This is a genomic window from Pseudoflavonifractor sp., assembly GCF_050943825.1.
In the GTDB taxonomy this organism is placed as follows: domain Bacteria; phylum Bacillota; class Clostridia; order Oscillospirales; family Oscillospiraceae; genus Pseudoflavonifractor.
Window position 1 is genome coordinate 1 of the sequence record NZ_JBMNPX010000010.1, and the last position, 95908, is coordinate 95908.

The following is a 95908-nucleotide window of genomic DNA, read 5'->3' on the forward strand; positions in this document are numbered from 1 at the left end:
GCGCCATGCTCTACGATGTGGCCTCCAACGAGTACTGCTTCTCCAAGAAGTACAACCTCCACATCATCGACCGCGTGGGCGGCGGCGACAGCTTCGGCGGCGGCCTCATCTACGCCCTGCTGTCCGGCAAGTCCACCCAGGAGGCTGTGGAGTTCGCCGTGGCGGCCTCCGCGCTCAAGCACTCCATCGAGGGCGACTACAACATGGTCACCCTCCCCGAGGTGGAAAAGCTGGCCGGCGGCGACGGCTCCGGCCGCATCCAGCGTTGAATTCTAGTAGGATATTTTTTCCTTTCATTGGCGGTGGAATCCCGTCTAAGGAAATTATGAAGATACTTCAGCATTTTTATTGTAACAGGGGAGTAGAGACGGTAGACAGAGCTGGCCCGGAGCTTCCGTTGGCCACGCAAATCGTTCAGGAGCAGAGCAGTTGAAAAAAACCAAATCCAGCAACATGGGGAGTATATTCTCTCTTTTCCTGTGGAGGGCCAAAATTAAGGAAAGCTAAGTAAAAAGCTGCCAAGATTGCATCCTTATGGTGCGTCCTGGCAGCTTTTAATAATATCATCTCTGCCTAATCTTGAATGGTCCGATGATGTGTTCTTATGATCTCCTGATTTTTAATATCCAAGTTGGACATTCTGGTCTAGTTAGAAGTTTCATAGGAACTCTAAAAATCGTTTGGTTAGAGCTTCACATACTTGCCGAGAGATTGTGCTTGTCCTTCTTTTTTTGGAGGGGTTTCCACTCGAGTGGTTCCATAAATTTCAGAGCGTGAACAAATTCTCAAAGTGTCTGCCGTGTTTGTGTTAAAGACTGACCCGGCCGCTTTGCCAGTTGCGGGTCAATTTTATGGAATGATGTTTGAAATAGTGAAGATTTAATGGAAAAGCTAAAGGAGCAGAACGGGGAGCTTAAAAAAATAAGCAGTTCCCTACAATTGCTGGCTACAAAGGCAGCAAATAAAATGCACAAAGAAAATAAAAAGAGAAAGTAATATCTAAACAAACCACCGCCTGTTAGTTTCAAAGTTCGGGAATGTGCGTACAGTTACGGGATGACGGAGTATCCTACGGTAATTACTATAGTAGCTTACTTTTGAAAACGACCAACAAGTACACAAAGCTACCTGTAAGCCACAGACCGGTATCCTCGAAGGCCACGGTTGGGCAGATATGAGTAACTTCAAGAGAGCGGACCTGGAAGAGAAGACGAACCTGATGAATCTCTACTCCATAAGACTGGTGATCTGCATAGCCAGAAATCCATTATACTAGGAGAGGCTCGGCTTATCGGTCTGCCTTTTGGCAAGAAGCCCGCCTTCACCTTTACCGAGGTGCTAATCAGATGGACCAGGAAGTCCAGCAGGATGGGGATATTCAGGAAAAACTCCCGTTCTAACTGGAATACCACACTGTATAAAACTACTGGTGGATATTCGTCGAGCAGGAGATCTGCATCGGCGCTGGCCGGCTCCGGCGTTTTGGCATAAACTTCGCATAGACGAAAAAGCTATGACAGTAGCCGTTATAAACGCTGTATTTTATTTTCTATAAACTGCCAGATATCCAAGCTGCCCTGTAGGCAGTGATAAAGGCCGGAGATAGGGAGGAATGCCCGCTATCTCCGGCCTTCTATTAAGAGATTTTGAAATGTCTTACCATGCTTTCTTTTGCTGCCAGGACCAAATCGTATATTACTTGCCGCTCCACAGGGCTGCAGGCATCCAAAAGAAAGGCAAACTCTAGATGAGAGTTCCCAGGCGTCTTGGGATCATTCAACAGTGTGCCCGGCGGAATATCCAGTACCTCCGCGATTCTGAGCAGAGCAGGGAGACTGAGAAGTTTCATGCCGCGTTCGATGTGGCTGATATAGGGCGTGGAGAGCTCTGCCCGTTCTGCCAATGCTGCCTGAGACAGCCCACGCAGCTTCCTCAGATTATGTATCCTGACGCCAATGTTTCGATAGTCTTGCTCACGCATAACGGCACCTCTTCTTCTGTAAATCATTTTTGACACAGCACATCCGGGCCTTGGCCACCAACTGGGATTTGCGGGGCTTTGGTTCCTGCCGGAGGGCTTCTTCCAGAGCGTCTGGGTCTCCAACCAAAACCACATGCTTCCGGGTGCGAGAGATGGCAGTATAGAGTAGGTTCCGCGTCAGCATGACGCCAAAAGATTTGACCAGCGGAAGAATGACCATGTCATATTCAGAACCCTGGGCCTTGTGGACCGTGATGGCGTAGGCCAGACTGAGCCGATCCGAGGGATTCTCTCCAATCCAGCAGGCACGTCGTTGCCCGGGACAGGATATGCCGAACGAGCCTGGCTGAGAAAGAAAGTAGAAGTGCCCTACATCTCCGTTGCAGACCATCTGCTGCCAGTCATTTTCCAACACCATGACCCGGTCACCCTCCCGGAAGCAGGCGTCTGGCCAGTCCGGATTCTGGTTTGCAGGGACGGCGGGATTCAGCATGTCCCGAAGCGCATCATTCAAACTTGATACAGACAGCTTTCCGGAACTGCGGAAAGGGGAGAGGACCTGCGTGGAGCCGCCCATGCGGTAGAGCTTAGCGCCTCCGCAGCACACTGCCTGACAGATGCGCTTCTCGTCAGTCTGTGGGACGAAATAGAAGCTGTTGTCAAAACGCAGATCCGCAAGGCTGCGGCACTCCTGAAAGTGCCGTACATTATGTCCCAGAGCCGCAGCCTGGGCGGACTGCCGGTGGCAGATTGTCAACTGGGTGCAGGGTACACCCAGTGCCAACAAGTCTGTCAGTACATTTCCGGCTCCTACCGAGAGCAGCTGATTGGGGTCCCCGATCAGGACAACATGGGCGAATGGAGAGACCTTGTGCAGGATGCCGGCCAGCATCTCAAGAGTCATCATGCTGGCTTCGTCAATCACCACCAGGCCGGTCAAATCCCAATGCACAGGCCCCAGAAAGTTTTCCTCCGGGCGCAGGCCAAGGGCACCATGTACGGTACGTGCCTGAACGCCAGTGCGCTCGGTCAGGTTGCGGGCAACTTTGCCGGTGGGAGCACAGAGGATACAGGAAGAGAGACGATGAGGTGCCTGGGCGATCAGTCCACGCACCAGGGTGGTTTTGCCGGTTCCGGCACCACCCAAAATAAGAGAAAGCCGGTGGCCGAAAACCATACGGATGGCGGACTGCTGTTCTCCTGTCAGAGTGGTAAGCTCTGTCGACGCAGGCATATCCTGCAACGCACTTTGGAGCTCGTTATTGGATAAAATGTCCGCCAGGAACTGAGCAGCAGCATTTTCATATGCCAGGGTCTTTGCGAGGTAAATCCGGCGCCCTTCTTGGGCAATCCGACCCTCCTTCTGTAAAAATGTCTTATCCGCCCGAAAGGCATCTTCCGAAAGGGAGGGATGCTTCTGCTTACACAGCTGGTACAGTTCCTCTGCGGTGGAGTAGGCGTCTCCGGCCAGCTCAATGTTGTGCAGGACGTTAAGGATATATTGACCGCGCAGTTCTTTTTTCGTTGCCATCTTTATGCCCCCTTCATACGCTTTGCTTCTGCAGGAAGATTCCGACTGCCTCTGTTTGAGCAATTAAGAGTACTGACTGCACGTTCCAGGGTCTCGCTGGAGATATGCAGGTAGCGGTTGGTGGTGGACACGGTGGAATGTCCAACGAGCCGGGCAATTTCCGCCAACGGGACTTGATTGGCCTCCAGATGGGTCACATAGGTGTGACGGCAGCAATGGGGGCCGAGCTTCCTGACGCCGGGGACCCGCTTCAATGCGGCATAATATTTGTTGCGGAAAGTTCCCACGCTATACAGCAAACTCTTCCGGGTGGAGGTCCAGATGTAAGACTTTCCACCATGCGTTCGAAGGTATACTGCATATGGACGGTAGTCCTCGGGAATCGGTACAGTCCGACAACTCCGCTTGCTCTTGGGTGGGCCGATGGTTGGCTTTCCGTCTACCATTTTGATGGCCTTGTTGACACAGATCTCAGAGCCATCCTCAGCGATGTCCTCGGGCCGAAGCGCCAACAATTCCTGTACCCGCAGCCCACTGCCAAGCAGAAGCCTGATACTGTTGCCCAAAAGGTCATTGCGCAGATATTTCTTTAATAAGGCGACTTCCTCGTAAGAAAACGCATCCTTCCCGGTATCCTCTGTACTTTGAGTTCGAATGGCCTTTGCTTTGCGGGCGGGGTTCTTCAAAATCAGTCCATTGTTCTCCGCAGCATCAAAGATCTGAATGAGCATGCTTCTGCATTTGCTGATTTTGGAGAGGGAACACCCCTCCTTCAACAGCTTTGTCATGAAGCTGTTAATATGCTGAGGCTTAATTTCGCTCAGCACCATATGATCGAAAAAGGCCTTCAATAGTTTCAGGGTATACCGATAGCTTGAATAGGTGGAGGGCTGCACCTGAGTCACATAATCCTGGTACCACTGCTCGGCCCACACAGAGAACGACATGGAGCGGCTCAGAGTCGTCAAGCCGGCAGCCGTATCAGCAAGATACCGGCGGATTTTTTGCTGGACCTCACTTTTAGTCGGGGCGGTAAAACTGACGATGTTCCGTTTTCCGTCCGCTCTATACCCGTCCATAATCTGGCCCCGCCAAGTACCGCTTTTTAATTTGCGGAAGCAGCCTTCACCGTTGGAACGCTTGTTCATGTACGGCCTCCTTATGCGGAAGCCATGTGGCGAGCCAGAGCTTCGGGGATGTGGGTGCGAAGCTCGACCCAGGCCAGAAAGGCCGATTTGGGAATCCGGATGCTGCCGCCGATCCGGCATACCGGAAAGTCAGCCCGGTGCGTCAGTTCGTAGGCGGCTGCCTGGCTGATGTTGAGATAGCGCTTGACTTCGCTTACTGTCATGTAGACACATTCCTGTCCGTTCATTTTCGTAACCTCCATTTTGAAGTACGAAAACAAAACAGCGTGCAGGGCAGTTACCTACACGCTGTGGACAGTTTCGTCTGGAACGCAGGCATCTTGTCAGATGAGCCAAAAGAAGATATAATATGCCTGCGGTGCGACATCAGTCGTTGTGTAGGTGGTAAGGCACCTAGCAGGTGCATGGGAGGTGCGAACTCCCATGCACTGCCGCTGTTTTATTTTCTGACAGTATTATAAGATATACGCGCACGTATATCAATGAACATACTTGCCAATAATACGCGCGCGTATATATGCAGCTTGCCATATTTTTGCCAGCAGCCAGCTGTGATATGGTATGGAACATGAGGAGGAGAGACGATGCCTACTTCTGATGCACAGAAAAAAGCAAATGACAAGTGGCGCAGCAAGTTTGAGGAGATTCGGGGCTTTCGGGTTACGCCTGAAAAGAAACAAAAGATGCTGGCATATATAGAGACGACAGGGGAGTCCATGAATACCTTCCTGAACCGGGCCGTAGACGAGGCGATGGAACGCGGCTCAAAATGACGGTGTGATCGGCATATAGTGTAATCAGCAAAAGAAAGGAGCTGCCTCCTGCGGGAGGCAGCTCCTGCTATTTTGTTATCCGGCGTATCGAATCGCGATGTCCATGGTCTCAGTAAGGCCGGTTTCCAAACTGGTGATATATACCGTAACAACAGTATTCTCGGCGGCGGAGTTCATAACATAGAAACCCAGTGTGAGGTAGTCACCGACTGCAAGGTAACGAGTGTCCGTTTCCGATGTGGAAATGGAGTAATACTTCGTGATGCATTCGGGCTTCACATACCCTTGGGCAGTGATGTCACTTTTGGCGATGTTTGCATCGGCATCAGGATAAACGTAGATGTTGCCGATAACATCAAGGCCATTGCTCGTATAGTGGGCAGAATCCTTGCTGGTGAATTTGGTGCCTTTGTCGGTATACCAAACCTGTGCCAGGCGGTAATACTCCGGGCTGGGAGACACGTAGTAGACCGGCTCGTTGTCGGTATCCAGACGGAAATTAGCGGTTTCGTCTTTCGCAGGGCGCCGTTCATAGGAGGTCACGCCTACGGTAAGCAGCATAGGGAAGTTACCATTCTCGTCTCGCACATCATTATAGAACTGAATGGAGGAACTACCGGAGCTCGTAATGGTAATTTCAGCCTTGTATCCATCCAAATTTGCAATAGATACGCTCTCATTGGGGGTTTCCCATTGGCCGGGCTGGGTGTATCCAAACTCTTCAGCATCCAGCGTGAATTTATCCCCAGGATAACCTGTGACCTCAAGGGTGGTGAACCGCACTTCCATAGCAGGGTTGAAAGAAGTAGTCATAATACCGATGATGCCGTTGCCAAGGTCCACATAGACCTGCTGCTCTACCACGTCATCCCCGACAGCCATCTCTGTGCCGGCCGGAATTAACCCTTTGGAACTTTTGCCCGGGCGGACCTGAGTGTCTTTGAATCCAGGCGCAATAGTCTTGAAGGCCTCCTTGACGGAAATGGGTTCATCCTTCACGACAATGCCGCCGGGGAGGGTGAGCTCCGTTCCACTCTGGCCGCTGGAGGAGCTGTCAGAAGAGTTGTCTCCGTTCAGCTTCTGGTCCATGCGCATAAAAACAGTTGCGGCCTCTGCCCGGGTCAGCTCCTTGTTGGGATTAAAATTGCCTGCAGAGTCGCCCGCCATCAGGCCAATGGCCTGCATATACTTGACGCCTTCCAGCGCCCAGGAAGGGATTGCCGCAATATCGTTGAATGCCGCAGAAGTCCCATCCTCTTCGAGGTCTGCGTTGATGCTGTGGAGGTAATTGGAGAGGATAACCGCGATTTGAGCACGTGTCACAACAGAATTGGGGCTGAAGGTATTCGCGCCGGTGCCGGAAACATACCCCTGCTCATAGGCCCAGTCAATGGCATCCGCATACCAGTCAGAGGGCTGCACATCGCTGAAGCTGGCGTCCTTGGCCGAGGATACGTCCGCCTTCGCCACGTTGCTTAAAACCACCACAATCATGCCGCGGGTCATAGGCGTTGAGGGGGAAAAGGTGCCGGCACCGGTGCCGGAAAACATTCCGTGGCTCACGGCGTAGTCCACGGCCTGGGAGTACCAGGCGTCATCGGGCACGTCGGTAAATGCTGCGGCGTGAGCAGCTGTACTGACTGCGGCAATATTGACCGTCATGGCTCCCGCCAGCAAAAGACCGGCAATCTTTCTTTTCATGGATCCTCTCTCCTTGCTTGAAGATGTTTTTGAGGGCCAACCCTCGGGATAACGCAGCAACAATATATGGAAGGTTACAAGCTGCAGAAACGTTTTCCCTTACTGAACATATATCTTACCATACCGGAGATTTGTATGTAAACGCCTTTCGTGGGAACTTCTGTTTTCGAGTGATTTTTGCAAGGAGTCAGCATTTGCTTTATACAGATTTTTACCTGGTGCTTATCCAAACACAAAACCGGCTTCTGGTGCCGCACAACAGCACAATTTAAAATGACGGTATTTTGTGTGTGCTGCTGTGTGGAAACACTGTCATTGGACTTTTGGGAGATGACGGTGTTTTCCTGTTGCTCAACATCAAAAATGACGGAGAAATTACTGTTTTGACATTTTCTGAAGTGACGGGGTTTTAATGCCGGTTGATTTTTTGGAATGACGGCGTTTTGAAGCACTTGGGTAAAGTGGTTCAGGTTCAGAATGACGGCATTTTACTTTTAAACGAATGGAATCTGTTTTTTGAACTGACGGTGTTTTTACGTCTGAGCTTCGGAAACTCCATTTTGAGAATGACGGTATAATTGCCATGAAAAAGCGTCGAAGCCATTGCAGCTGCTGCGTTTTTAAATTTATATCATCTACCGCTGAGACCACTCACAAATTTTTGCGCGAGAGTCACTGGCCTGCCCGTGTTGAATATGTGTTGAACGAGTATAAAATAGTTGGAAATAAAAGAACGACTGAACACCAAATCTTGCGGAAGTAAAAGGAATTCCATACATAACTTCTGATGTTTCTGTAATTTTTGATTTCTTACTTGAATGGCATTCAAGAGGTCAGCGGTTCGATCCCGCTTATCTCCACCAAAAAGGCTTGAAATCGTAAGATTTCAGGCCTTTTTTCTTTTCTTCTGAACAAGCAGGGCAGGAGGCATGCCTGTTCCTCGTCGGAATAGCTGATATAGCGGTCAGCAAAAGTGTCCATGGGGAGGTATCAATAGTTTAGAATAAAAGCTGGTTGAGATTGTTTCCACGCCTGAATTTGACGCGTTGGAACAAGAGATAACATAAGAATGGTACAGGGCGGTGCAGTTTATTTCTGCACCGCCCTGTTTTCAGGTCTCCTACAAAAGTATTAAAGCCGGTCGAAAATTTAACTTCTATGTCGAATAGGCACATAACATACGACATGGTACTATAATGTTGCACAATAAAAAACGCATCACGAGCTGAAAAATAGGCATACTGATGGTTTTGTGAGGCCCAATAACCCATAAAAAAGTGGAGGGATTCAAATGTCGATGATCGAGCGAGCGGAAAAGTTAAAGGATTTTATCAACTGTGCTTATGGTGAAGAGTTTAGAGAGTATTACTACGGCAAGTTCTTCACCGGAAGTATGAGCTTTACGGAAGATGACGAATCCTGCACGATTTACCTTGAGCGGGGCGTGGTGACGAAGGTGGAAACGGGCCTCCCTGAGGGCGGAATTGACATTGGTCTGGCCGGAACCAAAAAGGGCTGGGATATGTGGGCGCCCTGCCGCCGCAGCCTGTCCATTGTGTGCTACCAGATCCGTCAGGGCGGAAACCCGGAGGACTTTAAGACCATCGGCGAGCCCATCCGTTACCGCCAGAACAACAACGCCCTGGCCCAGGCCGGACGGCTCTACTCCTATATCCGCGACGGCGTGACCCCTGGGAGCGATATGCCCAAGCGGGATGAGAGCAAGCCGGTGCCGCCTGACGGAGACGTGGCGATCCGCGGCTTCTATAAGCGCATCAACGGAGTCAAGATCTACTTTGAGACCAACGACGCCCCAGATGACAAGGCCACGCTGCTGTGCCTCCATACCGCAGGCCGTGAGAACCGCCAGTATCACGACATGATGGAGATTTTCAAGGACAAGTACCGGATGTATTCCGTGGACATGCCCGGTCACGGAAAGAGCTGGCCTCTGCCCGGCAACAACGTAATCAATAACTACAAGGAATACGGCAAGTGGATTTGGGACTGTGTGGAGGCCCTGGGCCTGGAGAACCCCATCGTCATTGGCTGCTCCATGGCCGGCGGCATTACCTATCATATTGCCCAGGAGCACCCGGTGCGGGGCATCGTGTGCATGCAGGGCAATGACAACACCGAGGACGGGATGGGCAATGTCCGCGAGATGCTCTTCCATCCCTATGTCTGCCCCCAGCATTCCCATCTGGAATTTACCGAGTCCCTGGTGGGGACCAGAACCAGCCAGGATCGGGTGGACTTCATCAACTGGGGCGCTCTCTGCGAAATCGGCAAAATCAAGCAGGGCGACCTGACCGAGACCGGTACCTTCAACGTGAGCGACAAGATGGACCGCATCACCTGCCCGGTTATGATTATTGAGGGCATCGACGACCAGGCCTACACCGCCGAAATGGCTCAGGCCAGTCTGGACCGGCTTGTTAACTGCAAGAACAAGCGGATGAAGCTCTATGAGGGCTACGGCCACTTCATTGCCGTGGAAAATCCCGAGGCTGTCTGCGAGGCGCTTGACGAATTCATCCAGTCTATCTGATAGGAGTCGAATTATGAGTATTGGAATTACAGGAACAGGCGTATATGTTCCGTACTACTATATAAAAAGAGAGACCATTGGCCGCCAGTGGGATGCCAAGGGCGCCAAGGGAGAGCGGAGCCTGTGCAACGCCGATGAGGACAGCGTGACCATGGCGGCGGAGGCCGCCATCAACTGCCTGGCAGGTCAGGACCGGGAGGCAGTTGACGGACTGTACTTTGCTTCTACCACCGCCCCCTATGCCGAAAAGTCCCACGCTTCCATTCTGGCCAAGGTCTGCGACCTGGCGGATTCCTGCCAGATTGCCGATTTCCTGGCCTCCACAAGAGCAGGCGTAAGCGCGGTAAAGGCGGCTTACAGCGCCGTGAAGGCCGGCATGTGCAAAAATGTGCTGGTGACCAGCGCAGATCAGCGAAACGGCTATCCCAAGTCCCAGCTGGAGCAGATGTTCGGCGATGCCGGTGCCGCCCTGATGGTGGGCACCCAGGATGTGGTGGCGTCCATCGAGGCGTTTGAGACGGTGAACGTGGAAATTCACGACGCCTGGAGAAACATCAAGGACGACTATGTGCGCACCGGTGAGAGCCGCTTTGTCAAGAGCAAGGGGTACACCTACGCCCTTGTGCGGGCCCTGAAGCAGCTGATGGCGTCTCAGTCCCTTACGCCGGATGATGTGACCAAGCTGATTTTGCCCTCCACTTCCGCCAAGGACCACCTGGGTGTGGCCAAGGCCCTGGGTATCAGCCCGGAGAAGGTACAGGACCCCCTGCTGACGAACATCGGCGATTGCGGAACCGCCCAGCCCCTGCTGCTTTTGGCGGCGGCGCTGGACGAGGCCAAGCCCGGCGACCTGATTCTCTGGTCCGCTTACGGCAGCGGAGCCGAGGCAGTTTTGCTGAAGGTGACGGAGCATGTGGAACATCTGCGGAACAAGGGCTTGATTCACAAGTATCTGTCCACCCGCCACGAGCTGACCGGTTATCCTCGTTTCCTGTCCTTCCGTGGACTTATCGAGGCTGAGCCCGGTGAGCCCTATAAGATCAACCCTTCCGGTTCCCTCTACTGGCGTGAGCAGAACTGCATTCTTTCTCTCCACGGCAGCAAGTGCAAAAAGTGCGGTCAGATTATGTTCCCCATCAACAGGGTCTGTTACAGCTGCCACTCCAAGGACGAGTATGAAGAGGTCCGGCTCTATGAGCGGGAGTTCAAGCTGTTTACCTATTCCATTGACCGGCTGGCGGGACGCAGCGACGATCCCATGATTGGCCAGGCAGTAGCCGAGGACAGCCAGGGGACCAGAATCTACATGCTGATCACCGACTTCCAGGAGAGCGACATCAAAGTCGGCATGAACCTGGAGTTCAGCTTCCGTAAGATGCACAATCTTGGCGATTTCGTAAACTATTACTGGAAGCTCAGACCCGTGCGCAGAGGGGAGGAATAAGGGTGTCTATCAAGGATAAGGTTGCAATTGTGGGAATGGGCTGTTCCAAATTCGGAGAACGATGGGACTGCGGCATTTCGGATCTGATTATTGAATCCGCTTACGAGGCGTTTGAGGATGCCCATGTAAAGCCAGAGGACATTCAGGCTGTGTTTTTCAGCGAGGGCAACCAGCCAAACGGCGGAACGGGCGCAACTCCTGTGGCGGACACGCTCAAGCTCTCCGGCATCCCCATGATGCGCAACGAGAGCTTCTGTACCTCCGGACATGTGGCGCTGATCCAGGCGGCCATGGCCATTGCCAGCGGCGAGTACGACGTTGTCATGGCCATCGGCGTGGAGAAGCTGAAGGATACCGGTTATGGCGGCCTGGGCGTGGGCCGCGGCTGGAATCCCGTGTATGAGGCCAGAAGAACGGGCCCCGGCTCCTTTGCCATGATTGCCTCCAGATATTTTGCCAAGTACGGCCTCAGCCCCGAGGAGGGAAAGCGGCTTATCGCCAAAATCGCGGTGAAGAATCACCACAACGGTATGCTCTCACCCAAGGCACATTTCCACAAGGAACTGACTGTGGATGACGTCATGAAGGCGCCCATCATCGCCTACCCGCTGGGCCTCTTTGACTGCTGCGGCAACAGCGACGGCTCCGCCTGCGCCATTCTCACCCGGGCGGACATGGCGGCCAAGTACACCGACAAGCCCATCTATATCAAGGGCTACGGCATGGCGGTAGACTCCACGCTGAGCCAGAGCCGCCCCAATTTTGAGTGGACAGGCTTTGACGCCCTGAAGGACTCCTCCCGTCAGGCCTACAAGATGGCCGGCATTACGAATCCCAGGGAGCAGATCGATCTGGCCGAGGTCCACGACTGCTTTACCTGCACCGAGATGATTATCTATGAGGACTTCGGCTTCAGCCAGCCAGGGCATGCGGCGGAGGACATTGAGTCTGGCTTTTTCGAGCGGGACGGCGGTCTGCCTGTAAATGTGGACGGCGGCCTGAAGTGCTTTGGCCACCCTGTGGGCGCCAGCGGAATCCGGATGACGTATGAAATTTTCAAGCAGCTCCAGGGGCGCGTGGACAACCCCGCCCGTCAGATTAAGGACTGCAAGATTGGACTCTCCCACACCTTCGGCGGTTCTCCTCAGGTGAGCGCCGTGCTGATTGCGGGAAATGAACTGGGGTGAGCGGTATGAGTGAAAAAGCACTGGAAGGAATTAAGGTTCTGGATATGAGCCGGGTCCTGGCCGGCCCCCACTGCGCCGCCATACTGGCCGATCTGGGCGCGGAGGTGCTCAAAATTGAGGAACCCGGCATGGGCGATGAGGCCAGATTCCTCAGGCCCTTCTCCAACGGTGAGAGCGCCTATTACATGAACTTCAACCGGGGCAAAAAGGGAATTACCCTGAACCTGAAGAGCGGAAAGGATATTTTCCTCCAGCTGGTGAAGGACGCGGACATTCTGGTGGAGAACTTCCGGCCGGGCGTCATGGCCAGACTGGGCCTGGACTACGAGACCTTGTCCAAGCTCAATCCGGGGCTCATCTATGTGGCCATTTCCGGCTACGGCCAGAGCGGCAGCAACAGCCAGCTGCCCGGCTACGACCCCATCGCCCAGGCCATGAGCGGCATTTGCAGCGTGACCGGCTGGCCTGATGCCGAGCCCGCCAGGTGCGGCGCGCCCGTGGCCGACGTGCTGGCAGGCATCAACGGCGCGGTGGGCGCTCTGGCGGCGCTGAACTACCGCAACCGCACCGGCAAGGGCCAGATGATTGATGTCTCACTGGTGGATGTCTCGGTCAGCGCGCTGGCCAGCCTGAACCAGGTCTACCTGTCCGAGGGCCGGGTGCCGTCCCGTCAGGGCAACGGCACGGAGGCCGCGGCGCCTGGCGGCAGCTGCCACGCCAAAGACGGCACGGTGATTTTTGCCGCCGGAAACGACAGGCTGTGGCCCAAGCTGGCCGCGCTGATGGGCCGGCCAGAGCTGGCGGAGGACGAGCGGTTCAGCAAAAACGCCCAGCGGGTAAAGCACCGCCGGGAGCTGGAGGAGATCATTGACCAGTGGGCCGGCCAGCTTACGGCCGATGAGGTTGTGGCCCAGATGCGCAGTGTTAAAATTCCGGCCGGGCCTGTCTACACCATTGACCAGGTCGTAAATGATGCGTGCATTGCCAAAGAGCGCAATATGTTTGTCACCATCCAGCATCCTGCGGCGGGTGAGGTGCGCATCACCAACAATCCCCTCAAGATGTCTCTGACGCCTCCCCAGGTGCAGGGCAGCTCGCCCACGCTGGGGCAGGACAACGAGAGCGTTTACGGCGGGATACTTCACATGGACAGCGCGCAGATCCGGGCGCTGAGAGAGGAAAAAATCATTTAAGGCGAAGAGAGGCGAGGTAAATGAAAAAAGCGAAAAAAGGCTTTCTCGGCTGGTACATGGTCATTCTGGCCAGCCTGATCACCACCTTCTCCGGCAACTTCGGCAGCAACGCCCAGGGCGTGGCCAACACACTGATGATGACGAGCCCGGAAAACACCGTAACCCAGGTGGCGTATGGACTCTCATGGACCATTACCCAGATTGTGGCCGCGTTGGGCGGCCTGCTGATGGGCTCCTTCGTTGACAGATTCGGCGCAAAGAAAATGTTTATTGTGGGCAGCCTTCTGTCCATTCTCTCCGGCTTTGTGCTGGTGCAGTTCCAGGCGGGCAGCTCCCTGATGTTCCTGTTCAACTACGGCTTTGTGGTGGCGCTGAGCTACCAGTGCGTGTCCTTCGTGACCACCCAGTCGGTTGTCAGCAACTGGCTCCAGAAGCGCAGAGGCACCGGCGGCGCCATCGTCAACACCGGAACCGTTATCGCCGGTATTATTACCGCACCTATCGTGACCTGGCTCATCAACTCCGTCGGCAACGGCAACTGGAAGTATGGCTACTACTACTTCGGCGCTGCCAGCATTATCGGCCTGATTCTCTCCTTCTTCATCATTAACAAGCCTTCCGATGTGGGGCAGTATCCCGACGGCGTGGAGCCTGGCCGGGATGCCGGAGACACGCCGAAGAAAGGACAGGCGGCAGCGGCCGTAAGCAGGGTGTTCAAAAATGTGCTGCCTGAAAATCACTACACCTTTAAGCAGGCGCTGCGCTCTCCTCTCCTGTGGGCCCTGATTGTCCTCCATGCGTGCTCCCTCTGCCTGTCCAACTATATCATGAACCCCGGCTCCCTGCTCTTTGTCCAGGCCGGCTTTGCCATGGAGACTGTGTCTACGGTGCTCTCCATCCGCCAGGTGATCCGCCTTCTGTTCCTGGCGTTCCTGATGCGTTACCTGGACAAGATTGAACCCGTTAAGCTCCTTACCTTTACCTGTGCCCTGGCCGGTGTGTGCTACCTGGTCTCCGCCAACCCCACCAGCTACTGGCAGATTCTGGTGTTTTACGCCGGCGGCAGCATTGTGATGTCCGCCCAGATGGCAATTCCCGGCGTCATGCTGGCGAATATCTTCGGCACGACCAACTTCGGCAAGATTTACGGCGCGTATTTGATGGTGGCCACCCTGATTTCTTCCGTCTCTCCCACCATCAGCGGAACGATTGCCCAGAATACCGGATCTTATGTCATGGCAAACTACCTGTGGGCTTCCATAGCTGTGGTTGCTCTGGTGGCCGGCCTTGTGAGCATCCGGCTCTTTAAGAAGGAGACCGGAAAGATTCTGGCTGTTACCGGGAAGTAAAGAAAAACAGGCCATAGAAAGGGTCTGACTGGTTTGTATCAGGAGGAATGACAAATGAGGATTATCGGCGTTGAAGCAATCCCTGTCAACATCCCCTTTGCCGGGACGATCAACTGGAAATCCGGCCATATGGCCGGCGCGGACAACGTAGTTGTGAAAATCACCGCAGAGGACGGTACTTACGGCGTTGGAGAGGCCACTCCCCGCATCGGAATCTACGGAGAAACGCAGCAGTCCATCTACTACGTCATCAAAGATGTCCTCGCGCCCATGCTGATCGGGGAGGACTCCTTCAATCTGCAGAAGCTCTGGGACAAAATGAGCTTTGCCGTCTGGAATCCCACGGCAAAGGGCGCCATCGACATTGCGCTCTACGACCTGAACGGGCGTCTGTGCGGTCTGCCCATCTGCAAGATGCTGGGTGGTCCGTACAGAACGGAAGTCCCCCTGTCCTGGACCATGGCCGGCACCTACGGCAGTTATCAGGACCAGGTGGATGAGGTGGTGCGCAAGACCGCGGAGGGATACAGGAGCTTCAAAATCAAGACGGGCAACGGCGACGTGGACGAGGACATCCGCCTGCTCAAGGAGATGAAGGCCAACTGCCCCGAGGGCACCACTCTCTATATTGACGTCAATATGGCCTATACCCGTGAGGAGGCCTTCAAGGTACTGCGGGCGCTGGAGGGGGTTATTTCCTGCGCGGAGGAGCCGCTGCCCAGCACGGACAACGAGGGCCGCGCGGCCCTGGCCAAAGCCACGTCCGTCCCCATTCTCAGCGATGAGAGCACCATCACCGTCAATGACGTCTACCGGCAGATCCAGCTGGGCGCCATCAGCCGTGTGGGCATCAAGCTGCCCCGGACCGGTTTCTTCCTCTCCACCAAGATTGTGCACCTGGCGGAAAGCGCAAACCTGCCCTGCCAGATCAGCACCCAGCTGGAGAGCGATCTGGGTACCGCCAACTGCGTGCAGCTTGCAGCCGCCTTCAAACAGATATCCCTGCCCTGTGAGATCGCATTCTATGACGAGAACTTCAGTGCGTCTCTCATCAAGAAGCCTCTGGTTATTCAAAACGGCTGCCTGCCGCTCCCCGATGGGCCGGGCAGCGGCGTAGAGATTGACTGGGACAGCGTGGACAAATATCGGGTAAAAATCTGAGCGCCGCCTCTGCCCAGTCCCCCGGGCTGTCTGACAGCCCGGGGGCGGCGGCTTGTTTTTGCACGGGGGTTGTGCTATCTTCTTTTTACTTATTTGTTTGAAAGGAGTGCACTCTGTGGGAATTTCTGCTTTGCGGCTCAAGGAGCTGTTTGAGGACAGGCTTTCTCTTCGCCTGAAGGCCGGAGAGGCAGGCATGGGGCGCGTGGTGGAGAAGCTTGCCGTCATGGAGACGGAGGACTTTTATCTGGGAGCAGAGCCGCGGGGGATGTTTGTGCTGACAACCCTCTCTTTTGTGCAGAAGGACGGGGCCGGGATGGAAGCAGTCATAGGCTTGATACGGGCAGGTGTATCCGTCCTCGGGGTAAAAATCAACCGGTACTTCAACGAAATCCCCCGTGATATTGTTGACGTGGCAGACCAGTACGGGATTCCGCTGTTTGAAATTGGATCCGATATACACTTCAGCAATGTCATCCGGCTGATTACCGAGGAAATTGTTATGGAGTCCGCCGGAGGCAAAGACGAGACAGCGAGCAGGCATGCACAGCTTCTGCGGAAGTATATGAATGATGAGCCATTGGAAGCAATTCTCGGCTCTCTGGGGGAAATGATAGGCGCGTCCTGCTTCTTCATTGATGTCCAGAGCCGTATTCTGGCCAGCTATCAATTTCCGCAGCGCGCTTCAAACCGGAACATTTCCCTTCTTGGGAATAAGCTGCTGAAAAAAAGCCTGAACTATGGCAGAAAAAAGCACTGCTTTTATGACGAAAAGGATGCTGTGTTTCTCTGCCAGGCAGGTGAAACTCTTTTGGGTGTGCTGGTCATTATGGATCAGGGGCAGCTGCCCAGGGAGTGCGAAGAGGTGGTTTGGCAGGCGCTGTCATATATAGTGGTGCGGGTATGTGAGCAGCGGATCACAGAGCGCCAGAGCGCGATGGATCAAGGCAGCGGCCTGTTGGATCAGGTGCTTTTTCAGCAGCAGCGGGAGGGCGCGGTCATCCGAAATCACCTGAAAAACGGTGGATTTGAGCTACTGGACCGGTATACGTTCATTGTTGTGGCGCGAAGGGAGACTGGCGGCGGTGAGGTAAGCTCCGCACCTATGGAATACTGTGGGGCGCAGCTCAGGAACTGCTTTGAGCGGTGCATTATAAAGTGGGATAGTCACGGCATAAAGTGCTTGATCACCTTTCCGAAAGACAGTTCCATGGCCCAAAGCGGAGTGCTGGCAGACCGGATGATCGCATTCAGGAACCAATATCTCTCGTCGGACGAGCACTTTTTTGACATTGGATTGAGCCTGGTACAGGAGGATCCCTGTGAGATAACAAGGAGCTTTCTTCAGGCCCAGGCCGCAATTGAGCACGGAAGAATATACAGGCCAGAAAAGCATATTTACGACTATGCGGCATTTTTGGTCCAGGGTCTCCTCCATCAGGCGCAGGGTACCCAGGAGTACAACTGGCTCTGTCAGAATGTTGTGGAGCCGATCAGCGAGCGGGACCGTCTATATGAGAGCGGACTGTGGGAGACCCTTGATGTGCTTTTCCGCGTACGCTCCCTGAAGGTGGCCGCCAACGACCTGCATATTCATATCAGTACGCTCAGGTATCGCCTGCAAAAGGTAAAAGACGTTACGGGGCTTGATTTCCTTACGGCATACGGGAATTATGTGCTCCATACGGCCTATTTAATATGGATGGAGAACAATATCCGATATGGAAGCGAGTGACCCGCAACTGCCATGGAGGAGTTTTATGGTAGGCAATCAGAGAGAACTGAAGGACTACAAAGTATGGACAAAAGCAAAATTTTGGCTGTTCAGCTGCATAGGTATTCTAATCTTTGTTGTTCCGATTTCCATTGACGGCGTAAGCCAGATTGGCCTTGTCCACATTGGCAACCGGATTACGGCATTGCTGGGTTCCGCCGCAGACTATATTATCTATGCATTTGCTGTATGGGGCGTAATTTTAATCTTCAAAGAACGCAAAAAGAGGTTTAAAGGGTTTTTCAATATCCTGATGAGCGCACTCTCTCTGCTGGGCATTGTGTGCATGACTCTGTATATCTTTGGAGCCGCCCCGGACTTCCTTGCGGACGAGCGGTTTATGCCATTCATTATGGACCAGGTACTCTATCCCACCCTGCTTTATACCGGGATTTCACCCTTGTTTATGCCGTTTTTGCTTAACTCCGGCCTGCTGGAATTTGTAGGTGTTGCGCTTCGCCCCCTGCTCCGTCCGGTCTTCAAGCTGCCGGGCAGAGCGGCGGTTATCACAGTTTCCGCCTTTTTCGGCTCTGCACCGGTCGGAATCGTGGTGGTGGACAACCTCTATAAAGACGGACGCTTTACCTATAAGGAGGCGTTTCTGATGGGAACCGGATTTGCCACCACAGCCATCTCCTTTATGGTAATTCTCAGCGATCTGGGCGGAATCTCGGACTACTGGGGACTGTATCTCTTTGCGTGCCTTCTGGGTCTGGCCGTAATTGCAATTCTGCAGGTGCGCATTTATCCCACCAGTAAAATACCTGAGAGCACCTACAACGGTATGGAATATGTACAGGAGACGGAGGGGAAGAAGGGCGGAATACTCATCAAGAGAATGCTGTTGGCGGGATATGAACGGGCGGAATCTATGGAGCATTTGGGGAAAGAGTGCCTTGGAATGCTGAAGACCTCCGGCAAGCTGCTGGGCAATATTATGGCCAGCACCTGCGGCATGGTAGTGGTGGGACTGGTGCTGAATTACTACACTCCGCTGCTGGACATTCTGGGGTATTTGTTTTATCCATTTGCCCTCCTGGCTGGGCTGGCAGACCCTCTGACAGTGGGGAAAGGAGCCGCCTCGGCGCTTCTCGTGCCCTCTCTTCCGGCGGTATATGCAGGAACAGCAGGAGCTCTGGCCTCCAAGGTGGTTCTGTGCGCAATGCCGGTTCTGGGCATTATCAGCATTCCGCTGACCATGCCGGTATTTTTCAACTCTGCGGTGAAATATACCGCAAAAGACCTGTTTATTGTCTACGTGGAGCGCATGATTCTTACCATTTTGATTGTTGCGGTCATTGTCCACGGATATGTATGGCTCTTTATGTGAGAGGCGGTGGCAAGATGAAAGACATTTTACCGGACGTCCCCAGAGGGGCGCTGGAGGGGCTTAATGTTTTGGATTTGGGGCGCATGGTGGCCGCCCCTTACTGTGCCATGATGCTTGCCAATCTGGGCGCCCATGTTATTAAAATTGAGGAGCCCGGAGGAGGAGATATTTCCCGGGAAAGCATGCCCAAAAAGGACGGAGAGAGCACATACTATATCAATTATAACTGCAGTAAGTATAGCCTGACGCTAAACCTGAAGCATGAAGAGGGAAAGCGTATTCTTGCAAAGCTGATAGAAAAAGCTGACGTCCTGGTAGAAAATTTTCGGCCCGGCGTAATGAAGCGGCTGGGTTTTTCTTATGAAGCGGCTGCAAAAATAAATCCAGGTCTCATTTACGTCTCCATATCCGGCTATGGACAGTCCGGACAACTGGCGGATCGGGCTGCCTTTGATCCGATTGCTCAGGCCATGAGCGGAATAACCAGCATTACCGGAGAGCCCGATGGGGAGCCCGTCAGGTGCGGCGCATCTATTGCAGACGTGCTTGCTGGACAGAACGCAGCTTTTGCCGTTCTCGCAGCACTGAGATACCGGGAGCAATGCGGAAAAGGTCAATGGATTGACATCGCGCTGGCGGATTCGTGCATTTCCGCTATGACCGGTATAAATCAGATCTATCTGACCGAAGGGCGGATTCCCGGACCTTTGGGCAACGGTTTTGCGGCCAACGCGCCAGGAAACGCATACCACTGCAAAGATGGGAAGATTATGCTGCTGGCAGGACGAAACAGCGAGTGGGAACGGCTGGCCAAGGTGCTGGGCTGTCCTCAGTGGCTGGAGCGGGAGGAATTTTCCGATGTGGCCGCCAGAACCAGAAACAGAGACTTGCTTGACCGCACCATCGACCAGGAGACGCGAAAGTATACTGTGGAGGAACTGCTGTCTAAGTTCCTTGACGCGAGGCTGCCTGCAGGAGAGATCTATAATGTAAAGCAGGTGGTAGAGCACCCTCACTTCAACAAGGAACGAAATATGTTTGTGGACGTGGAACATCCCAGGCTGGGCAGCCTGAAGGTCACCAATCTGCCCATACATATGTCGGAGACCCCACCTAAAATGTACAAGTGTGCGCCCTGTTTGGGAGAGGACACCGATAAAATTTTAGCTCAGTTGGGCTATGATACGGAGGAAATCTCCACATTGCGCAGAGACCATGTGATTTAAAGATGTATGTCTCCCCGAGTATGGGGTAATAGGGGGGCATTAAAACCGTTTTCATATCCCCTGTCCTGCATCTTAGCGATATCGGAGGGGGAAAACCGTATATATCATCTTGTCCGGTACGAAGATAGACAAGGAGCTGCCTCTTGTGGGAGGCAGCTCCTTTCTTTCGTTATCCAGCGTATCGAATTGCGATATCCATGGTCTCGGTAAGGCCGGCTTCCAAACTGGTGATATATACCGTAACAACAGTATTCTCAGCAGCGGAGTTCATAACATAGAAACCCAGCGTGAGGTAGTCACCGACTGCAAGGTAACGAGTGTCCGTTTCCGATGTAGAAATCAAGTAATACTTCGTGATGCATTCCGGCTTTACATACCCTTGGGCAGTGATATCGCTTTTGGCGATGTTTGCATCGGCATCAGGATAGACGTAGATGTTGCCGATAACGTCAAGGCCATTGCTCGTATAGTGGGCAGAATCCTTGCTGGTGAATTTGGTGCCTTTGTCGGTATACCAAACCTGTGCCAGGCGGTAATACTCCGGGCTGGGAGACACGTAGTAGACTGGCTCGTTGTCGGTATCCAGACGGAAATTAGCGGTTTCGCCTTCGGCAGGGCGCCGCTCAAAGACCCTGATCTGCACGGAAAAAATCATTTCGCTATCAGCATCGGTGCTGTTGTCATAGACCACAGCAGCACCGCCGGATTTCTTGGCGGTGATGTTGGCACGGTGATCATCGATATTAGTGACAGCCGCAATATCGCTCTGGAAAGATTTCCACTTTCCAATTTTAACAAAGCCGCAGTCCTCAGAGTTCAGCGAAAATGTATCACCGGGGAACAAATTGATTTCCAGAGTGGTGCTGCGCACAGTCATCTTGGGGTTGAATGTGGTGGTCATCACACCGATGATACCGTTGCCCAGGTCCACATAGACCTGCTGCTCTACCACGTCATCCCCGACAGCCATCTCCGTGCCGGCCGGAATTAACCCTTTGGAACTTTTGCCCGGGCGGACCTGAGTATCATTGACGCCGGGAGCAATCGTTTCGAACGCCTCCTTGACGGAAATGGGTTCATCCTTCACGACAATGCCGCCGGGGAGGGTAAGCTCCGTTCCACTCTGGCCGCTGGAGGAGCTGTCAGAAGAATCGCCTCCGTTCAGCTTCTGGTCCATGCGCATAAAAACAGTTGCCGCCTCTGCTCGGGTCAGCTCCTTGTTGGGATTAAAATTGCCTGCAGAGTCGCCCGCCATCAGGCCAATGGCCTGCATATACTTGACGCCTTCCAGCGCCCAGGAAGGGATTGCCGCAATATCATTGAATGCCGCAGAATTCCCATCCTCTTCGAGGTCTGCGTTGATGCTGTGGAGGTAATTGGAGAGGATAACCGCGATTTGAGCACGAGTCACAACAGAATTGGGGCTGAAGGTATTCGCGCCGGTGCCGGAAACATACCCCTGCTCATAGGCCCAGTCAATGGCGTCCGCATACCAGTCAGAGGGCTGCACATCGCTGAAGCTGGCGTCCTTGGCCGAGGATACGTCCGCCTTCGCCACGTTGCTTAAAACCACCACAATCATGCCGCGGGTCATAGGCGTTGAGGGCGAGAAGGTGCCGGCCCCGGTGCCCGAAAACATTCCGTGGCTCACGGCGTAGTCCACGGCCTGGGAGTACCAGGCGTCATCGGGCACGTCGGTAAATGCTGCGGCGTGAGCGGCTGTACTGGCTGCGGCAATATTGACCGTCATGGCTCCCGCCAGCAAAAGACTGGCAATCTTTCTTTTCATGAATCCTCTCTCCTTACTTGAAAATGTTTTTGAGGGCCCGCCCTCGGGATAACGCAGCAACAATATACGGAAGGTTACAAGCTGCAGAAACGTTTTCCCTTGCTGAACATATATCTTACCACACTGGGGATTTGTATGTAAATGCCTTTCAGAGAGCAGCTTTTTGCTGCAGCAGCCCTCTGAGTCTGTATTGCAGCAATTTTACATGTTTGATATACTGTAAGTGCAAAAAACAAGAGATTTGATGCCATCTGTTGACGCTGGATACCAATAGAGTGACGGGGGGTTATACGATGAAACGCTGTATCGCCTGCTTTCTGTGTCTGCTGCTCTGCATCGCGGCCTTGCCTGTAACGGCAGCGGGGGCGTCCGCGCCGTCCGCCTGGGCGGAAGCTGAGGTAAAGGAGGCCATATCCATCGGCTTTGTGCCGGAGGAGCTCCAGTCGAACTACCAGCAGGACATCACCCGGGAGGAGTTTGCCCAGCTGGCTGTCCGGCTGTGTATGGCACAGCTTCGCTATGTGGGGAGCCCGGAGCAGTTTCTGGAGGACTACCGGCGCTACTATCGGGATAAGGAGGGAAATCCGGCCGGTGCTGTCCCGACAGAGTTCTCCGACGCCGCGCCCTGGGGGACCGCGGCCTCTGCCCTGGGGATTGTCCAGGGGCGGGGAGACGGCACCTTTGACCCGGATGGGCTCATCACCCGTCAGGAGGCGGCGGCCATGGTGGCACGCACCTACCTGGCCTATTCCGGTCAGACCGCTCTGACGGAACCCGGCAGCGGTCCGGCCTATGGGGATGCAGATCAGTTCCCCGACTGGGCGGCGGAAGCCATCGGCTGGCTGAGGTATCAGGCCGTCATGGAAGGGGACAACTACGGAAATTTCCTGCCCCAGAGCCATCTGACCCGGGAACAGGCCATCCTCATCTTCCTGCGGCTGGCAAGGGAGGTGTACACCCGGGAAATCGGGCTGGTGCCCTATGAAGAGGAGCTGGAGCGCATCCTGTTTCCGGCAGAGGGCGATTTCAGCCTGACGAAGATGGTGGAGAGCGAAAGTGCCGCGGCTATACAGGGGATAGAGGCGGACGGCACAGCCGTGCTCTGGGTGGTGTACCGGACCGGCGGACGGACCGAGCTGTACGGCAGGCTGGAGAAAGAAATTCCGGGTATCACCGCGGTGGATATCCTGTCTCTGGATGACCAGGGCCTTGCGCTGGGCGCAGCTGGGGAGCTGGGGATGTATGTCCGCTGGTTTTCCCTGTGGGGCAGCATCTACACCTCCATGACGCAGGTCCTGAACCCGCAGCCTGCTCTGGACGGCATGGCCGTCACGGGCTTTGACGGGACCTATGTGTTTGCGTCGGAGGCGGACGGCATGGCCGTCTATGACCTGACGGGGCGGCGGATCTTCTCCGCTCCGCCGGGGACGGTGACCTGGCAGAAGGAGGGCGGCGTGTTCCGCCACGAGGGCGCCGGCGGCGTCATGTACTATACGGCGGAGGGGCAGCCCTTCCGCCAGACGCCCTGGGCCGCAGGAACCGATTTCTGTATCGGTCAGGCCGCCGTACAGGAGGAGGCGGGCGGCCCCATCACGGTGCTCAACACCCTCGGTGAGACCCTCAATACCCTGGACAGCTTTGGCGGTACCATCGCGGACTGTTCCATGGGGTGTGGCTGGCTGCTGTTGGCCAAGGACGGCCGCCATTACCTCCTCAGCATAGGTGACGGCAGCCTGTTCGGCGGGGAATACCTGGATGTGGGGCCCTTTGTGGGCACCCATGCGGCGGTGCGCACCAAGGATGGCTGGGGATTTATCGACCAGTTCTTCCAGAATACCATCTCGTGCCAGTATCAGGCGGTGTATCCGTTCAACCATATTCAGGCAGTGGTGCAGCAGTCCGACGGGACCTTTACCACGGTGGATGCCCACGGGAAGGGCGGCACCATAGGCTCCGGCTGGACGGCGCTTACACCGCTTACCATCCAGGGGTATGCCCTGGGTGTCCGGACAGGAGAGGACGGGACGGCCCAGACCATGCTGATATCCTTGGTGGCTCCACCGGCGCCTCTGCCGGGGGAGCGGTCGGAATACGCACTGTACGGCGCCACAGCGGTGCGCACAGCGGGCGGAGAAGTCAGCCTCTTCGGCAAGGGCGGCGCCCAGGTGTTTCCGGAGCTGGACCTGGAAGGGGCATGGGGTACGGCGGACAGCGCCGCGGTGCTGCTGAAGACAGACGGGCGGTATTACCTCTACAACCCGCCCAGATAACAGAAAAACGGGCTGGATTCCGGAGTATCCGGAATCCAGCCCGTTTGCTGTTTCAGCCGAGGCTCACTTCCAGCCTGACTGCGGCCGAATCCGCCGCGCCGTTGTGAGTGAGGAACAGGCCGTAGGTGTGGGCGGGGTCCACATAGAACCGCTGGTGGGACAGCGTTTCAAGGGGCAGACAGGCGGCAATCTGCCGGGTGTCCCAGTCGTATACAATAAGGTTGGCACTCCCCTCGGGCAGCTCCTGGGCGTCCAGCAGGATGACGTCCACGAGACCGCAGGAATCATACCCAAAGCGCATCTCAGGCACGGCGCAGCGGGCCTGGGTCATGGGCGACCCATGCCTGGGGACGCCGTTCGTAGCTGACCGTGAGCTTGTCGTGGGCCTCTTCATCCCGAAGAAGGTCCGCTGGCTGGTCGGCGCCGTAATACGGACTGCCCGGGATGCACATGAATACGTCGGTCTCAGCTCAGCTTACCTCCCGGTCAGCCGAAGTATTCGCCTCGTCCTGGGACACCGGCGCAGGAAGCCGCCGGTCGGGCAGCGTCAGACGGACCACAACAGCGGCGGCCTCCGCCCGGGTGATGTTCCAGTCTGGGTGATAGTTGCCTTGCGCATCGCAGCCCTGGACAATGCCCAGACTGTAGAGTTTGATGATCTCGTAGGCATGGGGTGTTGCGCGGGCAAAGGCTGATGCGTAATCTTCCACGTCAGGCGGAGAAATATAAAGGTCCGAATACATTTCATAGTCAGGCAGCGCGGGGTACAGAATGGCCGCCATCTCGCCCCGGGTGGCCGGGCGGGAGAAGTCGGTAAATTCATCGGGTTCGAGGATGCCTGCATCCAGCGCGTAGGCCACATAGGTGTCCCACCAGTGCTCGCCCGAGGTCTGATCAAAGGTGTACTGGTCGGCGCGGTAGGTGGAGCGGATGACGGCGGCCAGCTTTACCACCTCGGCCAGCGTCAGGTTGGCGTCGGGGAGGAAATCACCCTGTCCGTTTCCGGCAAAGAGACCCAGCGCGGTGGCATCCCGGACAGAGCCCTCCTGTCCCGTGCCGTACCACAGGCTTTCGTCAATATCCCGGTATCCGGAGTAGGGCTGATCCATGGTGAAGTTGGACAGGGAGCCCTCCAGGACAAAGCGGGCTTTCAGGGTGTGGTTTTCCGTGGCTGGCGGGAAGGTGTACTGGGTGACCGGGCCAACGCTGACGCCGTCCACCAGTACATCGTAGAGCCGGTATCCCGGGTGGGTGTGGATATACACGGTGCGGCTCTCTGTCTCCAGAAGGGGAAAACTGGTGACATTGTAATTGTAGTCGATGATATCGCCGCCAGAGTCATCTATAGGAGTGAACTCCCCCTCTGTGCCCCGGGCGATATATGCGCCTGTCTCCGTGGAGAGCGAGACATAGTATGGCGAGGGGCTGAACTGGGGGTAGCTGCCTGGAAGCTGTGTCCACCTGACATACCCCTCATCCGGGTGGCTGTCCACCCAGGCGTTGAGGGCCTCCAGCAGCGTGCCTTCCTCGGTTAGGGGAGTCCCGTCCGCTTTGTAAAGGGCGCCGTCCAAGCCGGTAAACAAACCACAGCCATTCTCGTATGCATCAGGGGAAAAGATATCAGTACTTTCAGATGGCAGCCATTCTGGAAATATGAAGGAGAAGCAGTGCTCAATGTCGGTTTGTTGGGCGGCAAATGTGGGATAAAGATTGGATGTATAACAGTTTTCTGCCCTGGCTTTGGAGCCGTCCCGATTTCCGCCGAAAAATCCGCCGTTGAGAATGTCGGCAGATGTGACATAACAGTTTGCAATTAGGCTATCTGAATTGGTGGTGACCAGAGCGCAGGTATAGCCAAGATTGCGGCCGTCTATCCACGCAGCGCTAACCCCGCCGCTAAAGGTACAGTTCCGGAGCACTGAGCCGTCGCACAGAGTATACACCAGTCCCGACGCATTGAATGCTTTAATTTCACCGATGACATACAGGTTTTCCACAACGCCCCCCTCCACAGTGCCGAAAAAAGCGGCTGAGGAACCCACACCGGGTTCAATAAGCGCGGGAAGGTCAACCTTTACTCCGGTGATAAAGTGAAAGCCGCCGTCAAAGGTGCCGCGGAAGCTGTGCGCATCGTCCATACCGATGGGCGTCCACAGCTCTTCGCCCAGATCCAGATCGGCGGTCAGGCGGTAGGAGGCAGAACGATAGGCCTCATCCCCGCTATTGACCAGGGACGCAAATTGCCATAGCTGTTCCACCGTGGCGATTTGATAGGGGTCCTCCGCAGTGCCGGAGCCGCCGGCAAAGACGGAAGAGGGTGTCTCCGCCGCCTGGGAGACAGCCGGGAACATGGCAGCGGCCAGACACATACACAGCAGCAATGAGAGAAAACGTTTGTACACGATAGGCGCTCCTTTCTGACGCACGGCCCGGAGCATATCAAATGCCGGGCTTATGGTGTCGGGTTTCCTGCATTCCCAGAACATTATATCATATAAAAAGGGAAGCGGGAGAGAAACGCCGTACTGCAGCCGCCGGAAATTGTGCTGCGCCGCTGGGCAGCAGCTGTCACAGCGGATTGCCCGAGAGAAAAATAGGGAAATTTTAAATTTTCAGTTGACAGCAGAGAGATGGCCTGCTATAATGTACAAGTCGTCACAAGATGACAGCAATATGGGGGTATAGCTCAGCTGGGAGAGCGCTTGAATGGCATTCAAGAGGTCAGCGGTTCGATCCCGCTTATCTCCACCAAAAAAGGCCTGAAATCGTAAGATTTCAGGTCTTTTTCTTTTTTGAAATTGAAACAGAGAATATAACTCAGCTGCCCGGCGGACTCAAGGGAGCAGCCCGCTTTCTTGCCGGGATATATGAAGACGCCGCCCGTAATCCGGTTGGGCGGCGCCTTTTTTAAATGAATTTATGAAATCTCGTTCCGCTTTTATGCACTTACTTTTTTGCGGCTTTATAAAACATATAAACTGCACACCCGCCGCCAATCGCAAATGGCCCGATGGCTCCCACAATTTTAAGAAGTATGAGACCAATCGTAAGATGAAGGACTTCCTTCAGAGCGTCTAAAACCACATATGACGATAATGACAGCCCGCCGCAAACGAGGCTCAACGTGAGTCTGCCGCACATTCTTTCTACTTTGCGTGTTTCCTTTTTAGAAAGTGCCTGTAATATATGATTGACAAGTACAAAACACGCAATGAGAGAAACCGCACAAATACCCAACAGCACAAAAGACAATGCATCTGTCATAGTGACCCCTCATCAGCTTTCTATGAACATGATAATCAAGTGTGTATTTGTAATTCTAAGGCAGTTAACATCCATAGTATAGCTCAAATTAGCGGGGGTGGCAAGGTGTGCACCCTTTTGCGGGCTTGCCGCAGACATTCAAATAGTGCATAAAATGTAGTCAGAGGAATGATAGAAGGTAAAACGAAGGAGGGTACCGCAAGGTACCCTCCTTCGTTTTTAGAGTGCTTCAGTACGCTGTGAACAAAGGCAGATGCTGCTGCGTCAAACAGGGCCTACTGCCTTGCCTTTTTCTTTTCTCCATCCAGGGTTTTGAAATGCAGAAATCGCAATTCCGGGTGTCCGCAGTGGAGCAGGAATGTGTCCATGAGGCGGCAGGTGCGGCGGAGCCACGCGTGGCAGCCGGAGGGGGGCTTTCCCGCGCACTCCTGCTGATACCGCTCCAACAGGCTCAGAACCAGAAAATCCGTCCGCTCGCCAAAACGGCTCTCATGCCGCTCATCCAGGGGGAGATATCCCAGCGTTGTCAGGCCCCGGTCGAGGATGGACGGAGAGACAAACGGGGCGGACAGCAAAAACAGGTGGCGCAGCATTGTTTTTCTGGGGATTTCACCCAGCAGAAAGCGAAGCCGCTGAAACTCGTTGACGTAGTTTGCGCTGTTGAGATGGCTGGTCTCATCCAATTTGTTTTTGGTGTCCACATACTGTCTGGCGTCCTGGACATAGCAGTGGCGCAGATATTCCCCGGATTTTTCCCAGGGAATATTCAGACATTCCAGCTCCAGCGGATGAACCATGGCCAGATATTGGGCCTCCAAATCCTCCAGATACCGCCTCCGCCGGCAGTAGACCGGGTCTTCATAATCCGCAGCATCAAACACCATGTCGGCGCTGTCGTAGTACCCCTTCAGGAGGAAGGCTTCATCTGCCGGATTCAGCGCCAGCGCCCGCCCCAGCGCCAGACACTGCTCCCGGCTCTGGGGCTTGTGCCGTCCGGTGCGCCAGTATCGCACGGCCAGCTGCTCCGTGCTCTTCTCCGGCTGCCGTCCGTACAGCCGCTCAAATACCAGCCGGTCCAGCGCGCCCCGTCCGCTTAAGCTTTGAGACCGGGCCACATCCTCAAATCGTTCCCGAATCCATGCGGTCTCACGGGACTCCCACCCGGGCTCGGTGCAGAGGGCCAGAGTGTTCTCCAGCCAGTCCAGGGTTTCCTTTTGGTACTGTTCCATCCTGATCCTCCCGGCTCAAAGCGCCGCTTCCTTCTCGCGGAGCGTCTCATACCACTGGGTCTGGCGGGGATAGTACTGGGTCAGCTTGTGGAGAATCTGACGGTACAGCGTCCGGGCAGCCTCCGCTTCTCCGGCAGCAGCCCAGGCGTCCGCCAGAACCTCCTGGCAGCTCAGGGTCTCCTTGGCGGCTTCTCCCCGCATGGCCTGGGTGACCTCCGTGCAGCTCCGGGCCAGCTCCATTGCCCCCGGAACCTCTCCCTGCCTGAGCAGAATTTCAGCGCGCAGCAGGTCCAGCTCCACGCTGAAATGCCGCTGCTCCCCGAAGGGTTCCGTGCAGAAGTCCTCCCGCAGCTGACGGCACACCTCCAGCGCCTGCCGGTATTGCCTCCGGCAAGCCAACAGCTTGGCCTGCTCCAGATGGAGAAAATAGCCGGTTTTGCGGTGCGGAAGGGGGAGGTGCCCCACCAGATTCTCATACCGCCCAAAGGCCTCCAGAGCCTCCCGGCAGTAGGCCAATGCCGAAACATACCTGCCCTCATGGCGGTCATTGCGGCACATTTTGTGGGCCGCCTGGGCCAGCCGGTAGAAGTAGAGGGCGTTGTAGGGCCTGCACTTCCGCAGAATCTCCAGAGCCTTTTGATACCAGGCCTTGGCGCTGGAAAACTGCATGCTGTTGTGGTACACCGCCCCCACCCGCATGGCAATGCTGCCGGTGACCTGATGCACCGCCCCGTAATGCTCCTCACAGCTTTGGTAGAGCCGGAGCATGTATTGCAGGGACTCCCCGAAATATCCTCCGATCCATAAAACGGTGGCGAAGGTATCGTAGCTGTCGGCCAGCCAGGCACGGGGCGTGGGCCAGGCGTCCAGCAGTGAAAAGCAGACGGGCACGGCTTTGACCACCTCACCATAGGGTTCGTCCCAGATGTGGGCGTATTCCTCCTGCATCCCCCGGAGAAATCGGCGGCAGTTCTCCGGGGCAGGGGGGTAGCAGCGCCGGACGCTCTCCGCAATCACCGGATGGAGCCCGCACAGGGATTGTCCGTCCTGCTGCCGCACCCACACCAGCGACATGGCGCAAAGACGCTCCAGTGCGGCCGCTTTCAGCCCTGACGCCCGGAGAAAGCGCCCGGTCTCCATGCCGCCCGCCGGCAGCAGCGCCAGACAGCGGAGGACGCGGATATCGGTCTGGCTCATCAGGGGCCTGCGGATAAAGTATCGGGTCAGGTCGTCCTTTCCGGCGCCCAGCGCCGGCGGCTGGTCCGGGCTGCACAGGGCCAGACGCATCAGAAGGGGATTGCCCTGCACTCCGGCGCAGAATGCGTCCAGACGCTGGATTTCGCCGGGGGTCAGAGGGCTCTGGCCGCAGCAGCGGTAAAAATCCCGCCAGTACCTCCGGTCCAGCGGGGGCAGGCGGTGCACCGCCACCGGCCAGTCCGCTCCGCACACCCGCCCGGTCATCAGCAGGGCGCAGGGCAGCTGCCACAGCAGGGGGAAAACCCGGTCCTTCAGCTGGTTCACATCGTCCAGAATCAGCAGCACCCGCCGGTTTTCCAAAAGCCCGGTGAACACCTTCCACTTTTTCTTGAAGTACTGGGCCTGATCCGCGTACTGCCCGGAATTCCAGGACAGGTTCCGGATGTTCAGCTCTCCGTCGTCGCAGAAGGTGTGGGTCAGGTCCTGTCGGACATTCAGCCACACAACGGTGCCGTAGGCCCCGGCAAACCGGGCGGCGTAAGCACGGGCCAGGGTGGTCTTGCCCAGACCGCCCATGCCGTGAAGCAGCACCCGGCCGGGCCCGCTTCCGCCGCTCAGCTGCCGGTGGATGGCCGCCAGCTCCTCCTCACGGCCCACAAATTGTTCCGGCGGAAGAATGGGCCTGGGGAAGAGCGCATGCTCATGGGTCCTCCGATAGGCGGCGTACTGCTCCTCCCAGAGTGCCACGGCCCGCTGCTGTTCTTCCGGACCGGAAAACCCCGGAGGTGTATCGGGATACCGGCTTTGCAGCACGATTTGGTTCCAGCTCCAAATCAGCTCCCGGTCCAGCCCCAGGGCCAACCCCTCCTGAGGCGTCAGCAGCTGCTCCGTGCTCAGGCCGTCCGGCCGGACCGTATCAGCGTGCATTCCAATCGCCTCCTCTCAGGGTACGCCGAAACAACGCGCTGCCCAGAAGGGCGGAGGCCCCCCAGCTCAGCACCACGCCCAGCGCTCCGCCCATATAGCCGAAGGCGGGAATGAGAAGCCAGGCGGCAGCGGCGCTGCACAGCACCTCCATACCGCCCAGGGCCACCACGCCGCCATACCGACCCATGGCCTGCAGGGCGTTGCGGTAGAGAATGGCGAAGCTCACCGGAAACACCAGCACGGTGAGGCGGAGCCACAAGAGGGATGCCTCTGTCACTTCGGAAGGCTGTCCCGGTCCGGCCACCAGCCCCACAAGGGGGCGACCCGCAATCCAGACCAGGGCTGCCGCTGCCAGGCCCAGAATCACAAAGAGCCGGACCAACCGCCGGTGGCAGGCCAGGATATTTTCCCGGTTGCCCGCACCCACATTCTGGCCGGTGATCACGCCGGAGGCGGTGCCCAGCTCCCCCTGGGGCGCGATGAGGACCGCCTGCAGGGAGAGGGCGATGGCCTGGGCGGCAATCAGCCGGGGAGACAGGGTGTTCACCGCCCGCTGGAGCACCAGGGCGCCCAACGCGCTGAGGAAGAAGTAGACGGTTTTGGCGCCGCCGTTTTGCAGCAGACCCCGCCACACCGTACCCGGAATTTCACGGGGACCCACAGTCCGCAGCAGCCGGGGCCGGTTCCGCCGGACGTACCGCAGCAAAAGCAGGGCCAGCAGGGCGTTGGTCAGCACCGTGGCCAGCGCCGCCCAGGCCACGCCGCCCTTCCACACGCCGATGAACAGTACCACCAGCGCCGTGTTGGTCACCGCGCCCAGGACGGCCAGTGCGCTGAAATAGCCCGTGTCTCCCACCGCCTGGAGGAGCACCATCAGCAGCAGCTTGGCGGCGGTGGCCCCCGCTCCGGCAAAGGAGAGAATCAGGTAGGGCGCCGCCGCGGGGCGCAGCTGGGGCGGGAGATTGCCCAGGGCCATCAGGCCATTTACCCCCAGCGCGGCCAGCAGGCCCAGGCCGGAGAGAATCAGCGTATACCGCAGGGCGGCGGAGAAGGCGGCGGGGAGACGTTTGGGGTCCCCGCTGCCTACGGCCGTGCCCAGGCAGATGCCGAACCCGTAAAACATCCCGGCCAGCACCTTGCCCCGAATGGTCAGCAGGCCGCCGCAGGCCCCCATGACCGCCAGAGCCGTATCGTCCAGGGCATAGCTGACCACGGCGGTGTTGATCAGGCCGTAGACCTGCTGGAAGAGCTCCGCCGCCATCAGCGGGATCAGGAACCGGGCAAGGGCCTTCGGGCAACAGGCTCCGGTAAAATCCACGCAAATCCCCCCCTTTTTTGGAAAACGTACCATGTACAAAGCAATCTGTCAACGAAGTAAGTTTTAACCAAGTGGGATTTACGGAATATTTTTTGCTTTGGTTAAAACTTACATCATTGACAGGGCCTTGGAGGCTGTGTTTAAGTTGGACGAATTACGGAGACACATCCCGCAGTCCCTGCCGTGCTGCGGAGCCATCTCCCGGAAAGGAGGCCCCATTCGGACAGCGCTACGGCAGAATTGTTGGAGAAAGGAAGTTTGTCTATGAAATACGGGAAGAAAATTCTGTCTCTTCTGCTGGCCGCCGTGCTGGCGGCCGGTGTGCTGGCGACGGGTGCGTTTGCCGGCGAGATTGACACGGACACGGTGGATTTGGGGAATGTGAAGTTCATCGGCGTCTACGCCCAGGAGGAGGAGACCCTGCAGCTCACCTACACGGACTACGAGAGCGGGGAGACCGTCAAGGAAGAGATCACGGCCACGGTCTACACCCTGTTCAACACCGCCGACACCGTGGTGTACACGCACAGCGCCGTGAGCAAGTTTATGCCCTACCGTCTGCAGGCCGACGGCTCCTACAAGCAGGAGGGGCTGGGCGTTCAGGGCGGCTTCAAGTGGACTGTAAAGACCTTTGCCGATCGCCCCGCTGAGCTCTATCGTCTCACGCCGGACCGGGACGCGGCCGACGTGTTTTTCCGGGTGAAGGACCTGACCACTGGGGGCGGCGTCAAATTTTCCGACGTGCCCGACGGCGCGTGGTATGCGGACACCGTGAAGTGGGCGGTGGAGAAGGGGATCACCACCGGCACCAGCGCCACCACCTTCTCTCCGGACACCCCCTGCACCACCGCCGAGATTATCACCTTCTTCTGGCGTGCGGCCGGTTCCCCGGCGTCCGGCGCGGAGCTCACCTACAAGGACGTGCCTGACGACGCGTGGTACCGTGACGCCGCGGTGTGGGCCTGCGAGAAGGGCCTGGTGGAGGGCGACACCTTCGGCGGAGACACCCCCTGCACCCGTCTGAGCACCGTAATCTACCTGTGGACCCTGGAGGGCAAGCCCAGACACGGCTCGAACCACTTCCAGGATGTGGAGATCAACGGGCCGTACCACTATCCCGTGGGCTGGGCCGTGGCGGAGGAAATCACCACCGGTACCAGCGACACCACCTTCTCCCCGGACCTGGTGTGCAGCCGTGCGCAGATTGTGACCTTCCTGTACCGGTACATGATGCGGTAACGGGCAGCCGCTCCCCGCGGATGGTTCTATGGGGGGAGCGAAACATCACCGGCAGTCTGCCGGAAGAGAGGAGAACTGTTATGAGACGAACACGGACAAGGCTTTGGGCCCTGCTGCTGAGCGTGAGCCTGCTGCTGAGCCTGCTGCCCGCCCAAGCGCTGGCGGCGGCGCTGCCGGAAGCCGGGCAGACAGTGTTCCTGCCGGTCATTGAGGAGGGGGAGGAGGCCCCTGCGCCCCAGGGCGCGGGCGGAATCTCCGCCTTTGGCCTGGTGGAAAATCAGGAAGGCTCCGAGTATGTCTATGCGGGCAGCGCGGTTATTTCCTACAACGGAAGAGCCTTCATCAAAACCCCTGACGGTGAATCCTATGTGACGGAGAAGCCGGAATCCAACGGCATTCTTCAGCTGCTGGATGAGGAGGGCACGGCCGTGGCCTCCAGCAGGGCGCTCTCCAGCTATTACTCCGATTATGAGACGAAGCATTATTACATTTCCGGAGCGCGTTTTGATAACGCTGCGGAGCTGCCGGCGGGAAGCTACACCCTCCAGCTGGTGGCCGGAAATGTGACCTACCCCTGCACCGGCACCATGGAGATTGTGGGCGACGGGGCGCTGCTGATTTCCGATGCATACCTCGACAAGCTGTATACCGGCGCCCAGGAGCTTGATCTCCGCCTGACGGTCTATGGATTCGAGCGGGAGGAGGAGCTGGAGGGCCTGACCTTCTCCCTCATGGACGGAGACACCGTGGTGGCCCAGTCCACGGGCACATACCGGGATATCAGTGCCAATTACGAGAGCAGCCAATGGTATCTGTGTGCCCAGATGAAGGTGGCCGAGGGGCAGAGCATCCAGAGTGGCCCCAGATACAGCCTGGCCATCCGCTACACCGGCGATAAGGTGATGGTGGACGGCGTAGGAGCCGCATCCAGCAGCGCCTCCGCCCCCAGGGCCTCCGTTGAGGGCTTCCGGGTTCTGGACCCCCAGACGGCCCGTGTGGCGGTGGAGCTGTCCTGTCTGACGGCGGGTACCGGCTATCGCGTCGCGGTCAGCAGCGACTCCCAGGGGACCAATCTGTACGCCGACCAGACCTTCACGGCGGAAAGCGACACCCAGACGGTGGAGCTGCAGCTGACAACCGGCGGCATGGTGGTGCCCATGACCGGCTACGAGAGCCTTTTGTGGGTAAAGGTCTATGCAGACGGGGATGAGTACGGCAGCACACCGCAAAGCTTCACAAATCCCTACGCCAACCTCCGCCAGGAGACGGTCTATTTTTATCCCTACGCCATGAAACCCACCGCCAGGGACCTGGCGTTCCGGCTGGAGTACTACAACGGCTGCTCCTTCTACAAGGGGAGCGGGGACGTGCTGGAGCTGCGGGACAGCAACGGAACCGTACTGGGCCGCTGTGAGGCGCTGACGCAGACCGTGTCAAATGGCGAACAGGGCGTCATCACCGGCACCCTGCATATCACCGGCAGCCTGGCCGTGCGGAGAACCTATTATCTCTATCTCAACGGCGTCCAGTTCAATACGGTCTACACGACGGATGAACTGTGGCTCATGAATACGATTCCTATGGTAGACTATGGTGCTCACACCATATGGACCAACCTGGGTGAGTTCCCCATTTACACGGAGGTCCTCAATTCCGGCGGTACCGGCCGGTTCGTCTTCAAAAACGGCGATACCGACGTGCTGACCAGCCCGATCATCACCGGCCAGCCCAGCGGAGTTCAGGACATGCTGGTCTATGCCCACACCTTTACCGCCGGGGACTTCGGGAAACTGACGCCCGGCACGGCCTATACCCTTGTGTTCCGGGACGGCAGCGGTACCGAGGCTCCTATCAACGACAAGGACTTCACCTATACGGCGGACAAGGTGCCCCTGGACCTGAGCAACAGCAGTCATGCATATTTTGAATGGCATGCGCTGAAGCCGGGTAAGGATACCGTGGCGGGCCGGCTCTATGTAAACAGCAGATCCTTCAGGAACATCGAAAGAGCCGATCTGGAGGCGCTCAAGTCCATCACCCTCTCCAACGGCACGGACACCTTTGCCGTCGCAAGCTATACCGCAGAGTGGAACAGCGGAAGCTATTAGTACGATCTGACCCTCACCCTGGACAAGCCGGTCACCGCCGGAACCTATACGGCGTATCTCGACGGCAGGCAGCTTGCGGGGGGCATTTCCGTCAAACCAAATGAGACGAGCAGTCCGCGCCTGTATGGATCGGACAGTGGGGCCAACGGGTATCTGATGGGCTCCTGTCTGCCCGTGGACGCCGAGTACACCGGCAAGCTGTACAGCGGCTACACCTGCCTGACTCCGGAGGGCTTCCCCATGACGCTCCAGGGCGAGGCGGACGGCAGCACCCAGTACCTGTACTTCAACAAGGGCGTCTTTGCCGATCGTCCCGCGGGAAGCTATGAGCTGCGGGTCTATATGGACGGCAAGGTCCTGGGCAGGAGTACCGTCACCGTGCAGGCGGAGACCAGCCCCATCATTACCCTGAACGATGAGGATGACGCCTGGGGGGATGACAGCGGCGATCCCGTCATGCACGCCGAGGAGGTGCGGATCGAGGGCGTCAACATGGGCGCGTACGGCTATCTGCGCTGGGCCGAGACCCGGGAGGCTCTGGCGGAAGAGCGCTTCCAACCCTATTTTGCAAACCGCTACTACGCACATACCTTTGAGGGTGAGGACGGCCCCCGCACGCTGTATGTGGAGCTTTCCAAGAGCGGAAAGAGCGGCGACAGCGAGAATCTGACCTACACCTTCAACCTGTGGCTGTGTATTGCCAGGGACTACGATGTCCGGGTGCCCGAGCGCGTCCAGGGCGTTCAGTCCGCGGACAGCCAGTACACCATCACCGCCACCACCTCTCTGCCGGCTACCCGGCTGTGGGTGTCCTTCTACGACGCCGACGGCAGGCATGCCAGCCAGCAGATGGGCTATGTGGGTCCCACTGAGGACGGGCGGTACGAATTCAGCCTGACCTTCAACCCCAGGTCCGACTTCTGGGATTCCCAGTCCTATGGCGGCAGCTTTTACTATGAGAACACCCAGTCCATCCGGGTGTTTGCCGTCGACATGAGCAACGAATACCAAGATAACGAAGCGTACCGGGGCGTGGTTATGGGCGAGCCGGTGGAGCGGATTCTGGTGTTCGGCAATCCGGACAATGTGATTCTGCCCCAGTTTGCCAATGGCGGCGTCCTGATCAACCAGACCAGCTATACGCTCTTTGGCTATGCCTCGCCCAACGGCAGCGTCACAATCACCGAGCAGGGCGAGACGCTGGCCACGGCGCAGACCAACGAGTACGGCTATTTCAGCGCAAGCCTGACCGGCCTTTCTGAAGGGTCCCACACCCTGACCGTGGCCGACGACAGCGGAGCCGTGGGCAGCAGGACGGTCTATCTGACGGTGGATACCACCCCGCCCACGGTCAGCGATGTGACCTTCACCTTCCTGGAGGACAATGCCGCCGTGCTCCACTGGACGTGCAGCGACAAGGATGTGGACTATTTCCAGATCTACAAGAATGACGTTCCTCTGGGCAGGGCAGAGGCCGGCTCCACCTCCTACAATGTGGCGGCGTCGGCGGACGACGGCAACCGCTTTACCATTGAGGCGGTGGACCTGGCGGGCAACAAGTCCCAGAAGACCGTCTCCACTGCCGACCAGGAGCCGCCCACCGCGCCGGAGTCCCTGACGGTCACCGGCCGCACCACCACCACCGTGACCCTGAGCTGGACGGCAGGTACCGATAATATGGGTGTGGCGGGCTACAATGTCCTGATGAACGGCGAACTGGTGGAGCAGCTGACCGGCGACAATACCACTTATACGGTCACCGGTCTGCAGCATAAAACGAAATACACCTTTACCGTGCAGACCCGGGACAAGGCGGGCAACACCTCGGTCAACTCTCCCGCCGCAGAGACCAGCACCGCGGAGCTGAGCATTGCCGACGATCTCCAGAGCAGCTACACGGTCCGGGGAAGCGGCGCTGTGATGTCCATTCCTCTGACGGTGACCGCGGTCTCCGACGTGGAGGAATACACGCCCACCCTGCAGCAGGTGACCCTTCAGTATCAGACCGGCGGCGAGACCCCCGGTATCTGGCAGAACGGCGACCTGACGGTGGATTACAGCGGCGACCGGGCCACGGTCACATGGGCCGCGCCGGTGGACGCGGACCATCTCCCCATACAGTACAATGTCCGCATGAGTATCACCGACAGCGAGGGCGCCCATGCCATGGGCCAGACCAGAACGGTGAATCTCGTGGAGGGCCGCGTGACCTTTACGGTGGAGGACAGCAATACCATCGCCCCCATCTCCGGCGCCGCGGTGGCCCTCTATCAGGACGGCGCGCTGAAGGCATCGGCCACCACGGACCAGCGGGGCGTGGCCAAGCTGGATGTGCCCGACGGTACTTACAGCGTAATGGTTCTGGCCGACGGCTATCAGCCCCGCCGGATTCCCAATCTGGCCATCTCGGAGAACAAAAAGACCTTCACCATCCCCATGAGCACCGAGGATATTCTCCAGGTGGAGACCACCGTCAAGGAGATGACCTATGACGACATGGTGGCGGCCGGCATCGACCCCAACGCCCCCGGCAACAGCCATGTGTTTGAGAGCACGGTGATTCTGGACTTTGTGGAGGTGAAATACTACTACAACGACGACGGCCAGGTGGTCAAGGGCGACCCGGCTCCCTTTGAGGACGGCGTCCTCTATCCCGTGGCCAAGGATATCTTCCTGATTGTACCCTCCCGGGTCACCTGGCTCAAGGAGATGTTCGACGTCCAGCTGCTGGTGACCAACACCTCCGCCATGGAGACTGTGGAGAACTGCACCGCCCAGCTGAACCTGCCTGCCGGCCTGTCCCTGGCCGACATGATGGAGGGACAGCAGTCCGCCACGGTGGAGCTGGGCGACATCGCCCCCTCCGGCGCGGCCGTCCACCACTGGTATGTGCGGGGCGATACCGAAGGCGACTACACCCTGAGCGGAACCGTCACCGGCACCCGTACCTCCGAGGACGTTGAGGAGCCCATGGCGGTTGGCTTCACCACCAGAGACCCCATCAGCGTTCTGGCCGGCGACGCCATGAAGATGACCATCACGGCGGAAAGGACTGCCGTCACCGGTCAGCCCTACCGGATGCGCTATGAACTGCGCAATGTGTCCGGCAAGTCCCTCTACAACGTGAACTTTGAGGTGTTCGGCGGTACCTTCCGCCAGGCCTATACCATCGACGAGGTCCTGGCCTCCTACGACCTGAAGGGCCCCTTCCAGCCGGACGCCGGTACCGGTGCGCTGAAAAACGGCTTTACCCTCAGCGCCCAGGAGTTCAAACCCACCGAGGTTCTGGCCGGTACCTTTACCATCACCTTTGCCGAAGGACTGGACCTGTCCGACGGCATCGAGTACATGCTCAAGCGGGTGTTCCTGTTCACCGGCGCGGGCAGCACCACGGAGATTCCCGTGGAAATCAAACTGGTGGACAGCCTGGATGACGCCCATACCCATGAGTACGACAAGGGCGTTGTGACCAAGGAGGCCACCTGTACGGAAAAGGGCGTCATGACCTACACCTGTACGGTGGAAGGCTGCAAGGACACCCTGACTGTTGAGATTCCCGCTCTGGGCCACGATATGGGGGAGTGGACCATCACCAAGGAGGCCGCCTGTACGGAGACCGGCACCGCCGAGAGCAAGTGCACCAGATGCGATTACACCGAATCCATGACCCTGAGCGTGCTGGGCCACAGCTTCTCCGAGGATTGGACAACGGATGTGGAGCCCACCTGTACCGAGGCCGGTTCCAAGTCCCACCACTGCACCCGCTGTGACGCCAAGACCGACGTGACCGAAATCCCTGCCACCGGACACACCTCCACGGAGAGTGACTGCACCAAGGACGATATCTGCTCTGTCTGTCACCAGGTGATCCGCAAGGCCGGTCAGCACGTCTGGGGTGAGCCGGACGTCACCAAGGAGGCCACCTGTACCGAGGCAGGCTCCCAGACGCTCACCTGTACCAGCTGCGGCGCCCAGGAGATTCAGGAGATTCCCGCCCTGAACCACGACTATCAGGATACTGTCACCCAGCCCACCTGCACCGAGCAGGGCTATACCACCCATACCTGTTCCCGCTGTGATGACAGCTATGTGGACGCCTATGTAGACCTTCTGGGCCACGACTGGGGCGAGTGGGAGGTCACCAAGCCCGCCACCGAAACCGAGGACGGCTCCCAGACCCGCACCTGCAAGCGCTGCGGCGCCACCGAGACCGAGACCATCTCCAAGTGGCCCAAGCAGGAGCTTTGGATTCCTGCGTCCTCCGTCACAAGAACCTACGGTTCGGAGGATGTGTACAACGAGGCCAAGAACCTGTCTGAGAGCGGCGGCGCGCTGACCTATACCAGCGCCGATCCCGGCGTGGCGGTGGTGGATGCAGCCAGCGGCAGGGTCACCATCAAGGGCGCCGGTACCACCACCATCACCGTCACGGCGGCCACTGTGCCCGGCAAATACGCCCAGACCTCCGTCAGCTACGAGCTGATCATCAACAAGGCACCGCTCACCATCCGTGCCGACGATGCCGCCGTGGTCTATGGCCAGGCCGCCCCTGCCTTTGGCTGGACAGCTGAAGGCTGGCAGTATGAGGAAGATGAGAGTGTCCTCACCGGCCAGGCCGTATATGACTGCGGCTATCAGGCCCTGGATGCTGTGGGCGCGTATCCCATCGCAGTTTCCGGCCTGACGTCCAAAAACTACGACATTACCTTTGAAAACGGCACGCTGACGGTCTCCAGGGCGGAAGACTACACCATCACCCTGGGCAATCTGGAGCAGCTGGCGGGCCATACCTCGGCTGTCACCGCTGCCGTTACCCCCTATGACAACACGGCCGTGATTTCCGTGGAGTACCTGGTGGACGAGGTGTGGACCGATACCGTTCCCTCTGAGGCCGGCACCTACTCCGTCCGGGCGGCTCTGACCGCAAGCAGCAACCTGGCGGCAGATCCCGCGGACTACACCGAGGGCACACTGACGGTCAAGCAGGGCGTGACCGTGGACACCGGCGACGGAACGGAAAACGTGGACGTGGCGGTGGATGTGGAGGACGGAACCGCTCATATCACCATTCCGGAAGACGATATTGCCAAGATTGCCGGGAATGCCAACGGAACGGTGTCCATCGACCTGGGCGGCGCATCCGGTGTGGATGAGCTGGTGCTGCCCGGCAGCCTGGTCAGCGAGCTGAGCAAGAGCGAAAACGCCGACGGTCTGACCGTCTCCACCGAGGATGCCTCCATCACCATGAGCGATTCTGTTCTGGACACGGTGGCCGATGCGATCACCAGCGGAGAGGATACCATTTCCGTGGTCCTCAAGAGCGTGGACGAAGCGGACCTGACCGAGGCCCAGAAAGAGGCGCTGGAGAGCATCCCCAATGAGGCCAAGGTGGTGGACGTCTCCATCGTTGTCACCCATCCCGACGGAAGCCGGGATGTGCTCCATGAGCTGGGCGGCGACGTGACCATCACCGTCCCCTATGACCAGGTGCCCGAGATTGTGAACGGCAAGTATGTGGTGGCCTGCCACGTCTCCGACAACGGCGTCATCACCTATCTGTTCGCCACCTGCGATGAAGAAAACCGCACCATCACCTTCACCACCAACCACCTGTCCAACTATGCCGTCTTTGTCAGCGAGAAACCCGCTGTGATTGTCACGGACGGCAGTGGCTCCGGCCTGTATGAGGTGGGCGCCACCGTCACCATCACCGCCGGCAGCAAGAGCGGCTATACCTTCAGCGGCTGGACGGTCGTCTCCGGCGATGTGACCCTTGCCGATGCCAACGCGGCCGAGACCACCTTCACCATGCCCGCCGGTCAGGTGGAGGTGAAGGCCAATTACAGCGTAAACTCTTCCGGCGGCACTGTAACGCCCAGCTATTCCGTCTCCGTGGCAGATACCGAAAACGGAACTGTCACCGCACAGCCCCAGAGAGCCGCCAAGGGTGCTGTCGTGACCCTGACCGTGAAGCCGGACCAGGGTTACAAGCTGGACACGCTGACCGTTACCGACCAGAGCGGCAGAGAAATTCCTGTCGCGGAGCAGGACGGCAAGTACACCTTTACCATGCCCGCCTCCAAGGTTACGGTCAAGGCCACCTTCATCAAGAGCGAGCAGACCGGGGAGACGGTATTTACCGATGTCCCTGCCGGCGCTTACTATGCGGAGGCCGTGAAGTGGGCCGTCGCCCAGGGCGTCACCACCGGCACCGGCGCGGCCACATTCAGCCCCGATATGGCCTGCACCCGTGCTCAGGTGGTCACCTTCCTGTGGCGCGCTGCCGGCAGCCCCGTGGAGGACGATGGGGACATGAGCTTCACCGATGTGCCCGCAGATGCTTACTATACCCAGGCTGTCCGCTGGGCGGTTGCCCAGGGCATCACCACCGGCACCGGCGCTGCCACGTTCAGCCCCGACGCGGTCTGCACCCGCGCACAGATCGCCGTGTTCCTGTACCGGGCAAACGGTTCGAAAGCGCCGGATACCAGGGACAACCCGTTCAGCGACGTGGCGGAGGGCAGCTACTACTATGACGCGGTGCTGTGGGCGGTGGAGAACGGCGTCACCACCGGCACCGGCGCGGCCGCGTTCAGCCCCGATGTGGTCTGCACCCGCGCACAGATTGTCACCTTCCTGTTCCGGGCGATGAGCAAGTAAGCGCAGATGTCCGGAAAATAGCACAAACAGCAGGACGGCGGTTCATTCGAACCGCCGTCCTGCTGTTTGTGGGGAAAACCAATAGAATGGAGCGCCGGCATCCGTGCCGAAGGCGCGCGAATCAGGCGGAAAACGCCCCGGAAGGAGGGAGGCTTACCCGCCGGTCAGCTCCAGCACGGCCCGGATGCTGCCGTCCACACAGTTGTACCAGAAATAGCCGTCGTGCCGCTGGCCGTCCTGGCCGGTGAAGGTGTAGTAAATCAGCATGGACTGGCTGTCCAGCCCCCACTGGAGAAACTGAAAGTCAATGTCCGGCTGTCCATCCGTCTCCGTCCAGCCGTACTGGTTCAGGTCGCTGTTCTGCGCCATGGCCGAGGCCAGTTGGACGGGCAGGTTGTGCTCCGAGCTGTACTCCAGCAAGGCCAGGGCCAGATAGGTCCTGCCGCCGTAGTCCAGGGCCAGGACGTATTTGGAGCTGTCCGGCGCCCACCAGAGCCCCTGGAAGGCGTGGTCGCCGTAGGTGATGAACAGTTTTACGCCGTTGTCGTGCCGGACGATGAGGGACGTGGCGTCCGCCAGCCCAAAGCCGCCGGAGACCAGGTCCTTGCTGTACACTGTGACCTCCTCGCTCCCGTCGGGGGAGGTGCTTCTGGCCACCACAAAGAGCGCGCCGCTCCGCCACAGGGCAGTCCCGCCCAGCACCAGCACCAGGACCACAGCCGCCGTGGCCAGCAGCCACCAGCGCCGGGTGAGCCTGACCCGGCGGCGCACCTGCTGGATGGAGTAGTGGAGCACGTCCCTGGTGCGGGCCTCCTCCTGACTGTCCGCCGCCCTGGCTGTCCGCTCCCCGGCCATCAGGTCCAGGACGGAGCAGCCCAGCGCCTCCGCCAGGGGCTCCAGCAGGGAGATCTCCGGCGCGCACAGACCCCGCTCCCACTTGGACACGGCCCGGTCCGTGATATGGAGCCTGTCCGCCAGCTCCTTCTGGGTCATGCCCCTCTCCTTGCGCAGGTCCCTGATAAATTGTCCGGTTTTCATGTTGTCCATGGCTGTACCTCCTGTGTGCCGGTACCTATATTATAAGGGATGGGCGGGAGAAAAGCACCAAACCAGCGGTTGAGTTTGACGGCCCGGCGACAAAATCCACGTTGCGCCCGGCGGGAAATTCGTTTACAATAATGTCTGCAATGTCTGCCGCGTCCGGTGAGACCGCGGCCTGAAATCCAGACTGGAAGTGGAAAAGCATGAACGAAAAAGAAATCGCGGAAATCCGCCGCCGTTTTCGTCCCGACAAGACCAGCATCACCCATGTGCGGGGCTGCTATGTCAACGAGCTGGGAGAGATTGTGGCCCGGTTCAACCAATCCCTGGCCCTGATGAGCCAGGAGGAGAGCGAGAAATTCCTGGGCATCCTCAAGCGCACCCTGTCGGGCACTTTGGGGAAGAACCTGATGGACATTGAATTCACCACCCGGCAGGTGGCGGAGGGGGAGGAGCACAAGCTGCTCATGGCCCTGCGCAGCTCGGGCCTGAAGGACGAGGAGGCGGTGCAGGCCTTCTTCCAGAAGGTCATCGGCTCCCTGACCATCGAGGGCAACTATCTGATTCTCCTGGCCCACGACGCCTACGACGTCCCCTACCGGGCCAAGGACGGGGAGGAGATGGAGGACAGCTCCGAGCAGGTCTACTCCTACATCCTGTGCAGCGTCTGCCCGGTGAAGCAGACCAAGCCCGCCCTGAGCTACCACGTGCGGGAGAACGAGTTCCGCAACCGGACCGCAGACTGGCTGGTGTCCGCCCCCGAGCTGGGGTTCCTGTTCCCAGCCTTTGACGACCGCAGCACCAACCTCTACAACGCCCTCTACTACAACAAGGACATCAAGGAGAACCACAAGGACTTTGTGGACGCGGTGTTCCGCGCCGAGATTCCCATGCCGGCTGCCGCCCAGAAGGAGACCTTCCAGTCCATCCTGGGGGACGCCCTGGCCGAGGACTGCCGCTTCGACGTGGTGCAGGCGGTGCAGGACCAGCTGTGCGGCCTTATCGAGGAGCACAAGGCCAGCCACGAGGAGGAGCCCCTGGTGGTGTCCAAGGGCACGGTGAAGAGCGTGCTCCGGTCCTGCGGCGTGGCCGACTCCCACGTGGAGGCCTTTGACGCCAAGTACGACGGCGCGTTCGGCGACGACACCAGGCTCAGCCCCCGCAACCTGGTGGACACCCGCCAGCTGGAGGTGCGTACCCCCGACGTGGTCATCAAGGTGGCCCCCGACCGGGGCGACCTGGTGGAGACCCGGGTCATCGACGGCAAGAAGTACATCCTCATCCGAGCTGACGAGGGCGTGGAGGTCAACGGCGTGGGCATCCACATCGACTGACCGGGCTGAAAAACTGTAAGGCAGAATTACATTACATAGGCTGCAATCACAAGCATATATTGAAAAACAAAGCCGCTGGTCACTGTGAAGGGAAAACCTTTACAGTGACCAGCGGCATTTTATCGTTTGACGACCCTCTTACACCTGCTCCAGGAAGCGGAGGAAGGCGGCGCGGCCCTCGTCGGTGCGCTTGTACACACCGGCGTGCTCCAGGACGGTGGCAAAGACCTTGCCGGTCTCCTGCTTGACAATGTCCAGGGCGTTGTCGGCGGTGATGGTGTAGCTGCCCTTGAAGCCCTCGGCCCAGTCAGCGTGCTTGGCGGTGCGCTCGTCGGCGCGCAGGTCGGCGCCGGAGGCCAGGGCGTCGGCCACGGCGGTCAGCTCCTCCTTCAGGCGGGCGGGGAGCACGGCCAGACCCATGACCTCGATGAGGCCGATGTTCTCCTTCTTGATGTGGTGGAGCTCGGCGTGGGGGTGGTACACGCCCAGGGGGTGCTCCTCAGTGGTGATGTTGTTGCGCAGCACCAGGTCCAGCTCATAGCGGCCGTCCCGCATGCGGGCGATGGGGGTGATGGTGTTGTGGGGCACACCCTCGGTCTCGGCGAAGATGAAGGCGGCCTCGTCGGTGTAGCCGCGCCAGGAGGCCAGGATGCGGTCGGCCAGGTCCACCAGCCGCTCCGGGTTGCCGCAGGAGATGCGGATGACCGACATGGGCCACTTGACGATGCCGGCCTTGACGTCGGCAAAGCCGGGGAAGGTGAACTCCTGCTCAATGGGGGCCTTGGCCATGGCGAAGGTGTAGTGGCCGCCCTGGAAGTGGTCGTGGGCCAGGATGGAGCCGCCCACGATGGGCAGGTCGGCGTTGGAGCCCACGAAGTAGTGGGGGAACTGGCCCACAAAGTCCAGCAGCTTGGCGAAGCAGGCCCGGTCAATCTTCATGGGGGTGTGCTCGCTGTTGAGGCAGATGCAGTGCTCGTTGTAGTAGACGTAGGGGGAGTACTGCAGGAACCAGGGGGAGTTGTTGATGGTGATGGGCACGATGCGGTGGTTCTCACGGGCGGGGTGGTTGACCCGGCCGGCGTAGCCCTCGTTCTCGGCGCACAGCTGGCAGCGGGGATAGGCGGAGGCGGGCAGGTTGCGGGCGGCGGCGATGGCCTTGGGGTCCTTCTCCGGCTTGGAGAGGTTGATGGTGATATCCAGGTCGCCGTACTCGGTGGGGGTGACCCACTTCATGTCCTTGGCAATCCGGTCCCGGCGGATGTAGTTGGTGTCCTGGCTGAACTGGTAGTACCAGTCGGTGGCCTTCTGGGGACTCTGGGCGTAGAGGGTCTTGAACTTCTCCACCACCTGGGCGGGGCGGGGGGTGAGACGGCCCATGAGCATGGTGTCGAACAGGTCACGGTAGACCACGGAGTCCTCGGGCAGTACGCCACGGGCGTGGGCGTCGTCCATCAGCTCGCCCAGCACGGCGGCCAGGTCGATGTCCCCGGACACGGGGGTCTCGGGGGCGGTGTAGCTGTCCAGCTTGAGGGCCTCCAGCAGGGTGTTCACGGCCCAGTTCCGCTCGCAGGGCTCAATCAGGCCGGTGCGCTCGGCGTAGGCCACCAGGCTTGCAATGGCGGTGTCGATCATGTCTATCAACCTCACATTTTATTGTTGGCCCGTCAGGCGTTGTAGCCGTTGGGGTGGGCCTTGTGCCAGGCCCAGGCGGTGGAGATGATGGTCTCCAGATTGTCGTACTGGGGCTTCCAGCCCAGAACGGTCTTGGCCTTCTCCGAGGAGGCCACCAGCTGGGCCGGGTCGCCGGCACGGCGGGGGGAGACCACGGCGGGGATGGGGTGGCCGGTCACCTTGCGGGCGCACTCGATGACCTCGTTGACGGTGAAGCCCACGCCGTTGCCCAGGTTGAACACGTTGTTCTCCCCGCCCTGGAGCAGGTAGTCCAGCGCCAGGATGTGGGCCTGGGCCAGGTCGGTGACGTGGATGTAGTCCCGGACGCAGGTGCCGTCCCGGGTGGGATAGTCGTCGCCGAACACGCTCACCGCCTCACGCTGGCCGTTGGGCACCTGGAGGATGATGGGCACCAGATGGGTCTCCGGGTTGTGGGCCTCGCCAATGGCGCCGGAGGGATGGGCGCCGCAGGCGTTGAAGTACCGCAGGGCCACGTACCGCAGGCCGTGGGCGCGGGACACCCAGCTCATCATGTGCTCCATGGCCAGCTTGGTCTCGCCGTAGCAGTTGGTGGGCTGGGTCTTGTCGCCCTCCAGGATGGGCACCTGCTCGGGCTCACCGTAGGTGGCGGCGGTGGAGGAGAAGACAATCTTGTCCACACCGTGGGCCACCATGGAGGCCAGGAGCACCATAGTGCCGCCCAGGTTGTTGTCGTAGTACTTGAGGGGGTCGCTCATGCTTTCGCCCACCTGGGAGGAGGCGGCGAAGTGGATGACGCCCTCGATGTTCTCCTTCTCGAACAGGGCGTCCATGGCGGCGCGGTCCCGGATGTCCGCCTGATAGAACCGGGCCTTGGGGTGGACCGCCGCCTTGAAGCCGGTCTGCAGGTTATCGGCCACAACCACGTCCCGGCCGGCGTCGATGAGCTCATATACCGTGTGGGAGCCGATGTACCCGGCTCCGCCCAATACCAGAATCGCCATGGAAATTACCTCCTAGTTTTTTGATTGCCTGCGGCTCAGCCCGCCACCAGGCAGCCGCCCTCGGGGCGGATGGACAGCATGTGGCACATATCCTTGCCCAGCAGCTCCTCCATAGCGGAGAGGAAGGCGGGCAGCTTGTCGTTGGGCACGAAGGCCTGGACGGTGCCGGCGAAGCCGCCGCCGTGGACCCGGACGGCGCCGGTGCCCTGGAGCACCTCTTCAGCGGCCCACAGCACCATGGGGATGGCCTGCTGCTTGGGGTCGGAGGGGGCGAAGGTGTTCTGGAGGTACAGGCTGGAGGACATGCCGGAGGCCCGCACCAGGGCCAGGAAGGCGGCGAAGTCGCCCTTCTCCAGGGCCTGGGCCTCCTGCACAGCCCGGCGGTTCTCGTCGAAGAAGTGGATGGCCCGCAGCACCGCCCGGTCGCCCAGAGCCTTGCGCAGCTCGGGGATGGTGGCCCGGAAGGTGGTCTCGTCCACGTCGCGCAGCACTTCCTTGCCGAAGCAGGCGGCCACCGACTTCATCTCGTTGGTGATGGCGGCGTAGGCGTCGGTCAGGTCGGCGTGGTCGGCGCCCGAGTTGATGATGCACAGGGTGTGGCCGGTGGCGGGGAAGTCGAAGTCCACCTTGCGCACCACGGGGGCGGAGGGGTCCTGGAAGTCGATGGACACCACGCCGCCCACGGCGGAGGCGGTCTCGTCCATCAGGCCGCAGGGCTTGCCGAAGAACACGTTCTCGGCGTACTGGCCAATCTGGGCCACCTGGACGGGGGTAAAGACCTGATTGCAGAAGAGCACGTTGAAGATGGTGCCCACCAGCACCTCGTAGGCGGCGGAGGAGGACAGGCCGGACCCGGCGGGCACGGAGGAGCAGACGTAGGCGTCAAAGCCTGCGGGAGCCTGGCCCAGCTCGGTCATCCGGGCGGCCACGCCCCGCACCAGGGAGGCGGAGGTCTCCTTCTCGCTCTCAACGGGGGAGAGATTGGACAGGTCCACCGTCAGTACCGGGTAGCCCTCCGAGTGGATGCGCACCTGATTGGTGCCGTTGGGGGCGGCTACGGACAGCATGTCCATGTTCACGCTGGCGGCCAGCACGCAGCCGTGCTGGTGGTCGGTGTGGTTGCCGCCCAGCTCGGTGCGGCCGGGGCTGCTGAACAGGGCCACCTGGACGTCGTCCCCGGCTGAGAAGAGCTCCTGGTAGCGCTTCACGGCCTCAATGGCCCGGGCGCGGACGGCCTCCAGTTTTTCGCCGCCATTGCAGCAGTACAGGTGATTGAGTCGCTCGTCCCAGGTGCCGCCGGAGAGCTGATCCATCAGAGTTTTACAGGAAAGCATGTGCAATCACTCCCAAATCAAATTATGGTGATGCCTTATCGTGCCTTTAGTATATTTAATTTTTACTAAAAATTCAACTGCAATATTTGCCCTTTCCGCAAGTTCAGCGTTCCACACAAAAACAGACGGCCCAATTGTGCAGAAAAGCAAAGAAGGGGGCAGAATTTACCTTGAAACAGGGGCTGCGGTGCTCTCGCGGACGGCCAGGGTGGGGGGGACCACCACCTTCTGGGGCAGGGTACGCACCGGGCGGCCCGCCACGGAGGAGCAGCGCTCCCCCAGCAGGCCCACGGCGGTGCGGGCCATCTCGTCGGCGTGGGTGGACACCGAGGTGAGGGGCGGGGTCATGAGCTGGGACAGGGGGGTGTCGTTGAAGGAGACCAGGGACACGTCTCCGGGCACCGACAGCCCTCTGGCCTCCAGGGCACGGCTGGCGCCCATGGCGTTCTCCTCGTTGGCGGCCAGGAAGGCGGTGGGCGGATTGGGGCACCGGTCCAGGAAGGCGGACATGGCTGCCGCCGTGGCCCGGCTCTCCATGGGGGCCTCCACCAGCAGGGAGGGGTCCAGCAGGCCCCGCTCCTCCATCATGGACATAAAGCAGCTCCGCCGCACCTCGGGGGCAGGCTCCTTGCAGTCCCCCAGCTTCTCCGCCGGGCCGATGAAGCCAATGCGGGTGTGGCCCAGGGAGAGGAGATGGTCCAGGGCCAGGCGGATGCCCAGGGCATAGTTGAGCACCACCGAGTCAAAACGGGCCTCATCGGGGGAGGAGTCCAGAAACACCAGGTTGGGGTGAATGGCGGCCAGAGCCGCCTGCTGTTCCCGGGTGAAAATTCCGATGGCGATGATGCCGTCCAGCGCGGCGCCCTCCGGCGGGGCAAAGTCCTCCTCGCCGCGCCGTTCCAGCGGGAGAAAGGCGTACTTGCGCTCCCCGCACGCCTGCTCCACAAAATTGCGCAGATAGAGGTAATAGGGGTCGGCCAGCTGCTGCTCGGGCGTGAGCATTTCTGCCACGCCCACCCGCAGCAGTACCTTGGGCGTCCGTCCCCGGCGGCTGCGGGTGGCGGCATAATCCAGACGCCCCGCCTCCTCCAGCACCCGCTTTCTTGCCTCATCGCTGACCGCAAGCGACGGATCCCCCGTCAGAATCCGGGAGATGGTGGCAGGGGAGTAGCCCGTGCGGTCAGAGAGCTCTTTCAGCGTTGCCATAGCGGTCCTCCTTTTTTTAGTAAAAAAATTGTACCACAGTTTCAACAAAGACACAAGAAGGAAGCACAGAGAAAATAGGAGTTTTGCAGCGAGAATGTAAAACTATTGTAAAGTCTATTGACGCTGGATTTTACAATTTGATATACTTTACCCGTATCGTCTGATGAACATGATTTAAGAGAGGGTTATGCACATGATGGATGACGCCGCGTGCTGGCGCCTGCATCAGCTGCCGGACAGAATAAGAGAAATCTGAGAGTATGACCTGCGTTCCGGGCTTCCGGGAGGCGGGCTGTACTCTTTTTTCTTTTTGTCGAAACCGGCGGAAAAAGAACTGTGTGTAAGGAGTAAGGAGAAAGAGAATGAAAATTACCGACATATTGAGTCTGTTGGGCGGTCTGGCCCTGTTCCTCCACGGAATGCAGATGATGAGCTCCGGCCTGGAGGCCGCCGCGGGCAACCGCATGAAGAGCATCCTGGAGAAGCTCACCTCCAACCGCCTGCTGGGCGTGCTGGTGGGCGCGGTCATCACCGCCGTCATCCAGTCCTCCTCCGCCACCACGGTCATGGTGGTGGGCTTCGTCAACTCGGGCATGATGAACCTGCGCCAGGCCGTGTGGATTATCATGGGCGCCAACATCGGCACCACCATCACCGGTCAGCTCATCGCCCTGGACGTAGGCGTACTGGCCCCGCTGCTCGCTTTCCTCGGCATTGCGCCCATGGTGTTCATGAAAAATCCAAAAGTCCACCACATCGGCAGCATCCTGGCCGGTCTGGGCATCCTGTTCATCGGCATGGACATGATGAGCGCCGCCATGGAGCCCCTGCGGGATTCCCAGACCTTTATTAACCTGGTGTCCACTTTCTCCAACCCCCTGGTGGGCATTCTCACCGGCGCCATTTTCACCGCCATCATCCAGTCCTCCTCTGCGTCGGTGGGCATCCTTCAGGCCTTGGCCATGAGCGGCGTGGTGACACTGCCTACGGCTGTGTATGTCCTTTTCGGCCAGAACATCGGTACCTGCATCACCGCCGTGCTGGCCGCCATCGGCACCAGCCGCAATGCCAAGCGCACCACCGTTATCCATCTCTCCTTTAATATTATCGGTACTATCATCTTCACCATTGCCTGTATGTCTACACCTCTGACCCGCTTTGTCGCGAACCTGACGCCGGACAATGCTGCCGCCCAGATTGCCAACATGCACACCCTCTTCAACGTGGTCACCACCCTGCTGCTCCTGCCTGTGGGCGGTCATCTGGTCAACCTGGCCATGCACATCCTTCCCGACCGGAAGGAGGAGAAGGAGGAGGGTATGCACCTGCAGTACCTCAAGCCCATCACCGTGGACAAGGACCGCTCCATCGCCATCGGTACCTCCGCTATCTACCTCAACCAGATCCGCAGCGAGCTCCACCGCATGCTGGGCAAGGCCCGGGGCAATATCGACCTGGCCTTCCAGGCTGTGCTGGAGGTCAAGCCTGAGCTGCTGGAAAAGGCCGAGGAGACCGAGACCTATATCGACTACCTGAACAAGGAGATCTCCCAGTATATCTCCAAGGTCATCGCCCACGAGACCAATGAGACCGACTCCGCCGCCGTGTCCGCCTACTTCAAGATTACCGGCAACATCGAGCGCATCGGCGACCACGCCGTGAATATCTGTGAGTACAGCACCATGATGGAGAAGAAGGGCATCCATTTCTCCGAGGGCGCCAAGGACGAGCTGCGGGAGATGCGGGACGTGTGCCTGGAGGCGCTGGACACCCTGGCCGCCGACGCCGACGTGTCCCAGGGCTGGCTCAGCTCCATGGAAAAGCTGGAGCAGCGCATTGACGACATGACCGCAGAGTTCCGTCAGAACCAGCTGGACCGCATGAAGAGCGGCTCCTGCTCCGACGAGGCCTGCATCCTCTTCTCCGAGCTGCTCACCGACTTTGAGCGTATCGGCGACCACGCCCTGAACATCGCCCAGGAGCGCACCGCCGCCGCACGGTAATACAGCTTTCCGCGCCCCACATGGGTGGGGATGTACCGTCGTAATTGATGTGAAAGTAACCTTCCGTACCGCAAACCCCACAGGAGTGGGGACAACCTGTTCCGTGCCCCTCAGCCGGGCATGGAGCAGACACACAAAAAACAGTCCGGCCCAGTCCCGAAAGGGACCGGGCCGGATTTTTTTGCTGTGGGCGGCGGAGACATGGGGCGTCCGTCACCTGGGCGGATGGCATTTGGAGCAGGGGGTATAGCCGCTGGCTTTGGCCTCCTCAAGAGAGATGGGAATCTGGCTCCTGCTGAGGTACTGGCACCCGTCCGAGTGGTACTTCTCACCGGTCCTGGTGACATAGACCACTACCTCCACCGGCTCCTCCGAGAGGGTCGTGACAGGGGATTCCGAGACCGGAGCTGTGCTGGGAGAGGGCTCCGGGACCGGGCCGGAAGGAGTGGGAGAGGGATCCGGCGCCGGGGCAGAAGGACTGGGGGAGACGTCTGACTGGAGCGGAGACGGGTCGGGCTGGTCTGGAGTCAGGGCAGGGGTGCCGGTGGACTGCACCTGGACGGCGGACGGACCGGCGGGAGACGCGCTGGGGGAGACGGAGACGGTACCGGCAGCGCAGGAACAGAGCAGCACCAGGGAGACGAGCAGGGGGAGAAGGCGCTTTTTGATGGAATCCATAGAAAACCCTCCTTTTTCCATGCCTCCAGTATAGAGAATATAGGGGGCGAGGAAGGTCGAAAAGGGACGAAGCACCCGGAAGGACGACAGAACAGGAGAGCGGTGAGGAAATAAATGGACGGAATAAAAAAGAAAAAACCCGAAGTCCTTGAAATCAAAGACTTCGGGTTTTTGGCGCAGAAGGAGGGATTTGAACCCTCGCACGGTTTTACCCGCCTACTCCCTTAGCAGGGGAGCCCCTTCGGCCACTTGGGTACTTCTGCGTATCGGCCGGGATGCGCATGTGCATCTTACAACTCTCTTGTCCATTTTTCGAAGAGAAAAAATGGCGGAGAGAGTGGGATTCGAACCCACGGCTCTTGCGAGTCACCGGTTTTCAAGACCGGCTCCTTAAACCACTCGGACATCTCTCCACGCCCGGGTTCCAATCAGATGCGAAAAGAATAATATCACATCCTGGTCGGCTTGTCAACTACAAAATTGCAAAATGAGAAAAAAGAGGGGAGCCAGGTGTGGGCGGTGAGCTCCGGCAGGAGGAAGAAACCACCAAAAAGGGTGCTGGGCGGCGAAATAAGTTTGAAAAAGCAGAAAATGGACTTGCCAAGCGCACATATAAAGGGTAGAATATAACGGTTAACGAAAAATGGAACGGACTGACGGGGGTTTGTCATGAATCGTAGTCTGGAACGCATCCTGCCCAGGGTGCAGAAGCCTGCCCGGTACACGGGCGGAGAATACAACGCGGTGGTCAAGGACCGGCGGAAGGTGGAGGTGCGGTATGCCCTCTGCTTCCCGGATACCTATGAAATCGGCATGTCCAATCTGGGTGTGCGCATCCTCTACGGCGTGATGAACAACCTGCCCTGGTGCTGGTGTGAGCGGGTGTTCGCCCCCTGGGGGGACATGGAGGAGGAGATGCGCGCCGAGGGCCTGCCTCTCTACGGCCTGGAGAGCGGCGACTCCATCGCGGATTTTGACCTCATCGGCTTCTCGCTGGGCTACGAGATGGCCTACACCAACGTGCTTAATATGCTGGACCTGGCCGGTCTGCCCGTGCGGGCGGAGGAGCGGCATGCGCTGTCTCCTATTATCGTAGCGGGCGGCACCTGCGCCTTCAACCCGGAGCCGCTGGCCCCCTTTGTGGACATCTTCTCCCTGGGCGAGGGTGAGGACGTGTCGGTGGAGCTGCTGGAGCTGTACCGCAAGGCCAAGAGCGAGGGCTGGGAGAAGGAGGAGTTCCTTCTGGCCGCGGCCAAGATTCCCGGGCTGTACGTGCCCTCCCTCTATGATATCTCTTACCATGAGGACGGCACTGTGGCGGCCATCACGCCCCGGGACGGCGCGCCCGAGGTGGTGACCAAGCGGATTGTCCAGGACTTTAACAAGTCCTATTTCCCGGTCAAGACCATCGTGCCCTCCACTGAGATCACCCAGGACAAGGTGACTCTGGAGGTGTTCCGCGGCTGTATCCGCGGCTGCCGGTTCTGTCAGGCGGGGTACGCCTACCGGCCCGTCCGGTCCCGCGACCCGGAGCTGCTGGTGAAGTACGGCATTGAGGCCTGCAAGGACTCGGGCTACCAGGAGATGACCCTGTCGTCCCTGTCCACCAGCGACTACCGCCACCTGCTCAAGCTGTGCGACGGGCTGCTGGAGTGGTGCGAGCCGGAGAAGGTGAGCCTGGCGCTGCCCTCCCTGCGGGCGGACAACTTCTCCATGAACCTGATGCACCGCCTTCAGCACGGCAAGAAGTCCGGACTGACCTTTGCGCCCGAGGCGGGTACCCAGCGCCTGCGGGACGCCATCAATAAGAACGTCACCGAGGAGGACCTGCTCCAGTCCTGCCGTACCGCCTTCTCAGGCGGCTGGTCGTCGGTGAAGCTGTACTTCATGCTGGGCCTGCCCACCGAGACCGACGAGGACGTGCTGGGCATTGCCGACCTGGCGGAGAAGGTGTATCAGGCCTGGCGTGAGACCACGCCGGAGCCCCGCCGCGGCGTGCGGATTACGGTCTCCACCTCCTTCTTTGTGCCCAAGCCCCACACCGCCTTCCAGTGGGAGGCGCAGATCTCCATGGAGGAGTACCAGCGGCGGGTGAAGCTGCTGCGGGACAACATGCGGGGCCGTTCCATCAGCTACAACTGGCACGACCCGGACACCAGCGTGCTGGAGGCGGTGTTTGCCCGGGGTGACCGCCGTGTGGCCGACGTCATCGAGGAGGCCTGGCGGAACGGGGCCAAGTTCGACTCCTGGAGCGAGTACTTTGACTTCCAGCGCTGGCAGGACGCCTTTGCCGCCTGCGGATTGTCCATGGACTTCTACGCCACCCGCCAGCGGGACAAGGACGAGATTCTGCCCTGGGACATGATCTCCACCGGCGTGCGCAAGCCCTTCCTGTGGCGTGAGCGGGAGCAGTGCTACCAGAACAGGATTACCCCCGACTGCCGGAAGCAGTGCACCGGCTGCGGGGCGGACAAGCTCTATCCGGGAGGTAAGTGCGATGCGGAATAGTAACCGGCTGCGTTTTTCCAAGACCGGGCGGGCCAAGTACATCTCCCACCTGGACCTGATGCGCACCTTCCAGCGGGCCTTCCTCCGTGCCGGGATTGAGATCACCCACACCGAGGGCTTCAATCCCCACGCCTTTGTGTCCATTCCGCTGCCTCTGTCCGTGGGCTTTTCCAGCCAGTGCGAGGTGCTGGAGTTTGAGCTGCGGGGCGGCGCGGAGCTCTCCCAGGTGCCCGGGCGGATGAACGCGGTGCTGCCCGAGGGAATTATGGTGCAGAAGTGCTACGAGGCGGCCAAGCCTGTGAAGGCCCTGACCTACGTCAACTACATCGTCACCCTGGAGTACGAGAACGGCGCGCCCTTTGGGGCGGAGACCGCCATCCGGGACCTGCTGAGCCGGGAGAGCCTGGTGGTGATCAAGAAGTCCAAGAAGGCCAAGAGCGGCCAGGTGGAGGTGGACCTGATTCCCCTCATCGCCAAGTTCACCGTGGAGGGACGGCGGGACACCATCGCCCTGGACCTCATCATCCGGGCCCAGAACCCGGGCTTGAACCCGGAGCTGATTGTGTCTGCCATCCGGGAGCACTGCCCCGAGGCATCTCCGGACTATGTGGCCTTCCACCGGAAGGACGTGCTGGACGCCCAGTTCCAGCCCTGGGAATAACCATAATATAAAAGGAGAGGTCTCCGCTGTGTGCGGAGACCTCTTTTTTAATGCCCGTATGTTTGAGAAGCGAATTTACCCTCTGCGGTAGGTCCTGGTGATATCGGCCAGCCTGCGGGCCACATCGGGGTTGAAGGCGGCGGCACGGCAGCGCCAGGTCCAGTTGTGGGGGCCTGCGGTGCCGGGGGTGTTCATGCGGGCGTCCGCGCCCAGACCCAGCAGGTCCTGCATGGGCGCCATAGCCAGGCGGCTCATGGTGCTCCAGGCGCCGCACACGGCGCCCCAGCCGTAGCCCTCGTCCTCCCGGAGGCGGAGGTAGCGCATGGCATAGTCCCGCTCACCGGGGGAGGCCTCCTGGAAGAGCCACTGGACAAAGGTGGGGGTGTCGTGGGTGCCGGTGTACACCACCGAGTCGGGCTGGCAGTTGTGGGGCAGGTAGGCGCTCTCGCCGCAGGGGTCAAAGGCGTAGACCAGCACCTTCATGCCGGGCAGGCCGCTCTTGGCGATGAACTCCAGCACATCCTCCTCCAGAGCGCCCAGGTCCTCGGCGATGATGTCCAGGCCGGGCACCTCCTTGTGGAAGCGGTGGATGAGCTCCATGCCGGGGCCGGGCTCCCAGTGGCCGTAGGTGGCCACCTTATCCCCGGCGGGAATGGACCAGTAGTTGTAGAAAGCGCGGAAGTGGTCGATGCGCACCACGTCGTACAGCTCGGCGGCCCAGGCCATCCGCTCCACCCACCAGTCAAAGACCTCCTTCCGGTGGCCCTCCCAGTCGTAGAGGGGGTTGCCCCAGTGCTGGCCGGTCTCGGAGAAGGCGTCGGGTGGAACTCCCGCCACAGCGGCGGGATGCCCCTTCTCGTCAATCTGGAACAGCTCGGGGTGGGCCCAGAACTCGGCGCTGTCCTCGGAGACGTAGATGGGCAGGTCGCCGATGATGGATACGTTTCTCTCGTTGGCGTACCGCTTGAGGGCGTGCCACTGGCGGAAGAAGGCGGCCTGGAGGAAGAGGTGGAAGTTGACGTCGTCCTCGCCCGGCTCGGGCGCGGGGGAGGGCCACTCAGCCGGGGGCAGGTCCAGCTCCTCCCGCAGGGCGGAGAAGCGGGCGTAGTCCTCCGCCCAGTGGGCGAAGGTACAGAAGGCCTGGATGCGGGGGGCCCACAGCTCCCTGCCGCGCTCCCACGCCTTGCGCAGGAGGGGGAGGCGGGTGCGGCGGAGGAAGTCGTAGTCCACCCGGTCGGGGCTGTCCAGCTGGGCGGAGAGCAGCTCGTCACGGGTGAGGAGCCCCTCCTCGGCCAGCTCGCCCAGGTCCAGGAAGAAGGGGTTGCCCGCGAAGGAGGAGGGGGACATATAGGGGGAGTCACCTCCGCCCGGGGGCACCAGGGGGAGAATCTGCCAGTAGTGCTGGTTGGCCGAGGCCAGAAAGTCGATAAAGTTGCGGGCTTCCTTGCCCATGGTGCCGGCGCCGTAGGGACCCGGCAGAGAGAAGACGGGGAGAAGGATTCCGCTGGAGCGTCCTTCCATCTGCATTCCATCCTTTCCGAAGGCGGAGGAACCGGCTGTGTCCCGCCGCCCGGTAATTTTTGTATCCCGTATATTATAATCCGGCGGGGGAAATGTGGCAACCCGAAAAATCCGGGGCAGGGGGCAGGCGGGGACGGAAACGGCCAAGAGCGTACGAAATTACCTTGCGGCAGCGGCGCCGGTAGGGTACAATCAAAAGTGGATAATAAGGCCGAAAGGTGGGGACAGACAATGAAAATGCTTCTGCTGGGCGGATTTCTCGGCTCCGGCAAGACCGCGGTGCTCAACCGTGTCATCCGGGCCATCTCCCAGGTGGGAGGGACCTCTGCGGTCATAGAAAACGAGATTGGCCAGCTGGGCGTGGACGACGCCCTTGTGCGGGAGACGGGAATCAGGGTGACGCCCCTGTTCGGCGGCTGCGTCTGCTGCGAGATCTCCGGGGACCTGGTCCAGGCCGTGGGACAGATTGCGGACGAGGTGAACCCGGACTGGCTGGTGGTGGAGATGACCGGTCTGGCCCTGATGACCGACGTGCTCTCCGTCCTGAGCCGGTACGGCCGTCCGGACATCCCGGTCCATCCGGTGTCCGTGGTGGACGCGTCCCGGTTCGGCATGCTCAGCGGGGTCATGGCCCCGGTGCTGGAGCGGCAGCTCAGGGGTGCGGAGCTGGTGCTGGTCAACAAGGCGGACGTGGTCCAGCCCACCCAGGAGCAGCTGGACCTGATTGCCGGCTGGGCGCCCGGCGCCCGGATACGGACGGTCAGCGCCGAAAAAACGGAGGACACGGTTCTCTGGCAGACCATTCTGGAAGGGGTAGGTGAGGCACAGTGAGCGGCCATGTCCATGAAGAGAACCACAGCCACGGTCCCGGCTGCACCTGCGGGTGCCATGACCATGACCATCATCATCACCACCATGACCACGACCACGCAGGCGACCCGGCCCACAGCCTGGTAGACAACGCGCTGGTGCTCAGCGGAAAATGGACGGTCCATCTGCCGGAGCCGGCCACCGCTGCGGAGGTGGCCAACCGTGTGGCGGCCAGGCTGGCGGCGGTGGCCCAGCCTCTGGCGGTGGACGGCGCGGTGGCGGGCCATGTGAAGGCGCTGATCGCGTGCGGCGGCCAGTCGGCTGCCCTTTCCATCACCCGGCTTGGGACGGTGGACGGCGCCCGGGGTGTGGGCTGGAAGCCGGACACTCTGGTGAGACGGTATGATGTGACGGTGAACGTGCTCTCCCTGCTGAACACGGACGCTGTCACCCGTGAGGATTTGGACCGCCTGTTCGGCGGGGAAGAGGGGGCGGAAACGGTATGAGCATCCGGCTGATTGCGGTGGATTTGGACGGCACCCTGCTCTCCTCGGACAGCGCCACGGTGCATGAGCGGAACATCCGTGCCCTGCGGCGTGCGGCGGAGAAGGGGGCCAAAATTGTGCTGGCCAGCGGCCGGTCCATGGTGATGATGGAGGACGCGGCGGAGCAGCTGGGCTGCGTGAGCTATATCATCTCTTCTCTGGGGGGCGCGGTGACCGACTACGCCACCCGGAAGATGCTGGCGGAGACGGGAATTGACCCGGACAAGCGCCGGGCCATTCTGGAGGTGCTGCGGCCCTTCAAGCCCCTCATTGAGGTCTACTGTGACAACCGCATCTACGCCGAGCGGGCCATCATCACGGCCCACCCGCCCGCCTCGGATTTTGACTTCCTGCGGGCCAAGTATGACGACGTGGTGGAGGATCTGGAGACTGCCATCGGGGAGCGGATGACGGAGAAGCTGGACGTGGACTTCATCCCGGACGACGAGACCATGGAGCTGATCCGCACCCGGGTGGAGGCCCTGGGTGACCTGTGTGTGCTGGCCTATCCCGGGAATGGGAACATTGAGATCAGCCACATCGACGCCACCAAGGGGCACGCCCTCCAGTTCCTGTGCGGGTACCTGGGGATAGACGCCGAAGAGGTGCTGGCCCTGGGGGACAGCGACAACGACCTGGACATGTTCGAATGGGTGGGCTGTTCCGTGGCCATGGCCAAGTCCTCGCCCCTGGCCCGTCAGGCGGCGGACATGGTGACCGGCTCCAACAACGACGGCGGCGTGGGCCAGGCCGTGGAGGAGCTGATGGACCGGATTGGCGGCCAATGAAAAAGCAGAACGGAGCCCTGTGCATCAAATGCACAGGGCTCCGTTTGTCTGTCTTGAGGGGCTCAGGGGTCCTCCACGCTGGCACCGCCGGTCAGGTTCTTGTAGAGCCGGACCAGGAACTGGTAGAACTGGGCCTTTTCCTCCTCGGAGAAGCCGGCCAGCTCTATGGCCTCCATCCGGGCCCGCAGCTCGGTGGCCTGCTCATGGCGGGCATAGCCGCTGGGGGTGAGGGAGATGGCGGTGGCCCGCTTGTTGCCCGCCACTGCCTGGCGGGAGATAAGGCCGTCGGCCTCCATCTTGTCCAGCAGGCGGGAGATGGTGGCGGGCTCGATGTCGCACATGGCGGCCAGGTCCTTCTGCATGCAGCCGTCGTGGCGGGTGAGGAAGCCGAGAATCTTGGGCTGGCCCACGGACAAACCCAGTTCGGCAATCATGGGACGAAAGACATTGTTCTGCGCGTGGTAGGATTTCAGCAGGGCGATACTGAAGGGGACATCCATAAAACAGCAGTCCTTTGCAAATAAGAGAGGCTCCGCAGCGGGAGCCTCACAGATGGTTTTCACGCCAACTGTTAGCAATACAATTTTAGCAGATGTGAAAAAAATGTCAATTCTTTTTTTGCCCCGTTCTGTCGCCCCGCCGGCGATCAGCCCTTGGCGCCCGCCTCGATGGCGGAGCGGATGGCGGTGAATACCTGGTCCTGCCCCTCGCACATGACCAGCAGGATGGTGCCGTCCTCCAGGGTTTCAAGCCGGGCGTTGTTGGCGATGTCGTACTGGTCGGCCAGATACTGCTCAAAACTCTGCTTCTGCCGGTCCACAAACCCCTCCAGAGCATCCTTTACCTCCTCGTCCTTCCCCTCGGCGGGGTAGACGGCGGCAATGCCGTAGGCTTTGACGTTCATGGCGGAGGCGGAGATGGCAAAGGCGCTCATGTCCTCGGCGGACAGGCCCATCAACTCCAGCAGAAAGGAGGCCGTGTCGTCATCGGCCGAGGTGATGATGGGGAATGCGTCGTTGGCGTCCTGGTCCCGGGCGTCCTGGATGGCGGAGCGGTAGAGCTCGGTCCGCTCCTGGGCGGTGAGCTGGGACTCCGGCGCAGAGGAACAGCCGGCGAGCAGCAGGATGGGGAGAAGCATGAGAGAAAAGAACCGTTTCATGTCAAAAACTCCTTTGTTGTGTTATGCCTCGGGGACGGTGGGCACGGCGGTGTTCTCGGGGCTGACGGTGAGGGTGTCTCCGTCCGTGTCCACCACCGCCGTGCTCCCTTTGACCAGAGCGCCCGTGAGCAGCAGCTCGGCGGCTGGATCCTCCACCTGGGCGCGGATGGTGCGGCGAAGGGGCCGGGCGCCGTAGTCGGGCTCAAAGCCCTGCCGGGAGAGCAGGTCCAGGGCCCGGTCGGTGACCCGGAGGGATACCCCCAGCGTCTCCATCCGCTCGGCCACATCCCGGAGCATCCGTCCGGCAATGGCGCGGATTTCCTCCCGGCTCAGCTGGCGGAACACAATGGTCTCGTCCACCCGGTTGAGAAACTCGGGTCGGAACACTTTTTTCAGGTCCTCCAGTACGGCGCCCCGCAGCTCCTCCGGCGGCCGGGTCTCCCCGGCGGCGGCGGGGCGGAAGCCCAGACGGCCGCCCTTTCCCGTAATCCGGGCCGCGCCCACGTTGCTGGTCATGACCACCACCGTGTTGCGGAAGTCTGTCCTGCGGCCCTGGGCGTCGGTGAGCACGCCGTCCTCCATAATCTGGAGCAGGATGCCCCAGATATCCTGGTGGGCCTTCTCAATCTCGTCGAAGAGCACCAGGGAGTAGGGACGGCGGCGTACCTTCTCGGTGAGCTGGCCGCCCTCCTCGTGGCCCACATAGCCCGGCGGCGCGCCCACCAGCCGGGACACGGTGTGCCGCTCCATATACTCGGACATGTCGAACCGGAGCAGGGCGTCGGCGCTGCCGAAGAGGGCGGCGGCCAGGGCCTTGCACAGCTCGGTCTTGCCCACGCCGGTGGGGCCCAGGAAGAGAAATACGCCGGTGGGGCGGCCGGGCTCCTTCAGACCCACACGGCCTCGGCGCACCGCCCGTGCCACCGCCTTTACCGCATCCTCCTGGCCCACCACCTGCCGGTGGAGCTCCTCCTCCAGGCCCATGAGCCGCTGGGACTCCTCCTGGGTCAGGGTGGTGACGGGCACCCCCGTCCACTCGGCCACCACCGCCGCCACATCCTCGGCGGACACACAGCCGCCCCGCTGTCCGGCCCGCAGGGCGGCCTTTTTCAGATCCAGCTCCTTGCGGAAGTCGGCCTCCGCGTCCCGGAGCATGGCGGCCTTCTCAAAGTCCTGGCCCCGGATGGCCTCCTCCTTCTCCTGGCAGGCCCGCTCCGCCCGCTCCTCCAGCTGGCGCAGGGCGGGGGGTGTGGCCAGCCGCTCCATGCGCACCCGGGAGGCGGCCTCATCCATCAGGTCGATGGCCTTGTCGGGCAGGCGGCGGTCGCCGATATACCGGGCGGACAGGGCCACCGCCGCCTCGATGGCGTCGTCGCTGATGGTCAGCTTGTGGTGTGCCTCGTACCGGTCCCGGACGCCCCGGAGGATGGCGGAGGCGGTCTGGTGGTCGGGCTCGGCCACGGTCACCGGCTGGAACCGGCGCTCCAGTGCCGCGTCTTTTTCGATATATTTGCGGTACTCGTCCAGGGTGGTGGCGCCGATGACCTGGAGGTCTCCCCGGCCCAGAGCGGGCTTGATGATGTTGGCCGCGTCGATGGCGCCCTCCGCCGACCCGGCGCCCACGATGGTGTGGAGCTCGTCGATGAAGAGGATGATGTTGCCCGCCCGGCGGACCTCTGAGAGAATATTCTTCACCCGCTCCTCAAATTCGCCCCGGTACTTGGTGCCCGCCACCATGGAGGACAGGTCCAGGGACAGCAGCCGCTTGGTGCGCAGCTCGTCGGGCACCTCTCCGGCGGCGATGCGCAGGGCCAGACCCTCTGCGATGGCGGTCTTGCCCACGCCGGGCTCACCGATGAGGGCGGGGTTGTTCTTGGTGCGCCGGGAGAGAATCTGGATGACCCGGCGGATTTCCTTGTCCCGCCCCACCACCGGGTCCAGCAGGTGACCTGCGGCCAGACGGGTCAGGTCCTTGGAGAACTGGTCAACCAGCTTGGTATCCCGGCTTCCCTCGGTGAAATCACGCTCCTGACGGGGGCGGCCCGGGCTGCGGTAGAAGGAGGCACCGTCGCCGCCCAGGGCGCTCATCACGTCGCCGTACAGCCTGCGGGCATCCACGCCGCTGTCGGCAATGACCCGTGCGGCCACCCCGTCCCCCTCCTGGAGGATACCCAGCAGCAGGTGCTCGGTGCCCACATAGGAGCAGCCCAGCCGGGCGGACTGGGCCAGCGCCAGCTCGATGATTTTCTTGCACCTGGGGGTGAGCCCCTGGGAGGGCTGGCCGCCCGGCGCGCCCACCCCCACCATGCCGGCGATGGCGGTGCGGATGGTCTCAGAGGAGAGGCCGGCGGTGCGCAGCACCCGGGCGGCCATGCCCTGCTCCTCCCGGGCCAGGCCCAGCAGCAGGTGCTCGCTGCCCACATAGCCGTGGCCCAGCTCGGCGGCACAGTTCTGAGCCAGCATCAGGGCCGTCCGGGCCCGCTGTGTAAATCTGGTTCCACTCACGGCCTCACGCCCTTCCGTTGCCGGAGTGGGGCTGGACCGCCTTGTCTGCCTGTTCTTTTTCAATGTGTGAATGCTCCTTTGCAGCTCCTCTGTTTTGGTGCCGGGCGCTGACGGGCGCGCCCTCCAGGTCGGGGGCCAGACTGCCCGCCGTCTCCATGTGAAAGAGAGAATTAGGAATTTTTTCCATCTAACAGCCCTCCTGACTTCCAATGGTCCCTATATTTTTTCCGCCCACAGGGAAATATACCCGCCTTCCGCACAATTTAGCATTGCAATTTGAAAAACTTGTGGTACAATGAAATCACACTTGAATTGGAGGTGTTTCCAATGGCCTATGTTATCGGTAATGACTGCGTGAGCTGCGGTTCCTGCGAGGGCGCCTGCCCCGTGTCCGCTATCTCCCAGGGTGACGAGCACTATGTCATCGACGCTGATACCTGCATCGACTGCGGTACCTGCGCTGATACCTGCCCCGTGGGCGCCATCGCTCAGGGCTGATGTACTCTGATGAAAAACAGCGGCGCCGGTGACGGCGCCGCTGTTTTTTTCTCCAAACCAGGAAAAGGAAGCCGGCGCAGGTGCTGCCGGCGGGAAACGGGAGGTCGTGTATGAAGGAGCTGAAGGGGAAGGAACTGCTGCTGGTTGGGTTCACTCTGTTCTCCATGTTTTTTGGCGCGGGGAACCTGATATTCCCGCCCTTTACAGGCGCCCAGGCGGGCACGGCCACCTGGATTGCCTTTGCGGGTCTGGCGGTGTCGGCGGTGGGCTTTCCCATTCTGGGCGTGGTGGCGGTGGCCCGCTCCGGCGGGCTGGATAAGCTGGCGGGCCGGGTGAGCGCCCGGTTTGCGGCGGTGTTCACCTTTTTGATTTACCTGTCCATCGGCCCCTGCCTGGCCATTCCCAGAACAGCCAGCACCTCCTTTGAGATGGCGGTCACCCCCTTCCTGGGGGAGAACGCTCCTGTCGGGCTGCTCCAGCTGATTTACTCCGTACTGTTCTTTGCCGCCGCGCTGGCGCTGGCGCTGCAGCCCGAGCGGCTCACCGACCGGCTGGGCAAGGTGCTCTGTCCCATCCTCATCGCCCTGATTGTGGTGCTCTTTGTGGGCTGCCTGGTCAGGCCGGTGGGCGGCTACGCCGCCCCTGCCGGGAATTACACCGGAAACCAGGCTGTCCAGGGCTTCCTGGACGGCTACCAGACCATGGACACCATCGCCGCCCTGAATTTCGGTATCATCATCGCCCTGAATATCAAGGCCAGGGGGGTGGAGAGCGAGAAGCGGGTGGTGCGGGGCACCATCCGGGCGGGCTGGATTGCAGGGGCCATGCTGCTGGTGATTTACGCCATGCTGGCCCACATCGGAGCCATGGCCAGCAGCGCCTTCCCGGGCGCGGCCAACGGCGCGGAGATTCTCACCAAGATGGTGCCCGCCGTGTTCGGCCCCTGGGGCAGCGCCATTCTGGCGGCGGTGTTTGTCATCGCCTGCTTCAACACCTGCGTGGGCCTTATCAGCTGCTGCAGCGAGTACTTCTGCGGGCTGTTCCCCAAAATCTCCTACCGGTGGTGGGCGGTGTTCTTCGCCGTGGTGAGCATGGCGGTGTCCAACGCGGGCCTGAACATGATTCTCAAGGTGTCAGTGCCCGTGCTCAACGCCATCTATCCGGTGGCCATTGTGCTTATTCTCCTGTCCTTCTGCCAGAAGTGGCTGGAGGGCCTGCGGTATGTGTACCCCGTCACCATTCTCTTCACCGGCGTGTCCAGCGTGCTCTCCGCCCTGCGGGGCGCGTCCCTGCTGCCCGCTGGGGTGGCTGAGCTGCTGATCAAAGCGCCCCTGGCGTCCATGGGGCTGGGCTGGGTGATTCCGGCGGTGGTGGGCGCCGCCATCGGCATCATCCTGTCTCTGGTGATGGGCGGACACCGTACTCAGTTTGAATAAAGAAAAGAAAAAGCAGCCCTCCGTACCAGGTACGGAAGGCTGCTTTGCTGTTTGGTTTAAAACTGTTCCAGCAGGAAGCGGCCGATGCTCTCCATGGCCAGATTGGCCTTGCGGGTGGGGAACATCTGGAACACATGCCACATGTCGTTCCAAACCTCCAGGCGGCAAGGCACCTGGGCGGCGTTCATCCGGTCCCGGAGGCGGATGGAGTCGGAGAGGAGCAGCTCGTTGCTGCCGGCCTGAATCAGGGTGGGCGGGAAGCCGGTAAAGTCCCCGAAGAGGGGGGAGAGGAGGGGGTTGGTCAGATCGTGATCCCTGGCGTAGGCGGCCCGGACGGCCTTGATGTACTCCAGGGTGATGGTGGGGTCCAGGGCGGCCCGCTCGGTGTAGGACTTGCCGCTGGCGGTCATGTCGGTCCAGGGGGACATGAGGATGAGCCGGGCGGGCAGCCTGCGGCCCATGGCCTTGAGCCGGTGGCAGAGCACCAGGGCCATGTTGCCTCCGGCGGAGTCGCCGGCCACTACAATGTCCCGTGCGCCGTAGCCCTGGTACATCAGGTAGTCCCAGGCCTTCATGGCGTCGTCGGCAGCGGCGGGGAAGGGGTGCTCGGGGGCCAGGCGGTACTCAAAGGCCAGCACCTCCCAGCCGGTGACGCTGGCCAGCTTGGCGGCCAGGGGGCGGGAGTAGCCCAGATTGCCGGTGGTGTAGCCGCCGCCGTGGCAGTAGAGCACGGCCCGGCGCCGGTCGTGGCCCCGCTCGGGCCGGACCCAGGCGGCGTTCATGCCCTCCAGGCAGAAGGACTCCCACTTCATGCCCAGCATGGGGGCTGCCAGACGGCCCAGCAGCTGCTGGGCGGCACGCTGCCGCTCCAGATCCTCCGGCGCCATGGACTCGGGCAGGGTGGCGGAGTGGATGGCCTTGAGGGCCCGCATCATGGGGGCCAGCCGCCGGTCCTCGGCGGTCTCCCTGCGGGCGATGGGACGGATGAGCTTCATCCGGCGTTTTTCGGGTTTGTGTTCCATGGGAACCTCCTTGGAAAGATAGGGGGAAAATGCCCGCAGACGGGGCATCAGGTGACGTTGAGGATAGATTATATCATACTATGCCCGGCGGGAAAAGAAAAGAGGGAGAATTTGCGGCGGCCGGGCGGGTTGTAGTTTTGGGCGGAGCATGTTACAATGTTGGATGCTGAAACGGCCCTCATCGGGCCGGGAGAAGAGGGAAGACGATGCCCAGACAGAAGAAGGAAAAGCCGGACTGGTATCCGCTGGACAATGCGGGCGTGCTCTACGCCTCCATCCAGAAGGAGAAGTACTCGGCCATCTACCGGTTTTCGGCGGTGATGACGGAGGAAGTGGACCCTGCGGCCCTCCAGCGGGCGGTGGACAAGACCATGCCCCGGTTTCCCGGCTTCCGGGTGCGGATCAAGCAGGGACTGTTCTGGTACTACCTGGAGCCCAACGACGCCCCGGGCCCCTTTGTCCGGCCGGATATCGCCAACCCCTGCCAGCCGGTGCGGTTCAAGGAGGACAACGGCTGGCTGGTGCGGTTTTACTACTACCGGCGGCGCATCTCACTGGAGGTGTTCCACGCCCTGTCGGACGGCAGCGGCGCGCTGACCTTTTTCCGCACCCTGCTGGCGGTGTACCTGCGGGAGACGGGGGTGGATGTGCCCGAGGGCGGCGGCGTGCTGGATATCAGCGAGCCTCCGCCCAGGGAGGAGATGGAGGACGCCTATTCCTGCTATGTGGGAAGCAGGGTGCTCCGTGGCGGCTGGCAGAAGAAGGCCTATCCCAACACCAGTGAAGCGGAACCCTTTTACACCCTGAACGTGACCATGGGCTTCATGCCGGTGGATAAGCTCAAGGAGGTGGCCAAACGCCACGGCGCGTCCATCACCGAGTATCTGGCGGCGGTGCTGATGCAGGCCATCATGGAGAACCAGGCGGCGGAGAAGCCCCACCGGCCCCGTCCGGTGGCACTGGCCATCCCCATCAACCTGCGGGGCTGGTTCCCGTCCAAAACCCTGCGGAATTTCATCCTTACGGTGCGGCCCTGCATCGACCCGTCTCTGGGGGAGTACAGCTTTCAGGAGATTGTGGACCGGGTGCACCACTTCATGCGGCTGAGCATCAACCGGCAGGAGATGCGGGCGGTGTTCACGGGCAACGTGCGCTTCACCACCAACCGGTTCCTCCAGATTATCCCCGTGGTGCTGAAGAACCCGGTCATGTCCCTGTCCTACCGGCTGCTGGCGGCCCGGCCCTACTCGGCCACCTACACCAACCCGGGCCAGTTCAAGGTGCCGCCCGAGATGGCGCCCCACATCCAGCGGATGGAGGTCATTCTGGGCCAGGCCACCCGGCCGTCGCCCCACTGCGCCTCCATGAGCTACGGGAATGTGATGGAGGTGACCTTCGCGGGCACAGGGGTGTCCAGCGAGACGGAGCGGCGGTTCTTCACCCACCTGGTCAAAGAGGGAATACCGGTGCGGGTGGAGAGCAATCGAACAAACTGACGGCCTGCGGGCTGTCTCAGAGGTGAGAGGAAATGTCATACTGCGTCAACTGCGGTGTGGAGCTGGACGACACGGCCCAGGCCTGTCCGCTGTGCCACACGCCGGTGCTCAACCCCAACAAGCCGGTGGACATGTGGGGACCCAAGCCCTTTCCCACGGAGAAGGGGGAGGTGCCGCCGGTGTCCCGGTGGGAGCTCTCTCTGCTCATCAGCGCCATGCTGCTGTCGGTGTCGGTGTGCTGCGGGGTGCTGAATCTGTTCCTGCGGCCGGACCGGGGCTGGTCGCTGTACATCATCGGCGCGGCGGTGATGCTGTGGATCTGGTTTGTGCCGCCGCTGCTGCTGCGGCGGATGCACATCTGCCTGCGGCTGGGATTTGACGTGCTGGCCATTGCCCTGTATGTGTTCCTTATCTCGGTGGACCTGAACGGCAGCGACTGGTACTGGCATCTGGCGCTGCCCATCATCCTGCTGGGCGGCGCGATTCTGCTGTGCCTGGCGCTGATTTTCCGGGGCGGAAAGCGGTCCATCCTCACCACCACCACCCTCATCATCGGCGCCATTGGGCTGTTCCTGCTGGGGGTGGAACTGTTTGTGGACCACTTCCTCACCGGTACATGGCAGCCCGGCTGGTCCCTGGTGGTGGTGACGGTGTGCGTGGCACTGGTGATTCCCCTGGTGATTGTCCGCCGGGTGCCCTCCCTGCGGGAAGAGGTCCGGCGCAGGTTCCATATGTAAGAAAAAACCGCCTGCCGGCATTGCGCCGGCAGGCGGTTCTGACGTCTTATAGCTCCCCGCTCTGGCCGTGTGGACCCATTTAAAACCTGCACGAAATGGCAGGTGGGTTGCCTCCATGATGTTTCTCCGCTTCCAACTTCCGACCTCGGGAGTCGGGAGGCCTGCGATCCGCACCATGAGTGGGGCATCCCGTTTCAGAAATGTGGGTTTAAATAAAGCCCATCACGCACCGAGCAGGGAGGGGAAAAGAAAGACCTTACTGGTCCTCCTCCTCGTCCGCAAACAGCTGCTCCATAAACTGCTGGTACACCAGCTCCAGCTCCTCATCGCTGTCCAGGGTGGAGAGCTGCTCCTCGCCGTTCTCCTCCACAACCTTCATGATGATGAGGCCGTACTCCTCGTCCAGATCCACATCCTCCACATCCTTGCCGTCCTCGACGGTGGGGAAGAAGGCCATGTAGGTCTCGCCGTTGTACTCCAGGGTGTCCAGATGCTCCAGCTCAAACTCGTTGCCGTCCTCGTCCGTGACGGTGATAAAATCCGGGCCGTACTCTTCGCTCATAGTCTGCACCGTTTCCTTTCCGATGTTTACATTGGTATTGTAACCTGAATGCAGAAAAAATGCAAGAGAGGGACGAGCCAAATTTTATCCGGCGTTTACAACGGGCAGGAATTGTAAATCATTAGGGTGGACAAGAAGGCAATTTATGTTTATAATACCTTTTATGCTGGTGGGGTGTAACCATTGGCGCATGGAGACTGGAAAGTGCAACGAATTGTATAGAGCACCATAGCTTACGGAGGTGTTATTTTGGCCAATACCAACGAGACCCGGGGCGGAAGTCCGGGTCAGACCCCAGCGCCGCGGCGCAGAAAACGCAGAAAACGGGGCAGTACGGTGGGCCGTGTCTTTGCCACCATCGGCAAGGTCGTGGGCACGCTGCTCCTGGTGGGCATCACCACCTGTGCATTTCTGGCCTGCTTTGCGGCGGTCTATATTCAGCAGGTGATCATGCCCCAGACCGACCTGAATCTGGGCGACTTTATTGTAGATATGTCTCTCTCCAGCACCATGTATTACACCGACAGCAGCGGCAACCTTCAGGAGCTGCGCACCATCTACGGCTCCGACGGCAACCGCGTCTGGGTGGAGTATGAGGACATTCCTGAGAACCTGATCAACGCCACCATCGCCATTGAGGACCACCGCTTCCGGGAGCACCACGGCGTGGACTGGATCCGCACAGCCAAGGGCGTGCTGCTCATGTTCACCGGCGGCGACATCCAGGGCGGCTCCACCATCACCCAGCAGCTCATCAAGAACCTGACCACCGACAAGGAGGTCACGGTGCAGCGGAAGATTCTGGAGATTTTCCGCGCACTGGAGTTTGAGAAGAAGTACTCCAAGGACCAGATTCTGGAGGCGTATCTCAACTATATCTACCTGGGCGAGCGCTGCAACGGCGTCTATACCGCGGCCTATACCTACTTCGGCAAGGACGTGTCCCAGCTCTCCCTGGCCGAGTGCGCCAGTCTCATCAGCATCACCAACAACCCCTCACTCTACAACCCCTATATCAACCGGGAGAACAACACCAAGCGCGCCAACCTGGTCATCAGCCGAATGCTGGAGCTGGAGATGATCTCCCAGGAGGAGTACGACCAGGCCAAGGCCGAGCTGGACGCCGGACTGAACTTTGTCCGGGGCGAGGACGAGGAGCGGGACGAGACCGCCTACACCTGGTATGAGGACCAGGTGATTGACGACGTGGTGGCCGACCTGATGGAGAAGTACGACTACTCCGAGACCACCGCGCTGAACATGATCTACTACGGCGGCCTGACTATTGAGACCTGTCTGGACATGGACATCCAGAACATCGTGGATTCGGTCTATCAGGACATGGACAATCTGCCCTACATCTCCTCCTCCGGCCAGCAGCTCCAGTCCGCTATCGTCATCGTGGACCCGGACGGCAACATTGTGGCCCTGTCCGGCGGCATGGGAGAGAAGGAGGGCAGCCGTATCTGGAGCCGCGCCACCGACAGTAAGCGGGCCCCCGGCTCTGCCTTCAAGCCCCTGTCGGTGTACGCCCCTGCCATTGACATGGGCCTCATCACCCCGGGCACTGTGTTTGACGACAGTCCCTATCAGCTGGAGGGGGGCAGCCCCTACCCCAGCAACTCCTACGGCAGCTACCTGGGCCGCATGACCGTCCGGGACGCCGTCAAGATCTCCTCCAACACCGTGGCCATCAAGACCCTGGCCATGCTGACACCCCAGGTCTCCTTTGACTTCCTGACCACCAAGCTGGGCTTTACCAACAGCGACGACGGCCTGGTGTACCAGAAGCAGGTGGGCGACCGGACCCTGACCGACGTGGCCCTGGCGCCTCTGTCCATGGGCGGCCTGACCAACGGCGTGTCCGTCCGTGAGATGGCCACCGCCTACTCCGTGTTCCCCCGGGGCGGCACCTATCTGGACAGCCGCACCTACTACCGGGTGCTGGACTCCAAGGGCAACGTCCTGCTGGATACCAATGAGGACCGTGTGCCCGTCACCGCCGTGAAGGACACCACCGCCTGGTATATCAACTCCATGCTGGAGGACGTGGTGAGCACCCAGCGGGTAAGCGGCAACATCGCCACCGGCTACGAGGCCGTTCTGGACAACATGACCGTGGCCGGCAAGACCGGTTCCACCAACTCCAACCGGGACCGCTGGTTCGTGGGCTACACGCCCTACTACACCGCCGCCGTCTGGTGCGGCTACGACCAGCAGGAGCGCATCACCTCCAAGGGCAACCCGGCGGCTCAGATGTGGACCAAGGTCATGAGCCAGGTCCACGCCGGACTGGAGAACAAGGACTTCCCCAAGCCGGACGGACTGACTGAGGTGACCATCTGTACCGAGAGCGGCATGATTGCCACCGACGCCTGCGCCATGGACCCCCGCGGCCTTCAGACCGTGAAGGAGTACTACTTCGCAGGCGACGCGCCCACCGAGTACTGCACCGTCCACAATACCACCCCCTTCCCCGAGGGCGGACTGGTGACCGTGTGTCTGGACGATCCCTTCCTCAACAGCAGCGGCAATCCCACTGGCATGTACCACATCGCCGGGGAGAACTGCCCTGAGTCCAGCAAGGCCACCGTGTCGGTGCTGGATTTTGTCCGGGAGCGTGTGGGCAGCAATTACAGCATCGCCGACGATATCTTTACCAAGGACTATCTGATCCAGGCGGGTTCGGCGGCCTACTGTACCGTCCACAATGAGGTGCTGCCCTATGACCCGGCCACCTTCAACATTGACGACAAGACCACCTGGCCCACCCAGGCCCAGTGGCCCGGCTTCAATCCGGAGGATGAGAGCACCTGGCCTTTTGTGGAGACAACAGAGCCGGAGCCCTATGACCCGGAGAGCTTTGACTTCCTCAACCCGGACACCTGGCCCACCCAGGAGCAGTGGCCCGGCTTTGACATTGAGGACAACAGCACCTGGCCCACGCCCGGGGGCACGCCTCCCGGAACAGACCCCTGGGAGCCTACGGACCCCGGTGAGACCACACCGCCGGACAGCGGGGAGGGGGGCGGCGTGACGCCCACACCCAGCCCAACGCCCAGCAGTTCTCAGCCGCCGGAGGACCCCTATGTTCCGGCAGCATAAACGGAGCAGGGCTCCGGACAGACCCTGATTGTCGGTGCCCGCCTGCGGGTGTCAGGCCGTCAGCGTCATCATATCAGGTATGACAAAAGCGCCCCCGGGATGCATCGCATCCCGGGGGCGCTTTCAATTGTTTGTGTTATCTGCCCGTCAATACAGTCCTGAGAGACGTCATAAAGTAATAGAGAGACAGAGAGAACTCAGGCCTCTTCATCCTCCTCGCCAACCGGGCGGAGGGGGGAGATATCGTGCTCCAGACAGATGGCCGGTCCTTCAGGGGTGAGGGCCTGGAACTCCTCCTGAATCCGCTGGCCAATCTGAAGGGCATTTTCCCGGGAGGCATCCAGTACCATAAGCAGGAACTGACAGCTGCTGTACTGGGTGAATACATCCCCCGTCCGCACAGAGCGCTGGATGATCCGGCGCAGCACATCCATATACCGTTCCCGATCCTCCAGGGGGATAAAATCTCCATTCCTGTCGGTGAGGGTCAGGAGGATGATGTAGGCACTGGAGCCGCTGCGCTGGAGCCCCCGCTCCACGAAGCGGAAAATCCGCCGAAAGCTGTCGTAATCCTGACAGTAGGCGCCGGGGGCGCGGTATTCCTCCGTCAGATCCTGACGAATGCGCTTCATATCAATATGAATGCCTCTGGCGTTTCCAGAAAGAATGGTCATGCAAACACCTCCCGGTTATATACAGGGAAGAAAATGTATTATTATTAACATATAATATCACTCATTGTGTTGGGATTCAAGAGAGAAATCAAAAAGAAAAGCGGAAGGCCATGGGCCTTCCGCTTTTTTGACACAAACCATCAGTCTGCCAGATACTTTTTCACCAGTTCCTGGAGCAGCTCGTCCCGGTCGAGACGGCGGATCAACGCGCGGGCGTTGTTGTAATTGGTGATATAAGTGGGGTCTTCAGAGAGAATGTAACCTACAATCTGATTGATGGGGTTGTAACCCTTCTCCTGAAGAGAGTTGTAGACAGACGTGAGAATATCCTTAATCTCCTGGTCCTTGTCATAGTTGAGACTGAATTTTCTTGTATAGTCTATCTCCATAATCGGGCACACCTCCCAAGGCCATGTCGGCCTGTAACTGTTTTCTATTTTACCCGAAATCCCTTGAGGTGTAAAGAGGAGTTGGGGAAAATTAATAAAAGATTTAATCCTTACCGGTAGGGCGGGAAAGTCAGCGCAGGACAGCGCCCAGCTCGCTCTCCAGGAGGGCCAGGACGCTCTTGACGTCCTCGTCCGCCTCGGCGGCGGTGAGGGAGCGGTCGTCAGCCCGGAGGACCAGGTTGAAGGCCACGCTCTTCTTGCCGGCGGGGATGGGGGAGCCGGTGTAGATGTCGAAGAGCTCGACCTCCTTCAGCAGGCCCTTGGCGCCCTTGAAGATGCACTCCTCAAGCTGGGCCACGGTGATGGCAGCGTCGCACACCACGGCGATGTCGCGGGTCACGCTGGGGAAGCGGGGGAGAGGCTCGTACCGGGCCTCGGGCGCCCGCTGGGCCATCATGTCGGCAAAGTGGAGCTGGGCGGCGAACACGTCGCAGTCCATGCCGTAGTTCTGAGCGGTGAGGGGGTGGAGCTGGCCGAACACGCCCAGCATCACGCCGTTGGCCTTCACCTCGGCGCAGCGGCCGGGGTGGAAGGCGCCGATGTCGCTGCGGGCCTCAAAGGTCACGTTCTTCACGTTCATGGCCGCCAGAATGGCCTCCACCGCGCCCTTGAAGGTGAAGAAGTCCATACCGTCGCCGTAGGCGCCCAGGGAGAGCATCTGCTGCTCGTCGGCCAGGTCCTGGCCCTCCACGGGGGTGTAGACGGTGGCCAGCTCGTACAGCTTGGCGCTCTTGTTGCGGTAGCTGAAGTTGCGGGCCAGGGTTTCCAGCATGGAGGGAAGAGCAGTGGTACGCATGACGCTGGTGTCCTCGCCCAGGGGGTTGAGGATGGTCACGGACTTGCGCTTGGGGGAGTCGGCGGGCAGCCGGATTTTGTCGTAGTAGGAGGGGGAGATGAAGGAGTAGGTGATGATCTCGCTGAAGCCGAAGCCGCGGCACAGGGTGCCCAGCTTCCGCTCGGCCTTCTGCTTCTCGGTGTAGCCGCCCTGAGTGGTCTCGCCCTTCATCAGAGTGACGGGAATCTTGTCGTAGCCGTGGAGACGGGCCACCTCCTCGGCGATGTCGGAGTAGTGCTCCACGTCGCTGCGCCAGGAGGGGACAATGATGGTGTCGCCGTCCAGGGTGAAGTCCAGCCGCTTGAGCATGGCGCGCATCTCCTCCTCGGAGATATCGGTGCCCAGCAGGCCGTTGATCTTCTCAGGCTCCAGCTTGACGGTGCGGGGGTTCTGGTCGGCGGCGATGACGTCGATGACGCCGTCAATGACCTCGCCGCAGCCCAGCAGCTCCACCAGCTCGCAGGCCCGCTGAACGCCCTTGTAGGTGTTCATGGGGTCCAGGCCCTTCTCGTACCGGGCGGAGGCGTCGGTGCGCATGCCCAGGGCGGTGGCGGTGCGGCGGATGGACACGCCGTTGAAGTTGGCGGACTCAAACACCACCATGGCGGTGTCGCCCACAATCTCGGAGTTGGCGCCGCCCATAACGCCGGCCACGCCCACGGGCTTGTGCTCGTCGCAGATGCACAGCATGGAGGTGGTCAGCTTGCGGTCGTTGCCGTCCAGGGTCTGGATGACCTCGCCCTCACGGGCGGTGCGGACCACAATCTTGCCGCCGTCCACGCAGGAGAAGTCGAAGGCGTGCATGGGCTGGCCGTACTCCAGCATGACGTAGTTGGTGATGTCCACGATGTTGTTGATGGGGCGCACGCCGGAGGCACGCAGCCGCTCCCGCATCCACAGGGGGGAGGGGGCGATCTTCACGTTGCGCACCATGCGGGCGGTGTACCGGGGGCACAGCTCCGGGTCCTCAATCTCCACGTCCAGCAGCTCGGCGATGCTGGTGCCGTCGGTGCCCTTGACCTCGGGGGTGTGGAGGGAGAGGGGCTTGTCGAAGGTGGCGGCGGTCTCACGGGCCAGGCCGATGACGCTCAGGCAGTCGGGCCTGTTGGGGGTGATCTCGAACTCCACGATGTGGTCGTTCAGGCCCAGCAGGGTGGGGATGTCGTCGCCGGGCTGGGGGTTCTTGGCGGCCAGGTCGGGGTCGCTCTGGAGGATGAAGATGCCGTCCACCACGCTGTGGGGCCAGTCGTGGTCGGTCATGCCCAGCTCCTTGTAGGAGCACAGCATACCGTTGGAGACCTCGCCCCGCAGCTTGCCGGCGGTGATGTGCACGCCGCCGGGCAGCCAGGAGTCGTCCTTGGCCACAGGCACCAGGTCGCCCACGGACACGTTCTGGGCGCCGGTGACGATCTGGACGGTCTCGCCGCCCACGTCCACCTGGCAGATCCACATGTGGTCGGAGTTGGGGTGGCGCTCCATGGACAGCACCTTGCCCACCACCACGTTCTTAATCTCCTGACCCTCCACGGTCACGCCCTCCACCTTGGAGCCGGAGAGGGTCATGGCGTCGCAGTATTCCTTGTCGCCGACGGATACGTCCACGAACTCCGTCAGCCATTTTCTCGAAAGATCCATTCTCTATTCTCGTCCTTTCCGTCCGCCCGGGGACCGGGGGACGCGGTGTATTTCAAAGGTATGGCTCAGAACTGGCTGAGGAAGCGCATGTCGTTCTCGAAGATGAGCCGCAGGTCGGTGATGGAGAAGCGGCGCATGGCCATACGCTCCACGCCGATGCCGAAAGCGAAGCCGGAGTACACATCGGTGTCGATGCCGCAGCCCTCCAGCACCTTGGGGTGGACCATGCCGGCGCCCAGCAGCTCAATCCAGCCCTCGCCCTTGCACACCCGGCAGCCCTTGCCGCCGCAGGCGTGGCACTGGACGTCCACCTCGCAGGAGGGCTCGGTGAAGGGGAAGTGGTGGGGACGGAAACGGGTCTTGGTGCCCTTGCCGTAGAGGGCCTCCACGAAGGCGTTGAGGGTGCCCTTCAGGTCGGCCATGGTGACGCCCTTGTCGATGACCAGGCCCTCCACCTGATGGAACATGGGGGAGTGGGTGGCGTCCACCTCGTCCTTGCGGTACACACGGCCGGGGGCGATGATGCGGATGGGGGGCTTCTGGTTCTCCATGACCCGGACCTGCATGGGAGAGGTCTGGGTGCGCAGCAGCAGGGAGGAGTCCTCCTTGATATAGAAGGTGTCGCCCCACTCACGGGCGGGGTGGCCCTCTTCGGTGTTGAGCTTGGTGAAGTTGTACTCGGCCAGCTCAATCTCGGGGCCCTCGGCCACCTGGAAGCCCATGCCGATGAAGATCTCCTTCAGCTCGTCCAGAGCGATGGACATGGGGTGCTTGTGGCCCAGTTCAGGCCGCTTGCCGGGGATGGTCACGTCCAGCTTCTCAGCCTCCAGCCGCTGGTTGAGGGCGGCCTCCTCGATGGCCTTCTGCCGCTGGGAGAGGGCCTCGGTGAGGGCCTCACGGACCTCGTTGGCCAGCTGACCCATGACGGGCCGCTCCTCGGCGGACAGGGAGCCCATCATCTTCAGAACGGCGGTGAGCTCACCCTTCTTACCCAGGTACTTGACCCGCAGGCCGTCCAGCTCCTGGGCGTCCTTGGCACCGGCCAGGGCCGCCAGGGCCTCGGCACGGATCTGTTCCAGTTTTTCCTTCATAGCTGCAACTCCTTTTTCTGGACGGCCGGCAAGCCGACCGCCCTCACTTTACAAGCCAGGCGTCCATGTCTGCGCAGCAAACTTCATGCGCCAAAAGCACACTGCGGAAATAGGCAAAGGCCAGCGGCGCATGGAGTTTATGCGCATATGGGCCGTTCCGGCCCATGCGCTTTGATTCCATGGTCGTGCCGCCGGAGGCGGCACAGAGCCTTTTTTGTTATGCTTTTGCATAACAAAAAAGCCTTTCCTCCCAATTGCTTGGGACGAAAGGCAAACCTTCCGCGGTACCACCCGCATTCGCGCGCAGACGCGCACGCACTTGATGCCGCTGTAACGGATGGCAAACCGTCCGCGTCTTTCCCCGCGGCCGCTCCCAGGCGAACCAAGCGCGTGCTCCGCAGGCGGCTTTCAGCCGGTGACCGCCATTCTCTGTTCCGAAGTTTCCGCGCTATTTTCCTGTTCCTCGCGTTTCGTTACCGCCAAATATACCACAATAGCGGAAAAATTGCAAGATGAATTTGGGCCATTTGGGGCGAATGGGCAAAGAAGCGCCGTGACGATTGACGGAACGTGCGGGGTGCCATATAATATAGGCCTATTAGGGCCTGAGGGCCGGGAAAGAGAGAAAGAGGAGCGTGATCCGCAATGAATATCGCCACAGCGGCACAGATGCGGGAGATGGACCGGACAGCCATAGAGGAGCGGGGGATACCCTCGGTACAGCTGATGGAGGCGGCGGCCTGCGCGGTGGCCCGCGGGGTCAGCGAGCTGGCCGGAGGCAAGACGGATGGCCGTGCGGTGCTGTTCTGCGGCCCCGGCAACAACGGCGGCGACGGCGTGGCTGCCGCCCGCTTCCTGCTGGAGATGGGCTGGGAGGTACGCTGCGTCCTGGTGGGCAAGCGGGAGAAGATGAGCGCCGACTGCCGGGAGATGGAGCGCCGGCTGGAGCAATCGGGCGGAAAGCTGGAGGACTTTACAGATTCTGACCCCCAGTTTGCGGCCTGGAGCCTGGAGGCCGACGTGATGGTGGACGCCCTCTTCGGCATCGGCCTGAACACGGCTCTGCGGGGCGACGCGGTGACGGCGGTGCAGATGATGAACACCTGCGGCGTGCCGGTGGTGTCGGTGGACATCGCCAGCGGCGTGGAGGCGGACACGGGCAGGGTGCTGGGCACGGCGGTAAACGCTGCAAAGACAGTTACCTTTACACTGCCCAAGGCCGGACATTTTGTGGGCAAGGGTGGTCTGTGCTGCGGGGCGCTGGAGGTGGTGGACATCGGCATCCCCGATGACCTGGTCCGGCGGGAGTCCTACCCGGTGACCAGCGTGGACCGGAGCAGGGTGTCCCTGCCTGTCCGGCCCCGTGACGCCCATAAGGGCGACTTCGGCCGGGTGTACATCCTGGGCGGCAGCGTGGGGCTGTCGGGCGCGCCGGTGCTGGCGGCCCAGGCGGCGGTGCGCACCGGCGCGGGCCTGGTGACGGTGGGCGTGCCCGCCCCTGTGTGGCCTGTGGCGGCCGCCAAGCTGGACGAGGCCATGCCCCATCCGCTGCCCGCGGGCAAGGACGGCAGGCTGGAGCTGGGGGCCACCATTCCTCTGCTGGAGAAGCTGAACGGCCAGGGGGTGTGTCTGCTGGGCCCCGGCCTGGGGAATTCCAATACGGTGGGGGCTGTAGTGCGCAGCGTCCTGACCGAGACCAGCCTGCCGGTGGTGCTGGACGCCGACGGCATAAATGCGCTGGTGGGGCATATGGATGTACTGGATGACCGTGGGGCCTGCACCATTCTCACCCCTCACGACGGGGAGTTTGCCCGGCTGACGGGGGCCCTGCCTGGGGAGGACCGGCTGGCTGTGGCACGGGACTTTGCGGTGGCACACAGCTGCTGCCTGGTGCTGAAGGGGCACCGGACCATCACCGCCTTCCCCGACGGGACGGCCTACATCAACACCACCGGCAACCCGGGCATGGCCAAGGGGGGCAGCGGGGATGTGCTCTCCGGTATTCTGGTGTCCCTGCTGGGCCAGGGCTTCACGCCCCGTGAAGCGGCGCCGCTGGCGGTGTGGATTCACGGCCGGGCGGGAGACCTGTGTGCCGAGGCCATGGGGGAGTACAGCATGACCCCCACGGACATCATCCGCATGCTGCCCCGGGTGATGCGGGAGCTGACGAAGTAATCGGACAGGGAGGAGAGGCTTGTGCGCCGGAGGGCAATCGGTGCACAGATGATAATCCTGGCCCTTGTGCTGTTGGCCGGCTGTGGCCGGGACAGCGGAGCGGGGCAGGGAGCGGAGGAGCTGGCGCTGGAGATTCGCACGGAGTACATCGGCATGACGGCTCTGTCCGCCGGGATGGAGGTCACGGCGGACTACGGCGAGCGGGTCTATACCTACGGCATGGCCCTGGCCTGGGACCAGACGGCGGGGACCACCCTCACCCTGACCGCACCCGAGGAGGTGGCGGGCATCACCGTAAGGATTGGGGACGAGGACACCGCCCTGGAGTACGACGGCGTCCGGCTGGAGACCGGACCGCTGTCGGAGGAGGGGCTTTCACCGGTGGATGCGGTGCCCGCCCTGCTCAAACAGGTGCGGGAGGGGTTCATCGCCGAGAGCTGCGCCGAGCAGCTGGGGGAGCAGGACGCCCTGCGGGTGTGCTACCGTGCGCCGGAGGCCCAGCCGGGCACCGGTACCGAGACCACCGTCTGGTTTGATTCCACCACCCACGCCTTGCTCCGGGCGGAGATGGCGGTGGACGGCTTCACCGTTCTCCAGTGTGTGTTTTCCGATTTCCAGATGGTTTAGAGAAAATATAAGGAGGGCTGCCCACAGCGGGGCAGCCCTCCTGTTGTGCGTATGGGATTGTCCGGCCGGACTTACTCGCCCTGACCGTCGTCCTTGCGCTCACCGCCGAAGTCGATGACGTTGTCCTCCACGGTGCTTTCGGCGGCCTCGGCAGCCTCAGCGGCAGCGGCCTCAGCAGCAGCCTGCTCGGCGGCCTCCTTGGCGTCCAGCTCAGCCAGCTTGCGGCGCAGTTCCTCACGGCCGGCGGCGTCCAGGCTTTCCAGATACTCCTGGCGGGCCTTCTCACGGCGCTCCGCGGCTACCTGCTCGCCCTTGCGGCGCAGCTCTTCGCTGGCAGCCTTGCCCTTCTCCAGGGTCTCGGCGCCCTTTTCGGCGCACACCTTGCCCACCTCAACGGCCTTTTCGGTCAGGATGGCGACGGCGCCCACGCCTGCCATGGCGATGTTGGCCAGGTCCTTGCCCAGATCTTCTAACATATAAAATTCCTCCTCAAAACAGAAATGTCGGTTTGGTTTGGGATTTGTTTTACTGTCCATATTATAACGGCAGCGGATTCATTTATCATTGCTAAATTATGAACGGCAGATTAATCTTTCCTTTATAACAGGTTAATGCTATAATGATAGGGACTTTTGGCATATCAGTGAAGAAGGTTGACAAATGGAACGTATGCAGACAAGAACCTGGCGGGAAATTTCCCTCGCCAATCTGGAACATAATTACCGGGCCCTGCGGGCCCTGCTGTCCCAGGGGTGCCGTTTCCTGGGGGTGGTGAAGGCCAATGCCTACGGCAACGGCGCAGTGCCTGTGGCCAAGCGGCTGGAGGAGCTGGGTGCGGAGTACCTGGCAGTGGCCTGTGTGGACGAGGCGGCCGAGCTGCGGGAGGCGGGGGTAAAGACTCCCATCCTGGTGCTGGGCGACACGCCCAATGAGTGCGCGGCCGACCTGCTGCGGCTGGACCTGACCCAGAACGTGCCCGACCTGGAGACCGCCCGCGCCCTCTCGGCGGCGGCGGTGGCTGCGGGCAAGACCATGAAGGTCCATATGAAGGTGGACACCGGCATGTCCCGGCTGGGCTTCCTCTGCGATGAGGCCCACATGGACGCCTCTGTGGAGGCGTTGGCCGCTGCCAGCCGTCTGCCCGGCCTGGAGGCGGAGGGCATTTTTACCCACTTCTCCGACTCTGACGGCAATGAGGAGTACACCATGCTCCAGTTTGGCCGCTTCCTAGCGGTGCTGGACCGTCTGGCGGAGCGCGGCATTACCTTCCCCATCCGTCATTGCGCCAACAGCGGCGCTGTGCTACACTATCCCTGTACTTATCTGGACATGGTCCGGCCGGGCATCGCGCTCTACGGCCACTATCCCGCCCCCGACTGCGAGGGGCTGGACGGCCCCGGCCTGCGCCCGGTGATGGAGCTGAAGAGCCGCATCGCGGCGGTGCGGGCGCTGCCTGCCGGAACCTGCGTCAGCTACGGCCGCACCTGTACCCTTCAGCGGGACAGCCTGCTGGCGGTGGTGCCCATCGGCTACGCCGACGGTCTGCCCCGCCTGTGCTCCAACGGCCTGGAGATGCTGGTCCGTGGACAGCGGGCCCCCATCGTGGGCCGGGTGTGCATGGACATGTGCATGCTGGATGTGACCGATATCCCCGGCGTCCAGCCCGGCGACGTGGCCACCGTCTACGGCAGCGACGGCGACGAGACCGTCACCGTGGAGGCCGCGGCGGAACGGGCGGGGACCATCCAGTATGAACTGCTCTGCGCTGTCTCCGAGCGGGTGCCCCGGGTGTACCAGGGGTAAGAGCGCACGCCTACGCGCTTCTTGTCACGCTCCGGCGGCTGCGCGACGCCCGCCTTCCCTCCGGCGCGGGCTTGAAACAGAGCCGCGATGCGGCTCTTCGGTTTCGCGCCCTTGCACCGCGCGTCCTCGCAAGCTCCGCATCGCTCACTTTGCCGCAGGCGGCAAAGTTCGTTCGCTCCGCTGCTCGTCCTTTCCCCAGCAAAGCACTTCGTGCTTTCCCGGGGGCCCCATTCAGCGGGCTGCGCCGCACGCCTGCGCGCTTCTGCGCATATACTGAAACGGGGGAGAACCGTCTGGATGGACGGGGGAGGGGTGCGGAAAACGCGCTTTTTTCGCCGCCCGTGTATAAATCCCGCCGCCCCGTGGGAGAATCATAGTGCTGAGTGTCGGGTCCGCAGAGGGCTGTGACGCCGGTGACTATCAGACCGCGGAGTGTGAGCTTTTGTGGATAACAGCGTAAAACGAGGAGATATTTTCTATGCCGACCTGAGCCCCGTGGTGGGTAGTGAGCAGGGGGGCGTCCGTCCGGTCCTGATCGTGCAGAACGACACCGGAAACCGGCACAGTCCCACCGTGATTGCCGCGGCCATCACCTCCCAGACGGGCAAGGCCCGGCTTCCCACCCACATCGAGCTCTCAGCCAGAAGCTACGGGCTTCCCAAGGATTCCGTGGTGCTGCTGGAGCAGATCCGCACCCTGGATAAGAAGCGGCTGAGAGAGCATATGGGCAGGCTGGACGAGGAGCAGATGCACCGGGTGGACAGTGCCATAGCGGTAAGCTTTGGCCTGCATCCCCAGCAGCTGGTCTGAGCGCGGCAGGCTGGAGAGAGAAAGCGCGCGGGCCGGAGGCGGCCCAACAAGCCGTCACGGCCCGCGCGGCAGAAACCATGATACATAGGAGGACCCCATGAAGAAGCACACCGTTCTCACCAAAGTACTGGCCGGCGGACTGGTGACCGTGACGCTGCTGGGCGTGGCCTTTGCCGCCGGGCAGCAGGGCACCCAGTCCGACCCTCTGGTGACACTGAGTTATCTGACGGAAAAGGCCACCCCTGAGATTATGACCCAGGTGGACGCCAAGCTGACTGAGCGGGAGACTGCCCTGAAGAAGGAGCTGGACCAGGCCATCCAGGACTATACCAAGGCCATGGAGGACAAGCTGGCCCAGGCTGGCGGCGGCAGCGGCCAGTCTGCGTCCTTTGCGGTGGTGGATGTGGCCGCCGGGCAGAAGCTGACGGCTGGCGTGGGCTGTGAGATTATGCTCCGGGTGGGCAGCGCGGTGTGCTTCACCGATACGGCCCCCGGCTTTATCGACATGACCGACGGCGGCACCCTGGAGAACGGCCAGGCGCTGGTGAAGAACCACCTGTACATGGCCACCATTGAGGGCCGGGGCTTCACCGCCCAGAACGCGGTGAAGGTGCTGGTCCGGGGCAGCTACACCGTGGGCTGAAAACTGTATACCGAAATTTCACTGGGTGCGGGCAGTTTGTCCGCACCCAGTATTTTATGGTGAGTTTGCTGAAAAATGGGGTGGTAATTGACAAGAATTTGGGGAAGTTATACCATAATAAAGGAGAGAACTATCCTTGTGCCGAAGGAAGCAGCGTACTTCGCGGATGGGCTGAGAGGAGGCTATCAGAGATGAGAAAGGAAAAGCATTGGGCACTGGACGTGACCCTAGTCCTTGTATTGCTCTGTCAGGTGGGATTTTTGCTCACCCTTGTCTTTCATGACGTCTACCTGACGGACTTCCCCGATTACGTCCTGAGCGAATATTTCTCCCTGGCGCCCCTCACCCAGGGCCAGCAGGAGGTGCTGGGGGTGTACAAAGTGGCGGAGACCTGTCTGCTGCTGGCCTGCTATGGGGCCACCCTCTACATCAGGTTTTCCAGGACATACCGGGAGGAGGCTAAGGCCATCCACTTCGGCGGCGTGATGCTGGCGGTGTTTTTCCTGGCCTTCTTCATCCGCATGGCGGTACGGAGCGCCTATGTGAGCATTGCCCTGAACGCCCTGGGGACGGAGGTCTACGCCCTGGCTCTGCTGTACTTTGTCCTGCGGCTGAAGAAGCGCATGACAGCAAAATACGCATGAAACAGGCAAGAATAAGCGGCCCCCTCCGGCACTGGCGGAGGGGACCGCTGCATTATGTCCGCTCCAGGCGGAGCGTCCGGGTGGCCACAGCGTCCAGAAAGCTGCGGTCGTGCTCCACCAGCAGCATGGTGGGCTGATATTCCAGAATCAGCTGTTCCAGCTGTATCCGGGAGAACAGGTCGATGTAGTTGAGGGGCTCGTCCCAGACATAGAGGTGGGCGCTCTGGCACAGGCTGCGGGCCAGCAGCACCTTTTTCTTCTGCCCGGCGCTGTAACCGGCCATGTCCTTTTCAAACTGTGCCCGGGAGAAATCCAGCTTTCGCAGTATGGTCTTGAACAGCGTCTCGTCAATGCCGCTCTCGTCGGCGAAGTCGGTCAGATTGCCACGAAGAAAGGACGAGTCCTGGGGGACAATGGACACCACCAGTCCGGAGGCCAGGGACAGCGAACCGGTGTGGGGAATCTCCTGCCCGCACACCAATTTGAGCAGGCTGGACTTGCCTGTGCCGTTGCGGCCGGTCAGGGCCAGCCGTTCCCCCTGCGTGAGGGTAAAGGACACCGGAGCGCACACCGGCCCCAGGCCGTAGTCGGAGGCCAGACGGTCCGCCTCTGCCAGGCGCTGTTTGGGGTGGGAGAGGGGATGGAGCTTCAGCGGCGGGGCCTGCTCGATGTTTTTCAGCAGTGTGCTCTTCTCCTCAGCGGCCTCCCGGCGGCGGTTCTCCGCCGCCTTGGAACGCTTCATCACCTTGGCCGCCTTGTGGCCGATATACCCCCGGTCAGGCCGCAGGCCGGAATTCCGGGTGCCGATTTTGGCGGCCTCGGCCCTGTCCGACCAGACGGCGGTCCGGCGGGCGGCGGCGTCCAGACGGGCAATATCCCGGCGGAGCTTTTCGTTTTCCGCACGCTCCCACTGGTCCCGGCGCTGCTTGTTCTCCCACCAGGAGGAGAAATTCCCCTGCTGAAGGTCGAAATTCTGCTTGTTGATGGACAGAATGTGGTCCGTGCAGCCGTCCAGAAAGGCCCGGTCGTGGGAGACCAGGATAAAGCCCTGTTTTCGGCTCAGGTAGCGGCTCACCACCTGTCTGCCCTCCAGGTCCAGGTGGTTGGTGGGCTCGTCCAGCAGGAGGAACCGGTTGGGGCGGAGAAAGAGAGCCGCCAGCAGCAGCTTGGTCTGCTCCCCGTTGGACAGGGAGGAGAAGGGGCGGAAGAGGGCCTCCGGGTCCAGCTCCAGGTCGGAGAGCTCCCGGTAGATCTCCCAGCTCTCCGTCTCGGGCAGCAGGGCCTCCACCACCTCCATGGCGTCCCGCTCCGGGTGGAGCACGGGGAAGGGAAAGTAGTCAAAGGTCACGGAGGCGGAGATGGTTCCGGCATATTCATATTCGCCCATCAGCAGCCGGAGCAGGGTGGTCTTGCCCCGGCCGTTGCGCCCCACCAACCCCAGCCTCCAGCTGGTGTCCAGCTGGAGGGAGGCGTGCTCAAACACGTTGTCCCAGCTGCCGTCATAGGCGAAGGTCAAATCGGTTATCTGAATCAGAGACATATGGATCACCTCACGGAAAATAAAAATGGGCGCAGGAGAAAACCCTGCGCCCATACCGGTGCGGTGACGGTAGGAAAACAGGGAAGATACAGCAAGACTTCCTCCTGCCCGGGCCGCAGCAAAACAGAGCAGGTCGTCCCTGCCCGGCTGCATATTCCGGAAAAACAGAAGGTTACTTGCGCATCTTCCCAACTCCAATCATGATAAATTTGTCTCAAGTATAGCCAATACCCCGCGGATTGTCAACCCAGGACCATCCAGCGGGGCAGCTTTACAGGTTTCATCACGGCCAGCAGGCAGAAGAACACGCCGGCGGCCAGCAAAATATCCCCCACACTGGCGAAGCCGCCCAGAAAGGGGATGGGGCAGTAGATGACGTCGCCCAGAAAAATCAGCCTGGTGGAGCTGTTTTCCAGCGCATACATGGGCACAGCGCCAGAGGTGAGCTGGGCCAGGCCCTCGGGGGAGAGAAGCTCAGCCGCGGCGGCGGACACGGGCATCCGCCAGCCGTTGGCGGCGATGACCGCCAGATTGCACAGGCTGCCCAATCCCGCCAGCAGGGCGGTGCGCTTGAGCCTGCGGTTGCGCCACAGAAAAAGAAAGAGCATGGCGTAGGAGGCCAGAAGGAGTACCGCCGCCCAGGGGAGGTAGTGCTCCACCGGCAGCAGCGCCAGGGCCCGCTGTATCAGCAGGGCCAGGATGGGCAGGGGCAGCAGGTAGAGAGGCGTCTCCACAAAACGGGCCAGCCGTCCGCCGGTACACCAGCCCAGCACCAGGGCAAGGAGAATGGCCAGACTCAGCATGGGGCGCCTCCCGAATCCGGCAGGGACTGGATGCAGCGGGAGAGCTCACCCGACTCGGCCAGGGCGGCGGTGATTTCCGCCACGGCGGGGTGGAACTGCTTTCCCGCCTCCTCCCGGAGGATGCGGCCCGCGTCCTGGGGCGTCCGGGCCTTGCAGTAGGGCCGGGCGCTGGTGATGGCGTCGTAGGAATCGGCGGCGCCCAGAATGTAGACCTCCAGCGGGAGGGCGTCTCCGGCGGTGCCGTCGGGATAGCCGCCGCCGTCATAGTGCTCGTGATGGCAGCGGACAAAAATCAGAATGTCCTTGTAGGCGTCCATGGTCTCCAGAATGCCCACGCCCCGCAGGGGGTGGGTCTGGATAACGGTGCGCTCCTCGGGGGTGAGGGGACCGGGCTTCTGCAGGATGGAGTCGGGGATGCCGATTTTACCCAGGTCGTGGAAGAGGGCGCCGGTGCGGAGAAGTTCAATCCGCTTGGCGGGCAGCTTCATCTCCTGGGCAATGCGGCAGGCGTAGGCGCTGACCCGGCCGGAGTGACCCTTGGTGTAGGTGTCCTTGGCTTCCAGCGCGGCGGTGAGGGCCTCCACCATGCTGTGCTGCTGCCGCTGGAAGGAGAGATAGAGCTTGAAGGAGTAGCGGGCCAGCAGCAGGGGGAGCATGAACAGCAGGGCCAGCCACACGCCGGACTTCATGGTCAGCAGCATGGAGAGAAAGTACCCAATGGGGGAGGCGCAGGCCACGCTGGGCAGCAGTCCCAGAAACATCTGGAAGATGGTGGGGTAGAAGGGAGTGCTGTACTCCAGCATGTAGAAGAGGAGCATGACCACCGAGTTGAAGAACATGGCGGTCAGAATAAAGAGCAGGGCGGGCAGCAGCACACCGGGAAGGGAGATATCGCCCGGAATACCGCCGGACAGATAGTAGAACACTCCGCCCACCCAGTAGGACAGGGCGTGGTCGCCGATGTTGAAGAAGGTTTTCAGCGGCGAGGTGTTGAAGATGTGCTGGTACCCCTTGCCGTCGGGGGTGGAGACCACCACGAAGGGGAAGGAGATGGCACTGACCAGAACGGCAGCCTCCGGTCCCAGCAGGAGGGTTGAGGTGAGAATGCTGATAAAGGACAGGTCCACGGTGCAGTCGTCCCGGATGTACAGGGGCAGACAACAGCAGACCCAGCTGAGGAACAGAAGGAGGAGCAGCGTCCCCAGGATTTCCGGACTCCAGTTTGAGGAGTGACGGACAAAAAAAGACCAGCCGGACCAGACGAGGGCGGCCGTACCGAGGCAGCCCACACAGGCCAGATAGCCTTTTGAAACAGGACGCATAAGCGACCCTCCTACCGGTGAAAATTGAGAAATGGGGCCCGGGAGCCCTGCGCAGGGCTCCCGGGGTGGTGCGGGTCAGCGGAGGGTGAAGAACGCGCCGCCGGCCAGGACCAGGGAAACAAGGGAAGTGAGCGCAACATACAGCTTCGCCTTATTCATCGAATACAGCCTCCTTGACAGTGGTACTCTGTCATTCGCTAGAGACAGGCCATATCCGCTTCGCTAACAAAGATTAAGAGCCGCTGCCCTCCTCACGGGCAAAGGCGAGGGTGAGAATCCGGCGGTTTACGCCGTCCAGAGTGGCCAGGGCCACGGAGAAATTGGGGTCCTCTCCCAGGTAGCAGGCACCCAGAAGAGCCTCGGTTTTTCCGGCCTGCTCCAGCCGCAGCCCCACCATCACAGCCACCTGACTGCCGATGGGAACCTGCTTGAGTTCCTCCAGGCAGAAGCGGCAGCCGGGGGCCAGAAACTGGTTGATGGCGTCGGTGGTGGCCTGGGCGATGGCCCGGCTCCGCCCGGCGGAGGAGTGATCGGAGTGGGCGATGCCCTTGTGGGACACGTCGCCAACCCGCAGGGAGACCGACACATCCACGCCGCTCCGCCCTGTGGACAGCTCCAGCTTGTCACAGATCAGCCGCCGCTGCACCACGGTGGGAAGGCCGGGAATCTGGGCCACGCTGACAATCCGGTGGTCCAGCTCCAGCTGGAACCGGGCCAGCAGGGCGGACTGGACGTCCCGCACAATCTGCTTGGGGGAGCGGGACTGGTCGGAGAGGACATGGACCTCCCGGACGGCAGAGCCTTCCGTGACAAATTCCACGCTGAGCACACCGGGGAGCTTTTCAGTCAACGCCTTCCACGGGGCGGTGTCGGAAGAAGAAAGGACGGTCTGTGCCATGAGTGCCTCCAAGATATCAGGATTCCGGACAGAGAAGATGGATGTTTCTGTCAAAATATCGCATGCGTATACATTATACAGACTTCGACAAAAGTACGCAAGTCACTTGCAGAATTTTCACAAAAAATGAGACTGGAAAATGTGACCAAATTTTGCATACATATAAGAAAAGGAGAAAGGGGGCGGCACAGTGGAGGAAATGCACATTCCGCTGAGAAGACCGGAGGGGACGGTACAGGTGCGGGAGGAGGGGCTCCAGGCGGTCATTTCCGCCCGGGCGGCGGATGACGGCGGGGGGCTCTACAAGCTGCACCTGCTGGGAAAGGGGGGCAGCCTGCTGCTGGGGACCATGCTTCCGGAGGGGGGATCGCTCCGTCTGCGGCGGACAATCCCTGTGGACCAGCTGCGCCGTCAGGGGCTGTGGCCGCCCACCGGGGCGGAAATCCGGCTGGCCTACGCCTTCGGGCAGCAGACCGGGGAAGGGACTCAGCCCCCCGCGGGCTGGGTCAGGGAGGACCATCCCGCCCGGCTCATGGGGGAGCAACTGCTCAAAGAGTGCGCCGCTCCGTTGAAAGGGGGCCTGCTCAAACGGGAGGGAGAGGGCTTTGTGCTGGCCCTGCCCTGGGAGCCGGGGGGCGTCTTTCCCATGACACCCCTGTTCTGCTTCGCGTCGGCCGAGCGGATGGACGGCCGGGGCTACGCCGTGTTCCGGTTCACCGCCCGGGGCTGTCCCCGGCTGCGGCCGGAGCCGGAGAAAAAGGGGCGGTAATCTCCTTGTTCCGGCGGCGCTTGTGTGGTAAACTGCCTGTGACGGCCCGGGAAGGTTGTAACCCGGGCCCCATTGCTGTATAATAATGCCTGCTTAATCAAACGTCCGGCGGCATCCGCTGCCGGCGCAGACATAAGAGACAGAGGTAGAATACCATGGATTATTTTCATCTGAACGCCGCGCCCGACGATATCCGTGCCATCAGCACCCTGGGCCTGGCCCATCTGGGGGACGGCGTGTTTGAACTGATGGTGCGCTCCTGGCTGTGCCTCCACGGCAAGGCCACCAACAAGGGCCTCCACAAGGCCACAGTGAAGTATGTGGCCGCCCCTGCCCAGGCCGCGGCAGCGGAGAAGATCATCCCCCTGCTCACAGAGGAGGAGGGGGACGTGTTCCGCCGTGGGCGCAACACCAGCCCCCACTCGGTGCCCAAGGCGGCCAGCCGGGCCGACTACCAGACCGCCACCGCCCTGGAGTCCCTGTTCGGCTGGCTCTATCTTCAGGGCCGGACCGAGCGGATCAACCAGCTCTTTGAGCTGATGATGGAGGAGTAAACCCATGCCCTTGGACGCGATTTGCCTCTCCGCCGTGGCGGAGGAGCTGAGAGCCGCCGTGCTGGGCGGCAAGATTGATAAGATTTACCAGCCTGTCCGGGACGAGATTGTGATGGCGGTGCGGGGGAGCCGGGAGAACGTGAAGCTGCTCCTCTCCGCCAGCCCCAACCACCCCCGTGTGCAGCTGACCCGTATTACCCGGGAAAACCCGGACACGCCCCCCATGTTCTGCATGCTTATGCGCAAGCATCTCACCGGCGCCCGGATTCTGGATATCACCCAGCCTCCGGTGGAGCGTCTGGTGGAGTTCAGGCTGGAGTGCCTGGACGAGCTGGGGGACCGGGTGGAGCGCCGCCTGGTGCTGGAGCTGATGGGCCGGTCGGCCAACCTGATTCTCCTGGACAGCGAGGGGCGCATCACCGACTGCGTCCGCCGGGTGGAGGGCGACCTGGCCACAGGCAAGCGGCAGCTGCTGCCCGGACTGTTCTACCATCCGCCTGTGCCCCAGGACAAGCGCAATCCTCTGGACCTGGAGGAGGGGGAGCTGGAGGGGCTGATTGCCGCCGCGCCCGAGGAGGGGGCGGTGGACAAGTGGCTGCTGGACACCTTCAACGGCCTGTCCCCCCTCATCTGCCGGGAGCTGGCCTTCCAGGCCGCCGGTGACTCCGCCGTCCGCTTCTGCCAGCTGGGGGAGAAGGGCAAAGCCCGCCTGCTGGAGCGGATGAACGCCTTTGTAAATTCTGTAAAGGATAAAGAGTTTACACCCTATATGATTCTCAAGGAGGGCAAGCCCACCGATTTCTCCTTCCTGCCTATCCTCCAGTACGGCATGACCGTGGAGTTGCGGCGGATGGAGTCTTTTGGCCAGATGCTGGACAAGTTCTATGCCGACCGGGAGAGCGCCGAGCGGGTGAAACAGAAGGGCCAGGACCTGGTGAAGTCGGTGACCAGCGCCCGGGACCGCACCGCCCGCAAGCTGAACAACCAGCGCCGTGAGCTGGAGGCCACCCGGGACCGGGAGCGGCTGCGGGAGTGGGGGGATATCATCACCTCCAACCTCCACGCCATGGAGAAGGGCATGAGCCTGCTGCGGGCCATGAACTTCTACGACCCGGAGTGCCGGGAGGCGGAGATTCCCTTGGACCCGCTGCTGACGCCCCAGCAGAACGCGGCCAAGTATTATAAGGAGTACAACAAGGCCAAGACCGCCGAGCGGGTGCTCACCGAGCAGATTGCCCGGGGCGAGGGGGAGCTGGAGTACCTCAACAGCGTGCTGGAGAACATCACCCTGGCCGAGGGCGAGCGGGACCTCCAGGAGATCCGCCAGGAGCTGACCGATACCGGCTATCTCCGTCGCCAGAACAAGGCGGCCAAGCGGGAGAAGCGGGTGTCGGGCAAGCCCATGGAGTTCCGCTCCTCCACGGGGCTGCGGATTTCCGTGGGCAAGAACAACGCCCAGAACGACCAGCTCACCACCAAGATGGCCTACAAGAGCGATATCTGGCTCCACACCCAGAAGATTCACGGCTCCCACGTCATCCTCTGGGCTGAGGGCGGGCCGGTGGACGCCCAGAGCCTCACCGAGGCGGCCATGCTGGCGGCCTGGTTCTCCCAGGGCCGGGACGGCAAGAAGGTGCCGGTGGACTACACGCCGGTGAAGTACGTGAAGAAGCCCGCCGGAGCCCGGCCGGGCATGGTGGTGTATACCACCTATCAGACGGCCTACGTGGATCCGGATGAAAATCTGGCGGAGAAGCTGAGAATCAAGTAAAACAGACCACCGCAAAGGGGGAACAGCCATGGAGCGCTATAACATTCTCGTGGTGGAGGACGACCAGGACATCAACCGTCTCCTCTGCAAGATTCTGGAGGACGGCGGGTACTGCTGCCGCCCCGCCTTTTCCGGCAGCGAGGCCATGCTCTGGGCCGGGCAGTACGACTACGACCTGATTCTGCTGGACCTGATGCTGCCTGGACTCACTGGCGAGGAGTTCATCGCCGAGCTGCGCAAGAGCAGAACCATGCCCATCATTGTCCTGTCGGCCAAGGCGGGGCTGGAGAGCCGGGTGAATGTGCTCAAGCTGGGTGCTGACGACTTTATTCCCAAGCCCTTTGACAACGCCGAGGTGCTGGCCCGTGTGGAGGCCCAGCTGCGGCGGTACCGGCAGTTCTCCTCGCCCGCGGGGGAGAAGCATGTGCTCACCTGGGGGGACCTGACCCTGGACAAGGAGAGCGTCTCCGTCACGGCGGCGGGGAAGGACGTGACGGTCACCGCCCGGGAGTTTGAAATTCTCGCCCTGCTGATGTCCTATCCCAAGAAGGTCTTTACCCGGGAGCAGCTCTATGAGCAGGTGTGGGGCGGGGAGTACTTCGGCGACGACAACACCGTCAACGTCCACATCTCCAATCTCCGCGCCAAGCTGGCCAAGGTCTCGTCCACCGAGTACATCAAGACGGTGTGGGGCATTGGCTTCAAGATGAACGAGGAAGCGCAGGCGTAGGCCGGAGTCGGAGGGAAGGGGAGGCGTGCGGGGGCCCAACGTCTGCGTGACAGGAAAGCGCAGGCGTAAATCCCCACCGGCCCATTCCCCGACTTTATCCTTTCTTCACATTTGCTTAAAGGCGAATTGTTGACTTGCCGTTATACTGGCATCACAATCCAGGAGGGACGGCGCTCCGCCCCTCCCCGAAAGAGAGGTTGATGCCGCAATGGCAGAGAGCGTTCTGGTCACCCGGAACCTGACCAAGAGATACGGTCCGGCCACCGTGGTGAACAATGTAAATCTGAACATAGAGAAGGGGCAGATTTACGGCCTGGTGGGCCGTAACGGCGCGGGCAAGACCACCATCATCCGCATGGTCACGGCCCAGACCGTGCCCACCGAGGGAGAGATTTCTCTCTTCGGCGCCACCGAGCCCGGGGAGCTGGGCAAAATGCGGGCCCGTACCGGCGCCATGGTGGAGACCCCCAGCTTCTACCCCTATCTCACCGCCAGGGAGAATCTGGAGTACTACCGCATCCAGCGGGGCATCCCCGGCAAGAGCTGTGTGGACGAGGTGCTCAAGCTGGTGGACCTGAAGAAGGCGGGCGGGAAGAAGTTCAAGACCTTCTCCCTGGGCATGAAGCAGCGGCTGGGCCTGGCTCTGGCCCTGATGGGGCAGCCCGATTTCCTGCTGCTGGACGAGCCCATCAACGGCCTGGACCCGGAGGGTATCGTGGAGCTGCGCAACCTGCTGCTGGATCTGAACCGGGAGCGGGAGACCACCATCCTCATCTCCAGCCACATCCTCTCCGAGCTGGAGAACCTGGCCACCCACTACGGCTTCATTGACAACGGCCGTATGCTGGAGCAGATTTCCGCCAAGGCCCTGAAGGAGAAGTGCCGTGCCTGCCTGGAGCTGTCGGTGGACAGCGCCCCGGCGGCGGCCCGCGCCCTGGAGCAGGGCCTGGGCGCACGGGACTACGAGGTCCTGCCCGACAATGTCATCCGCCTGTACTGCCACCTGGACGAGCCCGCCCGGGTGACCCAGCTGCTGGTGGAGAGCGGCGTGGCCCTGCGCTCCATTGAGCAGAAGGGCGCCAACCTGGAGGACTACTTCCTGTCTCTGATTGGGGGTGTCCACCATGGTTAAGTACATGCGCGCTGAGTTCTATAAGGTGCTCCACCGCAAGTATACCTATGGCTTCCTGGTGGTGATTCTCCTCCTGGAGGCCATGCTGGTGGCGGGCTGGGCGTATACCAACGCCAACGGCAACGATGTGAACTTCTCTTCCGGCGCCGGCGTCCTGTGCCTCATGCTGGGTGTGGGCCTGTACTGCACGGTTCTCACCGGCGACATGGTCTTTTCCGACCAGTACAAGTTCAATACCCTGAAAAACGAGGTGTCCTACGGTCTGCCCAGAGCCCGCATTTACCTGGGCAAGCTGCTAGTGTCCTGCATCACCGCCCTGGTGCTCTGCGCCATCGTCCTGTGCGCCTACGTGGCCATGTGCTGGGTGGTGCTGCCCCACGATGCAGGGGCGGCTGAGACCATGAGCCTCATCTATTACTGCATCCTGACCGCCCTGCCTCTGTGGCTGGGCTCCCAGGCTCTGGTGCTCATGCTCTATTTCCTGCTCAAGAGCAGCACGGTGGCATCCTTTCTCTTCATCGGCGTGATTTTGGCGCTGCCCCAGGTTGTCAAGCTGCTCATCACCCTGGTGGGCCCGGTGTTTGAGTATGTGTATGTGTGCATGCTGACCACCTCCCTGGATATGGCGCCCTATGCGCCCTGGGACATGGCGCTGCTGGGCCGGAGCTGGGCCATTGGCGCCGGATGGTTCGTGATTACCACCCTGGTGGGCCTTATCTGCTTCCAGAAGCGGGAGATTAACTGACAAAAAGGGGGCGGCCCTGTGCTCAATTATATCAAAGCGGAGCTGTACCGGGCCGCCCACCATATGACGGTCTATCTGGTGTCCGGCATTCTGCTGGCGCTGGCACTTGTCTTCGCCTCCATGTGGGTGGGACCGTTCACCTTCCCCAATATGGCGGCGCTGCTGACAGCCACCATGCCGATAGGGCTATTCATGGCCGCCATCATGGACGTGGTGGTGGCGTCCGGCGTGCACCGGACGGGTACCCTGAAAAATGAGGTGGAATTTGGCATTCCCCGCAGCCGGATCTACCTGGGCAAGCTGATGGCCGCCTTTCTGCTGGCCGCTATGCTGTGCATTCTGGTGATGGGGAGCTTCCTGGGCCTGGGCTGGCTGTTCACAGCTCCCGGTACCCCAGAGGAGACCCAGGTGTCCCTGGCCATCCTGGGCTACGTGACAGCGGCCTCCTTCCCTCTGTGGCTGGGGGCGCTGGGCTTGACTCACGCTCTGTTTCTGGCCCTGAAGAACGAGGTGGTGGCCGCCTGCCTGACGGCCTACCTCCTCCTGCTGGGAGAGCCCATGACCGCCATCCTGACTATGATCAACTCGGAGACCATCGCCGGACCTGCCCGGGTGGTGCGGTCGGTACTGTTGACGGCCCCCTTCGGGCAGTACTATGATGACCTGACCTGGCAGCTGATGGCGAAAAACTGGGCCATCGGACTGGGCTGGCTTCTGGCCAGCACTGTGGTGGGGCTGTGGGTGTTCCGCCGGTCGGAAGTGAAATAACCGTCTCCCTGTTCAGCGGGGAGAGACAAAACCGCCGGGGGGCTTCTCCGGCGGCTTTGCCGCATCATCAGCGGCCATTTATCTACCACAGAGAAGGGAGCGGGGAAGATGCCTCTGCTGATTCTGGCCCTCATTGTGCTGGGGGCGCTGTGCGTGGGCCTGGGTATCCGGGTCTACGCGGTGGAGCGCGCCCTCCGATCCGCTGCCGGGCAGCTGCGGGAGCGGGAGGAGACAGGCAGCGGCGTCCGTATCCGCATGGCAGCGCCCAACTCCTCAGCGGAGGAGCTGGTGGCCGCCGTCAACGGCCTGCTGGAGCTGCGCCAGAAGGAGGAGGCGGACTACCGCCGCCGGGAGCAGGCCCTCCGGCAGCAGATTGCCAATGTGTCCCACGACCTGCGTACCCCCCTCACCTCCATCATCGGCTACCTCCAGCTCCTGGAGGGGGACAATCTGTCCCAGGCTGAGCGGGAGGAATACCTGAATATCATCGAGGGCCGGGCCCGTGCGCTCCAGAGCCTCATCGGCAGCTTCTACGACCTGTCCCGGCTGGACGGGGGCGAGTATCCCATCGCACGGGAGCGGGTGGACCTGTACGCCATCCTCAGCGAGCTGGTGGCGGGGTTCTACAACGACCTGACCGCCTCCGGGCTGGATGTGTCGGTGGAACTGGCGGAGGGCCTGCCCCATGTGTGGGGAGATGCCGCCGCCGTGCTCCGTGTGTTCACCAACCTGATCCGCAACGCCCTGGAGCACGGGGTGGGGACCTTGTCCATCAGGCTGTACCGGGCGGGAGATACTGTGGTCAGCGCCTTTGCCAACGGGGCAGGCGGACTGACGGAGGAGGACGTGCCCCATGTGTTTGACCGCTCCTTTACTTCGGATAAGAACCGCACCAGCCACAATGCAGGGCTGGGTCTGGCCATTGTGAAGGCCCTGGCGGAGCAGATGGGCTGCCGGACGCAGGCGGCTCTGGAGGGACCGGAGTTTGTCATCCGTGTTTTTTGGAAAATCGCCGGGGAGCGTTAAACCCTGCCGCACCCGCCGGACACCGGTCCGGCGGGTGTTCTTTTGCATACAGGTTGTTTGGCGGAGCGAAAACACTTTACATAGGTAAAGCATATTGACAATCGAAAACGAACATGCTATTCTTGCGGTAAATGGGTTAGACTAACAAAAAGTTTGGCATGCTGACTCTTTGAAAGGTGGAGAACAGAATGGCAAAAATCGTACGCAAGGAAGTGCTGAATCCCAGCGTCACGCTGCTGGAAGTGGAAGCGCCCAAGATTGCCCGGAAGGCCCTGCCGGGGCAGTTCATCATTCTGCGGATCGACGACGACGGCGAGCGGATCCCTCTGACCATCGGGGACTATGACCGTGAGAAGGGGACCATCACCATCATCTTCCAGAAGGTGGGCCTGACCACCATGCTGCTGGGCGACCTGAACGTGGGCGACGACATCAAGGACTTTGTTGGTCCTCTGGGCGTGCCCACCCACATTGACGAGGGCGTCAAGCGTGTGTGCGTGGTAGGCGGCGGCGT

Annotated in this window: 75 protein-coding genes, 3 tRNA genes, 1 other RNA gene and 2 pseudogenes; 43 read left to right on the forward strand and 38 right to left on the reverse strand. The window is 60.7% G+C overall.

The genetic code is table 11. The features are described from left to right. On the forward strand, positions 1-269 hold a 269-nt coding region (locus ACOX7T_RS09420; protein ID WP_433442124.1), incomplete at its 5' end, for a PfkB family carbohydrate kinase. Positions 270-1636: 1367 nt separating this feature from the next. Here the strand turns inward: ACOX7T_RS09420 and ACOX7T_RS09425 are convergent. Genes ACOX7T_RS09425 through ACOX7T_RS09440 form a run of 4 tightly spaced genes read right to left on the reverse strand, consistent with a single transcriptional unit; the run spans position 1637 to position 4887 of the window. Further along, on the reverse strand, positions 1637-1981 hold the full coding sequence (locus tag ACOX7T_RS09425) for a helix-turn-helix domain-containing protein (RefSeq protein WP_349232622.1): 345 nt from the start codon (positions 1979-1981) through the stop codon (positions 1637-1639). Beyond that, positions 1974-3512 (reverse strand): ATP-dependent DNA helicase, encoded by a 1539-nt coding sequence (locus tag ACOX7T_RS09430; RefSeq protein ID WP_433442127.1) that lies wholly within the window; start codon positions 3510-3512, stop codon positions 1974-1976. Before ACOX7T_RS09430 ends, ACOX7T_RS09425 begins: the two co-directional genes overlap by 8 nt. A gap of 2 nt (positions 3513-3514) precedes the next feature. Then, a complete protein-coding gene (locus ACOX7T_RS09435; protein ID WP_433442129.1) occupies positions 3515-4660 on the reverse strand; it encodes a tyrosine-type recombinase/integrase in 1146 nt (381 codons plus the stop codon). A gap of 11 nt (positions 4661-4671) precedes the next feature. Then, on the reverse strand, positions 4672-4887 hold the full coding sequence (locus tag ACOX7T_RS09440) for a helix-turn-helix domain-containing protein (RefSeq protein WP_242823756.1): 216 nt from the start codon (positions 4885-4887) through the stop codon (positions 4672-4674). A gap of 357 nt (positions 4888-5244) precedes the next feature. Between ACOX7T_RS09440 and ACOX7T_RS09445 the strand changes: the two genes are divergently transcribed. Then, the gene (locus ACOX7T_RS09445) at positions 5245-5433 is read left to right on the forward strand and encodes a hypothetical protein (protein WP_006575151.1); all 189 of its coding nucleotides are present in this window, start codon (positions 5245-5247) and stop codon (positions 5431-5433) included. Positions 5434-5508: 75 nt separating this feature from the next. On the opposite strand, the gene ACOX7T_RS09450 is transcribed toward ACOX7T_RS09445, so the two are convergent. Further along, the gene (locus tag ACOX7T_RS09450; protein WP_433442131.1) at positions 5509-7134 is read right to left on the reverse strand and encodes an S-layer homology domain-containing protein; all 1626 of its coding nucleotides are present in this window, start codon (positions 7132-7134) and stop codon (positions 5509-5511) included. Positions 7135-8425: 1291 nt separating this feature from the next. On the opposite strand from ACOX7T_RS09450, the gene ACOX7T_RS09455 reads away from it, so the two are divergent. From ACOX7T_RS09455 to ACOX7T_RS09495, 9 genes are all read left to right on the forward strand, one after another. Next, complete coding sequence (locus ACOX7T_RS09455; RefSeq protein WP_433442133.1) at positions 8426-9685, forward strand: alpha/beta fold hydrolase; 1260 nt, start codon at positions 8426-8428, stop codon at positions 9683-9685. Positions 9686-9698: 13 nt separating this feature from the next. Then, on the forward strand, positions 9699-11129 hold the full coding sequence (locus ACOX7T_RS09460) for a 3-oxoacyl-[acyl-carrier-protein] synthase III C-terminal domain-containing protein (protein ID WP_433442135.1): 1431 nt from the start codon (positions 9699-9701) through the stop codon (positions 11127-11129). A gap of 2 nt (positions 11130-11131) precedes the next feature. Next, positions 11132-12316: an acetyl-CoA acetyltransferase gene (locus tag ACOX7T_RS09465; RefSeq protein ID WP_433442137.1), complete on the forward strand. Its 1185-nt coding sequence runs from the start codon at positions 11132-11134 to the stop codon at positions 12314-12316. Between the two features lie 5 nt (positions 12317-12321). Further along, on the forward strand, positions 12322-13509 hold the full coding sequence (locus tag ACOX7T_RS09470) for a CaiB/BaiF CoA transferase family protein (protein WP_433442139.1): 1188 nt from the start codon (positions 12322-12324) through the stop codon (positions 13507-13509). A 20-nt stretch (positions 13510-13529) separates the two neighbouring features. Then, positions 13530-14858, forward strand: coding sequence for an MFS transporter (locus ACOX7T_RS09475; RefSeq protein ID WP_433442141.1), 1329 nt, complete (start codon positions 13530-13532; stop codon positions 14856-14858). A 54-nt stretch (positions 14859-14912) separates the two neighbouring features. Next, on the forward strand, positions 14913-16019 hold the full coding sequence (locus ACOX7T_RS09480) for a mandelate racemase/muconate lactonizing enzyme family protein (RefSeq protein WP_433442143.1): 1107 nt from the start codon (positions 14913-14915) through the stop codon (positions 16017-16019). 115 nt (positions 16020-16134) lie between these two features. Then, the gene (locus tag ACOX7T_RS09485; protein WP_433442145.1) at positions 16135-17751 is read left to right on the forward strand and encodes a PucR family transcriptional regulator; all 1617 of its coding nucleotides are present in this window, start codon (positions 16135-16137) and stop codon (positions 17749-17751) included. A 25-nt stretch (positions 17752-17776) separates the two neighbouring features. Beyond that, the gene (locus ACOX7T_RS09490; RefSeq protein WP_433442147.1) at positions 17777-19120 is read left to right on the forward strand and encodes a YjiH family protein; all 1344 of its coding nucleotides are present in this window, start codon (positions 17777-17779) and stop codon (positions 19118-19120) included. 14 nt (positions 19121-19134) lie between these two features. Then, positions 19135-20346: a CaiB/BaiF CoA transferase family protein gene (locus tag ACOX7T_RS09495; RefSeq protein WP_433442149.1), complete on the forward strand. Its 1212-nt coding sequence runs from the start codon at positions 19135-19137 to the stop codon at positions 20344-20346. A gap of 169 nt (positions 20347-20515) precedes the next feature. Here the strand turns inward: ACOX7T_RS09495 and ACOX7T_RS09500 are convergent, their stop codons facing one another. Continuing rightward, positions 20516-22135 carry an S-layer homology domain-containing protein gene (locus ACOX7T_RS09500; protein ID WP_433442151.1) on the reverse strand — a complete coding sequence of 540 codons (1620 nt, stop codon included), beginning with the start codon at positions 22133-22135 and terminating at the stop codon, positions 20516-20518. Positions 22136-22428: 293 nt separating this feature from the next. On the opposite strand from ACOX7T_RS09500, the gene ACOX7T_RS09505 reads away from it, so the two are divergent. Continuing rightward, positions 22429-24405 carry an S-layer homology domain-containing protein gene (locus tag ACOX7T_RS09505; protein WP_433442153.1) on the forward strand — a complete coding sequence of 659 codons (1977 nt, stop codon included), beginning with the start codon at positions 22429-22431 and terminating at the stop codon, positions 24403-24405. A gap of 52 nt (positions 24406-24457) precedes the next feature. Here the strand turns inward: ACOX7T_RS09505 and ACOX7T_RS09510 are convergent, their stop codons facing one another. Further along, positions 24458-24736, reverse strand: coding sequence for a hypothetical protein (locus ACOX7T_RS09510; RefSeq protein WP_433442155.1), 279 nt, complete (start codon positions 24734-24736; stop codon positions 24458-24460). A gap of 139 nt (positions 24737-24875) precedes the next feature. Next, positions 24876-26807 carry an S-layer homology domain-containing protein gene (locus ACOX7T_RS09515; protein WP_433442157.1) on the reverse strand — a complete coding sequence of 644 codons (1932 nt, stop codon included), beginning with the start codon at positions 26805-26807 and terminating at the stop codon, positions 24876-24878. Between the two features lie 273 nt (positions 26808-27080). Between ACOX7T_RS09515 and ACOX7T_RS09520 the strand changes: the two genes are divergently transcribed. After that, a tRNA-Ala gene (locus ACOX7T_RS09520) sits at positions 27081-27156 on the forward strand. Between the two features lie 195 nt (positions 27157-27351). Here the strand turns inward: ACOX7T_RS09520 and ACOX7T_RS09525 are convergent. The 5 genes and pseudogenes from ACOX7T_RS09525 to ACOX7T_RS09545 all read right to left on the reverse strand — a co-directional run. Continuing rightward, positions 27352-27669 carry a hypothetical protein gene (locus ACOX7T_RS09525; protein ID WP_433442159.1) on the reverse strand — a complete coding sequence of 106 codons (318 nt, stop codon included), beginning with the start codon at positions 27667-27669 and terminating at the stop codon, positions 27352-27354. Positions 27670-27944: 275 nt separating this feature from the next. Continuing rightward, complete coding sequence (locus tag ACOX7T_RS09530; RefSeq protein WP_433442161.1) at positions 27945-28898, reverse strand: hypothetical protein; 954 nt, start codon at positions 28896-28898, stop codon at positions 27945-27947. Between the two features lie 15 nt (positions 28899-28913). Next, the gene (locus ACOX7T_RS09535; protein WP_433442163.1) at positions 28914-31022 is read right to left on the reverse strand and encodes an NB-ARC domain-containing protein; all 2109 of its coding nucleotides are present in this window, start codon (positions 31020-31022) and stop codon (positions 28914-28916) included. Next, positions 31012-31782 (reverse strand): MATE family efflux transporter, encoded by a 771-nt coding sequence (locus ACOX7T_RS09540; protein WP_433442262.1) that lies wholly within the window; start codon positions 31780-31782, stop codon positions 31012-31014. The genes ACOX7T_RS09535 and ACOX7T_RS09540 overlap by 11 nt, the downstream gene beginning before the upstream one ends. A gap of 90 nt (positions 31783-31872) precedes the next feature. Then, a pseudogene (locus ACOX7T_RS09545) lies at positions 31873-32373 on the reverse strand (MATE family efflux transporter); the annotation flags it as partial. 231 nt (positions 32374-32604) lie between these two features. Here ACOX7T_RS09545 and ACOX7T_RS09550 point away from each other — a divergent pair. From ACOX7T_RS09550 to ACOX7T_RS09560, 3 genes are all read left to right on the forward strand, one after another. Then, entirely contained in the window at positions 32605-33579 is a 975-nt protein-coding gene (locus tag ACOX7T_RS09550; RefSeq protein ID WP_433442165.1) for an S-layer homology domain-containing protein, read from the forward strand. An 80-nt stretch (positions 33580-33659) separates the two neighbouring features. Further along, complete coding sequence (locus tag ACOX7T_RS09555) at positions 33660-35687, forward strand: hypothetical protein (protein ID WP_433442167.1); 2028 nt, start codon at positions 33660-33662, stop codon at positions 35685-35687. Positions 35688-35843: 156 nt separating this feature from the next. Then, the gene (locus tag ACOX7T_RS09560; protein WP_433442169.1) at positions 35844-42347 is read left to right on the forward strand and encodes an S-layer homology domain-containing protein; all 6504 of its coding nucleotides are present in this window, start codon (positions 35844-35846) and stop codon (positions 42345-42347) included. A 153-nt stretch (positions 42348-42500) separates the two neighbouring features. On the opposite strand, the gene ACOX7T_RS09565 is transcribed toward ACOX7T_RS09560, so the two are convergent. Next, positions 42501-43394, reverse strand: coding sequence for a helix-turn-helix domain-containing protein (locus tag ACOX7T_RS09565; protein ID WP_433442171.1), 894 nt, complete (start codon positions 43392-43394; stop codon positions 42501-42503). A 197-nt stretch (positions 43395-43591) separates the two neighbouring features. Here ACOX7T_RS09565 and ACOX7T_RS09570 point away from each other — a divergent pair, with 197 nt between their 5' ends. Further along, positions 43592-44722, forward strand: coding sequence for a DUF4317 domain-containing protein (locus ACOX7T_RS09570; RefSeq protein ID WP_433442173.1), 1131 nt, complete (start codon positions 43592-43594; stop codon positions 44720-44722). 138 nt (positions 44723-44860) lie between these two features. Here ACOX7T_RS09570 and galT read toward each other — a convergent pair whose 3' ends face one another. The 4 genes from galT to ACOX7T_RS09590 form a co-directional block, all read right to left on the reverse strand. Further along, positions 44861-46354 carry a UDP-glucose--hexose-1-phosphate uridylyltransferase gene (gene galT / locus ACOX7T_RS09575; protein ID WP_433442175.1) on the reverse strand — a complete coding sequence of 498 codons (1494 nt, stop codon included), beginning with the start codon at positions 46352-46354 and terminating at the stop codon, positions 44861-44863. Positions 46355-46386: 32 nt separating this feature from the next. Further along, complete coding sequence (galE, locus tag ACOX7T_RS09580) at positions 46387-47376, reverse strand: UDP-glucose 4-epimerase GalE (RefSeq protein WP_433442177.1); 990 nt, start codon at positions 47374-47376, stop codon at positions 46387-46389. 35 nt (positions 47377-47411) lie between these two features. Beyond that, complete coding sequence (locus ACOX7T_RS09585) at positions 47412-48710, reverse strand: galactokinase (RefSeq protein ID WP_433442179.1); 1299 nt, start codon at positions 48708-48710, stop codon at positions 47412-47414. Between the two features lie 165 nt (positions 48711-48875). Beyond that, entirely contained in the window at positions 48876-49916 is a 1041-nt protein-coding gene (locus tag ACOX7T_RS09590; protein WP_433442181.1) for a LacI family DNA-binding transcriptional regulator, read from the reverse strand. 362 nt (positions 49917-50278) lie between these two features. On the opposite strand from ACOX7T_RS09590, the gene ACOX7T_RS09595 reads away from it, so the two are divergent. Continuing rightward, entirely contained in the window at positions 50279-51919 is a 1641-nt protein-coding gene (locus ACOX7T_RS09595) for a Na/Pi cotransporter family protein (RefSeq protein WP_433442183.1), read from the forward strand. Between the two features lie 213 nt (positions 51920-52132). Here the strand turns inward: ACOX7T_RS09595 and ACOX7T_RS09600 are convergent, their stop codons facing one another. The 3 genes from ACOX7T_RS09600 to ACOX7T_RS09610 all read right to left on the reverse strand — a co-directional run bounded on the left by ACOX7T_RS09600 (position 52133) and on the right by ACOX7T_RS09610 (position 53010). Next, the gene (locus ACOX7T_RS09600) at positions 52133-52597 is read right to left on the reverse strand and encodes a hypothetical protein (RefSeq protein WP_433442185.1); all 465 of its coding nucleotides are present in this window, start codon (positions 52595-52597) and stop codon (positions 52133-52135) included. A 172-nt stretch (positions 52598-52769) separates the two neighbouring features. Continuing rightward, a tRNA-Ser gene (locus ACOX7T_RS09605) sits at positions 52770-52860 on the reverse strand. Between the two features lie 63 nt (positions 52861-52923). After that, positions 52924-53010: transfer RNA gene (locus tag ACOX7T_RS09610), tRNA-Ser, on the reverse strand. 256 nt (positions 53011-53266) lie between these two features. Here ACOX7T_RS09610 and ACOX7T_RS09615 point away from each other — a divergent pair. Next, positions 53267-55105, forward strand: coding sequence for a TIGR03960 family B12-binding radical SAM protein (locus tag ACOX7T_RS09615; RefSeq protein ID WP_433442187.1), 1839 nt, complete (start codon positions 53267-53269; stop codon positions 55103-55105). Further along, positions 55095-55766 carry a TIGR03936 family radical SAM-associated protein gene (locus tag ACOX7T_RS09620; RefSeq protein WP_433442189.1) on the forward strand — a complete coding sequence of 224 codons (672 nt, stop codon included), beginning with the start codon at positions 55095-55097 and terminating at the stop codon, positions 55764-55766. The genes ACOX7T_RS09615 and ACOX7T_RS09620 overlap by 11 nt, the downstream gene beginning before the upstream one ends. A 75-nt stretch (positions 55767-55841) precedes the next feature. On the opposite strand, the gene malQ is transcribed toward ACOX7T_RS09620, so the two are convergent. Next, positions 55842-57287 (reverse strand): 4-alpha-glucanotransferase, encoded by a 1446-nt coding sequence (gene malQ, locus ACOX7T_RS09625; RefSeq protein ID WP_433442191.1) that lies wholly within the window; start codon positions 57285-57287, stop codon positions 55842-55844. 231 nt (positions 57288-57518) lie between these two features. On the opposite strand from malQ, the gene ACOX7T_RS09630 reads away from it, so the two are divergent. Genes ACOX7T_RS09630 through ACOX7T_RS09640 form a run of 3 tightly spaced genes read left to right on the forward strand, consistent with a single transcriptional unit; the run spans position 57519 to position 59430 of the window. Further along, on the forward strand, positions 57519-58118 hold the full coding sequence (locus ACOX7T_RS09630) for a GTP-binding protein (protein WP_433442193.1): 600 nt from the start codon (positions 57519-57521) through the stop codon (positions 58116-58118). After that, complete coding sequence (locus ACOX7T_RS09635; protein WP_433442195.1) at positions 58115-58603, forward strand: hypothetical protein; 489 nt, start codon at positions 58115-58117, stop codon at positions 58601-58603. Before ACOX7T_RS09630 ends, ACOX7T_RS09635 begins: the two co-directional genes overlap by 4 nt. Further along, on the forward strand, positions 58600-59430 hold the full coding sequence (locus tag ACOX7T_RS09640) for an HAD family hydrolase (protein ID WP_433442197.1): 831 nt from the start codon (positions 58600-58602) through the stop codon (positions 59428-59430). The genes ACOX7T_RS09635 and ACOX7T_RS09640 overlap by 4 nt, the downstream gene beginning before the upstream one ends. A gap of 62 nt (positions 59431-59492) precedes the next feature. Here ACOX7T_RS09640 and ACOX7T_RS09645 read toward each other — a convergent pair whose 3' ends face one another. From ACOX7T_RS09645 to ACOX7T_RS09660, 4 genes are all read right to left on the reverse strand, one after another. Continuing rightward, positions 59493-59930: a MarR family winged helix-turn-helix transcriptional regulator gene (locus ACOX7T_RS09645; protein ID WP_433442199.1), complete on the reverse strand. Its 438-nt coding sequence runs from the start codon at positions 59928-59930 to the stop codon at positions 59493-59495. Between the two features lie 146 nt (positions 59931-60076). Then, complete coding sequence (locus ACOX7T_RS09650; RefSeq protein ID WP_433442201.1) at positions 60077-60589, reverse strand: DUF4358 domain-containing protein; 513 nt, start codon at positions 60587-60589, stop codon at positions 60077-60079. A 21-nt stretch (positions 60590-60610) separates the two neighbouring features. Next, a complete protein-coding gene (locus tag ACOX7T_RS09655; RefSeq protein ID WP_433442203.1) occupies positions 60611-63094 on the reverse strand; it encodes an ATP-dependent Clp protease ATP-binding subunit in 2484 nt (827 codons plus the stop codon). A gap of 4 nt (positions 63095-63098) precedes the next feature. After that, on the reverse strand, positions 63099-63281 hold the full coding sequence (locus tag ACOX7T_RS09660) for a hypothetical protein (RefSeq protein WP_433442205.1): 183 nt from the start codon (positions 63279-63281) through the stop codon (positions 63099-63101). A 140-nt stretch (positions 63282-63421) separates the two neighbouring features. Here ACOX7T_RS09660 and ACOX7T_RS09665 point away from each other — a divergent pair, with 140 nt between their 5' ends. Then, on the forward strand, positions 63422-63592 hold the full coding sequence (locus ACOX7T_RS09665; RefSeq protein WP_433442207.1) for a DUF362 domain-containing protein: 171 nt from the start codon (positions 63422-63424) through the stop codon (positions 63590-63592). Positions 63593-63702: 110 nt separating this feature from the next. Next, entirely contained in the window at positions 63703-65028 is a 1326-nt protein-coding gene (gene brnQ, locus ACOX7T_RS09670; protein ID WP_433442209.1) for a branched-chain amino acid transport system II carrier protein, read from the forward strand. Between the two features lie 56 nt (positions 65029-65084). On the opposite strand, the gene ACOX7T_RS09675 is transcribed toward brnQ, so the two are convergent. After that, on the reverse strand, positions 65085-66050 hold the full coding sequence (locus ACOX7T_RS09675; protein WP_433442211.1) for an alpha/beta hydrolase: 966 nt from the start codon (positions 66048-66050) through the stop codon (positions 65085-65087). Positions 66051-66256: 206 nt separating this feature from the next. Between ACOX7T_RS09675 and ACOX7T_RS09680 the strand changes: the two genes are divergently transcribed. Together ACOX7T_RS09680 and ACOX7T_RS09685 are read left to right on the forward strand one after the other, a co-directional pair. Beyond that, positions 66257-67546 carry a hypothetical protein gene (locus ACOX7T_RS09680; RefSeq protein ID WP_433442213.1) on the forward strand — a complete coding sequence of 430 codons (1290 nt, stop codon included), beginning with the start codon at positions 66257-66259 and terminating at the stop codon, positions 67544-67546. A gap of 32 nt (positions 67547-67578) precedes the next feature. Beyond that, positions 67579-68283: a DUF6320 domain-containing protein gene (locus ACOX7T_RS09685; protein ID WP_433442214.1), complete on the forward strand. Its 705-nt coding sequence runs from the start codon at positions 67579-67581 to the stop codon at positions 68281-68283. Between the two features lie 49 nt (positions 68284-68332). On the opposite strand, the gene ssrS is transcribed toward ACOX7T_RS09685, so the two are convergent. Continuing rightward, positions 68333-68526: non-coding RNA, 6S RNA (ssrS, locus tag ACOX7T_RS09690), on the reverse strand. A 13-nt stretch (positions 68527-68539) separates the two neighbouring features. Further along, positions 68540-68845 (reverse strand): DUF1292 domain-containing protein, encoded by a 306-nt coding sequence (locus ACOX7T_RS09695; protein ID WP_148318185.1) that lies wholly within the window; start codon positions 68843-68845, stop codon positions 68540-68542. A gap of 249 nt (positions 68846-69094) precedes the next feature. Here ACOX7T_RS09695 and ACOX7T_RS09700 point away from each other — a divergent pair, with 249 nt between their 5' ends. Beyond that, entirely contained in the window at positions 69095-71950 is a 2856-nt protein-coding gene (locus tag ACOX7T_RS09700) for a transglycosylase domain-containing protein (RefSeq protein WP_433442216.1), read from the forward strand. Between the two features lie 197 nt (positions 71951-72147). Here the strand turns inward: ACOX7T_RS09700 and ACOX7T_RS09705 are convergent, their stop codons facing one another. The 4 genes from ACOX7T_RS09705 to pheS form a co-directional block, all read right to left on the reverse strand. Next, entirely contained in the window at positions 72148-72624 is a 477-nt protein-coding gene (locus tag ACOX7T_RS09705) for a hypothetical protein (protein WP_433442218.1), read from the reverse strand. 140 nt (positions 72625-72764) lie between these two features. Next, on the reverse strand, positions 72765-73013 hold the full coding sequence (locus tag ACOX7T_RS09710; protein WP_294552590.1) for an IreB family regulatory phosphoprotein: 249 nt from the start codon (positions 73011-73013) through the stop codon (positions 72765-72767). A gap of 130 nt (positions 73014-73143) precedes the next feature. Beyond that, positions 73144-75543, reverse strand: a complete 2400-nt coding sequence (gene pheT / locus ACOX7T_RS09715) for a phenylalanine--tRNA ligase subunit beta (RefSeq protein ID WP_433442220.1) — start codon at positions 75541-75543, stop codon at positions 73144-73146. A 65-nt stretch (positions 75544-75608) separates the two neighbouring features. Then, positions 75609-76634, reverse strand: a complete 1026-nt coding sequence (gene pheS, locus ACOX7T_RS09720) for a phenylalanine--tRNA ligase subunit alpha (protein WP_433442222.1) — start codon at positions 76632-76634, stop codon at positions 75609-75611. A gap of 645 nt (positions 76635-77279) precedes the next feature. Between pheS and ACOX7T_RS09725 the strand changes: the two genes are divergently transcribed. Beyond that, positions 77280-78809 (forward strand): NAD(P)H-hydrate dehydratase, encoded by a 1530-nt coding sequence (locus tag ACOX7T_RS09725; protein WP_433442224.1) that lies wholly within the window; start codon positions 77280-77282, stop codon positions 78807-78809. Positions 78810-78830: 21 nt separating this feature from the next. Continuing rightward, positions 78831-79436 carry a hypothetical protein gene (locus ACOX7T_RS09730; RefSeq protein ID WP_433442226.1) on the forward strand — a complete coding sequence of 202 codons (606 nt, stop codon included), beginning with the start codon at positions 78831-78833 and terminating at the stop codon, positions 79434-79436. A gap of 71 nt (positions 79437-79507) precedes the next feature. On the opposite strand, the gene ACOX7T_RS09735 is transcribed toward ACOX7T_RS09730, so the two are convergent. Further along, positions 79508-79912 (reverse strand): hypothetical protein, encoded by a 405-nt coding sequence (locus ACOX7T_RS09735; protein WP_433442228.1) that lies wholly within the window; start codon positions 79910-79912, stop codon positions 79508-79510. A gap of 184 nt (positions 79913-80096) precedes the next feature. Here ACOX7T_RS09735 and alr point away from each other — a divergent pair, with 184 nt between their 5' ends. The 4 genes from alr to ACOX7T_RS09755 all read left to right on the forward strand — a co-directional run bounded on the left by alr (position 80097) and on the right by ACOX7T_RS09755 (position 83336). Then, positions 80097-81239 carry an alanine racemase gene (gene alr, locus ACOX7T_RS09740; protein ID WP_433442230.1) on the forward strand — a complete coding sequence of 381 codons (1143 nt, stop codon included), beginning with the start codon at positions 80097-80099 and terminating at the stop codon, positions 81237-81239. Between the two features lie 444 nt (positions 81240-81683). After that, the gene (locus tag ACOX7T_RS09745; RefSeq protein WP_433442232.1) at positions 81684-82049 is read left to right on the forward strand and encodes a type II toxin-antitoxin system PemK/MazF family toxin; all 366 of its coding nucleotides are present in this window, start codon (positions 81684-81686) and stop codon (positions 82047-82049) included. Between the two features lie 97 nt (positions 82050-82146). Continuing rightward, entirely contained in the window at positions 82147-82692 is a 546-nt protein-coding gene (locus tag ACOX7T_RS09750) for a hypothetical protein (RefSeq protein WP_433442234.1), read from the forward strand. A 191-nt stretch (positions 82693-82883) separates the two neighbouring features. Then, the gene (locus tag ACOX7T_RS09755) at positions 82884-83336 is read left to right on the forward strand and encodes a hypothetical protein (protein ID WP_433442236.1); all 453 of its coding nucleotides are present in this window, start codon (positions 82884-82886) and stop codon (positions 83334-83336) included. 52 nt (positions 83337-83388) lie between these two features. Here ACOX7T_RS09755 and abc-f read toward each other — a convergent pair whose 3' ends face one another. The 4 genes from abc-f to ACOX7T_RS09775 form a co-directional block, all read right to left on the reverse strand. Continuing rightward, on the reverse strand, positions 83389-84876 hold the full coding sequence (gene abc-f / locus ACOX7T_RS09760) for a ribosomal protection-like ABC-F family protein (RefSeq protein WP_433442238.1): 1488 nt from the start codon (positions 84874-84876) through the stop codon (positions 83389-83391). Between the two features lie 242 nt (positions 84877-85118). Then, complete coding sequence (locus ACOX7T_RS09765) at positions 85119-85679, reverse strand: DUF5317 domain-containing protein (protein WP_433442240.1); 561 nt, start codon at positions 85677-85679, stop codon at positions 85119-85121. Beyond that, positions 85673-87001 (reverse strand): HD domain-containing phosphohydrolase, encoded by a 1329-nt coding sequence (locus ACOX7T_RS09770; protein WP_433442242.1) that lies wholly within the window; start codon positions 86999-87001, stop codon positions 85673-85675. The genes ACOX7T_RS09765 and ACOX7T_RS09770 overlap by 7 nt, the downstream gene beginning before the upstream one ends. Positions 87002-87233: 232 nt before the next feature. Beyond that, complete coding sequence (locus tag ACOX7T_RS09775; RefSeq protein WP_433442244.1) at positions 87234-87899, reverse strand: hypothetical protein; 666 nt, start codon at positions 87897-87899, stop codon at positions 87234-87236. Positions 87900-88089: 190 nt separating this feature from the next. On the opposite strand from ACOX7T_RS09775, the gene ACOX7T_RS09780 reads away from it, so the two are divergent. The 9 genes and pseudogenes from ACOX7T_RS09780 to ACOX7T_RS09820 form a co-directional block, all read left to right on the forward strand. Next, on the forward strand, positions 88090-88668 hold the full coding sequence (locus tag ACOX7T_RS09780; RefSeq protein ID WP_433442246.1) for a hypothetical protein: 579 nt from the start codon (positions 88090-88092) through the stop codon (positions 88666-88668). Positions 88669-88823: 155 nt separating this feature from the next. Beyond that, positions 88824-89222, forward strand: coding sequence for a Mini-ribonuclease 3 (locus ACOX7T_RS09785; protein WP_433442248.1), 399 nt, complete (start codon positions 88824-88826; stop codon positions 89220-89222). Between the two features lie 4 nt (positions 89223-89226). Next, positions 89227-90993 carry an Rqc2 family fibronectin-binding protein gene (locus ACOX7T_RS09790; RefSeq protein ID WP_433442250.1) on the forward strand — a complete coding sequence of 589 codons (1767 nt, stop codon included), beginning with the start codon at positions 89227-89229 and terminating at the stop codon, positions 90991-90993. 28 nt (positions 90994-91021) lie between these two features. Continuing rightward, a complete protein-coding gene (locus ACOX7T_RS09795; protein ID WP_433442252.1) occupies positions 91022-91723 on the forward strand; it encodes a response regulator transcription factor in 702 nt (233 codons plus the stop codon). 208 nt (positions 91724-91931) lie between these two features. Next, entirely contained in the window at positions 91932-92855 is a 924-nt protein-coding gene (locus ACOX7T_RS09800; RefSeq protein WP_433442254.1) for an ATP-binding cassette domain-containing protein, read from the forward strand. Continuing rightward, positions 92848-93600 carry an ABC transporter permease gene (locus ACOX7T_RS09805; protein ID WP_433442256.1) on the forward strand — a complete coding sequence of 251 codons (753 nt, stop codon included), beginning with the start codon at positions 92848-92850 and terminating at the stop codon, positions 93598-93600. Before ACOX7T_RS09800 ends, ACOX7T_RS09805 begins: the two co-directional genes overlap by 8 nt. Positions 93601-93618: 18 nt before the next feature. Beyond that, positions 93619-94368 carry a hypothetical protein gene (locus tag ACOX7T_RS09810; RefSeq protein ID WP_433442258.1) on the forward strand — a complete coding sequence of 250 codons (750 nt, stop codon included), beginning with the start codon at positions 93619-93621 and terminating at the stop codon, positions 94366-94368. Positions 94369-94476: 108 nt separating this feature from the next. Further along, the gene (locus ACOX7T_RS09815) at positions 94477-95394 is read left to right on the forward strand and encodes a sensor histidine kinase (RefSeq protein WP_433442260.1); all 918 of its coding nucleotides are present in this window, start codon (positions 94477-94479) and stop codon (positions 95392-95394) included. Between the two features lie 188 nt (positions 95395-95582). Beyond that, a pseudogene (locus tag ACOX7T_RS09820) lies at positions 95583-95908 on the forward strand (sulfide/dihydroorotate dehydrogenase-like FAD/NAD-binding protein); the annotation flags it as partial.

Coding starts and splice junctions, on each gene's coding strand:
- ACOX7T_RS09425 (WP_349232622.1), bottom strand. CDS start 1,981: ATGCGTGAGCAAGACTATCGAAACATTGGCGTCAGGATACATAATCTG.
- ACOX7T_RS09430 (WP_433442127.1), bottom strand. CDS start 3,512: ATGGCAACGAAAAAAGAACTGCGCGGTCAATATATCCTTAACGTCCTG.
- ACOX7T_RS09435 (WP_433442129.1), bottom strand. CDS start 4,660: ATGAACAAGCGTTCCAACGGTGAAGGCTGCTTCCGCAAATTAAAAAGC.
- ACOX7T_RS09440 (WP_242823756.1), bottom strand. CDS start 4,887: ATGAACGGACAGGAATGTGTCTACATGACAGTAAGCGAAGTCAAGCGC.
- ACOX7T_RS09445 (WP_006575151.1), top strand. CDS start 5,245: ATGCCTACTTCTGATGCACAGAAAAAAGCAAATGACAAGTGGCGCAGC.
- ACOX7T_RS09450 (WP_433442131.1), bottom strand. CDS start 7,134: ATGAAAAGAAAGATTGCCGGTCTTTTGCTGGCGGGAGCCATGACGGTC.
- ACOX7T_RS09455 (WP_433442133.1), top strand. CDS start 8,426: ATGTCGATGATCGAGCGAGCGGAAAAGTTAAAGGATTTTATCAACTGT.
- ACOX7T_RS09460 (WP_433442135.1), top strand. CDS start 9,699: ATGAGTATTGGAATTACAGGAACAGGCGTATATGTTCCGTACTACTAT.
- ACOX7T_RS09470 (WP_433442139.1), top strand. CDS start 12,322: ATGAGTGAAAAAGCACTGGAAGGAATTAAGGTTCTGGATATGAGCCGG.
- ACOX7T_RS09475 (WP_433442141.1), top strand. CDS start 13,530: ATGAAAAAAGCGAAAAAAGGCTTTCTCGGCTGGTACATGGTCATTCTG.
- ACOX7T_RS09480 (WP_433442143.1), top strand. CDS start 14,913: ATGAGGATTATCGGCGTTGAAGCAATCCCTGTCAACATCCCCTTTGCC.
- ACOX7T_RS09490 (WP_433442147.1), top strand. CDS start 17,777: ATGGTAGGCAATCAGAGAGAACTGAAGGACTACAAAGTATGGACAAAA.
- ACOX7T_RS09495 (WP_433442149.1), top strand. CDS start 19,135: ATGAAAGACATTTTACCGGACGTCCCCAGAGGGGCGCTGGAGGGGCTT.
- ACOX7T_RS09500 (WP_433442151.1), bottom strand. CDS start 22,135: ATGAAAAGAAAGATTGCCAGTCTTTTGCTGGCGGGAGCCATGACGGTC.
- ACOX7T_RS09505 (WP_433442153.1), top strand. CDS start 22,429: ATGAAACGCTGTATCGCCTGCTTTCTGTGTCTGCTGCTCTGCATCGCG.
- ACOX7T_RS09510 (WP_433442155.1), bottom strand. CDS start 24,736: ATGACCCAGGCCCGCTGCGCCGTGCCTGAGATGCGCTTTGGGTATGAT.
- ACOX7T_RS09525 (WP_433442159.1), bottom strand. CDS start 27,669: ATGACAGATGCATTGTCTTTTGTGCTGTTGGGTATTTGTGCGGTTTCT.
- ACOX7T_RS09530 (WP_433442161.1), bottom strand. CDS start 28,898: ATGGAACAGTACCAAAAGGAAACCCTGGACTGGCTGGAGAACACTCTG.
- ACOX7T_RS09535 (WP_433442163.1), bottom strand. CDS start 31,022: ATGCACGCTGATACGGTCCGGCCGGACGGCCTGAGCACGGAGCAGCTG.
- ACOX7T_RS09550 (WP_433442165.1), top strand. CDS start 32,605: ATGAAATACGGGAAGAAAATTCTGTCTCTTCTGCTGGCCGCCGTGCTG.
- ACOX7T_RS09555 (WP_433442167.1), top strand. CDS start 33,660: ATGAGACGAACACGGACAAGGCTTTGGGCCCTGCTGCTGAGCGTGAGC.
- ACOX7T_RS09560 (WP_433442169.1), top strand. CDS start 35,844: ATGGGCTCCTGTCTGCCCGTGGACGCCGAGTACACCGGCAAGCTGTAC.
- ACOX7T_RS09565 (WP_433442171.1), bottom strand. CDS start 43,394: ATGGACAACATGAAAACCGGACAATTTATCAGGGACCTGCGCAAGGAG.
- ACOX7T_RS09570 (WP_433442173.1), top strand. CDS start 43,592: ATGAACGAAAAAGAAATCGCGGAAATCCGCCGCCGTTTTCGTCCCGAC.
- galT (WP_433442175.1), bottom strand. CDS start 46,354: ATGATCGACACCGCCATTGCAAGCCTGGTGGCCTACGCCGAGCGCACC.
- galE (WP_433442177.1), bottom strand. CDS start 47,376: ATGGCGATTCTGGTATTGGGCGGAGCCGGGTACATCGGCTCCCACACG.
- ACOX7T_RS09585 (WP_433442179.1), bottom strand. CDS start 48,710: ATGCTTTCCTGTAAAACTCTGATGGATCAGCTCTCCGGCGGCACCTGG.
- ACOX7T_RS09590 (WP_433442181.1), bottom strand. CDS start 49,916: ATGGCAACGCTGAAAGAGCTCTCTGACCGCACGGGCTACTCCCCTGCC.
- ACOX7T_RS09595 (WP_433442183.1), top strand. CDS start 50,279: ATGAAAATTACCGACATATTGAGTCTGTTGGGCGGTCTGGCCCTGTTC.
- ACOX7T_RS09600 (WP_433442185.1), bottom strand. CDS start 52,597: ATGGATTCCATCAAAAAGCGCCTTCTCCCCCTGCTCGTCTCCCTGGTG.
- ACOX7T_RS09615 (WP_433442187.1), top strand. CDS start 53,267: ATGAATCGTAGTCTGGAACGCATCCTGCCCAGGGTGCAGAAGCCTGCC.
- ACOX7T_RS09620 (WP_433442189.1), top strand. CDS start 55,095: ATGCGGAATAGTAACCGGCTGCGTTTTTCCAAGACCGGGCGGGCCAAG.
- malQ (WP_433442191.1), bottom strand. CDS start 57,287: ATGGAAGGACGCTCCAGCGGAATCCTTCTCCCCGTCTTCTCTCTGCCG.
- ACOX7T_RS09630 (WP_433442193.1), top strand. CDS start 57,519: ATGAAAATGCTTCTGCTGGGCGGATTTCTCGGCTCCGGCAAGACCGCG.
- ACOX7T_RS09640 (WP_433442197.1), top strand. CDS start 58,600: ATGAGCATCCGGCTGATTGCGGTGGATTTGGACGGCACCCTGCTCTCC.
- ACOX7T_RS09645 (WP_433442199.1), bottom strand. CDS start 59,930: ATGGATGTCCCCTTCAGTATCGCCCTGCTGAAATCCTACCACGCGCAG.
- ACOX7T_RS09650 (WP_433442201.1), bottom strand. CDS start 60,589: ATGAAACGGTTCTTTTCTCTCATGCTTCTCCCCATCCTGCTGCTCGCC.
- ACOX7T_RS09660 (WP_433442205.1), bottom strand. CDS start 63,281: ATGGAAAAAATTCCTAATTCTCTCTTTCACATGGAGACGGCGGGCAGT.
- ACOX7T_RS09665 (WP_433442207.1), top strand. CDS start 63,422: ATGGCCTATGTTATCGGTAATGACTGCGTGAGCTGCGGTTCCTGCGAG.
- brnQ (WP_433442209.1), top strand. CDS start 63,703: ATGAAGGAGCTGAAGGGGAAGGAACTGCTGCTGGTTGGGTTCACTCTG.
- ACOX7T_RS09675 (WP_433442211.1), bottom strand. CDS start 66,050: ATGGAACACAAACCCGAAAAACGCCGGATGAAGCTCATCCGTCCCATC.
- ACOX7T_RS09680 (WP_433442213.1), top strand. CDS start 66,257: ATGCCCAGACAGAAGAAGGAAAAGCCGGACTGGTATCCGCTGGACAAT.
- ACOX7T_RS09685 (WP_433442214.1), top strand. CDS start 67,579: ATGTCATACTGCGTCAACTGCGGTGTGGAGCTGGACGACACGGCCCAG.
- ACOX7T_RS09695 (WP_148318185.1), bottom strand. CDS start 68,845: ATGAGCGAAGAGTACGGCCCGGATTTTATCACCGTCACGGACGAGGAC.
- ACOX7T_RS09705 (WP_433442218.1), bottom strand. CDS start 72,624: ATGACCATTCTTTCTGGAAACGCCAGAGGCATTCATATTGATATGAAG.
- ACOX7T_RS09710 (WP_294552590.1), bottom strand. CDS start 73,013: ATGGAGATAGACTATACAAGAAAATTCAGTCTCAACTATGACAAGGAC.
- pheT (WP_433442220.1), bottom strand. CDS start 75,543: ATGGATCTTTCGAGAAAATGGCTGACGGAGTTCGTGGACGTATCCGTC.
- pheS (WP_433442222.1), bottom strand. CDS start 76,634: ATGAAGGAAAAACTGGAACAGATCCGTGCCGAGGCCCTGGCGGCCCTG.
- ACOX7T_RS09725 (WP_433442224.1), top strand. CDS start 77,280: ATGAATATCGCCACAGCGGCACAGATGCGGGAGATGGACCGGACAGCC.
- ACOX7T_RS09735 (WP_433442228.1), bottom strand. CDS start 79,912: ATGTTAGAAGATCTGGGCAAGGACCTGGCCAACATCGCCATGGCAGGC.
- alr (WP_433442230.1), top strand. CDS start 80,097: ATGGAACGTATGCAGACAAGAACCTGGCGGGAAATTTCCCTCGCCAAT.
- ACOX7T_RS09750 (WP_433442234.1), top strand. CDS start 82,147: ATGAAGAAGCACACCGTTCTCACCAAAGTACTGGCCGGCGGACTGGTG.
- ACOX7T_RS09755 (WP_433442236.1), top strand. CDS start 82,884: ATGAGAAAGGAAAAGCATTGGGCACTGGACGTGACCCTAGTCCTTGTA.
- abc-f (WP_433442238.1), bottom strand. CDS start 84,876: ATGTCTCTGATTCAGATAACCGATTTGACCTTCGCCTATGACGGCAGC.
- ACOX7T_RS09765 (WP_433442240.1), bottom strand. CDS start 85,679: ATGCTGAGTCTGGCCATTCTCCTTGCCCTGGTGCTGGGCTGGTGTACC.
- ACOX7T_RS09770 (WP_433442242.1), bottom strand. CDS start 87,001: ATGCGTCCTGTTTCAAAAGGCTATCTGGCCTGTGTGGGCTGCCTCGGT.
- ACOX7T_RS09775 (WP_433442244.1), bottom strand. CDS start 87,899: ATGGCACAGACCGTCCTTTCTTCTTCCGACACCGCCCCGTGGAAGGCG.
- ACOX7T_RS09785 (WP_433442248.1), top strand. CDS start 88,824: ATGGATTATTTTCATCTGAACGCCGCGCCCGACGATATCCGTGCCATC.
- ACOX7T_RS09790 (WP_433442250.1), top strand. CDS start 89,227: ATGCCCTTGGACGCGATTTGCCTCTCCGCCGTGGCGGAGGAGCTGAGA.
- ACOX7T_RS09795 (WP_433442252.1), top strand. CDS start 91,022: ATGGAGCGCTATAACATTCTCGTGGTGGAGGACGACCAGGACATCAAC.
- ACOX7T_RS09800 (WP_433442254.1), top strand. CDS start 91,932: ATGGCAGAGAGCGTTCTGGTCACCCGGAACCTGACCAAGAGATACGGT.
- ACOX7T_RS09805 (WP_433442256.1), top strand. CDS start 92,848: ATGGTTAAGTACATGCGCGCTGAGTTCTATAAGGTGCTCCACCGCAAG.
- ACOX7T_RS09815 (WP_433442260.1), top strand. CDS start 94,477: ATGCCTCTGCTGATTCTGGCCCTCATTGTGCTGGGGGCGCTGTGCGTG.